Annotated in this window: 108 protein-coding genes and 2 tRNA genes (2 of these 110 only partly in view); 77 read left to right on the top strand and 33 right to left on the bottom strand. The window is 31.7% G+C overall.

Going from position 1 to position 115343, the window contains the following annotated elements; translation table 11 throughout:
* The 40 genes from IRZ83_RS10760 to IRZ83_RS10565 form a co-directional block, all read left to right on the top strand.
* Window positions 1–406: the 3' portion of a DegT/DnrJ/EryC1/StrS family aminotransferase gene (locus IRZ83_RS10760; protein ID WP_194568671.1), read on the top strand. Its footprint begins 668 nt before the window's first position; only the last 406 of its 1074 coding nucleotides appear in the window; the start codon falls outside the window, past its left edge; it ends in the stop codon at window positions 404–406.
* On the top strand, window positions 406–1104 hold the full coding sequence (locus tag IRZ83_RS10755) for a WbqC family protein (RefSeq protein WP_029272112.1): 699 nt from the start codon (window positions 406–408) through the stop codon (window positions 1102–1104). The genes IRZ83_RS10760 and IRZ83_RS10755 overlap by 1 nt, the downstream gene beginning before the upstream one ends.
* Window positions 1101–1733: a class I SAM-dependent methyltransferase gene (locus IRZ83_RS10750; RefSeq protein WP_194568669.1), complete on the top strand. Its 633-nt coding sequence runs from the start codon at window positions 1101–1103 to the stop codon at window positions 1731–1733. Before IRZ83_RS10755 ends, IRZ83_RS10750 begins: the two co-directional genes overlap by 4 nt.
* Before the next feature lie 3 nt (window positions 1734–1736).
* Window positions 1737–2390 (top strand): acetyltransferase, encoded by a 654-nt coding sequence (locus tag IRZ83_RS10745; protein WP_194568667.1) that lies wholly within the window; start codon window positions 1737–1739, stop codon window positions 2388–2390.
* A 7-nt stretch (window positions 2391–2397) separates the two neighbouring features.
* Complete coding sequence (locus tag IRZ83_RS10740; RefSeq protein WP_194568665.1) at window positions 2398–3351, top strand: hypothetical protein; 954 nt, start codon at window positions 2398–2400, stop codon at window positions 3349–3351.
* Window positions 3351–4178, top strand: a complete 828-nt coding sequence (locus tag IRZ83_RS10735) for a phytanoyl-CoA dioxygenase family protein (protein WP_194568663.1) — start codon at window positions 3351–3353, stop codon at window positions 4176–4178. Before IRZ83_RS10740 ends, IRZ83_RS10735 begins: the two co-directional genes overlap by 1 nt.
* Before the next feature lie 4 nt (window positions 4179–4182).
* A complete protein-coding gene (locus tag IRZ83_RS10730; protein ID WP_194568661.1) occupies window positions 4183–4908 on the top strand; it encodes an FkbM family methyltransferase in 726 nt (241 codons plus the stop codon).
* 35 nt (window positions 4909–4943) lie between these two features.
* Window positions 4944–5852: a glycosyltransferase family 2 protein gene (locus tag IRZ83_RS10725; protein ID WP_194568659.1), complete on the top strand. Its 909-nt coding sequence runs from the start codon at window positions 4944–4946 to the stop codon at window positions 5850–5852.
* 8 nt (window positions 5853–5860) lie between these two features.
* Window positions 5861–6952: a glycosyltransferase family 4 protein gene (locus IRZ83_RS10720; protein WP_194568656.1), complete on the top strand. Its 1092-nt coding sequence runs from the start codon at window positions 5861–5863 to the stop codon at window positions 6950–6952.
* Window positions 6953–6970: 18 nt separating this feature from the next.
* Entirely contained in the window at window positions 6971–8059 is a 1089-nt protein-coding gene (locus IRZ83_RS10715; protein WP_194568654.1) for a glycoside hydrolase family 99-like domain-containing protein, read from the top strand.
* A 35-nt stretch (window positions 8060–8094) separates the two neighbouring features.
* Window positions 8095–9090: a glycosyltransferase family 2 protein gene (locus IRZ83_RS10710; RefSeq protein ID WP_194568652.1), complete on the top strand. Its 996-nt coding sequence runs from the start codon at window positions 8095–8097 to the stop codon at window positions 9088–9090.
* Window positions 9087–9947: a glycosyltransferase gene (locus IRZ83_RS10705; protein WP_194568650.1), complete on the top strand. Its 861-nt coding sequence runs from the start codon at window positions 9087–9089 to the stop codon at window positions 9945–9947. Before IRZ83_RS10710 ends, IRZ83_RS10705 begins: the two co-directional genes overlap by 4 nt.
* A complete protein-coding gene (locus IRZ83_RS10700; RefSeq protein WP_194568648.1) occupies window positions 9944–10867 on the top strand; it encodes a glycosyltransferase family 2 protein in 924 nt (307 codons plus the stop codon). The genes IRZ83_RS10705 and IRZ83_RS10700 overlap by 4 nt, the downstream gene beginning before the upstream one ends.
* Window positions 10868–10876: 9 nt before the next feature.
* Window positions 10877–11716 carry a glycosyltransferase family 2 protein gene (locus tag IRZ83_RS10695; protein WP_194568646.1) on the top strand — a complete coding sequence of 280 codons (840 nt, stop codon included), beginning with the start codon at window positions 10877–10879 and terminating at the stop codon, window positions 11714–11716.
* 69 nt (window positions 11717–11785) lie between these two features.
* Entirely contained in the window at window positions 11786–12673 is an 888-nt protein-coding gene (locus tag IRZ83_RS10690; protein WP_194568644.1) for a beta-1,6-N-acetylglucosaminyltransferase, read from the top strand.
* A gap of 23 nt (window positions 12674–12696) precedes the next feature.
* Window positions 12697–13596, top strand: coding sequence for a glycosyltransferase family 2 protein (locus tag IRZ83_RS10685; protein ID WP_194568642.1), 900 nt, complete (start codon window positions 12697–12699; stop codon window positions 13594–13596).
* Window positions 13593–14699 carry a non-hydrolyzing UDP-N-acetylglucosamine 2-epimerase gene (gene wecB / locus IRZ83_RS10680; protein ID WP_194568640.1) on the top strand — a complete coding sequence of 369 codons (1107 nt, stop codon included), beginning with the start codon at window positions 13593–13595 and terminating at the stop codon, window positions 14697–14699. The genes IRZ83_RS10685 and wecB overlap by 4 nt, the downstream gene beginning before the upstream one ends.
* A gap of 1 nt (window position 14700) precedes the next feature.
* Window positions 14701–15948, top strand: coding sequence for a UDP-glycosyltransferase (locus IRZ83_RS10675; RefSeq protein ID WP_228520680.1), 1248 nt, complete (start codon window positions 14701–14703; stop codon window positions 15946–15948).
* Complete coding sequence (locus IRZ83_RS10670; RefSeq protein ID WP_029272127.1) at window positions 15949–16878, top strand: glycosyltransferase family 2 protein; 930 nt, start codon at window positions 15949–15951, stop codon at window positions 16876–16878. It abuts the gene before it with no gap.
* An 18-nt stretch (window positions 16879–16896) separates the two neighbouring features.
* A complete protein-coding gene (locus tag IRZ83_RS10665) occupies window positions 16897–17736 on the top strand; it encodes a hypothetical protein (protein WP_194568638.1) in 840 nt (279 codons plus the stop codon).
* Window positions 17733–18782, top strand: a complete 1050-nt coding sequence (locus IRZ83_RS10660; RefSeq protein ID WP_194568636.1) for an N-acetylneuraminate synthase family protein — start codon at window positions 17733–17735, stop codon at window positions 18780–18782. Before IRZ83_RS10665 ends, IRZ83_RS10660 begins: the two co-directional genes overlap by 4 nt.
* Before the next feature lie 68 nt (window positions 18783–18850).
* Window positions 18851–20008, top strand: a complete 1158-nt coding sequence (neuC, locus tag IRZ83_RS10655) for a UDP-N-acetylglucosamine 2-epimerase (protein WP_029272131.1) — start codon at window positions 18851–18853, stop codon at window positions 20006–20008.
* Window positions 20009–20022: 14 nt separating this feature from the next.
* Window positions 20023–20703 (top strand): FkbM family methyltransferase, encoded by a 681-nt coding sequence (locus IRZ83_RS10650; protein WP_051662741.1) that lies wholly within the window; start codon window positions 20023–20025, stop codon window positions 20701–20703.
* A gap of 7 nt (window positions 20704–20710) precedes the next feature.
* The gene (locus IRZ83_RS10645; protein WP_194568634.1) at window positions 20711–21697 is read left to right on the top strand and encodes a glycosyltransferase family A protein; all 987 of its coding nucleotides are present in this window, start codon (window positions 20711–20713) and stop codon (window positions 21695–21697) included.
* Window positions 21694–22392 (top strand): cytidylyltransferase domain-containing protein, encoded by a 699-nt coding sequence (locus IRZ83_RS10640; RefSeq protein ID WP_194568632.1) that lies wholly within the window; start codon window positions 21694–21696, stop codon window positions 22390–22392. Before IRZ83_RS10645 ends, IRZ83_RS10640 begins: the two co-directional genes overlap by 4 nt.
* Window positions 22392–24113, top strand: a complete 1722-nt coding sequence (gene asnB / locus IRZ83_RS10635; protein WP_194568630.1) for an asparagine synthase (glutamine-hydrolyzing) — start codon at window positions 22392–22394, stop codon at window positions 24111–24113. The genes IRZ83_RS10640 and asnB overlap by 1 nt, the downstream gene beginning before the upstream one ends.
* Entirely contained in the window at window positions 24100–25038 is a 939-nt protein-coding gene (locus IRZ83_RS10630; protein WP_194568628.1) for a polysaccharide deacetylase family protein, read from the top strand. The genes asnB and IRZ83_RS10630 overlap by 14 nt, the downstream gene beginning before the upstream one ends.
* Window position 25039: 1 nt before the next feature.
* Window positions 25040–25843 carry a hypothetical protein gene (locus IRZ83_RS10625; protein ID WP_194568626.1) on the top strand — a complete coding sequence of 268 codons (804 nt, stop codon included), beginning with the start codon at window positions 25040–25042 and terminating at the stop codon, window positions 25841–25843.
* Window positions 25840–27237 carry a hypothetical protein gene (locus IRZ83_RS10620; protein ID WP_194568624.1) on the top strand — a complete coding sequence of 466 codons (1398 nt, stop codon included), beginning with the start codon at window positions 25840–25842 and terminating at the stop codon, window positions 27235–27237. Before IRZ83_RS10625 ends, IRZ83_RS10620 begins: the two co-directional genes overlap by 4 nt.
* Complete coding sequence (locus tag IRZ83_RS10615; protein WP_194568622.1) at window positions 27230–28318, top strand: glycosyltransferase family 4 protein; 1089 nt, start codon at window positions 27230–27232, stop codon at window positions 28316–28318. Before IRZ83_RS10620 ends, IRZ83_RS10615 begins: the two co-directional genes overlap by 8 nt.
* Window positions 28319–28342: 24 nt before the next feature.
* A complete protein-coding gene (locus IRZ83_RS10610; RefSeq protein ID WP_194568620.1) occupies window positions 28343–29776 on the top strand; it encodes an MBOAT family O-acyltransferase in 1434 nt (477 codons plus the stop codon).
* Entirely contained in the window at window positions 29776–30657 is an 882-nt protein-coding gene (locus IRZ83_RS10605) for a hypothetical protein (RefSeq protein WP_194568618.1), read from the top strand. The genes IRZ83_RS10610 and IRZ83_RS10605 overlap by 1 nt, the downstream gene beginning before the upstream one ends.
* Before the next feature lie 3 nt (window positions 30658–30660).
* Complete coding sequence (locus IRZ83_RS10600; protein ID WP_194568616.1) at window positions 30661–31812, top strand: glycosyltransferase family 4 protein; 1152 nt, start codon at window positions 30661–30663, stop codon at window positions 31810–31812.
* Window positions 31809–33353, top strand: a complete 1545-nt coding sequence (locus tag IRZ83_RS10595; protein ID WP_029272143.1) for a glycosyltransferase family 2 protein — start codon at window positions 31809–31811, stop codon at window positions 33351–33353. Before IRZ83_RS10600 ends, IRZ83_RS10595 begins: the two co-directional genes overlap by 4 nt.
* On the top strand, window positions 33350–34351 hold the full coding sequence (locus tag IRZ83_RS10590) for a glycosyltransferase family 2 protein (RefSeq protein ID WP_194568614.1): 1002 nt from the start codon (window positions 33350–33352) through the stop codon (window positions 34349–34351). Before IRZ83_RS10595 ends, IRZ83_RS10590 begins: the two co-directional genes overlap by 4 nt.
* Window positions 34352–34376: 25 nt before the next feature.
* Window positions 34377–34931, top strand: a complete 555-nt coding sequence (locus IRZ83_RS10585) for a serine O-acetyltransferase (RefSeq protein ID WP_194568612.1) — start codon at window positions 34377–34379, stop codon at window positions 34929–34931.
* Window positions 34931–36049 carry a glycosyltransferase gene (locus IRZ83_RS10580; protein WP_194568610.1) on the top strand — a complete coding sequence of 373 codons (1119 nt, stop codon included), beginning with the start codon at window positions 34931–34933 and terminating at the stop codon, window positions 36047–36049. Before IRZ83_RS10585 ends, IRZ83_RS10580 begins: the two co-directional genes overlap by 1 nt.
* Window positions 36046–37152, top strand: coding sequence for a glycosyltransferase (locus IRZ83_RS10575; protein WP_194568608.1), 1107 nt, complete (start codon window positions 36046–36048; stop codon window positions 37150–37152). The genes IRZ83_RS10580 and IRZ83_RS10575 overlap by 4 nt, the downstream gene beginning before the upstream one ends.
* A gap of 4 nt (window positions 37153–37156) precedes the next feature.
* Entirely contained in the window at window positions 37157–38506 is a 1350-nt protein-coding gene (locus IRZ83_RS10570; RefSeq protein WP_194568606.1) for an O-antigen ligase family protein, read from the top strand.
* A 59-nt stretch (window positions 38507–38565) separates the two neighbouring features.
* Complete coding sequence (locus IRZ83_RS10565; RefSeq protein WP_194568872.1) at window positions 38566–39957, top strand: sugar transferase; 1392 nt, start codon at window positions 38566–38568, stop codon at window positions 39955–39957.
* Window positions 39958–39960: 3 nt separating this feature from the next.
* On the opposite strand, the gene IRZ83_RS10560 is transcribed toward IRZ83_RS10565, so the two are convergent.
* Window positions 39961–41097 (bottom strand): DUF4105 domain-containing protein, encoded by a 1137-nt coding sequence (locus IRZ83_RS10560; RefSeq protein ID WP_194568604.1) that lies wholly within the window; start codon window positions 41095–41097, stop codon window positions 39961–39963.
* Window positions 41098–41133: 36 nt separating this feature from the next.
* Entirely contained in the window at window positions 41134–42117 is a 984-nt protein-coding gene (locus tag IRZ83_RS10555; protein WP_194568870.1) for a PorV/PorQ family protein, read from the bottom strand.
* A gap of 275 nt (window positions 42118–42392) precedes the next feature.
* Here IRZ83_RS10555 and IRZ83_RS10550 point away from each other — a divergent pair, with 275 nt between their 5' ends.
* The gene (locus IRZ83_RS10550) at window positions 42393–43109 is read left to right on the top strand and encodes a CDP-alcohol phosphatidyltransferase family protein (protein ID WP_194568602.1); all 717 of its coding nucleotides are present in this window, start codon (window positions 42393–42395) and stop codon (window positions 43107–43109) included.
* Between the two features lie 10 nt (window positions 43110–43119).
* Complete coding sequence (locus tag IRZ83_RS10545; RefSeq protein WP_029272153.1) at window positions 43120–43977, top strand: glycoside hydrolase family 25 protein; 858 nt, start codon at window positions 43120–43122, stop codon at window positions 43975–43977.
* Between the two features lie 73 nt (window positions 43978–44050).
* Here the strand turns inward: IRZ83_RS10545 and lptB are convergent, their stop codons facing one another.
* From lptB to IRZ83_RS10525, 4 genes are all read right to left on the bottom strand, one after another.
* Complete coding sequence (gene lptB, locus IRZ83_RS10540) at window positions 44051–44791, bottom strand: LPS export ABC transporter ATP-binding protein (protein WP_029272155.1); 741 nt, start codon at window positions 44789–44791, stop codon at window positions 44051–44053.
* A gap of 187 nt (window positions 44792–44978) precedes the next feature.
* Window positions 44979–45332: a carboxymuconolactone decarboxylase family protein gene (locus IRZ83_RS10535; protein WP_029272156.1), complete on the bottom strand. Its 354-nt coding sequence runs from the start codon at window positions 45330–45332 to the stop codon at window positions 44979–44981.
* Window positions 45325–46140 (bottom strand): twin-arginine translocase subunit TatC, encoded by an 816-nt coding sequence (tatC, locus tag IRZ83_RS10530; protein WP_029272157.1) that lies wholly within the window; start codon window positions 46138–46140, stop codon window positions 45325–45327. Before tatC ends, IRZ83_RS10535 begins: the two co-directional genes overlap by 8 nt.
* Window positions 46140–47105, bottom strand: coding sequence for an SIS domain-containing protein (locus tag IRZ83_RS10525; RefSeq protein WP_194568600.1), 966 nt, complete (start codon window positions 47103–47105; stop codon window positions 46140–46142). The genes tatC and IRZ83_RS10525 overlap by 1 nt, the downstream gene beginning before the upstream one ends.
* Before the next feature lie 87 nt (window positions 47106–47192).
* Here IRZ83_RS10525 and recQ point away from each other — a divergent pair, with 87 nt between their 5' ends.
* Window positions 47193–49388, top strand: a complete 2196-nt coding sequence (recQ, locus tag IRZ83_RS10520) for a DNA helicase RecQ (RefSeq protein WP_194568598.1) — start codon at window positions 47193–47195, stop codon at window positions 49386–49388.
* Between the two features lie 68 nt (window positions 49389–49456).
* Here recQ and IRZ83_RS10515 read toward each other — a convergent pair whose 3' ends face one another.
* Window positions 49457–49696 carry a hypothetical protein gene (locus tag IRZ83_RS10515; protein WP_029272160.1) on the bottom strand — a complete coding sequence of 80 codons (240 nt, stop codon included), beginning with the start codon at window positions 49694–49696 and terminating at the stop codon, window positions 49457–49459.
* A 166-nt stretch (window positions 49697–49862) separates the two neighbouring features.
* On the opposite strand from IRZ83_RS10515, the gene IRZ83_RS10510 reads away from it, so the two are divergent.
* Window positions 49863–51422 (top strand): NAD(P)/FAD-dependent oxidoreductase, encoded by a 1560-nt coding sequence (locus IRZ83_RS10510; protein WP_194568596.1) that lies wholly within the window; start codon window positions 49863–49865, stop codon window positions 51420–51422.
* Between the two features lie 74 nt (window positions 51423–51496).
* Window positions 51497–52585 (top strand): hypothetical protein, encoded by a 1089-nt coding sequence (locus IRZ83_RS10505; RefSeq protein WP_194568594.1) that lies wholly within the window; start codon window positions 51497–51499, stop codon window positions 52583–52585.
* A 136-nt stretch (window positions 52586–52721) separates the two neighbouring features.
* Here IRZ83_RS10505 and IRZ83_RS10500 read toward each other — a convergent pair whose 3' ends face one another.
* The 4 genes from IRZ83_RS10500 to msrB all read right to left on the bottom strand — a co-directional run bounded on the left by IRZ83_RS10500 (window position 52722) and on the right by msrB (window position 56623).
* On the bottom strand, window positions 52722–53681 hold the full coding sequence (locus tag IRZ83_RS10500) for a quinone oxidoreductase family protein (RefSeq protein ID WP_194568592.1): 960 nt from the start codon (window positions 53679–53681) through the stop codon (window positions 52722–52724).
* A gap of 206 nt (window positions 53682–53887) precedes the next feature.
* A complete protein-coding gene (locus IRZ83_RS10495) occupies window positions 53888–55291 on the bottom strand; it encodes an aminopeptidase P N-terminal domain-containing protein (protein WP_194568590.1) in 1404 nt (467 codons plus the stop codon).
* A gap of 158 nt (window positions 55292–55449) precedes the next feature.
* Window positions 55450–56058 carry a peptide-methionine (S)-S-oxide reductase MsrA gene (gene msrA, locus IRZ83_RS10490; protein WP_194568588.1) on the bottom strand — a complete coding sequence of 203 codons (609 nt, stop codon included), beginning with the start codon at window positions 56056–56058 and terminating at the stop codon, window positions 55450–55452.
* A gap of 7 nt (window positions 56059–56065) precedes the next feature.
* Complete coding sequence (msrB, locus tag IRZ83_RS10485) at window positions 56066–56623, bottom strand: peptide-methionine (R)-S-oxide reductase MsrB (RefSeq protein WP_194568586.1); 558 nt, start codon at window positions 56621–56623, stop codon at window positions 56066–56068.
* A 295-nt stretch (window positions 56624–56918) separates the two neighbouring features.
* On the opposite strand from msrB, the gene idi reads away from it, so the two are divergent.
* The 7 genes from idi to IRZ83_RS10450 all read left to right on the top strand — a co-directional run bounded on the left by idi (window position 56919) and on the right by IRZ83_RS10450 (window position 60027).
* Window positions 56919–57446, top strand: coding sequence for an isopentenyl-diphosphate Delta-isomerase (gene idi / locus IRZ83_RS10480; protein WP_029272168.1), 528 nt, complete (start codon window positions 56919–56921; stop codon window positions 57444–57446).
* Window positions 57447–57468: 22 nt separating this feature from the next.
* Window positions 57469–57882 carry a 6-pyruvoyl trahydropterin synthase family protein gene (locus IRZ83_RS10475; RefSeq protein WP_029272169.1) on the top strand — a complete coding sequence of 138 codons (414 nt, stop codon included), beginning with the start codon at window positions 57469–57471 and terminating at the stop codon, window positions 57880–57882.
* Window positions 57883–58341, top strand: a complete 459-nt coding sequence (locus IRZ83_RS10470) for a peroxiredoxin (RefSeq protein WP_029272170.1) — start codon at window positions 57883–57885, stop codon at window positions 58339–58341.
* Window positions 58342–58402: 61 nt separating this feature from the next.
* Window positions 58403–59371 carry a type I phosphomannose isomerase catalytic subunit gene (locus IRZ83_RS10465; protein WP_194568584.1) on the top strand — a complete coding sequence of 323 codons (969 nt, stop codon included), beginning with the start codon at window positions 58403–58405 and terminating at the stop codon, window positions 59369–59371.
* A 56-nt stretch (window positions 59372–59427) separates the two neighbouring features.
* Window positions 59428–59694, top strand: a complete 267-nt coding sequence (locus IRZ83_RS10460) for a hypothetical protein (RefSeq protein ID WP_026982865.1) — start codon at window positions 59428–59430, stop codon at window positions 59692–59694.
* A gap of 78 nt (window positions 59695–59772) precedes the next feature.
* Window positions 59773–59846, top strand: a tRNA-Thr gene (locus IRZ83_RS10455).
* Between the two features lie 107 nt (window positions 59847–59953).
* Window positions 59954–60027, top strand: a tRNA-Thr gene (locus tag IRZ83_RS10450).
* Between the two features lie 109 nt (window positions 60028–60136).
* On the opposite strand, the gene IRZ83_RS10445 is transcribed toward IRZ83_RS10450, so the two are convergent.
* The 3 genes from IRZ83_RS10445 to htpG form a co-directional block, all read right to left on the bottom strand.
* The gene (locus IRZ83_RS10445; RefSeq protein ID WP_029272172.1) at window positions 60137–60853 is read right to left on the bottom strand and encodes a DUF4369 domain-containing protein; all 717 of its coding nucleotides are present in this window, start codon (window positions 60851–60853) and stop codon (window positions 60137–60139) included.
* A gap of 133 nt (window positions 60854–60986) precedes the next feature.
* Window positions 60987–61799: a hypothetical protein gene (locus tag IRZ83_RS10440; RefSeq protein WP_194568582.1), complete on the bottom strand. Its 813-nt coding sequence runs from the start codon at window positions 61797–61799 to the stop codon at window positions 60987–60989.
* 119 nt (window positions 61800–61918) lie between these two features.
* Window positions 61919–63802 (bottom strand): molecular chaperone HtpG, encoded by a 1884-nt coding sequence (htpG, locus tag IRZ83_RS10435; RefSeq protein WP_194568580.1) that lies wholly within the window; start codon window positions 63800–63802, stop codon window positions 61919–61921.
* A 201-nt stretch (window positions 63803–64003) separates the two neighbouring features.
* On the opposite strand from htpG, the gene IRZ83_RS10430 reads away from it, so the two are divergent.
* The 3 genes from IRZ83_RS10430 to IRZ83_RS10420 all read left to right on the top strand — a co-directional run bounded on the left by IRZ83_RS10430 (window position 64004) and on the right by IRZ83_RS10420 (window position 66287).
* Complete coding sequence (locus IRZ83_RS10430) at window positions 64004–64507, top strand: lipocalin family protein (RefSeq protein ID WP_029272175.1); 504 nt, start codon at window positions 64004–64006, stop codon at window positions 64505–64507.
* 30 nt (window positions 64508–64537) lie between these two features.
* On the top strand, window positions 64538–65233 hold the full coding sequence (locus tag IRZ83_RS10425) for an OmpA family protein (protein ID WP_029272176.1): 696 nt from the start codon (window positions 64538–64540) through the stop codon (window positions 65231–65233).
* Window positions 65234–65336: 103 nt separating this feature from the next.
* Window positions 65337–66287 carry an ABC transporter ATP-binding protein gene (locus IRZ83_RS10420; RefSeq protein WP_194568868.1) on the top strand — a complete coding sequence of 317 codons (951 nt, stop codon included), beginning with the start codon at window positions 65337–65339 and terminating at the stop codon, window positions 66285–66287.
* 117 nt (window positions 66288–66404) lie between these two features.
* Here IRZ83_RS10420 and IRZ83_RS10415 read toward each other — a convergent pair whose 3' ends face one another.
* Complete coding sequence (locus IRZ83_RS10415; protein WP_194568578.1) at window positions 66405–68816, bottom strand: prolyl oligopeptidase family serine peptidase; 2412 nt, start codon at window positions 68814–68816, stop codon at window positions 66405–66407.
* A 262-nt stretch (window positions 68817–69078) separates the two neighbouring features.
* On the opposite strand from IRZ83_RS10415, the gene IRZ83_RS10410 reads away from it, so the two are divergent.
* Both IRZ83_RS10410 and IRZ83_RS10405 read left to right on the top strand, forming a co-directional pair.
* Complete coding sequence (locus tag IRZ83_RS10410) at window positions 69079–70086, top strand: 3-oxoacyl-ACP synthase III family protein (RefSeq protein WP_194568576.1); 1008 nt, start codon at window positions 69079–69081, stop codon at window positions 70084–70086.
* 111 nt (window positions 70087–70197) lie between these two features.
* Window positions 70198–70869, top strand: coding sequence for a copper homeostasis protein CutC (locus tag IRZ83_RS10405; RefSeq protein WP_029272180.1), 672 nt, complete (start codon window positions 70198–70200; stop codon window positions 70867–70869).
* Between the two features lie 102 nt (window positions 70870–70971).
* Here IRZ83_RS10405 and IRZ83_RS10400 read toward each other — a convergent pair whose 3' ends face one another.
* A complete protein-coding gene (locus IRZ83_RS10400) occupies window positions 70972–73389 on the bottom strand; it encodes a TonB-dependent receptor domain-containing protein (RefSeq protein WP_194568574.1) in 2418 nt (805 codons plus the stop codon).
* A gap of 331 nt (window positions 73390–73720) precedes the next feature.
* Here IRZ83_RS10400 and argS point away from each other — a divergent pair, with 331 nt between their 5' ends.
* The 3 genes from argS to IRZ83_RS10385 all read left to right on the top strand — a co-directional run bounded on the left by argS (window position 73721) and on the right by IRZ83_RS10385 (window position 80202).
* Complete coding sequence (gene argS, locus IRZ83_RS10395) at window positions 73721–75499, top strand: arginine--tRNA ligase (RefSeq protein WP_194568572.1); 1779 nt, start codon at window positions 73721–73723, stop codon at window positions 75497–75499.
* A gap of 244 nt (window positions 75500–75743) precedes the next feature.
* Window positions 75744–78809, top strand: a complete 3066-nt coding sequence (locus IRZ83_RS10390; protein ID WP_194568570.1) for a SusC/RagA family TonB-linked outer membrane protein — start codon at window positions 75744–75746, stop codon at window positions 78807–78809.
* 16 nt (window positions 78810–78825) lie between these two features.
* On the top strand, window positions 78826–80202 hold the full coding sequence (locus tag IRZ83_RS10385; protein WP_194568568.1) for a SusD/RagB family nutrient-binding outer membrane lipoprotein: 1377 nt from the start codon (window positions 78826–78828) through the stop codon (window positions 80200–80202).
* 190 nt (window positions 80203–80392) lie between these two features.
* On the opposite strand, the gene IRZ83_RS10380 is transcribed toward IRZ83_RS10385, so the two are convergent.
* Window positions 80393–81295: a DUF6607 family protein gene (locus IRZ83_RS10380; RefSeq protein WP_194568566.1), complete on the bottom strand. Its 903-nt coding sequence runs from the start codon at window positions 81293–81295 to the stop codon at window positions 80393–80395.
* A 105-nt stretch (window positions 81296–81400) separates the two neighbouring features.
* Between IRZ83_RS10380 and IRZ83_RS10375 the strand changes: the two genes are divergently transcribed.
* The 11 genes from IRZ83_RS10375 (at window position 81401) to IRZ83_RS10325 (ending at window position 96082) form a co-directional block, all read left to right on the top strand.
* Window positions 81401–83512, top strand: coding sequence for a TonB-dependent receptor plug domain-containing protein (locus IRZ83_RS10375; protein ID WP_194568563.1), 2112 nt, complete (start codon window positions 81401–81403; stop codon window positions 83510–83512).
* A 17-nt stretch (window positions 83513–83529) separates the two neighbouring features.
* Entirely contained in the window at window positions 83530–84612 is a 1083-nt protein-coding gene (locus tag IRZ83_RS10370; protein WP_194568561.1) for an HmuY family protein, read from the top strand.
* A gap of 354 nt (window positions 84613–84966) precedes the next feature.
* Entirely contained in the window at window positions 84967–86451 is a 1485-nt protein-coding gene (locus tag IRZ83_RS10365; protein WP_194568559.1) for an SGNH/GDSL hydrolase family protein, read from the top strand.
* 82 nt (window positions 86452–86533) lie between these two features.
* Window positions 86534–87865 carry a GDSL-type esterase/lipase family protein gene (locus IRZ83_RS10360; RefSeq protein ID WP_228520679.1) on the top strand — a complete coding sequence of 444 codons (1332 nt, stop codon included), beginning with the start codon at window positions 86534–86536 and terminating at the stop codon, window positions 87863–87865.
* A gap of 1 nt (window position 87866) precedes the next feature.
* Window positions 87867–89552, top strand: coding sequence for an MBOAT family O-acyltransferase (locus IRZ83_RS10355; RefSeq protein ID WP_194568555.1), 1686 nt, complete (start codon window positions 87867–87869; stop codon window positions 89550–89552).
* A gap of 336 nt (window positions 89553–89888) precedes the next feature.
* Window positions 89889–91241, top strand: coding sequence for a signal recognition particle protein (gene ffh / locus IRZ83_RS10350; protein ID WP_194568553.1), 1353 nt, complete (start codon window positions 89889–89891; stop codon window positions 91239–91241).
* A 127-nt stretch (window positions 91242–91368) separates the two neighbouring features.
* Entirely contained in the window at window positions 91369–92256 is an 888-nt protein-coding gene (locus tag IRZ83_RS10345; protein WP_029272192.1) for a bifunctional 5,10-methylenetetrahydrofolate dehydrogenase/5,10-methenyltetrahydrofolate cyclohydrolase, read from the top strand.
* Between the two features lie 218 nt (window positions 92257–92474).
* Entirely contained in the window at window positions 92475–93401 is a 927-nt protein-coding gene (locus IRZ83_RS10340) for a magnesium transporter CorA family protein (RefSeq protein ID WP_194568551.1), read from the top strand.
* A 327-nt stretch (window positions 93402–93728) separates the two neighbouring features.
* Window positions 93729–94343, top strand: coding sequence for a hypothetical protein (locus tag IRZ83_RS10335; RefSeq protein ID WP_194568549.1), 615 nt, complete (start codon window positions 93729–93731; stop codon window positions 94341–94343).
* 4 nt (window positions 94344–94347) lie between these two features.
* Window positions 94348–94638, top strand: coding sequence for a winged helix-turn-helix domain-containing protein (locus IRZ83_RS10330; protein ID WP_194568547.1), 291 nt, complete (start codon window positions 94348–94350; stop codon window positions 94636–94638).
* 58 nt (window positions 94639–94696) lie between these two features.
* On the top strand, window positions 94697–96082 hold the full coding sequence (locus tag IRZ83_RS10325) for a DUF4173 domain-containing protein (protein WP_194568545.1): 1386 nt from the start codon (window positions 94697–94699) through the stop codon (window positions 96080–96082).
* Between the two features lie 45 nt (window positions 96083–96127).
* Here the strand turns inward: IRZ83_RS10325 and rluF are convergent, their stop codons facing one another.
* From rluF to IRZ83_RS10310, 3 genes are all read right to left on the bottom strand, one after another.
* Window positions 96128–96940, bottom strand: coding sequence for a 23S rRNA pseudouridine(2604) synthase RluF (gene rluF, locus IRZ83_RS10320; RefSeq protein WP_194568543.1), 813 nt, complete (start codon window positions 96938–96940; stop codon window positions 96128–96130).
* A gap of 245 nt (window positions 96941–97185) precedes the next feature.
* Entirely contained in the window at window positions 97186–97533 is a 348-nt protein-coding gene (locus IRZ83_RS10315; RefSeq protein ID WP_194568541.1) for an antibiotic biosynthesis monooxygenase family protein, read from the bottom strand.
* Between the two features lies 1 nt (window position 97534).
* Window positions 97535–98695: a cytochrome P450 gene (locus IRZ83_RS10310; protein WP_194568539.1), complete on the bottom strand. Its 1161-nt coding sequence runs from the start codon at window positions 98693–98695 to the stop codon at window positions 97535–97537.
* 76 nt (window positions 98696–98771) lie between these two features.
* Between IRZ83_RS10310 and IRZ83_RS10305 the strand changes: the two genes are divergently transcribed.
* Window positions 98772–99452: an ArsR/SmtB family transcription factor gene (locus IRZ83_RS10305; RefSeq protein ID WP_194568531.1), complete on the top strand. Its 681-nt coding sequence runs from the start codon at window positions 98772–98774 to the stop codon at window positions 99450–99452.
* Window positions 99453–99664: 212 nt separating this feature from the next.
* Here IRZ83_RS10305 and IRZ83_RS10300 read toward each other — a convergent pair whose 3' ends face one another.
* From IRZ83_RS10300 to IRZ83_RS10290, 3 genes are all read right to left on the bottom strand, one after another.
* Window positions 99665–100519: an alpha/beta fold hydrolase gene (locus tag IRZ83_RS10300; RefSeq protein WP_194568529.1), complete on the bottom strand. Its 855-nt coding sequence runs from the start codon at window positions 100517–100519 to the stop codon at window positions 99665–99667.
* 96 nt (window positions 100520–100615) lie between these two features.
* The gene (locus tag IRZ83_RS10295) at window positions 100616–101395 is read right to left on the bottom strand and encodes a zinc ribbon domain-containing protein (RefSeq protein ID WP_029272203.1); all 780 of its coding nucleotides are present in this window, start codon (window positions 101393–101395) and stop codon (window positions 100616–100618) included.
* Between the two features lie 3 nt (window positions 101396–101398).
* The gene (locus IRZ83_RS10290; protein WP_194568527.1) at window positions 101399–102493 is read right to left on the bottom strand and encodes a Nif3-like dinuclear metal center hexameric protein; all 1095 of its coding nucleotides are present in this window, start codon (window positions 102491–102493) and stop codon (window positions 101399–101401) included.
* A gap of 173 nt (window positions 102494–102666) precedes the next feature.
* Here IRZ83_RS10290 and IRZ83_RS10285 point away from each other — a divergent pair, with 173 nt between their 5' ends.
* Genes IRZ83_RS10285 through lpxK form a run of 3 tightly spaced genes read left to right on the top strand, consistent with a single transcriptional unit; the run spans window position 102667 to window position 104196 of the window.
* On the top strand, window positions 102667–102912 hold the full coding sequence (locus tag IRZ83_RS10285) for a DUF2683 family protein (protein ID WP_029272205.1): 246 nt from the start codon (window positions 102667–102669) through the stop codon (window positions 102910–102912).
* Window positions 102888–103169, top strand: coding sequence for a Txe/YoeB family addiction module toxin (locus IRZ83_RS10280; RefSeq protein WP_194568518.1), 282 nt, complete (start codon window positions 102888–102890; stop codon window positions 103167–103169). Before IRZ83_RS10285 ends, IRZ83_RS10280 begins: the two co-directional genes overlap by 25 nt.
* A gap of 4 nt (window positions 103170–103173) precedes the next feature.
* A complete protein-coding gene (gene lpxK / locus IRZ83_RS10275; RefSeq protein ID WP_194568516.1) occupies window positions 103174–104196 on the top strand; it encodes a tetraacyldisaccharide 4'-kinase in 1023 nt (340 codons plus the stop codon).
* An 8-nt stretch (window positions 104197–104204) separates the two neighbouring features.
* On the opposite strand, the gene IRZ83_RS10270 is transcribed toward lpxK, so the two are convergent.
* From IRZ83_RS10270 to lipA, 3 genes are all read right to left on the bottom strand, one after another.
* Window positions 104205–106376, bottom strand: a complete 2172-nt coding sequence (locus tag IRZ83_RS10270) for an ATP-binding protein (RefSeq protein WP_194568513.1) — start codon at window positions 106374–106376, stop codon at window positions 104205–104207.
* Between the two features lie 26 nt (window positions 106377–106402).
* A complete protein-coding gene (gene gap / locus IRZ83_RS10265; RefSeq protein WP_029272209.1) occupies window positions 106403–107401 on the bottom strand; it encodes a type I glyceraldehyde-3-phosphate dehydrogenase in 999 nt (332 codons plus the stop codon).
* 75 nt (window positions 107402–107476) lie between these two features.
* A complete protein-coding gene (lipA, locus tag IRZ83_RS10260; protein ID WP_029272210.1) occupies window positions 107477–108343 on the bottom strand; it encodes a lipoyl synthase in 867 nt (288 codons plus the stop codon).
* 295 nt (window positions 108344–108638) lie between these two features.
* On the opposite strand from lipA, the gene IRZ83_RS10255 reads away from it, so the two are divergent.
* Window positions 108639–109502, top strand: coding sequence for a M48 family metalloprotease (locus IRZ83_RS10255; protein ID WP_194568511.1), 864 nt, complete (start codon window positions 108639–108641; stop codon window positions 109500–109502).
* A gap of 189 nt (window positions 109503–109691) precedes the next feature.
* Window positions 109692–110555, top strand: a complete 864-nt coding sequence (locus IRZ83_RS10250) for a M48 family metalloprotease (RefSeq protein WP_194568510.1) — start codon at window positions 109692–109694, stop codon at window positions 110553–110555.
* 70 nt (window positions 110556–110625) lie between these two features.
* Here the strand turns inward: IRZ83_RS10250 and IRZ83_RS10245 are convergent, their stop codons facing one another.
* The 7 genes from IRZ83_RS10245 to IRZ83_RS10215 form a co-directional block, all read right to left on the bottom strand.
* Window positions 110626–111006 (bottom strand): PH domain-containing protein, encoded by a 381-nt coding sequence (locus IRZ83_RS10245; protein WP_029272213.1) that lies wholly within the window; start codon window positions 111004–111006, stop codon window positions 110626–110628.
* A gap of 65 nt (window positions 111007–111071) precedes the next feature.
* On the bottom strand, window positions 111072–111809 hold the full coding sequence (locus IRZ83_RS10240; protein ID WP_194568509.1) for a DUF4184 family protein: 738 nt from the start codon (window positions 111807–111809) through the stop codon (window positions 111072–111074).
* 88 nt (window positions 111810–111897) lie between these two features.
* Window positions 111898–112722, bottom strand: a complete 825-nt coding sequence (locus tag IRZ83_RS10235) for an energy transducer TonB (protein ID WP_194568508.1) — start codon at window positions 112720–112722, stop codon at window positions 111898–111900.
* Between the two features lie 155 nt (window positions 112723–112877).
* Window positions 112878–113429, bottom strand: a complete 552-nt coding sequence (locus tag IRZ83_RS10230; protein ID WP_029272215.1) for an RNA polymerase sigma factor — start codon at window positions 113427–113429, stop codon at window positions 112878–112880.
* A complete protein-coding gene (locus tag IRZ83_RS10225; RefSeq protein ID WP_194568507.1) occupies window positions 113420–114526 on the bottom strand; it encodes a glycosyltransferase in 1107 nt (368 codons plus the stop codon). Before IRZ83_RS10225 ends, IRZ83_RS10230 begins: the two co-directional genes overlap by 10 nt.
* Window positions 114527–114608: 82 nt before the next feature.
* Entirely contained in the window at window positions 114609–115223 is a 615-nt protein-coding gene (locus IRZ83_RS10220) for an FMN-binding negative transcriptional regulator (protein ID WP_029272217.1), read from the bottom strand.
* A gap of 2 nt (window positions 115224–115225) precedes the next feature.
* On the bottom strand, window positions 115226–115343 hold the 3' end of the coding sequence (locus tag IRZ83_RS10215; RefSeq protein ID WP_194568506.1) for a GNAT family N-acetyltransferase. 350 nt of this gene lie beyond the right edge of the window; 118 of the gene's 468 nt are visible here — the last part of the coding sequence; its start codon lies beyond the right edge, outside the window — the gene reads right to left on this strand; it ends in the stop codon at window positions 115226–115228.

Here is a 115343-nt window from a genome sequence, read left to right as displayed (position 1 = left end):
TAAAATTTCTGAATTACAGGCAGCAATGGGACTAAGTGTCCTCCCATATATGAGCGAGATAATTTCAGAAAGAAAAAAGGTAGTAGAATTTTATAATTCAAATTTAGATTTCTCAAAGCTTATTACTTTAAAAATACGAGAAAATACTTTTTGGAATTTTAGTTATTATCCAATAATTTTTAATAGTGAAGAACAACTTTTAAGAGTTGAAAAAATATTAAATCAAAATGAAATTTTCCCAAGACGTTATTTTTATCCGTCTTTGAATACTATTGAATATGCAGAAGGAGGAGAAATGCCAATTTCTGAAAGTATTGCTGCAAAAATAGTTTGCCTGCCTTTATATGTTGGATTATCTATTGATCAATTAGAAAAAGTTGTTTCATTAATAAATAAAAATTTGTGATGAAATTGGCTGTAATGCAACCTTATTTTTTCCCCTATATAGGATATTTTCAATTAATAAATGCAGTAGATGTTTTTGTAATTTATGATGATGTTAATTTTATAAAAAAAGGTTGGATAAATAGAAATAATATTTTGGTTAATGGAGAGCAATTTTTATTTAATATTGAGTTAAAAGGAGCCAGTCAAAATAAACTCATTAACCAGATCGAAACAAACTACAATTCACAATGTAAAGAAGATTTACTAAAGACAATTAGATTTGCATATGCAAAGGCGCCTTTTTTTAAAGATACTTTCTCACTAGTGAAACGCATAATTGAACATAAGGAAATAAACATTTCTAAATTAATAACATATTCTCTAAAGGAAATTTGCACTTTTCTTTCAATCGAAACTCAAATAATTATTTCTTCGGATATAATTAAAAATAATAATTTAAAAGGCCAGTTAAAGATTATTGAAATATGCAAAAATCTCGAGGCAAATACTTATATTAATCCTATTGGCGGACTAAATTTATACGATAGTGAAGCTTTTTTGCAAAATAATATTTCCTTAAAATTTATAAAATCAAGCCCTATTATTTATAATCAGTTTAGTAATACTTTCATTCCGCATTTGTCAATAATTGATGTTTTGATGTTTAATTCACCAGAAAGAATTAAAGATTTTCTAAACGAGTATGAATTTATATGAAAAAATATAATAAAATAATAGAACATTATGAAAATTGTCTTGACAAGCATGGCGATAATCATTTAGGTGTCGACTGGCCAAAATTTGAGGATGTTGATACTCGTTATAAAATAATGTTAGACATTTTAAACTTTAAGGAAAAAAATGACCAAAATGTATCTTTGTTAGATTTTGGGTGCGGAACGGCCCATCTTTTAGAATTCCTTCAAAGGCATAATTATAAAAACGTAATTTATTCAGGGTTAGATATTTCTAAAAAATTTATTGAAGTTGCTGAAAATAAATATCCAAATAATTTCTTTTATTGTATTGATATTTTAGAATCGAAGGACAAGATCTCCAATTTTGATTATGTGGTAATGAATGGTGTTTTTACTGAGAAAAGAGAATTGACTTATAATGAAATGTGGGAATATTTTACAAAAATGATTACAATTATTTATGAAAAATGTAATAAGGGTTTTGCTTTTAATGTTATGTCAAAAAATGTAGATTGGGAAAGAGAAGATTTATTTCATGTATCGCATGATGTTTTGAGCGATTTTTTGTGTAAAAACCTTACTCGAAACTATATTATTAGAAATGACTATGGATTATATGAATACACCGTTTATGTTTTTAAAAAATAAGATATGGCAAAAGTTATAATTTTTGGAATTCAAGATTTTGCAGAACTGGCCCACTATTATCTCGAAAATGATTCAGAACATGAAGTAATTGCCTTCAGTGTAAATGAAAAGTATTTACCTGAGAATAATTTTTTTCATGACTTGCCTATTATAGCATTCGAAAATATTGAAAAAGAATATTCTCCACAAGATTATAAATTTTTTGCACCAATGTCGCCACAAAAAATGAATAAACTTAGAGAAGAAGTCTATAATAATATTAAAGCAAAAGGATATGAATTGATAAGTTATATTAGCAGTAAAGCCACGTTGTTTAATAATATCATTGGAGAAAATTGCTTTATATTAGAAAACAATACCATACAGCCATTTACTACAATTGGAAATAATGTTATTTTATGGAGTGGTAATCATATTGGACATCATAGTGTTATAAAAGACCATATTATGTTTACATCGCACGTTGTTTTGTCAGGTCACTGCCTAGTAGAAAATTACTGCACTTTTGGAGTAAATTCAACTATTAGAGATGGATTGAAAATTGCAGAAGGAACTTTTGTGGGAATGTCAGCAAGTATTATTAAAAATACAGAAGAATGGTGTATCTATAAAGGGAATCCAGCAATTAAATCTGAAATTTCAAGTAAAAAAATATAATAAAATTATGTGGATTAAGAAAGGATTAATTTACAATGTTAATAGTAATTATGAGTGGAATAAAAGTCATGCTCAAGTTCCAGTTGTTGATATACTTTCTGACAGAATTAGAATTTATTATGCAACAAGAAATAATTCTGGAAAAAGTAATGTTTCATTTATTGAAGTTGATAAAAATAATCCTAAAATAATCCTATTCGAAAATGATAAACCATTATTTGATTTTGGAAATCTTGGAACATTCGATGATTCTGGAATAATGCCTTCATCTATTATTACTGTTGACGACAAAAAATTTTTGTATTATATTGGTTGGACAACAAGGCAAACAGTTCCTTTTCAAAATGCTATAGGACTGGCAATAAGCAAAGATGGAGGAAAAACATTTAAAAAAGTATCTGAGGGACCAATAATTTCTATCAATAATATTGAACCTTATTTTTCTGGAACTTCTTTTGTTATAATTGATAATGGAATATTTAAAATGTGGTATTTATCTTGTATAAGATGGGAAGTTTTTGATAATAAACCAGAACCAATATATAATATTAAATATGCTGAATCTTTAGATGGTATAAAATGGAATCAAACTGGAAAAGTTGCAATTGAATTAAATGAAGATGAAGGAGGATTGGTTAGTGCATCAGTTATAAAAGAGGATAATATTTATAAAATGTGGTTTGGAAAAAGGAAAAAAACTGACTACAGAACTAATACACAAAATTCTTATCGCATAGGATATGCAGAATCTATAGACGGCGTCAATTGGGAAAGAAAAGACAATTTATCTGGTATTGATGTTTCTGCTAATAGTGAATGGGATTCTGAAATGATATCTTATCCTTATGTTATTAAAAATAAAAATAAACTAATGATGTCCTACAATGGAAATGGGTTTGGCAAGTCAGGATTTGGATATGCAGTGTGGAAAGAAAATGAATTAGATACAAATAATTTTTAATGAAAGAACGTTTAAAAGAATTTAAAGAAAACGGGTATTTAATTTTAGATAATTTTTTTTCTAAACAAGATATCGAAGTCGTTTTAAAAGATGCAAAAAAAGTATTTTTGAGGCAATTTATCAAAATGCAATATGTTTCAGAATCACTTTTGGAAGATCTGAGCGAGGAACAATTTAATAACTTTCTTTATCGTTTATTTGATGAAGATTTAGAATGTCTTGCAAATTGTGGAAAGCAATCCCAACATCTAATTAGTCTTCACAGTTTATCTCTAAATGCTAAAATTGTTGAATTGCTTATTGAAATGGGATTGAAAGCTCCAACTATTAGCACTAGACCCGTTTTGTATTTTAATCATCCCAAACTATCTAAAAAGAAAGTGTTTCATAAAGTTGACGCTCACCAAGATTGGAGAAGCATGCAAGGCTCACTTAATTCAGTAGTAATTTGGATTCCATTAATTGACATAAACAAAGAATTAGGGGCATTGGAAATATTACCTAAAAGTCATGTTAACGGATTAAGAACAAATCATATAGAGAATGGTTTTGGTATGGTATTGTTAAATGAAGATGAACAAGAAAATTTAATTTCGGTTGAGCTTAATGCGGGTGATGCTTTAATATTTTCTTCTTTTTTAATTCATCAAAGTGGCGATAATATAACAAATAAACCTAGATGGAGTTGCCATTTTAGATATAATGATTTGGAAGATCCATCGTTCATTGAAAGAAAATTTGCGCATCCATATATATATAAGCCAATTGATGAACTTATCACAAAAGATTTTCCTACAATAAGTGATATACTCAAAATTTATAAATAGAACAATGAAAAAGGAAAAATTAAAATTCGATGAAGTAGAAGTTAGAGGAATTAGTTTTAAACTAATGACTTATACTCGTTCTCTTGAATTATGTGCTAGAATGAATTATGAAACCGAAAATCTTGATTTTATAGATTTGATAAAGCCAGGTGAAGTAATTTACGATTTAGGAGCTTGTGAAGGGCGATTTTCAATATACGCGGCTTTAAAAGGAATTAAAGTGGTTTCTTTCGAACCTGAGTCAAAAAATTTTTTAGCTTTTTCTCAAAATATAAAAATTAATAATATAGAGGAAAATAGCCTTAAGCCAATTAATGCGGGTGTCGGCGCTAAAAATGGAAAAGCAATCATTAAAATAGGACAACCATGGGAAGGTGGCCATCAAAAAGTTGTTGAACACGGTGAAATACGAAATGATTTAAATTTTAATTTTGTTGAAAATCAAGAAATTAGCATTGTTTCCATCGACTCTTTTGTGGAAGATAATTTATATACGTCACCAAATTACCTTAAGATTGATATTGATGGTTCAGAAATGCCATTTTTAATTGGCGCGACAAAAACATTGAAAAATAAAAACCTAAAGGGAATTATATTTGAACTTAATGATATCGATCCAAATTTTATAAATATAATTGAAATTTTAAATAAAAATGGTTTTGTTGAGAGCAAAAGATATAATGTTCCAAATGAAGCTAATCTTTATAATATTATATTTTACCGAAAATAATAATTAAAGAGATACAAAAAGAAATTAGATTAAAATTGGAAAAAAATAAAGATTTTTTTGTAACGGTTTGGATGGTAGCTTATAAACATGAAAATTTTATTGAGCAAGCTATTGAATCAGTAATGATGCAACGTACAAATTTTAAGTATCAATTATTTATCGGAGAAGATAATTCACCAGATGAGACTAGAAGAATTTGCGAAAAAATTCAAATTAAATATAAAGATAAAATTAAACTTTTTTTACATGAAAAAAATATTGGAGCTACTGCCAATGGTATTTTTATGTACAATAAATGTTTTGAAAGCAAAGCCAAATATATTGCTTTGTTAGAGGGTGATGACTACTGGACTGATCCTTTAAAGCTTCAAAAACAAGTTGATTTTTTAGAGGCTAATCCAGATTATGTTATATGTGCACATGTTGCAGAGGAAAAAAATGAAATGACAAAATTAAATAATGTTTTTCCTCATATAAAACTGAATACTACTAAAAATATCGAAGATTATATTATTAATAATTTAACAGCTACTTGTTCATTAATGTTTAAAGCTGAATATTTAAATCCGCTGCCTATCTGGTATAAAGATATTCACTTTGGAGATTGGGGATTAGCATTATTGCTTTTTTATCGATCAAATAAAAAATTAATGATATTAAAGGATTGCATGGGAGTTTACAGAGTTAATTCAGGAAGTGTTCATGGTTCGCTTAAAAGTGATAACCTTTCGTTAATTAAAGCTTATAAAATGCATTTGGATTTTATTAATTTTATAAATGAGAAATTATTTTTAAAAGGAAAATTTAAACCATCTGTTATAAAAAAGAAAATTAATACACATGCGATTTTAGCAGATTTGTATAAAAAAGAAAGTATTATTGGCTATTGTAAACATTCCATGATAAAATATTTATTAATTAGATTTGGTAATAGACTTAGTTAAAATTAATTATGAAAATCCTTTTAATATCTCACGATGCTAGTCGAACCGGGGCGCCAATCTTACTCGTGAATTTGGCTGAATTATTATTAAAAAACAATGAAGATATTGTTTTTCTTTTAAAAGAAGGAGGCGTTTTAGAATCAGATTTTGCCTTAATGGCACCGACTTATAATTTAAAGGAAGATAAAAAATCTTTGTGGAATATTTTAAACACCAAAAAAAGTATTATTGATGATAAGAACTTTTTAAAACAATTTGATGTAATAATTTCAAATACAATTACAAATGGAGAAGTTTTAGAAATTATTAGAAAAAATTATAATGGAAATATAATTAGCTATATACATGAGCTCGAAATTGGGGCTAAAGCATTCTCTAATGAAAATAGTATAAATAAACTAATAAAGAGTTCAACAACTTTTTGGGTTCCTTCATCAATTGTAAATGATTTTTTAATTGATAAATATAAAATTTCTCCAGATAAAATCTTCATAATGCCATATTACATTCCATCTAATGCTTCTGATTTTAAAATAGAATCAAATAGTGAAAACCAATTCGTAGTTGGTGGTTGTGGAACTATTGATTGGAGGAAAGGTGTAGATTTATTTATTGTAATTGCAATACAACTTTTTATTAAATATCCTAAAGCATCGATTGTTTTTAAATGGGCCGGGGCATTACCTGGAATTGAATTAGAAAGACTAAATTATCAAGTAAGAAAATGTAATTTGGAGGGGAAAGTTTTTTTTGAAATTGCAAGTTCAAATTTGAATAATTTTTATAATAGTATTGATTTGTTCTTACTGCCATCTCGAGAAGATCCCTATCCTCTTGTAATACTTGAAGCCGCCAACTTTAGCGTTCCATCAATATGTTTTGATTCAGTTTGTGGCAGTAAAGATTTTATAATAAATTCCAAAGGAGGATTAGTTGTCCCATTTCTAGATATTAATGAAACTGTTGAAGCAATTATTAATTTTTATAATGACATTAATTTTACAAAGAAGTTAGGAGAAAATGCAAAAGATTATTTAAAGCATACACATTTAAGCGATGCATTTGTTTACAATAAATTTAAAGAGCTTTTGGAAAATTAATTTAATTACTAAAGAATTATGTCAAACAAAATAAAGCCAATCGCAATACATTTACCTCAATTTCATCCAATACCTGAAAACGATATATGGTGGGGTAAAGGTTTTACTGAATGGACGAATGTTACAAAAGCTCAACCAAGATTTGAGGGGCATTATCAGCCTCATCTTCCGGCAGATTTAGGGTTTTATGACTTACGGCTGGAAGAGGCAAGATTAGCACAAGAACAATTGGCAAAAGCTTATGGAATACATGGTTTTTGTTATTATCATTATTGGTTTAATGGAAAACGTATTTTAAATGAACCAGTTGATAGGAAAATGCAAAATCCAAAAGAAAATTTTCCTTTCATGTTATGCTGGGCAAATGAAAACTGGACCAGAACTTGGGATGGACTTGATAAAGAAGTGCTTCTTAAGCAAGAGTACAGTTTTGATGATGATTTAGTGCATATCCAACATTTAATTTCTTTTTTTAAAGATGAAAGATATATAAAAGTAGAAGGTAAACCTGTATTCATTGTATATAGGCCTAATCTTTTTCCAGATATTCAAAAAACAATTTCTATATGGAGAGAAGCTGCTAGGAATGCCGGTTTTATAGATTTATACCTAGGATATGCACTTAATGCAGAAAATCGTTTTAATCCTCAAAGTTTGGGTTTTGATTTTGCATTTGAATTTCAGCCTAATTCGATTAATTTTCCCCAAACAATTCCTTACCCTAACACTACTAAAGATAAAATTTTTCGTAAAATTAAAAAAAGTCTGGGGATGAGAGAATTAGAAATTAAATGCTATGTAGATTATGGGTCGTATGTGTCAAATCAAATTCAGAAAGATTTTCAGGATAACATATACCCAGGAATTACACCAATGTGGGATAATTCTGCAAGGCGGAAAGAAAATAATTTCATATTACATAATTCTACTCCTTTACTGTTTAAAAAATGGTTAATTCATATTAAAGAAAATTACCCATGGAATAATGTGCCTGAAAATTTCTTGTTTATTAATGCATGGAATGAATGGGCAGAAGGGAATCATTTAGAACCTTGTCAAAAATGGGGTACTAAATATTTGGAATCTGTAAAGGATATGCTTAAATAATTTTAATAAATATCATATAATTTAGATTTTTAAAAATGAATTTAAGTCCCTTAGTGTCCATAATTGTACCTAATTACAATCATTCAGCTTTTTTGGTTCAAAGATTAGAATCTGTTTTTAATCAAACATTTCAGGATTTTGAAGTAATTCTGCTAGACGATAAAAGTACAGATGATAGTTTAGTTATTTTGAGAAAATATGCAGATCACCCAAAGGTATCTTGTTGCATTTTTAACGAAATAAATACAGGAAACACGTTCAAACAATGGGAAAAAGGAATAAGTTTGGCTAAAGGAGAATTGATCTGGATAGCAGAGTCGGATGATTTTTGCGAACTTAATTTTTTGGAAGAGTTGGTTAAACCGTTTTTAGATGACAAAGAAGTTGTCTTGTCTTATTGTCAATCTAATAAAGTAGATGGAAATAATAATGTAACGGGTAATTGGATAACTCATACTCAAAGTTTAGATTCTCAAAATTTTTTTTTAAAGAATTTCACAATGCAGGGAAATTCTTTTATAGCAAAATATTTAATAAATAGAAATGTAATTCCAAATGCTGGTGCCGTAGTTTTTAAAAAAACAGCTATAAAAGATGATTCCTATTTAACTATAAATCCAGAATTTCGATATTGTGGAGATTGGATGTTTTATTTTAAATTGATTACTAATTTTAAAATCGCATTTACAGCAAAGTCTTTAAACAATTTTAGATATCACAGCAGTAGTGTTATCGCGAATGCTATAAAAACTGAGAATCGTATTCGTATTATAGATATTGATTTTAATATGCGAAAGGTTTTGATGCAATTTATAAAACAAAACGATATTTCTATTGTTGCCTATAATGAAATTAAAAAGCATAATAACAATGTTATTAGATATTTAAAGTATGAAAAAGGTTTGCTTTTAATAAAATCATCAAATAAATTAAAGGGTTATCTGCTGATAATTACTGTATTTGGTGTTTGTTGGGAAAAATATAATATTCGAAAGAAAATTAGAATGAAAATCCGTAATCTTTTAAAATGATTTCAATAATTATATGTTCGCGAAAAAACACAATTCCTGATGTGTTATCCATAAATATAAGTGAAACTATTGGTTACGAGCACGAGATAATAATTATTGATAATTCTGAAAATAGACACTCTATTTTCGAAGCGTATAATATAGGTATTAAAAAAAGCAAGGGCGATTATTTATGCTTTATTCACGATGACATACTATTTCATACACAAAGATGGGGTAGTTTAATAACAAATATTTTTACTAGTAACCCTGAATATGGTTTGATAGGAGTTGCTGGCTCCAGCCAAAAAACAAAGACACCATCTGGTTGGTGGGATTGCGAATCTAAATATAAGTCAGTTAATATAATACAGCATTATCCAACTGGAAAAATAGTAAAAGAACAACTTGGTTTTGAAAATAGCAATCTAAATGAAGCAGTTATTGTAGATGGCGTTTTTTTAGCAGTACGAAAAGAAATGAATGTGGTTTTTGATCTTAAACTAAAAGGATTTCACAATTATGATTTTAATATTGCCATTGAAACAAGAAAAAAAAAATATAAAATAGGTGTTACCAACCAAATTTTAATTGAACACTTTTCTATCGGAAATTTGAATAATGAATGGCTAGAATCAATAATAAAAACGCATAAATATTATCGAAATTTTTTGCCTTTGACGACAGATGTTATTATAGATAGCAATGCTGAAGCGTTTAGTCTAAAAAGATTGATTAACCATTGTTTGTTAACAAAAGGAAATAAAAAAAGAGTTTTTAAATATTGTGGGATATTATTTTTTAAAGAACCATTCTCCAAATCAAATGTTGAGTTATTTAAAAAGGCATTAATTTATTTGAAAAGCTTCAAAACATGAAAACATCTGTAATTATTGTCACTTATAATGGGATGAAATGGATTAAGAATTGTTTAGAAAGTATTTTGAAATCTACAATTCCAATTAGTATTATTGTTGTTGATAATTGCAGCACTGATGGTACAGTTGAATTTATAAAAGTAAATTTTCCACGAGTAAATCTTCTTGAGCAAAGAGAAAATTTAGGTTTTGGCAAAGCAAATAATATTGGTATTTCGCTGGCATTAAAAGCATCTTCAGATTATGTCTTTTTGCTAAACCAAGATGCTTTTATTGAAGAAAATACGATTGAAAAATTGATAGAAGTATCTCAGCAAAACTTAAAGTATGGTATTTTGAGCCCAATACATGCTGATGGGGATGGTACAAAATTAGATGAGAGTTTTTGCTACTATATAGGAAAGTCTTGTGGACAAAGTTTTATTTCAGATCTTATTTTGAATAAAACTAAAAAAGATATTTACAGCTTGCCAATGATTAATGCTTCAGCCTGGTTAATCCCTAAAATAACATTAGAAAATGTTGGAGGCTTTGACACATCATTTTTTTTATACGGTGAAGATGATAATTATTGTCAACGAGTATTATATCATAACTTTCAAATCGGAATCGTTCCTACAGCTTTTATAAGACATGATAGTGATAACAATTATACTAAGGAAATAATCAAGGGGAGTGAAAAATATTATGCTAAATTTTTAAACCATATTAAAGTTTCTTATGGCAATGTGAATACTGACAATTACAAAAATGTTAGTAAGCTGAAATATTCTTTTTTAAAAAAAAGCATAATAAGTTTAATAAAATTTGATTTAGCTGATTTTAAAATTAACTGGACAAAAGCTAAGTTATTGGCAGGAGAAAATCTAAAAGAAAAAGTTCTGTTTAATAGGCAAAAAGGCAAAAATTATTTAGAGTAAATAAAATTTATGGAAAGTTTAATATCAATAATAATTCCTTGCTATAATGACTGGCAATATGTTGAACAAGCCGTAAATTCAGCTTTATATCAAACGTATGGCAACAAGGAAATCATAGTTGTTGATGATGGGTCAAATGCTAAAACCAAAGAAGTTTTAAAACAACTTGAGTCAAAAATAACAAAACTTATTACCCAAGAAAATCAAGGACAAAGTACAGCTCGAAATATTGGTATTCAAGCAGCAAATGGAGATTATATTCTTGTATTAGATAGTGATGATTTTTTTGAGCCAACATTTTGTGAAAAAGCAATGTTAGTATTTCAAGATTCATCTATTAAATTAGTAACTTCTTTCACAAAAAGATTTAATAATTTTTTTAGTGATGAATATTATCCTGGTGGAGGTGATTTAAAAAAATTCTTAATATGCAATGAGGCTACAGGCAGTGCTATATATAGGAAAAAAGATTGCATTGCCATTGGAGGATATGACGAAAAAATGCGATCTGGTTTTGAAGATTGGGAGTTCTATATTAGATTATTGCAAAATGGAGGCAAAGCATTTGTTATACCAGAGTTTCTCTTTAATTATAGATTAAAGGAAAATTCTACAACTTCTAAAGCTAATAAGTTAAAATATAATTTGCGAAATTTCATATATAACAAACATAAAAATTTATATATTTTATATTTTGAGGATTTTATTTCTTACCTATTAAGTAATATTGAAAAAGAGGAAAAAGAGAAAATCAAAAACATCAACCGCTTGGAGTTCAGAATAGGAAAGTCTATTTTGAAACCTTTTCGTTATATCAAATTTATATTTAAAAAAATTCTATTTAAATAGAATTACTTAAAATCATAGGTAACGATCTTTAGAATTAGAATAGTTTTCAATAGTTAAATAAAAGCTTAAATGAGTGTAAAGCACGCTATTTTAATTACCGCATATAAAAATTATCATCATCTTACAGAGATAATTAATTTCTTTGACCACAATTTCGAATTATTTATTCATATTGATAAGAAGAGCAATATTTCAGATGTTGAGGAGGCGAATTTAAGAAAGCATGAAATCGTAAAATTGGTCGAACAAAAATATAAAGTTAATTGGGGTGGATTCAATCATTTAAAAAGTATTTTGTATCTCTCAAAATATGCTCTTAAAAATAGTGAAGCTTCATATTTTCATCTTATTAGCGGACATGATTTTCCAATAAAAAAGGTCTCATATTTTTTAGACTTTTTTGAAAATAAAGATACCGAGTATTTAACCTATGGAAATGTTCCCTATATTGGAGCTGCTGATAATGGCTATTTAGACCGTATTGAATATTATAATTTTTACGATTTATTAAATGCAAAAGACAGTAAGCAAAACGCAAGGATTAGAAGTATTATTAGATTTCAAAAACGACTTGGTTTTAAAAGAAAAGTTTCGGAAAAAATGCCTAAACTATATTTTGGTTCAACTTGGTGGAGTTTGAGTAGAGATTGTCTTAATTATGTAATTGATTTTACAAAAAAAAATGAGTATGTTTTAAATAGATTCAAATATACACTATGCTCTGAAGAATTTTATTTTCAAACGATAATTATGAATTCAGCTTTTGCAAAAAAGGTAACTAATAATAATTTACGATATATTGACTGGATTTCTAGAAATGGTAATAATCCCGCTATATTAGATGAAACCGATTATGATAAATTAATGCAAACAGATGCTTTGTTTGCAAGGAAATTTGAATACCCAAAATCAACTTCTCTAATGAAAAAAATTAAACCCTTTATTACAATAATTTGAATTTCTCTAAAGTAACTATAATAATGGCAACTTACAATAGGAGTCATTTTATATTGGAGGCGTTATCTTCAATTCAAAATCAGATTTATTCAAACTGGGAATGCTTAATTATTGATGATGGAGGAACTGACAACACAATAGAAGTTATTACGCCAATTTTAGAGCAAGATTCGAGATTTAAATTTTTGAAACGCCCGGATAATTACAAAAAAGGATTACCAGGTTGCCGAAATTTTGGTTTAGATCTAGCAAAAGGAGATTTTATAATTTTCTTTGATGATGACGATATAGTACATCCTGATAATTTAAAAATCTGTATAGAAATACTTATTAATGAAAATTTAGATTTTTGCCATTATCAAAAATTGTCATTTGAAAAAGAAAATCCCTTAATTGAGAAATCCCAAATTTCCAGAAAAGAAAGTCTTTCAAAAGCAGATATAGAGAAGATAGTTACTCAAAAAATAGGTTTAGCTTCTTGTACAGTAATGTGGAAAAAAAAGTGTTTCAGTAAAATTAGATTTAAGGAGAATTTATTGTACGCTGAAGAATGGGAATGTTATACTCGTATTATTTCAAACAATTTTAAGGGTGTAATGATAGATGCGATTTTGTACTATTATAGAAAACATGCAGTTTCTAATACCGGAGATTTTTATACCAATAATCCTATTAGTCGATTATCAAAAAACGAAGCCGTCTTATTAATATTAAAAAACCTTAAAGAAAAACAACTGCTGACAGATTCTATCATACTTTATTTTGTTACGGTTTCTTTGAGTTTTAAAGAATTTAATTTATTTAATAAAATTATAAAAATTTTAGATTTAAACATCTTTCAAAAATTTCAATTGAAACTTTTTTACATATCATATCCATTACGAATGCCTATTTATAAAATGAAAAAAAGATTTAAAAAATGAAAATCCTGCTTTGTTTTGGTACTCGGCCTGAAGCTATAAAAATGGCTCCTTTATATCATAATCTCAAAAATAATAACTTCGAAGTTGTGGTTTGTGTTACTGCACAACATCGTGAAATGTTGGATCAGGTTTTAGATTTTTTTGAAATTAAACCTCATTATGATTTAGATTTAATGCAGTCAAATCAGTCTTTAAATAATTTGAGCGCACTTATTTTGTCAAAAATAGATAGTGTTCTTCGAGAAACAAATCCGGATTTAGTTTTAGTTCATGGAGACACAACAACTTCATCAATGGTAGCTTTAGCAGCTTTTCATTTAGGAATAAAAATTGGACACGTTGAAGCTGGTCTGCGAACATATAACAAAAAAGCACCATTTCCTGAAGAAATCAACAGACAAATAACAAGCAGATTAGTTGATGTACATTTTACGCCAACAAATGAAGCAACTCAAAATTTGTTAAACGAAAATATTCTGCAAAAAGACATTCTGCAAACAGGAAATACGGTTATTGATGCCCTGCTTTGGACAGTAGATAAAATTGAAAAATCAGATTATATTCATCCTGAAATTGAAAATTTAAAAGCAACAATTCCGCATAATAAAAAAATAATTCTAGTAACCGGTCATCGAAGAGAGAATTTTGAATCTGGCTTAAAAAATCTTTGCGAGGCACTTTTAGAAGTTTCAGAAAGAGAAGATGTAATTGTTATATATCCAGTGCATTTAAATCCAAATGTCAAAAAAACCGTTTATAAATTGCTTTCAGATAAAAAAAATATTGTTTTGATTCCTCCAGTTTCATATCCAGTTTTTGTTTGGTTAATGCAGCAATCTTTTTTAATTGTAACAGATTCTGGAGGTATTCAAGAGGAAGCTCCCTCATTAGGCAAGCCAGTTCTGGTGACCCGTGAAGTTTCTGAAAGACCAGAAGGAGTTATTGGGGGGTTTTCAATTTTGGTAGGAACAGATAAAATTAAAATCATAAAGACAATTCAGGGAATTCTTGATAATTTTAAAGGTTTTGAAAAGGCAACAAATCCATATGGTACTGGAGATGCTTCTTCGAAAATTTCTGATTATTTATTAAATAAAAACTAAAATGAAAATACTCGTAGTAGTAGATTCTATAAACATAGAGGACAGTAGCGGATCTAAGGCAAATGTTGCTTTGATTCATAATTTAAGAGAAGCCGGTTTTGAAATTTTGGTACATCATTTCACTCGTAAAGATATTCGATTAAAAAACATCCAGACATTTAATGTACCAGAAATAAAATTTAATCCTTATTATTTTTTAAGCAGGGCTCAGCGTGTTATAAGTCGAAATCTAAAAATAAATTTAGCTCCATTTTTTGAAAAAAAATTTGGATTTTCATTTACATTTTTCAATGATACTAACAGTATTGCTAAAGCTCTTAAAAAAGAATCCTTTACGCCTGATTTAGTACTAACTTTAAGTAAAGGAGCGAGTTTTAGGCCACATTATGCCGTTCTTAAACTGCCTCACTTGCATGATAAGTGGATGGCTTATGTTCATGACCCATATCCTTTTCACTATTATCCGCGACCTTACAATGGAGTACAAGATGGATATGATAAAAAAGAACATTTTTTTCGAGAGGTTTCAAAAAAAGCAAAATATAGTGCCTTTCCGAGTCAATTATTAAAAGAATGGATGGGCAGTTATTTTCCTGATTTTTCTAAGACAGGTATAATAATTCCACATCAAAATGCCAAGTATGAAATTCAAAGTAATAACTTTCCATCTTATTTTGATGTTTCAAAGTTTAATTTGCTTCATGCTGGAAATTTAATGAAAGAACGTTCACCAGAAGGATTATTAGAAGGCTTTAAAATATTTTTAGATAAAAACCCCGAAGCAAAAAATGTGGCCAGACTTATTTTATTAGGAAATGCTTCTGATCATACTGAAATGCTTAATCGTTATCAAAAAGAAATACCTGAAATATATGCTAATAATGGTAACAAACCATTTGACGAAGTATTTCTCATTCAAAAAAATGTTTCGGTTAATATTATTTTAGAATCCAAATCAGAGATTAGTCCATTTCTTCCAGCTAAATTTCCTCACTGTGTTGAGGCTAATAAAGCTATTCTTTCATTGGCTCCATATTATAGCGAAACCAAAAGATTATTGGGTGAGAATTATGAATTTTGGTCAGAAGCAGATAAAGCAGAAAAAATATCTAATCTTATTGAAAAATTATTTCAATTATGGAAGCAAAACCCACAAAATACATTTTTAAATAGAAAAGATTTAGACGAATATGTTTCTGTAGAGTATTTAAAAGAAGTAATAAATAAATTGAATTTGAAAGTAAAATAAATGCAGCATTCGAGTTTCTCTATTTTAATAACAACAAAAAATCGAAAAAAAGATTTGATTTTTACATTGAATAAAATTCAGTATTTATTGGATAGGGAAGATGTAATTTGTATCGTTTGCGATGATGGTTCAACGGATGAAACTTATGAATTAATTCACGATAACTTCCCAAAAATTCAATTAATTAGAAACTCTAGAAGTAAAGGGTTAATTTACAGCAGAAATAGAATGATGTCTTTGGTAAATACTGAATTTGCAATTTCTATTGATGATGATCTTCATTTTATTACTCAAAATCCGTTGGAGATAATTCAAAAAGCTTTCAATGAAAATCCAAAAATTGGAATATTTAGTTTTAGAATTTTCTGGAATTTAGAAGAACCAGAAACAATAAAATCTGATGAGGTTTCACATCAAATGAAAAGTTTTGCAGGTGGTGCCAACGTTTGGAGAATGACAGCTTGGCGAGATGTTCCAGAATATCCCGCATGGTTTGTTTTTTATGGGGAAGAAGATTTTGCGTCTTATCAATTATTTAAGAAGAAATGGGATATCTTTTATTTGCCAGAGATTTTAGTGAATCACAGAGTAAATTTAAATGAAAGAAAAAAAGATTCTGACTACAGTCTGCGTTTGAAAAGATCCTTGCGCTCTGCCTGGTACCTGTATTTTTTATTTTATCCAATTCGTGTAATTCCAAAAAAACTGATGTACTCTATTTGGATGCAAATTAAATTAAAAGTTTTCAAAGGAGATTTAAAGGCTTTAAAAGCAATTATATTAGCCATATTTGATTTGATATTTTCAATTCCGAAAATCATTAAAAATGCAAATCGATTATCTTTGAAGGAATATCAGGCTTATCAAAAATTAGAAGAAACAAAATTATATTGGCAACCTGAAAATAAAAAATATTATTCAGGAAAATAAAATAAAAAAAATAATAAAATGGATATTTCTAAAATTGCAATATTATCAACAGTAAATAATTTTAAATTATACGAGAAAAGTTCGTCATTATATCCATCGAATATTAAATCATATGTATTTGATGGCAGAAATGGAATGTTCGGAATTTTCAGCATTATCTATATGATGAAAGTTTTCAAGAAAAAAGACATTGATTGGTTAATTTTAATGGATGAAGATGCTCTATTTGTAGAATCAGATTTAATATATCCATTAATAGACCACATGAAGGCTAATGATTACATAATATCTGGAATTAGGGACGGTGGAGCATTACCAGAACGCGCTGGAAATCCTTATGTAATGAATCCATTTTTTTCAATAATAAATTTTAAGGATTTGAAAAAAATATGGAATAAAAAAGAAATGCTTGAAAATCATTATATACTTGAAAATGAATTTAATGATGACTTATCTGATTTGAAATATCCTTATAATAAAACTAGCATGAGTGAACCGTATTATGGTTTTTATTTATGGTTAAAAAGGAAAAATAAAAAAATGCTATTCTTAGAGGTCGATCTCCCTTTTGCTGATGATCAAATCACAAATGTTGTTTATGATTTAAATAATAAACCAATTGTATATCATACGTGGTTTTCTAGAGAATATGGGGATTTGAGAGGAAGACATACTGCAAGGATAGATAGAGTGTTTGAAGAATTTGAAAATAAAAATACCAATTTAAAACCTGTTAAAATTTATAAAGATCATTTGTTTCCATTAAAAGAAAGAGTGAGAAAATTTAAAAAACACACAAGAAAAAGATTAATAAGAATTGGTTTGATTTCAGAAAAAGTTAAAATAAATAAATCATGAAAAATTTATTTATAGAAGTTGCTGGACGAAAAATCGGACCAGGATTTCCAACTTACATTATTGCCGAAATTGGTCAAGCACACGAAGGCAGTTTAGGAATTTTACATTCTTACATTGATGCTATTGCTCAAACAGGAGTTGATGCGATAAAGTTTCAGATGCATATTGCTGAAGCAGAAAGCAGCGAACATGAACCCTTTCGTGTCAAGTTTTCATTAGAGGATAAAACAAGATTTGATTATTGGAAACGCATGGGTTTCTCGCTAGAACAATGGAAAGAAATTAAAAAACATTGCGACGAAGTTAAACTAGATTTTATTTGTTCACCCTTTAGTAATTTAGCTGTTGACTGGCTTGAAGAAATAGGAGTAAAGCAATACAAAATAGGTTCGGGTGAAGTAAATAATTTTTTAATTTTAGAAAAAATTGCCAAAACTCAAAAACCCGTTATTTTATCGTCAGGGATGAGCTCTTATGAAGAACTTGATAGAACCATTGTATTTTTGAAAGAAAGAAATGTAAATTTTTCTATTTTACAATGCACGACTGCTTATCCTACAAAGCCTGAACAATATGGTTTAAATGTAATTAAGGAATTGAAAGATCGTTATAACGTAGCAGTTGGTTTTTCAGATCACTCTGCAAAAGTCGAAACATGTATAGCTGCAACCGCTTTAGGGGCAAATATTCTTGAATTTCATGTTGTTTTCGATAGACAGATTTTTGGTCCGGATTCAAAGTCTTCTTTGACAATTTTAGAAGCTAAAGCTTTGGTAACCAGTGTTCGAAATATTGCTAATGCATTAGAAAATAAGATTGATAAAAACAATAATGAAAGGTTTTCTTCGCTAAAACAAATTTTTGAAAAATCATTGGCTGTGAATAAAGACCTGCCTAAAAATCATATTTTAACTTTTAATGATTTAGAATCTAAAAAACCAAAAGGTTTCGGAATAGATGCTTCTCGTTTTCAAGAAATAATTGGAAAATCTCTTAATAAAGATTTGAAACAATGGGATTTTTTAAATGATATAGATTTGCTATAAATCTATTCTCATTAACCTTTCGTTTTCTCATTTTTAATTACATTTAACCCAAGAATAATAAATTCAAAATGCCAAAAAGAAAAATAGCTGTGGTTATAACAGCGCGTCCTTCTTACAGTCGTGTAAAAACAGTATTAGCTGCTATCCAAAAACATCCTGATCTAGAATTGTTATTGGTTGTTGCTGCTTCAGCTTTATTGGATAGATATGGTTCTGCCGTGAATTTTATTGAAAAGGATGGTTTTACGATTGCGGCCAAAGTGTTTAATGTATTAGAAGGTGAGAATTTAACTGCAGCAGCAAAAACTACTGGGATAGGAATTTTAGAATTATCTACAGTTTTTGACAATCTAAAACCAGACATTGTGGTAACTGTGGCTGATCGATTTGAAACCATGGCAACGGCTATTGCTGCTTCCTATATGAATATACCATTAGCACATATTCAAGGAGGAGAAGTCACTGGAAATATTGACGAAAAAGTACGTCACGCTATTACAAAATTGTCTGATTACCATTTTGTAGCTTCAGAAAGCGCAAAAGAAAGAGTAATTAAATTAGGAGAAGATCCCGCTATGGTTTTTAATACAGGCTGTCCTTCTATTGATTTAGCAGAAGAAGTAATAAGCAGCAAAACACTTCCATTCGACCCCTATGAAAAATATGGAGGTGTAGGAGCAAAGCCAGATTTATCTCAAGGTTATTTAGTTGTAATGCAGCATCCTGTCACTACAGAATATAAGGATTCTCGCAAGCATATAGAAGCTACTTTAGAAGCTATTTATAAACTAGACAAACCAACACTCTGGTTTTGGCCAAATGTCGATGCAGGAGCAGACGGAACCTCAACAGGAATACGTGCTTTTAGAGAACAGCATCAATTGCCGAATGTTCACTTTTTCAAAAACATGGAAGGAAAAGATTTTTTGCAATTGTTGCAACATAGTGACTGCCTGATAGGAAATTCTAGTGTAGGAATAAGAGAATGTGCTTTCTTGGGCGTTCCTGTTATTAATATTGGTTCACGCCAAAATAGAAGAGACAGAGGAGGAAATAGTATAGATGTTGATTATTCCCAAGAACAAATAGAAATTGCAATTACCGCATCAGTAAAAAAAGGAAAAGCTGTTTCATCAGCTATTTATGGTGATGGGAAAGCAGGTGTTCAAATAGCTGACTTGCTGGCTGATTTGCCTTTGCAGTTTCATAAGACTATTATGTATTAATAAAACAGACTACGTTGAAAAATAAGATCAGAGAATTTATTTACAGAAGATATAATATAAGCTTTTCACAAGGTGGTGGGGATGATATTCAACTAAAAAAAATAATTAAGGAAACTGTTCCAGGTGTTTATGTTGATATTGGTTGTTGGCATCCTGTAAAAGCTTCAAATACTTACTTTTTTTATTTACGAGGCTGGAAAGGAATTTGTATTGATCCTAACCCTGAATTGAAATTACTTTTTAATAAGTTTAGACCAAAGGATACTTTTATAAATTGTGCTATTGGTCCAGATAGTAAAGGTTTAAATTACTATCAATTAAATGATAGGTATAGTACAATGAACACTTTAAATTTTGATTTCATTAAAAAGCATAATTTGGAATCAGAAATTAAAAATGTTTTAAAAATTCCAGTTTATAATTTAAAAGATATTTTAGATAAACAAATTTCAGTAAATGATAGAATTGATTTTTTTGATATAGATGTAGAAGGATTTGATTTAGAAGTACTAAAATCTAATGATTGGAAAAAATATAGACCTAAAGTTATTCTTATTGAAACAGATTTGTCAATAGAAAAAGATATTGATTCTGAAATTGTTAACTATCTTAAATCTGTCAATTATAAATTAATTGGTAAATCTATTTTAAACAATGATCTTGGGAATTTATTTTTAATTGATTGCCAAAAATAATTAAGCTATGAGAGTAGGCTCAAATCCTCAAAAAAGTGAACGAAAAATTACATTGACAACTCATCACAGGATTGTTGTTGTAGTTTATATACCAAACGAAGAAGGATTTTACGAACATTCATTTGATGTTTTTAAAACGTGTTTAAATTCTCTGGTTTCTACTATAAATTCACAGGCTGCTATTACTGTTGTTAATAATGGATCGCATGAAAAAGTATCTGATTTTTTGAATCTTTATTTGAAAGAAAAAAAAATAGATACTTTAATATCACATAACACAAATATTGGAAAAATAGATGCATTAATTGGTGCAGCAAGGGGTTCAAGAGAAAAATACATCACACTTACAGATGCAGATATTCTCTTTACAACAGGCTGGCAAGAAAAGGTAGAAGAAGTTTTCTTTAGTTTTTCTAATGTCGGTTCAGTTTCGCCTATTCCAGTGAAAGGTTTGCTTTTTGGCACTTCAACTGTTTTGAAAAATATTTTATTGAGAAAAATAAAATTTAAATCAATAGCTATTCCTGAAAATTTTGAGGCTTATAATAAATATCTGGAAAGTATAAATTGGGATCTAGAAACGAATATAGATCATAAATGGAATGTAATTGAAAGTAATGATTGTAAAGCAAATATTGGAAGCGGACATCAAGTACTGACAGTTGACAGAGATATTCTATTTAAAACTGTTCCTACAAATCCGTCACTGACTCTGGTTGGTGGGACTTCGGAAAATGATTATGTTGATTTTTCAATTGATAAAGCCAATAAACTTCGATTATCTACTTATAACAATTATGCCTATCATATGGGAAATAAATTGGAAAACTGGATGATTGATCTGCAGAACAATAACAATAAGGCTGATACAAATATTAAAAATAAATTGAATACTAAATCCATTGATTTGCATCATAATTGGTTTTTTAATAAACAATTTGGATTGCAGAAAAAGATAGTAAAAAAACTTTTTAATATTTTTTATAAAAAATGAAAATCCTAGCCATAATTCCAGCTCGAGGAGGTTCTAAAGGAATTCCGGGTAAAAACATTAAATTGTTAAACGGAAAACCATTATTATCGTATACTTCTGAAATTGCTTTAAAATCGAAATACTTGACAGAAGTTATTCTTTCGACAGAAGATGCGCAAATTATAGAAACCGCAAAAAGCTTAGGATTAAATACACCCTTTTCTAGACCAGTAGAATTGGCGCAAGATAATACACCAACAATAGATGTTGTTATTCATACTTTGCAATGGTATAAAAATCAAAATATATTTTTTGATGCCGTTTGTCTTTTGCAAGTCACTAGCCCGTTTAGAACAGTTGATTTTTTAGATAAAGCCATAGAAAAATTTATAGAAAAAGATTCGGATTCTTTAGTTTCTGTTCAAAAAATTCCTCACGAATATAATCCACATTGGTCATTTGAAGTCAATTCAGATGGGAATCTAAAGATTGCCACAGGAGAAACTGAAATCATTACCCGAAGACAAGAACTTCCTATCGCTTATCATAGAGATGGCAGTATTTATATTACTAAAACAAAAGTACTTTTAGAGCAGCTTTCATTGTACGGAAAAAGTACTGCTTTTATAGAATCAGATCCAGAGTTTTATGTTAATATTGACACGATGAAAGATTGGGAAAAAGCAGAAAAAATGATTCAAAATAGATTGAAATAATGTGTGGTATTGCAGGAATTATAGGTTTGTACAATGAAATTCAACTAGATAAAATGCTAGAGTCTCAGGACCACAGAGGTCCTGACGCAAGAGCAAAATATTTTGATTCAGAATTTTGTGCTTTAGGACATAATCGTTTAGCAATTATTGATTTATCATCAGAAGCTAATCAACCATTTTTGGATAATTCAGGACGTTATATTATTGTTTTTAATGGAGAAATCTATAATTACATAGAGATTAAAGCGACACTTTGTGATCAGTATAATTTCAAAACAGAATCGGATACAGAAGTTTTATTAGCAGCATTTGTTATTTATGGTGAATCTTGTCTAGAAAAATTCAATGGTATGTTTGCCTTTGCAATTTGGGATAATCAAGAGAAAAAACTATTTGCAGCTCGAGATCGATTTGGGGTAAAACCTTTTTATTACACGCTATTAAATAATACCTTTTATTTTTCATCAGAAATAAAAGCAATTCATGCGGCGGGAATAGCAAAAGAACCTAATGAAAAAGTTTGGGCTTCGTATTTTGCATTTGGGTCTTACGGAATGCCCGATGAAACTTTTTGGTCGAATATTGCACAACTATCTGGAGGACATTTTTTAGAATTTGAAAACCAAAATCTAACCATAAAAAAATGGTATTATTTCGAAGATGAGGTGGCAAAACAACCAAAAAATCTAACTTTCGAACAGGTAAAAAAGCAATATGTTGTTCTTTTAAAAGACAGTATTAATTTGCGTTTTAGAGCTGATGTGTCAGTTGGGTTTAATGTCAGTGGCGGACTAGACAGTTCTATTTTGTTGGCTTTGGTAAATCTTCAGGAAGACAATTCAAAAATTAATGCTTACACTTTTTTTACCAATAATTCAGATTACGACGAATTGCCTTGGGTAGAAAAAATGAATGAACAAACCCAAAATCCACTAATAAAAGTGCTTTTGAAAGCAGATGAAGTTCCAGCTTTGACTCAAAAAATGCAATGGCAGGAAGATGAGCCTTTTGGAGGTATTCCTACTTTGGCATATGCTAAAATTTTTGAGCAGGCTCGAAAAAACAATGTTCTAGTTCTTCTTGACGGACAAGGCATGGACGAGCAATGGGCAGGGTATGATTATTACACTCAAAATAATGAAGCTACAATACAAGGTGTTCAGGACTCTCCGTATAAAATAAATATGCTTGCAAATTCTTTTTTAGCAAAAGCAGAAAAACCATTGTATCCAAAACTGTTTAATGATGAGGTTTTAAATAAACAATACCGAGATTTATTTTACACTAAAATACCCAGAGCATTACGATTTAATGATCGGGCTTCTATGGCTTTTTCAACAGAATTAAGAGAACCGTTTTTGGATTATCGCTTAGTTGAATTTGCTTTTTCACTGCCACTTGATTTTAAAATAAAAAATGGAATTTCTAAATTTATCTTAAGAGAAATTGCTTCAGAATATTTTATAAATGATTTGGCTTTTGCACCTAAAAGAGCATTACAGACACCACAGCGTGAGTGGTTGCAACATAATCTAAAAGAATGGGTAACTAATTGTTTTACAGAATTAGAGAATTCAATTTATGGCGATTGGTTTAATAAAGAAATTTTGCAAGAAGAATTAAAAAAATATTTTGAAGGTAATATCCAGTCTAGTTTTCATATTTGGCAATGTATTAGTTTATATCAAATGCTAAAAATAAAGGATAATGTGGTATTTTAAATCTATTAAGAATTTATATTATAATCTTTTAAAAGCAAAAAGCAGAATATTGTATGGAAGACCAATTCTGGTTCTTATGTATCATAGAGTGAATGATATAAAAGATGATAAATTGGGTCAACTTACTGTAAGTGTCAAAAACTTTGAGAATCAATTACGTTATTTTAAAGATAAATATCAGATTTTAAAATTAAATGAAGATTGGACCTCTTTAAAAAAATCAGGTTTAGTAATTACCTTTGATGATGGTTATGCGGATAATATTATAAACGCTTTGCCTTTACTCGAGAAATATCAAATACCAGCCACTATTTTTATAACAACACTAAATATTAACACAGATAAGGAATTTTGGTGGGATAGATTAGGTTTTGACTATTCTTATTGTGATGAATTATTTTATCTTCCAAATTTTAAAGAAAGGGCTTCAAAATCAAATGATACTTACAAGAGTATTACAGCTTATTTGAATCCATTATCTAATGAAGACAAAGAAAGATGGTTTTTAAAATTTGAAAAAATAAATCAAATACCGTTTTCTCCTCGAGATGAATATCGATCGCTAAATAATTTAGAACTGAAGTTGCTATCTGAACATCCTCTAATTACGTTAGGAATTCATACGCATAATCATTATCCCTTGGAAAATTTAACGTATGAAGAACAAAAAAGAGAATTAATATTGTCAATAGAAAAGCTAGATGAATTAACTCCTAATAACATAAAATACTTGGCTTTGCCCCATGGTTCATACAACTCAGAAACTTATAAGCTTATAAGTGAATTGAATTTTTCAGGGAGTTTATTGGCTAACAATTATTATTCTAGTGAGAAAAATAAATTTAGTAAAAAAATAAACCGAATCTTAATCCCTGATATTAAAGATAAAGAGTTGTTGAATTATATAAAAAGATTTGATTTTTAATATGCCAGAAGGAAATTCTAATATTGCAATAGTTTCTACAGTTATAAACTTTGATTTATATGCTAAGAGTTCGGCATTTTTTCCGCAAGATATCCAAAAATATGTGATTGACGGAAGAAACGGAATGTATGGAATAGAAAGTATTTTTTATATAATGAAAAAACTGAAAAATAAGAATCTAGAATGGCTTATTATGGCGGATGAAGATGTTATTTTTCAAGATGCTACTGTTGTTTTTGATATTATTAATCATATGAAAATTGAGAATTATACTGTTTGTGGAGTTCGTGATGGAGGAGTAATTAAACATAGAGTTTTTAACCCTTTTGTGATTAATACTTTTTTTTCAATCATCAATTTTAAAGAGCTTGAAATTATGTGGGACAAAAAAGAAATAATAAAAAATAACTATCTCATAAATAATGAGTTTAATGACAACTTGACTAATATCATGGGTCAATATGATTTAAAAAGTTTATTTGAGCCTTATTATTGCTTTTATCTTTGGTTAAGAAGGAAGAATAAAAAAATTCTTTTTTTAAATGCAGAAATGAATGAAGATGAAATTACAAATTCAGTATTATATAAAGGAAAAGTTTTTTTGTATCATACTTGGTTTGCCAGGGCTTACGAAAATAATGAACAGCATACCAGCCGAATAAATAATATATTTAATTTGTTGAATTTTGAAGAATCTAAAACTTCTGATCCAATAATATTTAAAGACAAGAAATTTTTCTTGATTAAAAAAATTGAGAAAAACTATAAAAGAATAATCAGGAGAATTTATAAATCAAATAAATGAAAAAATTAGGAATAGTAATAACCGATGGAGTTGGTTTTAGAAATTTTATCATGAGTGATTTTCTTGCGGAAGCGACAGATCAATTTGATGAAATTATAATTTATTCTGGTTTGCCTGAAAGCTGTTATCCAAAATTAAATAACCCAAAACTTGAAATAAAAGAACTTACCGTTTTTAAAGAAGGAAAAACAACTTGGGCTTTTAGAAAATGGAAAGAAATTGCGCATTTGCAAAAATACAAATCATTTTATGGAATGAAAGACAATCTACTTGTGGGTTATCCGAAAACTAATTCGCTTCGTTCTTTATTTGTTAAAAGCATTTATTTCTTTACGAAATTTATCAATTCTAATTCAAGTATTTTATTGGCTGAGAAACTTCAATTTTTATCTTTTTCAAAAAATAAAATAACAAAAGAATATGTTGAAATTCTTAAAAAAGATCAACCATCACATTTGTTTTTTACGCATCAGAGGCCTCCATATTTAGCTCCTTTTTTATATGCAGCAATTCAGTCAAAAATTCCAACGAGTACTTTTATTTTTAGCTGGGATAATTTGGCTTCAAAAGGAAGAATGCTAGGGCGTTTTGACCATTTTTTAGTTTGGAGTAGATTGATGAAAGAGGAACTTCTTTATTTTTATCCAAATGTAAAAAGCGAAAATGTAAAAGTTGTTGGAACACCACAATTTGAGCCTTATGTCCTTGATAAATACAAAACGACAAAAGAAAATTTCATTGCAAAATTTGGATTAAACCGCGATAAAAAAATAATTTGCTACAGTTGTGCCGATGTTTCAATTGGGCCAAATGATCCAATTGTCATTAAAGCTATTGCTGAAGCTATTAGAAATAATGAAATAGAATTTCCTTCGCAACTTTTAGTAAGAACTTCTCCAGCCGAAGATGATCGGAGATTTAAAGCTATTCGTGATGAATTTCCGGAAATTATATGGAATGTCCCAAAATGGATTTTGACTAGAGAAAATCACCAGGAAAGCTGGTCACAAAGAATTCCGAGTCATGAAGATATTGTTGATTTGCGTTCGTTACTCGAAAACTCAGATTTAAGTGTTAATATGTGCTCTACAATGAGCCTTGATTTTATGCTTTTTGATAAACCGGTAATTAATACAGTCTTTGGAAATCCGCAAAACGGACTTTACGACGATCAAAGATTTTTGAATTACAATCACTATAAAAAAGTAATTGATGGGAATGCGGTATTAATTGCAAAAGATAAAAAGCAATTGATTGAGCAGATTAATCAGACTTTAAATAATCCGAGCGAAAGGAAAAAAGACAGAGAAGCCATGATCGATTTACAAATAGGTCAAAATTTGGAAGGAACAAGCGCACGAATTGCATCAACTTTAGCCGCATTTCATGACTAATAAAAAAATAGCCGTAATCTGCAACTATAGATTACTTCCAGAAAGAGTTGGAGGTATGGATTATTTTTTCTGTGATTTTGACAAAAAATGTAAAGAAAATGGAATCGAAATAGATTGGTTTTTTCCAAATAGTTCCGATCACGGAAATTATTCTAATTTGACAATTTACACAAGCAAATCTGAAAATGTAGAAAGTCATTTTCTTGATTTTTGCAAGCAAAATAAAACAGGTTACTCGCACGTTATTACGCATTTTGTAGAATTATGCACGCCATTATTTTATAAAATAAAGAAATTGACCAATGCTGTAATAATTGCAGTTGATCATAATCCTAGGCCTTTAAACGGATATTCATTTAAAAAGAAATTAAATAAAAAGCTGAAAGGAATTTTATTTTCAAGATACATCGATGTTTTTATTGGAGTGTCAAATTATACAGTAAATGAAATTTTAAAAGATTTTGGATCTCATCTTAAATCTAAAACACAAACCATTTACAACGGAGTTATTTTAGATTCTATTTTAGTTCGAAATCATCGAAATGAAAAAAAAACAACATTTTTAGTAGCATCGCATTTAAGAGAGTCAAAAGGAATCCAAGATTTGATCAAAGCGGTAAATCTCCTTCCTTTAGAAATAAAAACTGAGATTAAGATCGATATTTATGGTGATGGACCTTATAAAGAACAATTGGCAAATGAAATTGAAAAGTATTCTCTTCAAAATTCTTTTGCTTTTATGGGCAGCAAATCAAACTTAAATGAGGTTTTTTGCCAATACGATTATATGCTGCAGCCTACACATATGGAGTGTTTCAGTTTGTCAATTTTAGAAAGTCTAGCTGCAAATGTTCCTGTAATAACAACAAATGTTGGAGGAAATACGGAAGCTATTGCGAATAACAAAAATGGCTATATATTTGAAGCAAAAAATATTCAGGCTCTAACCGAAATTTTAGAAAATGTGTATTTAGGAAACAAAAAGATATCAGGTAATACAAGAGAATTAATTGCCAATTCCTTTTCTTTGCCGAAAATGGTAGAAAATCATTTCAAACTATTTACAGAGAAAACATATTAATCTTAAAATTTATAAATACCAAGGATGTTTTTTAACTCATTAGCTTTTGCTATTTTCTTGCCAATCGTTTTTTTCTTGTATTGGTTTGTCTTTAATAAAACTAAAAGCACTCAAAATGCTTTATTAATCGTTGCTAGTTATTATTTCTATTCTTGTTGGGATTGGAGATTCTTGTTTTTATTAGTATTCTCTACTTTCTTAGATTATTACACCGGAATTCAAATTGAAAAAGGAAAGTCTGAAAGAAGCCGTAAATTTTGGTTTTGGCTTAGTATTTTAGTCAATTTAGGTTTCTTAGGAATTTTTAAATACTATAACTTTTTTGCTTCATCTTTTGCTGAACTATTAAGTTCGGCTGGATTTAAGGCAAGTCCAATTTTATTAAATGTTATTTTGCCAGTCGGAATTTCATTTTATACTTTTCACGGATTATCTTATGTAATTGATATCTATTATAAAAGAATAAAAGCCGAATATAACTTTGTAGATTACTCATTATTTGTGAGTTATTTTCCGCTTCTAGTTGCGGGTCCAATTGAAAGAGCTACCCATTTATTACCAGAAATAAAAATAAAACGAGAATTTGATCTAGAAAAAGCCAAAGAAGGTATTTGTCAAATTGTATGGGGATTGGTAAAAAAAGTGGTCATTGCAGATACTTGCGCAAGTTATGCTAATGCCATTTTTGACAATTATACTGCTATGAATTCTTTTTCATTAATTCTGGGAGCAATCTACTTTGCATTTCAAATTTATGGAGACTTTTCAGGTTATTCTGATATTGCATTGGGAGTTTCTAAATTGTTTGGATTGGATTTATTGCGAAATTTCAATTATCCTTATTTTTCAAGAGATATTGCCGAGTTTTGGCGCCGTTGGCATATTTCTCTTTCGTCTTGGTTTCGCGACTATTTATACATTCCACTAGGCGGCAGCAAAGGCGGAATCTGGATGAAAATCAGAAATACGTTTATCATTTTTATTGTCAGCGGGTTTTGGCACGGAGCCAATTGGACATATGTGGTTTGGGGATTCATTAACGCCGTTTACTTTTTGCCATTGCTTTTGTCAAATAGCAACAGAAATAATATGGATGCCATCAAGCTAAAATTTAATTTTGATTCTGCTAAAATAGTAATGAGCATTTTATATACTTTTTTATTAACGTGTGTGGCTTGGATCTTTTTTAGATCTAGAACAATTACAGATGCTGTTCTTTATATAAAAAGAATTTTTACAAGTAAAGACTTTAGTTTTCAATATTTAGAAAACGAACGTTACAGCTATGAATTATTAGGAATTATTGGTTTGTTTGTTCTAGTCGAATGGAATAATCGAAATAAGATTGAACCTCTTTCCGGAAAAAGAAGCCTGTTGAAGGTAGCTTTAGCAATAGTAGCAATAATGGCCTTAGGAACTTTTTCGGATTATAAAGAATTTATATATTTTCAATTCTAATGAAGCGTTTTTTAATTTACACAACCAAAATTTTCATTGTAATAATTGTAATTGCAGTTGCACTTGACGGATTATATACAGCTGTTTTTATGCAATCTAAAAACAGAGGGAAAATCGAAACTGTTTTTAATTCTAAAGCACAAAAACTCGATGTTGTTATTTTAGGCTCATCTCGAGCTAACAATCATTTTGTAGCTCAGATGTTTGAAGACAAAGGATTAAAAGCTTTTAACTACGGTATGAGTGGCGGGCATTTATTTGAAGCCTCATTAATGCTGAAATTAATGATCGAAAGAAAATATACAATTAAAAATGTAATTCTTGAAGCTGATTTGAATCTTTCTGGTGATCATCAAGCTGAGGGTATTTCAGCCTTATTTTTACCTTATATTCATAATTCAGAGGTTATAAAAAATCATTTTGAAACTCAAGAAAATTTTAATGAGTTATATTATATTCCATTTTACAGATATATAAAATTTGATACTAAAATAGGCTTTAGAGAAGCGTTTTTTACAGCGGTACATAAAAAAACAAATGCTTTAGATAATTTAGGGTTTTATCCGTTAGGTTATAAAAAAAATGCAAATATGAAAGGCAATCTTGAAAACCTAAATCCTTTGCCTCACAATAAATATTACGAAGAAATAAGAAACATTTGTAAACAAAACCGTATTAACTTTATTGCCGTGATGACTCCTGTTTGCGAAAATGAGGCAGGAATGAATTATTTTAATAAAGTAAAAAAGGCTTATCCAGAAATTCATAATTATGAAAATGTTGTAATCGAAAATAAATATTTTTCTTCTTGCGGTCATATGAATAATATTGGTGCGGAAATATTTACAGCTAGAATTTTAAAAGATTTTTTTAATAAATAAAAAATGAAAATAGCCTTTTTAACACCAGAATATCCACATTCTAAAACAGGCAATTTTGGAGGCATAGGTACAAGTATTAAAAACTTGGCAATTGGACTTTTGGCACAAGGCGTTACGGTTCGGGTTTTGGTATACGGTCAAAAAGAAGATGTTGTCTTCGAGGATAATGGGATTTTGATTCAGCAGATTAAAAATGTCAAATTAAAAGGATTATCATGGTTTCTGACAAGAAAAAAGATTGAACGAATAATAAATCGATTACATTTTGATAAAGAAATTGATTTAGTTGAAGCACCGGACTGGACAGGCATTTCATCTTTTATAAAACCAAAATCATGTCCGTTGATTATAAGATTAAACGGTTCAGATACCTATTTTTGTTCTTTAGATAATCGCCATGTAAAATGGGTAAATAAATTTCATGAAAAAAGAGCTTTGCAAAATGCTGACGGATTAATATCAGTAAGTCAGTTTACTGCAGATAAAACTAATGTTGTTTTTGGTTTAAACAAGAAATTTAAAATTATTCCAAATCCAATTGATTCCAGTTTATTTAAGACGGAAAGTTTAAAGCAAAATTCGGATAAAAACATTTTATATTTTGGAAGTCTTATTCGAAAAAAAGGATTATTAGAATTGCCATTGATTTTTAATAAAGTTGTAGAAATTAATCCTGAGGCTAAATTAATTTTGGTAGGGAAAGATGTTCGTGATATTATTTCGGGAAATCCTTCGACCTGGAAAATGATGCAAGATCTTTTTTCTGATCAGGCAATTAAAAATGTTGAATATCTTGGTGCAGTCCCATACGATCAGATCAAACAAAAAATTCAGGAATCACAAATATGTGTTTTTCCTTCTTTTGCTGAAGCATTTCCTGTTTCTTGGCTTGAAGCTATGGCATTAGAAAAACCAATTGTGGCTTCAAATATTGGCTGGGCAAATGAAATGATTGATGAAGGAGAGAACGGATTTTTAGTTGATCCGAAAGATCATGATTTGTATGCCAAACGGATAATCGAGTTTTTAGAAAATGAAAATTTGTCTGTTCAGGCAGGAAAATCAGCAAGAGAAAAGGTCGAAAACTTTTTTGATATAAATGTTCTGGCAAATCAAAATATTGAGTTTTATAAATCAATAATAACTAAATTTTGATCGTATTATATCATAATCTGCAGAAAGTTATAAGGGTTATTTCAAAAAATAATGAAGCCTTACCTTTTGATAAAAATGCGAATATTGCTGCAGTATTTGTAGATTTAGGAATACAACATCCCGAATCTAAAATAGTTTGGTGCCATGAAAATTATCGCGATTTTATAAACTTAGATGTAATAGAGAATATCTTTCATCATAATAAAATGATGTTATCTTATAACCCCAATAGCATAAGCTTTTTAGGGAAAAAAATAGGCTATGTTGATCAATCTCCATTTATTAAAATTAATAAAGAAGTGAGGTATCCAACATGGCAAATGAGCAGTTTTGTTGGAGTTGTTCATTCAGCGGTTTTGTTAGCAGTCCATAAAAAAATAAAACTAGATTCAGATTTTGATTATTTCTTAAATTCAGTTGCCAAGGTAGGGATGCCGTTAGGATTGCTTTGTTATTCTGAAAATAAATTATTAAGAGAAGATGTTGAATTTAATATTGTTCCTAAATCTTCTAATTTCACACTGTTTAAATTTGTCAAACAACATTACAAAACACAGTGGATATTTTTGTTGTTTTTTAACTTAGCAATTAATGAATTTAAATTTCCATTTTTTGCTTTGTTGTATAGTTTTTTCTTTAAAAACAGAAATAATGCAGATATAAAAATAAATGATATAAATAATTTTACGTCAGTACAAAAAACTGATTCCGAAACAATAGATGTAATTATTCCTACTATCGGAAGAAAAAAGTTTTTATATGATTTTTTAAAAGATTTGTCAAAACAAACCATTGTACCCAATAATGTAATAGTTATAGAGCAAAATCCTTTATTTGGAAGTGTTTCAGAACTTGATTATTTAATTTCAGAACCTTGGCCTTTTAAAATAAAACATACCTTCACCAATCAGGCTGGAGCTTGTAATGCCAGAAATCTTGCATTAAAAGATATTGAGAGCGAGTGGTTGTTTTTTGCCGATGATGATATTAGAATTACTGAGTCTTTTATCGAATCTGCATTTAATCAAATAACGATAAATAATAGTAAGGTGCTTACTTTTAGTTGCTTACAGAAAGGGCAAATAAATACTCATAAAGAAATATTTCAATGGATAGCATTTGGTTCAGGCTGTAGTATTGTTAAAAGTGAAGTTGTTACAGATCTATTTTTTGATTTAAGGTATGAATTTGGTTTTGGGGAAGATGGAGATTTTGGTATGCAAATTCGAAATAAAGGATATGATATTTTATTTTTTCCTAACCCTCAAATTTTGCATCTCAAAGCGCCTATTGGTGGTTTCAGAACAAAGCCAGAAGTTGCTTGGACTAATGACAAAATTAAGCCAAAACCTTCTCCAACAATATTGCTTTATAAGATTTTGCATGAAACCAAAGAACAATTAAAAGGATATAAAACAATGCTGTTTATCAAATATTATAGCAAGCAATCTATTAAAAATCCGATAAAATATTTTCTGAATTTTCAGAAAGAATGGAAGCAAAGTTTATATTGGGCAAATAAATTAATCAATAAAGAATGAAATTTTCCTTAATTGTTTGCACTTATATGCGTCCGGAACCGCTCATGAAATTATTACATTCGGTTCAGAGTCAAACGTTATATCCTGATGAGATTTTAATAGTTGATGGATCTTTAAATGATGAAACTGAAATTGTTTTAAATGAAAATAATTTCGATAATTTAAAGTATTTTTTGGTTAATGATCAAAATCGCGGACTTACAAAACAAAGAAATTTTGGAATTAAAAAAGTTGACGGAAACATTGAATTTGTTTGCTTTTTAGATGATGACATTGTTTTAGAACCAAATTATTTTGAAAATTTATTAAATACTTATAAAATTTTTCCCAACGCTTTAGGAGTTGGAGGTTATATATGTAACGAAACCAAATGGGAGAAAGTAGCAAATAATTATATTCCAAAAATTAGAGAATTTTATTTTGATGGATGGAAGCGTACAGATGGGAGTCGTTTTGTTTTACGCAAGAAACTTAATTTGGATAGCGATTGTCCGCCAGGTTTTTCTCCTTCTTTTTCGCATGGTAGAAGTGTTGGCTTTTTGCCTCCAAGTAATAAAATTTATCGCGTTGAACAATTAATGGGAGGTGTTTCGTCTTTTAGAAAATCAGTTTTTGACCAATTTTCGTTTTCTACTTATTTTGAGGGTTATGGATTGTATGAAGATGCAGATTTTACTATTCGTGTTTCGAAAACAGGTAAGCTGTATTTAAATACAATGGCAAAGTTAAATCATTTTCATGCTGAATCTGGAAGGCCAAATCGATATAAATACGGAAAAATGGTAGTGAGAAATGGTTGGTATGTTTGGAGAATAAAAAATCCGAATCCTACTTTTAAAACGATTTTAAAATGGCATGCCATTACTATTCTTTTGACAATAATAAGATTTAGTAATACATTTACTTCATCCAATAAAAAAGAAGCCTTTACAGAAAGTTTAGGAAGAAACATTGGCTGGTGGAGTTTATTATTTAATAAACCAAAATTAAGACATTGAAATAATTTTGATTTAAAAGAAAAATATGAAATTATTACAGCTTATAAAATCAGATTATAAAAAGTATAAAAAATACGGAGGCCATTTTTTTGTAATTCTATTTTTCACTCAAGGATTTTGGGCCACTTTTCAATATAGAATAGCTCACTTTATATATCATACAGTAAAATGGAGACTTTTTAGAATTCCATTATTATTTCTGGTATTAATTTGGCAAAAGATAATTGAATTAACAACAGGAATTTCGATTTCAGCCTCGGTAAAAATTGGACATTCATTTTACATAGGTCATTTTGGTGGTATTATTATTAATGCTAATGCCGTTATTGGCGACAATTGTAATATTTCACAAGGTGTAACAATAGGTGTTTCAGGGTTAAATGAAAATAGAGGAGTTCCTGTTTTGGGAAATGATGTATATATAGGGGCAAATTCAGTTGTTGCAGGAAAAATTAATATTGGAAATAATGTACTAATTGGCGCTTGTTCATTAGTTAAAAATTCTTTCGAAGATAATGTAGTTGTATTAGGAGTACCTGCAATAATAATCTCTAATAAAGGTTCAAAAGATTATATCTAATGAAATTATTAATTGTTTCAACAGCTCCGTTTGTCTATCGAGATAATCACCCTTACGCTTATAGCCCTTACGTAAATGAATTAATTATTTTAGAAAAATTTGTGGATGAAATTATCTTTTGCTGTCCAGTTTGGGAAAAAGATAATGGGCTTCTAATAACAAAAATTCCTTTTTCTGTTTCGCTACATTTTAAATTAAAAGATTTTAATGTAAAATCTTTCTTTAATCTATTTAAATCTTTCTTCTATTGTTTTTACAATATTTACGGTTTGTTTAAGGCAATGAAAGCTGCAGATCATATTCATTTACGTTGTCCCGGAAATATTGGTTTGTTGGGATGTTTAGTACAAATAGTATTTCCGAATAAGGCTAAGACGGCAAAATATGCAGGTAATTGGGATCCTGATGCAAATCAGCCTTTAAGTTATCGAATGCAAAAATGGATTTTAAACAATACGTTTTTGACGAGAAATATGCAGGTATTGGTTTATGGAAACTGGGAAAACAGTACGAAAAATATAAAAGCTTTTTTTACTGCAACTTACTCAGATAATGAAAAATTAACTTTGAATTTATTGAATTTAAAGCAAAAAATACATTTCGTTTTTGTAGGAACTTTGACTGCTGGGAAAAACCCATTATATGCAATTCGATTAATTGAGGGTTTAATCAAGAAAGGATATGATGTAAAACTTGATTTATATGGAGAAGGTATTGAACGTGATAATCTTGAAAATTATATTTTAGAAAAGAAATTAAGTGATTGTGTTTTTTTAAACGGAAATCAAAGTAAAGAGGTAATAAAAAATGCTTATCAAAAAAGTCATTTTGTAATATTGCCTTCTAAAAGCGAAGGTTGGCCAAAAGTTATCGCAGAAGGAATGTTTTGGGGAAGTATTCCTATAGCTACTAAAGTTTCATGTGTGCCCTTTATGCTTGATTTTGGAAAAAGAGGTATTTTATTAGAAATGAATTTAGATAGAGATTTAGCTCAAATACATGAAATTATAAAAGATGAAAATATTTTTAATACGAAAAGGGAATTAGCTTACGAATGGTCACAACAATACACAACAGAAGTTTTTGAAGCTGAAATTAAAAAGTTATTATTAAAATGAGAATTGTACAAATTATAGATTCTTTAGAAGCAGGCGGGGCAGAGCGAATGGCAGTAAATTATGCTAATGCCTTATCTAATAAAATAGCATTTTCAGGTTTAATTGCAACGAGAAAAGAGGGCGTCCTAAAAAATCAGATACGTAGCGAAGTTTCCTATTTGTTTTTACAAAAAAAAAAGAGTGTTGATTTGAGTGCTGTTTTTCGTTTAAGGAAATATATTAAAAAAAATAAGATTGATATATTGCATGCTCACAGTTCTTCGTTTTTTATAGGGGTGTTGTTAAAATTGACTTTCGTAAAAATAGATATTATCTGGCACGATCACTATGGTATTTCCCAAGATTTAAAATCTAGAAAAAATTTAGGATTAAAATTTGGATCACTTTTTTTTAAGGGAATTATTTCGGTAAATACAGCATTAAAAGATTGGGCAAAATCTTATTTATGGTGTTCAAATATTATTTATTTTCCAAATTTTATTGAAGATATTTCAAAAGCAAATCAGAATGTAATTATAAAAGGATTAGAGGGAAAAAGAATTGTATGTGTCGCTAATTTGCGTCCACAAAAAAATCATTTACTGATAATTGAATCCGCAAATGTAATTACAAAGCAATATCCTGAATGGACCTTTCATTTGTTTGGAAAAGACTTTGAAGACGATTACTCTCAAAAACTTAAAATTAAAATTAGAGATTTAAAATTAGAAAAAAATATTTTTTTTTACGGAACAATAGAAAATATTGGATCTGTATTAAAGCAATGTGACATAGCGATTCTTCCTTCATTGTCAGAGGGACTTCCATTAGCTGTTTTAGAGTATGGATTATATAAATTACCTGTTGTTGCTACAAATGTAGGAGAAATGTCTAAAGTAATTATTTCAGAAAAAGAAGGATTAATAGTTGAATCCAACAATATAAACCAATTTGTAGAAGCAATTACAAGATTAATGGAAGATAAAAATCTTAGAATAGAAATGGGACAGCACTTAAATAAAATTATAGAGTTAAATTACAGCCAAAAATCTATTATTGAGAATTATGCTTTATGGCTGGATACTTTGATTAATTTTGCTTTATCAAAAGTTGCTCCAAGATAAATAAATGAAAAACACTCAATTTTCGTATTTCCGTTTAGTCATAATTCATGCATTCATTGCTTTAGCAGTTTTTGCCTTGCCATTTCTATCCAAAATTTTGGCGCTTTTAATTCCAATTATTGGTTTTTATATTGTTTATAATGCTAAGAATAGGAATAATGAAGTTATTTTAGTTGCAGCTTATTTAGTTGGTATTGAGGTTTTTCTTAGAATGACTGGCGGGAATTTTAATAATGAATATATTAAAGTTAATGTCATTTTATTTATGCTTGCTGGTATGATATACAGCAATTTTTCTACGAATGCATTTGTGTATTGGTTTTTCTTGATGTTATTGATTCCTGGAATAATATTAACTGCAACACAAACGCAATATGATACCGATATTAAGAAATCATTGGTTTTTAATTTATCTGGTCCAGTTTGTTTAGGAATCAGCGCGATATATATGTACAAAAGGAAAATTTTATTTTCTGATTTGCAAAATATTGTTCTTACAATGGGACTTCCTATTATAACAACTACAACTTATCTTTTTTTGTTTAATCCGAGCGTTAGAGATGTAGTAACAGGAACACAATCTAATTTTGAAACTTCAGGTGGTTTTGGTCCTAATCAAGTTTCAACTGTTTTAGGATTAGGGATTTTTATCTTTTTTACTCAGTTTATATTATTTTCAAAATCAAAGAAAGCGATGATCTTAAATGGATTTTTAGTGCTTTTTATGAGTTATAGAGGAATTGTAACTTTTTCAAGAGGCGGAGTTATAACTGCCGTGGTAATGATTTGTACTTTCTTGTTCTTATTATATTTTTTTTCAAATGCAAAAGGAAAAAGCAAGTTTGTTTTGGTTTTTATTTTAACGGGTTTAATGGGTATCGGAATATGGACGTATAGTTCTATACAGACAAGAGGTTTGATCGAGAAGCGTTATGCTAATCAGGATGCAGCAGGAAGAGTGAAAAAAGATCGTTTAGGAGGACGAGAAGAAATTATAGATTCTGAAATAAAACTCTTTTTTGAGAATCCTATTATGGGTGTAGGAGCAGGAATGGGAAAAGAATTTAGAAGAAAATCTTTCGGAATGGAAGTTGCTTCACACAATGAGATTTCTCGAATGCTTGCTGAGCACGGCTTATTTGGTATATTTGGTCTTCTATTACTTTTTATAACACCTTTTATTCTCTATATTAATAATCGACAGCATTTATATTTTTTATCATTCTTTATGTTTTGGCTGTTGACCATAAATCACGCAGCTATGAGAACTGCGGCGCCGGCATTTGTGTATGCTTTAACACTTCTTTCCGTACATATTAAAATTCCTCAAAAAGCAGAAAATTCGGTAGATTAATTTATGTTTTTTATGATACATTTGTCTTAGATTAAAGACCTTAAATCTAAAAACATATGATGCGTTCAAAAAATAAAATGCATTTTGAGATATCAGAACGAAAAGTACTCCTTTTTGCTTTTGATGCTGTCTTCCTATTCTCTGCCTTGTATTTTCTAAATTTATTTTTAGATTATCATTATTTTACATTTGGAATTAAAACAATATATCGTCCAATAATACTGGTTGGGTATTTATATATTTTTGGGACAATTTTTGAAATGTATAATCTACAAGTGGCAAGCAACCAGCTGCAGATACTTAGAAGTGTAGTTCTTTCTGTCTCCACGACAATTTTAGTTTACCTGCTTACACCTGTTTTATCACCAGAACTGCCAAAACACCGATTGGTAATCTTGATTTTTTATTTTACAGTATTAATTGTAATACTTCTTTGGCGTTTCTTCTATGCTTTATTTTTGGCATCTCAGCGTTTTTCTCAAAATGTAGTTTTAATATGCGATCAGGATCAGGTGGAAGAATTAGTTCTTGGACTTGAAAGTGTAGATCCGCATTATAAAATTATTGGCTTTGTAAACTCAGATTCAATTTCTGAAGAAAAGGCCTGTTTTCATTATGTGAAAGAGATTAGTAAGGATGATTTAGAAACTTTTGTATCCCATAATAATGTTTCTGAAATCGTAATTGCCTCACAAAATACGGATGGAATTACAGCTGATTTATATCAGCAGCTGCTTCATCTATTAGAATCTGGAAATGTTATTCGAGAGTATACACAGGTTTACGAAAGTAAAACACAGCGTATCCCAGTGCATTATATAGCGCGTGACTTTTATCGATTTTTTCCTTTTAGCCGTAGTAATAATAATAAATTATATCTGTTTTTGATACGATTTATAGAGTGTGTTTTTTCTATTATCGGACTTCTCTTTTGTGTTGTTTTTATTCCATTAATTTTTGTCGGAAACCTTATTGCTAATAAAGGGAGTTTGTTTTATACACAGGAACGCGTGGGTAAAAATGGAATTATTTTTAAGATATATAAGTTTAGAACAATGGTCAAAAACTCAGATGTTAATGGTGCATTTGCAACTTCAAATGATCAGAGAGTAACTCCATTTGGAAGATTTATGCGTAAATCAAGAATAGACGAATTGCCTCAGTTTTTTAATGTTTTAATAGGCGATATGGCGGTTATTGGACCAAGACCTGAACGTCCATTTTTTGTTAAAGAAATTGCACAAATAATGCCTTTCTACGAAACAAGACATGTTATTAAGCCAGGACTTACGGGCTGGGCGCAGGTTAACTATTCGTATGGAGAATCTATAGATGAGAGTTTGATGAAACTTCAGTACGACTTATATTACATCAAACATCGAAGTGTTTTTCTAGATTTAAGTATTACTTTCAAAACGATTACTACTGTTTTATTTTATCGCGGACAGTAATTTTTATATAATAATCGGAATACGTTTTTTGTTTCTAATGGCTACTCTTACTAAAACAAATCCGCTTGTAATGATCATTGGCAACATAATCAAGAAATGTGCTTTGTTAAGGATGAAAAGTGCATAAACTACCAGAAAAATTAAATGTAAAACGGCAAATCTATAGGTCCATCTTTTATTTTTAGCGATTGATAGAAAAATCAATATCAACAAAAGCGGACTAAATAAAAGCACGTTATAATTCATCGCCAGTTCATGGTGAAATGAATAAAACCCAACTACAACAAAAAATATTCCCATTAAAGACAAAATTAAAAGATAGATTTTGTCGACTACTTTGTTGTGCGCTAAAACAACAAATCCCAGTATAAAAATATAAGTGTAAACGTTATTCCACCACGAAGCAGGTGTTTCTTTTGCAAAACTTAATATTGTTTTGCTTTCAGCAACTAAAGGATGATTTTGAACAGTAGTTTTTTCTAAGCTGTTTTTCAATTCAAAAGGCAGGAATATCTTGGTGCCTAATTGATCTACTTTAGTTCCAAAAATAATGCTTGTTCCCAATTTATCATAAAAATGCCCATCAAAATAAGGAAATAAAATCGATCGATACGTGATATCCGTGTCACCTTTTTTAGTAATTACATGTCCGCCCAACGTTTTATTGATAATATCAACGACCATCGACGTGCAATTTTTATCAATAAATTTATAAGTATAGAAACGATCTTCAGAAAGGAGAGTAGTATTTAAATTGTCAAAAAGTTTTTGTTTTAACTCTTGCGGAATAAGTAATTCTTGTTCAAAAACACTTCTTTTTTCATAATTATATTCATTCATAAAATCACCAAATGGATGTACGACTACAAAATACTGCAAATCGCCTTTGGCAAATTTTGCTACAAAATTTGGCGTTGAAAAGTCAAAAGCGCCATAATTGTAAACAAGATCAATATTATTTGCTGGATCAGCAACTCGAATCGCTGTGTGGCCAAAATAAGAGTAGGTTTCATTACCAAGTCCGCAAGTAATAACACTTATTTTTGAATCTTTTGACAAAGGTACGCTTTGGCTAAAACCAATAAAACTTAGTAATAATAGTAAACTAAAAAGTGTTTTTTTGAAAATGACATTTTTCATGATTTAAAATTTTAAGAAGTTGAATGGTTGTAAATTTTATCTAAAGATACCTAAATCTACTTTTAAAGAAAAAATATTAGAGTATAAAGCTGTACTTTGATTTCCTAAGTCAGTCAAAGCATAATCTACCTGAATGCCTTTGTACTTAAAACCTAATCCAATATTGGGTTGAAAATTGATCTTTTCAGTATTGTCAAGCTGAGTTACATTCTGAAAATTTCCCGCGCCGGCTCTCAAGAAAACAAGATCCGTATATCCAAATTCAAAACCCACTGCAGGATCGATACTCACCACTTTTGATGAAACAATATCATTGGTCTGTTCAAAACGCATATTTAAATTTGTAGCGACTAAAAGACTGTAATCATTATGAAAATCAAATTTTTTAGAAACTCCTAATTGTGCTTTTGGCAAAGTGATTTCGGTACTTTCAGGCAATTCGTTATTTTCTCCTGGAATGGCATTGGCAATTTTCGCATATTCTGCTTCATCAATATTCCACACGTTATAAGTCGTTGTAATGTCGCGAAGCATTAAGCCAAATTTCCAGTCGTTTCGCTCAAATTGCAATCCAACATCAAAACCAAAACCCCAAGAATTCGCAAATTTACCTATAATTCGGCGGATAATTTTTGCATTTACTCCATATTGAAATCCTTCAACAGGCAGTTTTCTAGCATAAGAAAATGTAAAACCATAATCTGCAGTTGAAAAAAGGCTGATTCGGTTATAATCAATATTGCCCTGGCTGTCGATTAATTGCGTGGTATCCATAATATCATCGACTCCAAATCGAATCATCGAAATTCCCCAAGCACTTCGATCGTCAATCGGACTTGCATATCCAATATAATCGTACTGCGCAACATTAGCAAAATAATTGGCGTGCATTAAGGAAATTTGGTGGTCTTCAAGATGAGTTAAACCCGCTGGATTCCAGTAAACTGCGTTGACATCATTAGTCGAAGCGACAACTGCACTCGACATTCCTAATGCGGCAGCGTCAACCCCAATATTCATAAACTCATTCGAATATTTTCGAACAGTTTGTGCATATTGTAGTGTGCAGCTCCAAAATAATAAAAACGCAAGGATTTTCTTCAACGGATATTTTTTTGCAGAACAAAGTCTGTTTTAATTTTTATCAAAAATATAATATTTTACGCATCTAATTTATTCCTTTTGAGAAATATTGCGAAACTCAAAATTTCAAATAAAAAACTCTTATAAAAACGCCTTTTGCTTAAGGTTATTATGCTAAATTTGTTCCTTACCATTATCAAAATTTATAAAAGATGAATATTAAAAAGCACATTCCTAATTTAATCACATTAATTAATCTTTTTTGTGGATGTATTGCCATTGTTTTTATTTCTGAAGCCAAATATGAAATGGCCTTTTATATGGTTTGTTTAGGAATCTTTTTTGATTTTTTTGATGGATTTTTTGCTCGATTATTCAAAGTTTCAAGTCCGCTTGGGCTGCAATTGGATTCTTTAGCAGATATGGTAACCAGCGGTGTTGCGCCAGGTTATGTCATGTACAGTATGTTTGCAAATAGCGGTCATCAGTTAGGCACAAGTTCGTTAATTCCTTTTTTAGGTTTTATAATTACTTTAGGATCTTGTTACAGACTGGCTAATTTTAATATTGATACACGTCAAACCGATTCATTTATTGGATTGCCAACTCCTGCAAATGCCCTTTTTATTATTAGCTTGCAGTTAGTACTGGATATGTATTCAGAGTCGTCGCTTTTTATTCTTGAACTATTTACCAATCAATGGGTTTTACTGGTTATCACGCTGTTCAGTGCTTATATTTTGAATGCTGAAATTCCTTTATTTTCTTTAAAATTCAAAAAATTTAATTTTAAAGATAATATGATACAAATCGTATTTTTGATTCTGTCCCTTGGTTTGATTGTGTTGTTTCAATTTGGTGCAGTTCCTTTAATTATCATTTTTTACGTTTTGTTGTCTGTTGTAAATAATATGTTTTTGAAAAAGTAGTTTTATTCGAATGGCAAGAAAAACGACACGACGAACTTCTTATTCTCGAAAATCGCAACCCGCTAAATCGGCTTTCAGTAAAGTGGTTCGCTTTATTGTATATTCTTTTTTAGTACTGCTTTTATTTGGAACAATTTATCATTATCGTGCAGGTTTAGCATATTATCTCGGATTTAAATCTGACAAAGTTTTAGAAGAAGATGAGGTTGATAAACACCTTTCTGATGTTCGAAATATTCAAGTTTTAGAAAACCATAAAGGAAAAGTAATTGGAATTGACGTGTCTGAATTTCAAGGAAACGTTGATTGGGAAGATATTGAAATTTTAGAGGAAAAATATCCCGTGCAATTTGTCTTTATACGCGCAACAGCAGGAAACGATCGTGTTGACAGACAATTTAAGCAAAATTGGAAAGGCGCTAAAGAAAATAAAATCATGCGCGGGGCTTACCATTATTACCGCCCGAACGAGAATTCTATCGAACAGGCCAATCTTTTTATTAAAACCGTAAAATTACAAAAAGGCGATTTGCCTCCAGTTTTAGATATTGAAAGATTGCCGAAAAATCAGCCTTTAGATAGTTTAAAGAAAGGTTTGAAACGCTGGCTGAACAAAGTCGAAGAACATTATAAAGTTCGTCCGATAATTTATACAGGCGAACGCTATTATGGCGATTTTCTAAAAGAAGAATTTTCAGAATATTTATTTTGGATTGCCAACTACAATTTCTACAGAGAAAAAATTGAAGACGATTGGCTTTTTTGGCAATTTACAGAAAAAGCTTCTTTGCCCGGAATTAAACACAGAGTTGATGTGAATATCTACAACGGCGATTTAGAACAGCTGCAGTTTATTACGGTTGAGTGAGTTTTTAGTATTCAGTCGCAGTTTTCAGTCTCAGTAAAAAACTGTAAACTGAAAACCGAGACTGTATACTTTTCTAAAACTCCAATTTCTTCTTACGAAGTTCGAAGTTTTGCCCAAGATAAACACGGCGAACCATTTCATCTTCTACCAATTCTTCTGGAACTCCAGCTTTCAGGATTCCTCCTTCAAACATTAAATAGGTTTTATCGGTAATGGCTAAAGTTTCCTGAACGTTGTGATCCGTAATTAGAATTCCGATATTTTTATTTTTTAACTGAGCAACAATTCTCTGAATATCTTCAACCGCAACCGGATCAACTCCCGCGAAAGGCTCATCTAATAAAATAAATTTAGGATCTGTTGCCAATGCGCGTGCGATTTCAGTACGACGGCGTTCTCCTCCGGAAAGCAAATCGCCTCGATTCGTGCGAATATGTTCTAAGCTAAACTCTTCAATTAAGCTTTCCATTTTTGCAATCTGTTCTTCTTTAGAAAGTTTAGTCAATTGCAAAACGCTTAAAATATTATCTTCAATGCTTAATTTTCTAAAAACCGAAGCTTCCTGTGCCAAATAACCAATTCCTTGTTGAGCACGTTTGTACATCGGATAATCAGTAATATTCAAATCATCAAGATAAATGTTTCCTTGATTTGGTTTTACTAAACCAACAATCATATAAAAAGAAGTTGTTTTTCCTGCGCCATTTGGTCCCAAAAGCCCAACAATTTCTCCTTGATTTACTTCAACAGAAATTCCTTTTACAACACTGCGTCCTTTGTATGTTTTGATTAAATTATCGGCTCGTAGCTTCATTTTTTAATTAGATAATATGTTTAATTAAGATAATGTGTCAATTTGATAATTAGAAAATGTTCTGTATAGTGAATCATAGAACTTATCTTATATCTTTAGAAGGGCAAAATAAGTTAAAATAAGTCAATCAATTAAAGGAATTAACATATCCTATTGAAATTATCTAATTGACTAATTATCTCATTCTCTAATTAGAAGCTTCCTCTTCAAGAGCTTCCCAGAATTCGTAAGCTCTTCTTAAATGTGGTACTACAATTGTTCCGCCTACAAGAGTTGCGATTCCCATTGCTTCCATCATTTCTTCTTTTGTAACGCCTTCTTTGTGGCTGGTTTCCAAGTGGTATTTTACGCAGTCATCACAACGTAAAACTGCAGAAGCTACCAATCCTAAAAGTTCTTTTGTTTTAACATCAAGAGCTCCAGCTGCGTATGCGTTTGTGTCAAGATTAAAAATTCGCTTTACAATTTTATTATTGTCAGCTAATAATTTTTCGTTCATTTTAGAACGGTAGTCGTTAAATTCTTTTACAATATCAGACATTTTCTTTCAATTTATTTTTATAAACAACCCTTGAGATAAGGATACTCACTTCGTAGATAATCAGCATTGGTATTGCTACAATTGTCTGGCTTACTACATCTGGAGGAGTTACGATTGCGGCAATAATTAGAATAATTATTACGGCATATTTCCAATATTTTCTTAAGAAAACAGGTGTTACTAATCCTAGTTTAGTTAAGAAATAAATGATGATTGGCAATTCAAAAAACAGTCCGCTGGCCAAAATACTTGTTTTAACCATTCCCATATAAGAATCTAATGTGAATTGATTTTTTACAACATCACTGACAGAGAAAGTTGCGACGAAATTTACAGACATCGGAATTACAACATAATAGCCAAATAAAACACCTAAGAAGAATAAAAGAGAAGAAGTGAAAATAAAAACTTTTGCATTTTTTCTTTCTTTCTCATATAAAGCAGGGCTGATAAACTTCCAAAGTTCCCATAAAATATAAGGAAAACTCAAGATGAAACCAGCTAAAAGGCACATCCAAACGAAGATATTTACCTGACCTTCCATTTCTGTATTCTGAATAATAAAATTCAATTCAGTAATACAAATACTTTCAGCGAAACCCAATTGATGTGATAGGTCGCAAAACCAAACATAAGTAAAAAAAGTAGGCCGTGTTGGGCCTAAAATCACTTCATCAAATAAATAATCACTAATAAAATAAGTAACAAATGCCATAATGCATATTGCAATTGTACTTCTAACTAACAACCATCTTAATTCTTCAAGATGGTCTAAAAATGACATCTCGCCAAGGTTTTTTTTTGCCATTATACGATTCCTTCTTTTAAAATGTCATGTAAATGTAATACTCCTTTGTACTCGCCGTTGTCAGCCACAATAAGCTGTGTTATTGAAAAATCTTCTAAAATATTTAAGGCATCAACCGCCATAGTTTCAGAAGATACTAATTTAGGATTTTTTGACATAATATCTTTTGCAGTTAAGTTCGCAATAGTATCTACGTCGTTTAGCATTCTTCGGATGTCTCCGTCTGTAATAATTCCGATAATTTTATTGTCTTCGATTACGGCTGTTACGCCCAATCTTTTTTCTGATATCTCAAAAATAGCTTTTTTGATTGAAGTATCCGGCGTAACCATTGGTTTTAACGAATGTTCAATCATATCTTTTACGCGAAGTAATAGTTTTTTTCCTAAAGCACCGCCCGGATGATAAACTGCAAAATCTTCGGGTTTAAAATCACGCATTTCCATCAAACAAACTGCAAGAGCATCACCCATAACAAGTTGCGCTGTTGTACTGTTTGTTGGAGCTAAATTTATAGGGCAGGCTTCCATGTCAACAGTAGTGTTCAAAACGTAATCTGAACCTTTAGCTAAAGAGGAAGTTATATTTCCTGTAATGGCAATTAAAATGTTTCCAAAACGTTTTAATAACGGAACTAAAACTTTGATTTCAGGACTGTTGCCGCTTTTTGAAATACAGATAATGATGTCTTCTTTTTGAATCATTCCTAAGTCGCCATGAATGGCTTCTGAGGCGTGCAAAAACATGGATGGTGTGCCTGTTGAGTTAAAAGTGGCTACCATTTTTTGAGCAATGATCGCGCTTTTTCCGATGCCGGTAACGATCAAACGACCTTTGGTTTCGTAAATGCGCTGGGTTGCTTCGTAGAAATTTTCGTCCAGAAAATCAATTAGTTTTGTAATTGCTTCACTTTCAGATAGTATGGTTTTTTTGGCGATCGCCAATATATTTTCTTTTGTGATCAAAACAGAATATTTAAAATTTGTATGTATAAAAGAAAGTTGTATCTTTATGTGTTGCAAATTTATACAAAATATCCATTAATATAAAGAATGAATTCAAACGAAATTGAAATACACAAGGAATTAAAGAAGTATTTCGGCTTTAGCCAATTTAAGGGCTTGCAAGAACAAGTCATTACGAGTATCTTAGGTAAGGGGAATACTTTTGTAATTATGCCAACTGGCGGTGGAAAGTCTCTTTGTTATCAATTGCCCGCTTTAATTCAGGACGGAACAGCTATTGTTGTTTCTCCGCTGATTGCTTTGATGAAAAATCAGGTCGATGCAATTCGAAGCCTTTCTTCAGAAAACGGAATTGCACATGTTTTAAATTCCTCTCTTACAAAAACAGAAATTGCCCAAGTAAAAAAAGATATTACTTCTGGTTTGACTAAACTTTTATATGTGGCGCCAGAATCTTTAACAAAAGAAGAATACGTTGCTTTTTTGCAAAGCGTGCCAATCTCTTTTGTGGCTATTGATGAAGCGCATTGTATTTCAGAATGGGGGCATGATTTTAGGCCGGAGTATAGAAATCTGAAAAATATTATAAAACAATTAGGTAAAGTACCAATTATTGGACTTACCGCAACTGCAACCCCAAAAGTTCAGGAAGATATTCTGAAAAATCTAGATATGTCTGATGCAAATACTTTTAAAGCATCATTCAACAGACCGAACTTGTACTATGAAGTTCGCACAAAAACGAAAAATATTGAGTCGGATATCATTCGATTTATCAAACAACATAAAGGCAAATCTGGAATTATTTATTGCTTAAGCCGTAAAAAAGTAGAGTCAATTGCCGAAGTTTTACAAGTTAACGGAATTAGCGCTGTTCCTTATCACGCAGGTTTAGATGCCAAAACGCGCGCCAAACATCAGGATATGTTTTTGATGGAAGATGTAGATGTTGTGGTCGCAACAATCGCCTTTGGAATGGGAATTGACAAGCCAGATGTTCGTTTTGTAATTCACCATGATATTCCAAAATCACTAGAAAGCTATTATCAAGAAACGGGTCGTGCCGGACGTGATGGAGGAGAAGGACATTGCCTTGCTTATTACTCTTATAAAGATGTAGAAAAGCTGGAAAAATTTATGTCTGGAAAACCAGTGGCTGAACAGGAAATTGGTTTTGCTCTTTTGCAGGAAGTTGTGGCTTACGCCGAAACCTCAATGTCGCGCAGAAAGTTCTTATTGCATTATTTTGGTGAAGAATTTGACAGCGAAACGGGCGAAGGTGCTGATATGGATGATAATGTTCGTAATCCTAAAAATAAGGTTGAAGCGCAGGATCAAGTTGTGAAATTGCTCGAAATTGTTCGCGATACCAAACATATTTACAAATCAAAAGAAATTGTGTTTACTTTAATAGGTCGTGTAAATGCAGTTATTAAAGCGCACAAAACAGACACACAATCGTTTTTTGGATCAGGTTCAGATCATGACGAAAAGTATTGGATGGCTTTGCTTCGACAAGTTCTTGTGGCAGGTTATCTATCTAAAGATATTGAAACGTATGGAGTTGTAAAAATCACGAAAGAAGGTTTGGACTTTATTAAAAATCCAGTTTCATTTACAATGTCTGAAGATCATGAATACAATGAATCTGAAGATGAGGCAATTGTAACAGCATCAAAATCATCAGGAACTGCTGATGAAGTTTTAATGGGAATGTTACGTGAACTTCGTAAAAAAGTAGCTAAAAAACTCGGAGTTCCTCCGTTTGTAGTTTTTCAAGATCCTTCTCTTGAAGACATGGCTTTAAAATATCCGATTACCTTAACGGAATTATTTAATATTCATGGTGTTGGTGAAGGAAAAGCTAAAAAATACGGTGGAGAATTTGCAGAATTAATCAATCGTTACGTAGAAGATAATGATATTATCCGCCCAGATGATTTAGTAGTAAAATCTACTGGAGTAAACTCTGCCAATAAACTTTATATTATTCAGAATATTGATAGAAAACTTCCTCTAAGTGATATCGCTTCGGCAAAAGGTCTTACGATGGATGCTTTGATTAAAGAAATGGAACAGATTGTTTACGCTGGAACCAAATTGAATATCAAATATTGGGTTGATGATATGCTCGATGATGATCAGCAAGAAGAAATTCACGATTATTTCATGGAATCAGAATCAGATAAAATCGAAGATGCTCTTAAAGAATTCGATGGCGATTATGATATTGATGAATTGCGATTGATGAGAATTAAATTTATTAGTGAAGTAGCTAACTAGTTATAAGTTAAATGTGAGATGTAAAATGTATTTTTCGATACATACATCTCACATTTTCATTTCACATCTTACTCAGAATAAACTTCCCCTCGATGCGGTTTCAAAGCATCTCTTACCTGAATCATATTTTCATCGGTAACCACCATAAAAGCAATTGCCTGCATGTCGTTTATGATTTTAAAACCCGTAATATTCAACGGAAGTTTTTCTATGACGATATATTCTTTCAAATGAATTTCATGATGCTCCGCAGTTTTTGCCGAAGCCGGACCACGAAAATCCCAAATCAGTTTTATTTTTCTAGACATTTTTCTTAAAGATGCAAAGGTTCAGAGGAGCAAAGGTACAAAGTCTTTTTCATGAAGATTAAAAATCTTTGCGCACTTTGCGGTTAATTATATAAAGTCATTTCAAAATAGTATTTTTGCATGTTCTTTTCATAGAAAGAAAAGCTAATTGAATAAATAAAATAAAATGCCAAGAGAACTTTTACTTCAGGTAACGCCAGAAATAGCGGCAAACGAATTGTTGCTTAAAGATTATTTGTCTAAACAAATTAAAGTTTCTCTACAGGAAATACAACATATTTCTATTTTAAAACGATCTATTGATGCGCGTCAAAAAGCGATAAAAATCAATTTGAAAGTTATTATATATTTAAAAGGAGAACAATTTCAGGAAACTAAAATAGAACTTCCTAATTATAAAGATGTTTCTTCGTCTCAGGAAGTGATTGTGGTTGGTGCAGGACCAGCCGGACTTTTCGCAGCTTTACAATTAATCGAATTAGGCTTAAAGCCAATTGTAATCGAACGCGGAAAAGACGTTCGCGGGCGCCGCCGAGATTTAAAAGCAATTAACGTTGATCACTTAGTCAATGAAGATTCTAATTACTGTTTTGGAGAAGGCGGAGCTGGAACTTATTCTGACGGAAAATTATATACACGTTCTAAAAAACGTGGCGATGTTACCAGAATTTTAGAACTTCTTGTAGCTTTTGGAGCTTCAGAAGATATTTTGATTGAAGCGCATCCGCACATCGGAACTAATAAACTGCCAAAAATCATTGAAGATATTCGAAATAAAATCATCGAATTTGGCGGTCAGGTTTTGTTTGATACACGCGTGACTGATATTTTGGTTAAGAATAACGAAGTCGAAGGAATCGTTACTCAAAACGGAGACAAGATTCTTTCTAATAAATTGATATTAGCAACGGGACATTCTGCTCGTGATATTTTTGAATTATTAGATAAAAAGAAAATTTTTATTGAAGCCAAACCTTTTGCTTTAGGCGTTCGTGCAGAGCATTCACAAGAACTGATCGACAGTATTCAATACAGTTGTGATTATCGTGGCGAACATTTGCCGCCAGCGCCATATTCTATTGTAAAACAAGTTAATGGCCGCGGAATGTATTCGTTTTGTATGTGTCCGGGTGGTGTAATCGCGCCTTGTGCAACAAGTCCGGGCGAAGTAGTTACAAACGGCTGGTCACCATCAAAAAGAGATCAGGCAACCGCAAATTCTGGAATTGTGATCGAATTGAAATTGGAAGATTTTAAACCTTTTGCAAAATTTGGTGCCTTGGCCGGAATGGAATTTCAAAAAAGTATTGAACAAAAAGCGTGGCATTTAGCGGGACAAACTCAAAAAGTTCCGGCACAACGAATGATCGATTTTACCCAGAATAAAGTATCAGCAGATATTCCAAAAACTTCTTATGTTCCGGGAACAACTTCGGTTGAAATGGGGCAGGTTTTTCCTGGATTTTTATCTCAGATTTTACGAGAAGGTTTTAAAGAATTCGGAAAATCAATGCGCGGTTATTTAACTAACGAAGCGATTTTACACGCTCCGGAAAGCAGAACTTCATCTCCAGTTAGAATTCCGAGAGATCCGATAACTTATGAGCATTTGCAAATAAAAGGTTTATATCCGTGTGGAGAAGGTGCCGGGTATGCCGGTGGCATTATTTCTGCAGCAATCGATGGTGAAAAATGCGCTTTGATGATTGCTGAGACTTTGAAATAATCTAAAATCGCAACTTTTTATTAATTGGAATATGTTATATTTAATTTAAAAAATTAATCCGGTAATATAATCCAATGGCAAACTTCTTTTCTAATTTATTTGGCAGAAACAATGATCCAAAATCCATTATTTCTTTTGATATTATAGATTCAATTTATTCCCATTTGTATAATGTGCAGGGAAGTCTTGAATTTAAGGTGAAAGGCATTTACGACAATGTTGTGGTCAATCTTTTTTACTTTCCAGGCTCTTTTGATCATGAAGAAGGCAAAGCCGAAATTGAAAAAGCAGGTTTTAAAAATTCCTACGAAGTTTTAAACGAACTTTATAAAAAGATTGATATTGGTATTCTTTCTGAAGAAATAATGCAGGAAGGTCTGGAGTATGATTTTATTCATATTCAGTTTTATTCAGAGCCAAGTGCTGAAATGAAAAAGTATTTTAACCGTGTTTTAAATAATTTCATTATAATATTTTGCTGTACCAATAGTTTAGAAACAAACGATTTTAAAATTTTATATTCAAGCAGTCATTTTATAGATTATACTAAAGGATTGTTAGATACCCAATTGCTTGATATAAATAAACCTAAAAATGAAACACAGGAAATTGGAATCAAGGATTTTAAAATTGTATTACAGGGAATCTGCCAATATATAAACATAGAAATTCCAGAAACTATTGAACTTCCTTCATCAGAAAATTTAATAGAAAATGAAGAAGTTACGATAGAAACTTTTGAGGAGTTTATGAAATTGGTTTCGAGAGGAAATATCGAAGAAAAAGAACTTAAAAAACAATCGAAAAAGCTTTTTAAAGATTTTAAAAAAGAGACAAAAGACTACTATGAAAAAGTCGAAGGTCATTTTGATTTCTTCGAAAGCATCGATGCTTGGAACAGCGACTGGAAATTTGATCCCGAAGATGCTGAATATTTTATTTCTGAAATGGTAGGCGCGGATTTAAACTTTGACTATCCGGAAGAAACGTATAGTCATGATTTGTTCCCTTACATTCAATCGGCTTTAGAAAAACAAAATCTCGAATTAATGACTTATGATACGCACGGAGATAATTATTTATTCTTTATTGCTAATAAAGATGATGTGGAAAGAATTTTAGAATTATCTGAATTGACTAAGATTGAGATAAATCAATTGTAGTTGATGTTTTGTCATCCTGACGAAGGAAGGATCACACAAGTAATTCGACAAAGATTAAGATATTCATTGCGGAGTTTCTAGTGTGATCCTTCCTTCGTCATGATGACAAGATTGTGCTGAAAACTGAAACCTACAATTACGGAATCAAAATAATCTTCCCTGTACTTTTTCTGCTTTCCAGATAATCATGCGCCAATTTTCCTTCTGATAATTTGAAAGAAGTGGGTTCTGAAAGTTTTATTTTTCCCTCAATAATCCAATTAAATAATTGATTTGATCTTTTGATTCTTTCTTCTTTTGAATTTAAATAACTCCATAAATCGCCTCCGGTTAAAGTTTTAGAACCGTCCATCAGCATTCTCGGATCTACAGGTGAAGGATCACCGCCCGCCATTCCGAAGAAAACAACTTGACCGCATTCTTTTGTAACTTCAAAACTTTCCATCAAAGTACTTCCTATGCTGTCGTAAACGACATCAACGCCATTTTTATTAATTTTAAAAACTTCTGATTTCCAATCATCATTATACAAAAATACATGATCAGCACCTTGTTCGTAAGCGACTTTTGCTTTGTCTGACGATGAGGTTAAACCAATAATGTTGGCTCCTAAAAGTTTGCTAATTTGTGTTAGAATCTGACCAACGCCGCCGGCAACGGCATGAATTAATATTGTTTCGCCTTCTTTAGTTTTGTGACTGTCAGTGGCTAAATAATGAGCTGTTAAGCCTTGTAATAAAATAGAGGCTCCAGTCTCGAAAGAAATGGCATCTGGTAAAGGCAAGACGTGATTTGTATTGACTGCAACTAATTCTGCATTGGCGAAAGGAACATCGGCAAAAGCCACTCGGTCACCCACTTTGTATTCAGAATGATTATTGGCATCGACTACAATTCCAGCGCCCTCGTAACCGGCAATAAAAGGCGGATTTCCTTTTAAATGATAATTTCCTTTTCGTCTGTAAACATCTGCAAAATTTAATCCGATGGCTTTCATCTCGACTAAAATTTCATCTTTTTTTAATTGCGGATTAGGGATTTCTATATATTCTAAAACATTTGAATCTCCAAAAGAAGAGAAGGTAAGTGCTTTCATTTTTTAGTATTTTTAAGAAAGCAAAGTTCGTGAAAAATTATTTGCAGTTTGAAAAGCTTTTGCTAAAACTGCCTAAAAAAACCTCGATTCTAATAGAAGCGAGGTTTGTATTTTTTTTGCCACAGATTAAAAGATTAAAAAGATTTTTTTAGAAATTTAGTAATAGAATCTGCAGAAAACCTTTTAATCTTTGGTAAAAAGGACAATTATATTTTAGGGAATTTCATGTCGTTGAAAGTACTTTTTTGTTTGGCTAAAGCTTCAATATCTTGCCATTTTCTTGGAGATTCTGCAGAAAGATTTTCGTATGAATCTTTTTTAATGGCAATATCATCCTCAATACGAACGCCAATATTCCACCATTTTTTATCACATTTACTGTTTGCCGGAATGTAGATTCCTGGCTCCACTGTCAAGATCATATTTTCTTTTAATGTACCCGTGTAATTTCCTTTGTCATGAACATCTAAACCAAGAAAATGCGAACAGCCGTGCGGATAATAAATTCTCGCATCTTTAGGATCTGTAATGATTCCGAGTTTGATTAAGCCCGCAGCAATAACTTCTCTTGATCTTTTATTCAAATCTTGAATGGGAGTTCCTTCTTTACAGATTTTAAAAACTTCTTCCTGAGCTTCATAAACCAATTGATAAATTGCCTTTTGCTCTTCAGTAAATTTTCCGTTTGCTGGAATTGTTCTGGTAACATCCGCAGAGTAACCGTGATATTCAGATCCAACATCCATTAATAATAACTGATTGTCCATTTTTGTAGCGCTGTTTTCTCCGTAATGTAAAATACAGCCATTCGCTCCAGCTCCAACAATCGGAGGATAACCTTCGTCTTCAGCACCGTATTTTCTGTGAATGTAAGCGTGAATTCCGTCAGCTTCGTTTTCACTCATATCAGGACCAACCGCTTTCATAACTTCATTATGTGCAACACACGAAAGTTTAACAGTTTTACGCATTAACTCCATTTCTTCAGGCGTTTTTATTTCGCGAAGAGAATTGGTAATATTTGTAAATAAATCTATAGATGCTTCATTTTCTGTAGTAATTCCGGCTTTGCTTTTGAAACTTTGAAGCAATCCAAAAAGATCAAAACCACTTTTATTTCCTTCAAGATCTGTTGGAATTTTGTCGTAAATGATTTTGTCAAATTTTTTAAGATCGATGGCAAAAGCATTAAAATCATTACCATTGTAAACGGTAGAAAAACCAAGTTTAGATTTAGCACCTTCGACTCCTAAACGCCTTCCTGTCCACATTTCTTTTCCTGCATTTCGTTCTCTCACAAAAAGCACTTCATTATATTTTTCAGTACCCTGTGCTTCTTTAAAAAGCAATAAAACAGCATCTGCTTCTTTGTATCCAGTTAAGTAAAACATATCGGGATTTTGATGATAATTGTAATTGATGTCTTTTGAGAAAACTCGCTCCGGATATGAAAAAATTACAGCTACAGAATTAGCAGGCATTAAATTTCTAAAAGCTTCTCTTCTGCCTTTGTGAAATTCTTTTGAAAGATAATCTGTAGGCAAATTTTCTTGAGAATGAACTTGAGAAACAGTAATTAAGAAGGCAAATAATAAAAGAAATTGCTTCATTTTTTGTGGTTTTTTATTGATTATTTTAGTTTTTTGATCATCGCAAATTACAAAAAATATGAATTGCTAATTTTAGAAAAAAAAGTTCGCGGGAATTGTATAAAAAAAACCGTCCATAAAAATGGACGGCAAGAGTAATTGACAATTAATATTAACCACTATTTCTTTTTGAGTTTGTCTTTAAAGACTTTCTCGAATTTTTCTAATTTAGGCTGAATTACCATTTTGCAATAGGGTTGGCTTTTATTGTTTGCATAATAATTCTGATGATAATCTTCGGCTTTATAGAATACTTTAAAAGGTTCAACTTTTGTAACTATTGGACTATTGTAGACTTTTGCTTTGTTAAGTTCGGCAATAATGCTTTCGGCTGCTTTTTTCTGTTCTTCATTTTTATAAAAAATTACAGAACGATATTGTGTGCCAACATCCGCCCCTTGTCTGTTTAAGGTTGTTGGGTCGTGAACAGTAAAAAATACTTGAAATATTTCATTAATATCGGTTACGTTTTTATCGTACGTTATTTGAACAACTTCGGCGTGTCCGGTTGTTCCTGTGCAAACTTCTTCGTAAGTTGGGTTTGCAACTTTTCCTCCAGAGAAACCTGAAACAACAGATTTTACGCCGTTTAAATTTTCATACACAGCTTCAACGCACCAATAACAGCCTCCTCCAACTGTTATTGTTTCTAAATTTGGCGCTTTTTTATTTTGAGAAAATCCGTTTAAGGATAAAGTTAAAAAACAGATTAAAAGTATATTTTTCATTTGTAAATTATTTTTGAGAATCAGGAATAAAATCTAGAGCAATCGAGTTCATGCAGTAACGTTTTCCGGTTGGTTCCGGACCGTCGTCGAACAAATGTCCTAAATGTCCGCCACAACGTCCGCAAAGCGCTTCAATTCTTTCCATACCGAGTGAATTATCATTTTTATAAACTACGCTTTTTTTATTGTCTTGTTCAAAAAAACTTGGCCATCCGCAGCTGCTTGAAAATTTAGCTCCAGATCTAAAAAGTTTGTTTCCGCAAGAAGCGCAATAGTAGGTTCCTTTTTCGTCAGTGTTCCAATATTTTCCTGTAAAAGGTCTTTCGGTATCAGCTTCGCGCATCACCGCGTAAACATCCTCCGGCAATACTTTTTTCCATTCTGCATCGCTTACATTTAGTTTCGTTGTATCAGTATTAGAATAATAAGGATTTCCGGGTTTATCGATTTTGTTTTCCATCACAATTGTTTTGGTTTGTTCTTTTTTAGGGTTTTGTCCGCATGCCTGCAAAATAAAAAGCGGGATTAAAAAGCAAAGGCTGAAAATTTTGTTTTTTGTTTTCATGATTTTATTAGGCTTTAATTCTGAATCTCAAAGATACAACGAGAGTTGGTCTATTGGTAGAGTATAATTTACAATTCAGATTTTTTTAAGTATGATTTAACGTTTTCTTATTTACGTAAAAGAGATAGGTTTAGTTTTTAAGGCTTGTTTTTAAAGGTTTTTATAAATAAAACTAGGATTAACTTTTTGAATATAAGTTGTTTATGATCTTTGAATCTCGTTAAACTTTTCACAATCTTTTCTAGGATTTTCAAGCCATTTCTTTTTTCGTATTTTTGTTTGTTCAATAAGCCTTATGATAGAAGAAAACGTAATATTAGTTAATCAAAAAGATGAGCAAATTGGCTTGATGCCAAAATTAGAAGCACATGAAAAAGCACTTTTGCATCGCGCTTTTTCAGTCTTCATATTAAATAGTAAAAACGAAATCATGCTCCAGCAGCGTGCACATCAAAAATATCATTCGCCTTTGCTTTGGACGAATACTTGTTGCAGCCACCAGCGAGAAGGAGAAACAAATATTGAAGCAGGAAGCCGAAGATTGTTTGAAGAAATGGGTTTTAAAACTGAATTGAAAGAACTTTTTCATTTTATTTATAAAGCACCTTTTGATAACGGTTTGACAGAGCACGAACTTGATCATGTTATGATTGGATATTACAATGAGAATCCGAACATAAATTTAGATGAAGTAGAAGCTTGGAAATGGATGAAGATTGAAGATGTAAAAAAAGATATTGATAAACAGCCCGAAATTTATACTGTGTGGTTCAAAATAATATTTGATGAATTCTATCATTATTTAGAAGACCATAAGATTTAAAACCTACTAACCAAAAACCTAAATGAAAGTAACCATATCAAGAAAAGCACATTTTAATGCTGCACATCGACTGCACAGGAAGGATTGGACATTTGAAAAAAACGATGCTGTTTTTGGAAAATGCAACAATCCTAATTTTCACGGTCATAACTATGGTTTAACAGTAAGTGTTACAGGAAAAATTGACCCGGAAACTGGTTTTGTTTTAGATGTGAAAGTATTAGCGGATATTATACGTGAAGAAGTAGAAGTACCGTTTGATCACAAAAATCTGAATCTGGATGTTCCGGAATTTCAAGATTTAAATCCGACAGCTGAAAATATTGCCGTTGTGATATGGAATAAAATTAAAAAAAGAATTCATCCCGATTTTAACTTAGAAATCGTACTGAATGAAACGGACCGCAATTTTGTAACTTATAAAGGAGAAGAATAAATGTCATTAAAAATAGGAGATATAGTTCCGAATTTTACTGCTAAAGATAGTCACGGAGAAATTTTTGAAAGCAAAAGTGTTTTAGGTCGAAAGCCTCTAGTGATTTATTTTTACCCAAAAGACAATACCCCTGGCTGTACTACTGAAGCCTGCAGTTTTCGTGATCAATACGAAGACTTTAAAGATTTAGGAGCAGAAGTCATCGGGATTAGCAGTGACAGTGTCAAATCGCACAATAAATTTGCCAATAAACATAAACTGCCTTTCATTTTATTATCAGATCAAGATAAAAGATTAAGACACCTTTTTGGAGTCCGCGATACTTTATTTGGACTTTTGCCAGGAAGAGTAACGTATGTTATTGATAAAAATGGCGTCGTGATTTATATTTTTGACAGTATGAATGCTGCAAAACATATTTCGAAAGCACTTGAAACAATTAAAGAATTGGTACTGTAAATTAAAGAAATAGTAGTACCTTTTTGTTTATTAAATTAAAATATTAGCCTAAACTTAAAATATGAAACCAAATTTATACCCGTTACAATTTGATCCCATCCTTAAAGAAAGAATCTGGGGAGGAGAAAAACTTAAAACAATTTTAAACAAACCTATTACGTCTAAAATTACAGGCGAAAGCTGGGAATTATCTACTGTCGAAGGAGATGTAAGTACCGTTGCAAACGGAGTTTTGAAAGGAAAATCATTGATGGAACTTATTGATGAAACACCAAATGAAATTCTAGGAACTGAAGTTTACAAACGTTTCGGAAAGCAATTTCCATTGCTTTTTAAATATTTAGATGCCCGCGAAGATCTTTCTATACAAGTTCACCCGAATGATAAACTAGCAAAAGAGCGTCATAATTCTTTTGGTAAGACTGAGATGTGGTATGTGATGCAAGCTGATGCTGATTCTAGAATTATTGTTGGTTTTAAAGAAAATTCAAGTAAAGAAGAATATTTAAAACATTTACATGATAATACACTTGTTTCGATTTTAGATGATGTGAAAGCAAAATCAGGTGACGTTTTCTTTTTAGAAACAGGAACTGTTCATGCTATTGGTGCAGGTTTAGTTGTTGCTGAAATTCAGCAGACATCTGATATTACATATCGTTTATACGATTTTGACAGAGTAGATGCTCAAGGAAATAAAAGAGAACTGCATGTTGATTTGGCACTTGATGCAATTAATTATAATAAAGTACATACTCAAAAAAAATACGAAACAAAAACGAATACTTCAAATGCAGTAGTTGATTGTCCTTATTTTACAACGAATTTTATTCCGTTAGAAGGAAAGGACGAAGTTTCTAAATCTGGAGAAACGTTTACAGTTTATATGTGTATTGAAGGAAGTTTTGAAATTGAATTTGACGGATTCAAACAAACCTATAGTAAAGGTGATACTGTTTTGGTTCCAGCTGCGATAAATGCATTTATTTTAAGCGGAAAAGCTTCAATTTTAGAAATTTACATTTCATAGCGCGTAATCTAAAGATTATGTGTACTTTTGCAGACGCAAATTAAAATTAAAATAAAATGGCAAACGTTAAAAATTTAAAAAAAGACATCAACTTCGTATTAGGAGATATTATTGAGGCAATTTACTTATTCGAAATGTCTACAACAGGAAATCCTACTCCAGAAACGAATGCTTTGATCGATCAAGCTATTGCTGCATTTGATACTTTGATCACAAAAGTGAATGCTAAAAACGTTGAAAACAAAAAAGCACACTTCAAACAAATCAATGTTGAATTGGAAGAAACTGCTAATCAATTGATTGCTAAAATCAACGAATTGTAAGCGAAAAAAAGTATAAAAAAGTGCAAATTTATTTTGGTAAAACGAAAAACCGCTTTATATTTGCACCCGTAATGAGTCGCCAGCGTAGCTCAGTTGGCTAGAGCAGCTGATTTGTAATCAGCAGGTCGTGGGTTCGAGTCCCTCCGCCGGCTCAACATAAAACCATCACTTTTAGTGGTGGTTTTTTTATTTGAAATAAGAGGTAAATTTATTTTGGAAAATACAAAAAACCATTTTATATTTGCACCCGTAATGAGTCGCCAGCGTAGCTCAGTTGGCTAGAGCAGCTGATTTGTAATCAGCAGGTCGTGGGTTCGAGTCCCTCCGCCGGCTCAACGTAAAACCATCACTTTTTAGTGGTGGTTTTTTTTTTGGAATAATTAAAAAAAACATAAAAAAAATCCCTGAAGTATTCAGGGATTTTTTTTATGTGATAGGAAAACTATTTCTGTTCTTGCTTTTTAATGTCAGCAACATACTTTGTTAGTTTCTTTCCGTAAAGGGATTGCGCTACTTTTGGAGTCATCGATTTTTGAATAGTATCTAAAAATTTGATATTAATATCGTAAATCTCTGCTAAAGCAATATAAGGTGCAATTTCGTGGTCTTTATTGTTTAATGCAAAGTTTGTAGCGAACAAATATTTTCTTTTGATATTAGCCTCCTCTTTTGCGACGATGCTGTCAACTGCTTTTTGATCTTGTCTTTTGATCGCCTTAAATTTTGGTTCTACCAAAGAAAGGTTTTCATCATTAAAACGAGTATTTATTTTTTTAAATTGCTCATATAATTCTTGATTTTTAGATCCTGTAATTTTGGCACCATAGATAAAGTTATCTAGATTGGTTTCAATAGTAATATTTCCAGGTTCAGCGAAGAATAAAATATTATTGTCTAAAGAATTGCTCACACCGCGGTCTAGAAATAAATAAAGCATTTCTGGAGATTCTAATTTAATATCGCGCTCAAACGTAGAGTTTCCGTCGATTTTAATACTGTCAATAGCAACAAGTGCTGTATCAACAATTCTTTGAATATATAAAGTTCCGTTTTTTAATCCTTTTATATTTCCGGTAATGTGCAAATTGTCAGCAGATTCTTTTTTGCTGCAAGAAGCTAATAGTGCAAGTGCAACAAAGGCAATAATTGATTTTTTCATTGGTTTTTAGATTTTGGTGCAAAATAAAGAAAATAGTTTGAATGTAGTAAGCGGTGGATTTAAATTTTAATAAAAAATAAATCCCAATCTATTTCTACATTGGGATTTGTTTATTTTTATAAAAATGAGCTTTTTACATTGATAAATTATAGCTAACACCGCTTTCGTGTGTGTAGGTAAAATTACTGTCGCAATCGCCGTTTCCGTAGTCAATAACTCCTTTAAGAAATCCGCCTTCAATTTTTAGTTTTCCTTTAGAAACATATAAGCAAGAATATTTTTTAACTAGTGTTTCTTGCACAGTAAGTGTTAACGTTGCACCTTTTTCTGTAGTCACTGTGTGAGTTCCTTCTGTCATTTCGTAAACATTATCTTCTAATACATATGGAGTGTCTACGCCTGCAGTTTGTTTTACAGTGTGAGATCCAGAATTTGTATAAACTCTTCCCTGCAAATCAGTAAATTTTCCGTTAGTTACTTTTCTGCTCCATTGTGGTACAGTTGCTACAGTTGTAGTATTTGTGTATTCAATAGTTCCTTCTAATTTTATTCCGTTTATAGAATAATCAATTCTTTCAATAGTCAATTTGCTTCCTGTGTTGATAATTGGTCCTGAAAGTGTAATTTTTAATTTTCCTTTTCTCGTCAGTTGATTGTCTACACATCCAGCTGTTCCGTAATCAACCAAAAATACTTTTGGGTAAGATTGTCCTGTTGGAGTCGTAACAGTAATAGTTGCACAAGTCCCGGCAGCAGGTTTTGCAGTTGCACCAGTGTTTGTTACCAGCAGTCCTGTGTTAATGTCCATTTCGTTAGCTGCGTCTATGGCTACTGATGCTCCAACGGCTGTAGTATCCGTTTGGTTTGCAACTTCATCTTTAGAGCATGAAACATAAGTTAGTGCAGATGCACAGATAGTTAAAAACAAAAAAATGGTTTTTTTCATAGTGTTATTTGTTAAGGTTAGATTAAATAGGCGTTTCAAATGTAATAAAAAAAATGAATTGCAATAAAAAAATCCTGTAAGTTCAATTACAGGATTTTTAAAATAATTTAATAAAATTCTTATTTAATCATTTCAAAACTTCTTTTTACAAAAGCAGTCAAAGCTTCACCTTTTAATAGGTTTTGCGATAATTTTGCTAAGTCTAAAGCTTGTTTTACTAGGTGCTCTTGGTGTGTTTTGTCTTCTGTATTTAAAATACTTGAAGCTAAATCAGAATTTGTGTTTACAACCAAATTATACATTTCTGGCATATTTCCCATTCCGAACATTCCACCGCCTCCAGACTGACTCATTTCTTTCATTCTGCGCATAAATTCTGGTTGCGTGATGATAAACGGAGCAGCTTGACTGTCCATCGCTTCTAATTGAACACTGTATGCTTTTGGAATGTAAGCTTCTAATGAAGTTTTTAAAGTTTCTTTTTCTTCGTCAGATAATTTCGAAATCGTGTTTTCGTCTTTTTTGATTAAATTATCAATATGGTCAGAATCTACACGAACGAAAGTTAAACCGCTGTTATCACCTTCAATTTTTTGAATTAAATGTGAAATAATCGGAGAATCTAAAAGTAATACTTCGTATCCTTTTGCTTTTGCTGTTTCAATATAAGAGTGTTGTGCTTCTTTATTTCCAGCATACAGAACGACAAGTTTTCCATCTTTATCTGTTTGATTGTCTTTTAGTTTCTCTTTTAATTCTTCAAGAGTAAAATAAGTGTCATCTACAGTTGGGTATAATACAAATGCACCAGCCTTTTCGTAGAATTTATCTTCAGACAGCATTCCGTATTCTAAAACAATCTTAATGTCGTTCCATTTTGATTCAAAATCAGCACGGTTTTCGTTAAATAAAGCTTTTAATTTATCAGCTACTTTACGAGTAATGTAGTTAGAGATTTTCTTAACAGCTCCGTCAGCTTGCAAGCCAGAACGAGAAACATTTAACGGGATGTCCGGAGAGTCAATAACTCCTTTTAGCATTGTCAAAAATTCAGGTACAATTCCTTCTACGTTATCTGTAACGTAAACTTGGTTTTGGTACAATTGAATTTTATCTTTCTGAATTTGTAAGTCAGAACCCAATTTAGGGAAATACAAAATTCCAGTTAAGTTAAACGGATAATCTACATTTAAATGAATGTTGAATAAAGGTTCTTCGAACTGCATTGGATACAGTTCTCTGTAAAAGTTTTTATAATCTTCATCAGATAATTCAGTTGGCTGTTTTGTCCAAGCTGGATTTGGATTATTAATAATGTTGTCGATTTCAACTGTTTCGTTGATGTAATCTTCAGGGGCATCTTCCGGTTTTGGAAGTGTTTCTGTTTTTGTTCCGAATTTAATTGGAATAGGCATAAACTTATTATACTTATTCAATAATCCAGCGATTTTAGAATCTTCTAAAAATTCAAGAGAATCTTCAGCGACGTGCAAGATAATTTCTGTACCGCGTGAAGTTTTGTCAGCTGGCTCTAAAGTAAATTCAGGGCTTCCGTCACATGTCCAGTGTGCTGCTGGCTCATCTTTATATGATTTTGTAATGATTTCTACTTTTTCTGCAACCATAAAGGCAGAGTAAAAACCAAGACCAAAGTGACCAATAATTCCAGAATCTTTAGCAGAATCTTTGTATTTGTCTAAGAATTCTTCAGCTCCAGAAAAAGCAACTTGGTTAATGTATTTTTCTACTTCATCAGCAGTCATACCTAAACCTTGGTCGATAATGTGGATTTTTTTACCTTCTTTGTCAACTTTAATTTCAATAACCGGATTTCCGTATTCAACTTTAGCTTCGCCAATACTAATTAGGTGTTTTAATTTTAAAGTAGCATCGGTTCCGTTTGAAACAAGCTCACGCAAGAAAATTTCGTGATCGCTATACAAGAACTTTTTGATTAAAGGAAAGATGTTTTCTACTGAAACATTAATTTTACCTGTTGTCATATTTTTATATTTTTTAATTTAATGTTATGATTCTCATTCCTTCAAATAGAATACCAATTGTTTTTGGGGTGACAAAATGTCTTAAGTGTTAATTCTGAAAGAAAAAAATCAGATTTTGGAACTGTTAATCTTTATACGAATCGTATATTTGTGGTATAATAATTGTTAAACGTGTAAGTATTAACTTAAAAAAATTACAAAATGAAGAAAATTATTTTCATTTGCTTGATGGCCACGGTTTTATTTGCGTGTAAATCAGCTTCGTCCACTACAGCTTCTACAGAAGCACCAGCACTTTCGACTAAACTTGACAAATCTACTCAAGTAGCTATTAAAGGAAATTGGGTTTTAACCAATGTTTCTTATCCAGGTTCAGACTATATTAAAGTAAATTCATTTGATCTTGCCGATTCAAAATGTTTTATTGGCAGCACTTGGAACTTTATTTCAAATAATAATAAAGGTACAATGACGCTTACAGCACCAAGCTGTACTGCATTTACATCTCCAATCGTTTGGAGTATTAATAATCAAGGGCTTTTTGTTCTTAAAATTGTAGATCCTGGTACAAAATCTAAAAATGTAAAATCAGGTTATTTACTAAAAGTTGCAGGTCTGAGTGATAACTCATTTCAGTTAATTGACAACATCAATGTTGGTGGTCAAACTAAGGATGTAACGTACCAATTTCAAAGAGCTAATTAAAAAGAGCCAATTAATATAAAATTTATACACATGAAAAAGATAACAGTTTTAGGGTTAAGCAGTTTACTTGTATTAACTAGTTTTTTTGCAAGCTGTGATTCAGTAAAGAATGCAAATAATACACAAAAAGGAGCCGGAATTGGAGTAGTTGCCGGTGGTCTTATTGGTGGAATTTTAGGTAATAACTTAGGACACGGTGGAAATGCCGCGCTAGGTGCTGCCATTGGTGCTGCCGTAGGTGGAGGAACTGGAGCCTTGATTGGAAATAAAATGGACAAGCAAGCTCGTGAAATTGATCAAGCGCTTCCGGGTGCTGACGTAGAAAGAGTTGGTGAAGGAATTCACTTAACTTTAAACGAAAATGCTGTTCGTTTTGATACTAACAAATCAACTTTGACTTCAACAGCTAAAGCAAATTTAGATAAATTGGTTCCTGTATTCAACGATTACGGAGATACTGATATTCAAATTTTTGGTTATACTGATAATACAGGAAAACCAGAATATAACTTAACACTTTCAGGACAAAGAGCAGCTTCTGTGCAGGCATATTTAGTTTCAAAAGGATTAAAATCGAGCCGTTTCAAAACTTCAGGGTTAGGAATTGTAGATCCGATTGCAACAAATGATACGCCAGAAGGAAGAGCGCAAAACCGTCGTGTAGAGTTTTCTATCACAGCAAATGATAAAATGGTAAATGATGCTAAAGCTGAGGCTGGAAAATAATTTACTGCAATAAAAAATCTTAAAAGCTGTTTCTTAATTGAAGCAGCTTTTTTTTTGACTTTAGAAATTAAACATTGTAAATTTGGACTTTCAAATACAACCCATGCTCGATATTCAGAATATTTCTTTTTCGTATACAGATAAACCCGTTATCAAAAACGTTTCTTTCACTATAAACAAAGGTGAAAATATTGCTATTATTGGCGAAAGCGGCTGCGGAAAAAGTACGCTTCTTAAACTGATGTATGGTTTATATGATTTAGATGAAGGGAAGATTTTTTATGGAGATACACCTATTTTGGGACCAAAATATAATTTGATTCCAGGAATGCCTTACATGAAATATCTGGCGCAGGACTTTGATTTGTCTCCCTTTGAAACAGTTGCTGAAAATGTTGGAAAATTTCTGTCAAACGGTTTTGCCAATATGAAAAAACTCCGCGTTCAGGAATTGCTGGAAATGGTTGAAATGGAACAGTTTTCGAATGTAAAAGCTAAATTTTTAAGTGGAGGTCAACAGCAAAGAGTAGCTTTGGTTAGAGTTTTAGCTTTAGAACCAGAAGTAATTTTGCTAGACGAACCTTTCAGTCAAATTGATGCTTTTAGGAAAAATGCTTTACGCCGAAATTTGTTTCGTTACCTAAAACAAAAAGGAATTACCTGTATTATAGCAACACACGACAGTACAGATGCGTTGTCGTTTGCAGATGAAGCAATCGTTATGCGAAATGGAGAAATTATCGTAAAAGATAATCCGACAAAAATATACGAAGATCCAGAAACTAAATATGTAGCGTCATTGTTTGGTGAAGTTAACGAAGTTCCGACTCATCTATTGCTTTCTTACGAAGATGAAACGCATAAAACTTTGGTTTATCCGCACCAGTTTAAAATGGTGCCCGAATCAAAATTGCCGGTAAAAATCAGAAGAACTTATTTTAGAGGAAATCATTATTTGATCGAAACCGTTTATAAAAGACAATTGATCTTTTTTGAAAGTGAAATTGACTTGCCTCTTGAGCAGGAAATTTTCTTAGGATTGAATTATCTGTAATTAGAAAATTTGTCAATGTAAAAATTAAATAATTTTTTCTGACTAAAAATAGCAACCCCGACAGTCCTGAAGCGCAGAGATTGCCGGGGTTGTTTTTATTTTATGATTTGGATTAATCTAGTTTTTTAAATATTTTTCTAAAAACTGATCTTGTTCCCAAAGCAAGTGCAAAATATTTTCTTTGGCTACATAACTGTGCGCTTCTTTTGGTAAAATCACCATTCTTGCATTTGCTCCTAAACCTTTTAAAGCTTGAAAATAACGTTCTGTCTGCAAAGTAAAAGTTCCAGGATTATTATCGGCTTCACCGTGAACTAGTAAAATTGGTGTTTTCATTTTGTCAGCATTCATAAAAGGCGACATTGTATTGTAAACTTCTGGAACTTCCCAATAGTTGCGTTGTTCAGTTTGAAATCCGAAAGGAGTTAAAGTTCTGTTGTAAGCACCGCTTCGAGCTATTCCACATGCAAAAAGATTAGAATGTGTTAATAAGTTTGCTGTCATAAATGCACCATAAGAATGTCCGCCAACAGCAACTTTTTTGCGATTAATGTAACCTAAAGCATCAACAGCATCAATTGCAGCTGCAGCATTATCTACCAATTGAGAAATAAAGTTGTCATTAGGTTCTGTAGTTCCTTCTCCAATAATTGGGAAAGCAGCATCATCTAAAACCACATATCCTTTCGTTACCCAATACACAAAAGATCCGTAATATGGAAAAGTAAATTCATTTGAGTTTTGAGTAGATTGACTAGCACTGTTTCTGTCTTTATATTCTGCTGGATAAGCCCAGATTAACAGCGGTAATTTCTCTTTTTTTGTTTTATCATAACCAGCAGGCAAATATAAAGTTCCAGACAATTCAAGTCCGTCTTTACGTTTGTATTTGATTACTTCTTTACTGACGTCTTTAATACTTTCAAAAGGATTTTTAAAAGCAGTAATTGGAGTTAAGCTGTTTTGTTTTTTAATATTTCTGAAATAATAATTTGGCGGTTCATTTTTAGACTGAATCTGAACCAAAACTTTACCGGATTTAAAATCTTCAATTTCCATCAAATCTTCTTTTTTATCTTTATAAGAAGAAGTATAAATACGTTTTGATTTTAATGTTTTTAAATTGAATTCGTCTATAAAAGGAAATTGGCCCGTTTTAGTATATCCTTCGCCAATACGAAAAGCATTGTCATTTTCGATCGCTAATACATATTTGTTGTATTCGTTTTTCTTAGTTTCAAATTTTCCTGGATCTGAATAAACATCTTGCGAATTTCTGTCTGAAATCAGTTTTGGCTGTTCGCTTGGTTTTGATGGATTTATTAAATAGGTTTTAGTATTTCTTGTGTCATACCATTCATCATAGATAACAGCAATATTATCATTACCCCAAATTACATCGCTAAAACGTTGAGGTGTTTTTACTAATGAAGTTGCTTCGTTTGTAAAGGGAGCTTCCCAAAGAAAAACTTCATCTCTAAAATCTACTTTGTTCGCAGGATCTCCTTCGTCTAAAGCAACTGTGTAAGATAATGTAGCAGGTTTATCTGTTCTCCAGCTCATATCTCTTTTTCCTTTTCTAGTAGCCATAAAACCTTTTGGCATTACTTCATTTAAGGGCACTTCGTTTACTATTTTGATTTCTTTTCCTCTTGAATCGTAAACAACTGTTTTAGAAGGAAATCTGCTTAGCGGAACGACATATGAAAATGGCTTTTGAATCGTAGTAAGCATAATGAAATTTCCATCAGGAGAGATTCTTTCTCCAGCGTACATTGCTGCCTCTTTAAACAAAACTGCATTTCCGCTTAGATTTACTTTGTATAATTCAGATGTAATGATGTTCTCGAAATTAATTTCATCATTTGTGTTTTTCAACATATCTGGATACGTTCTGTTTGAAGATTTTTGTCCAGAAGTATTTGAAATAATTGGTCCGGTTGGCAAATCTTTTTTAGAATCTAATAAAGGCTGTCTGTTTTTTGGAAGCATTTTTACCAAAATAGTTTCGTTGTCTAAAAGCCAGTTAAACGGATTTCCAAGATTTGCATTAACAGTAGCATCTGTGAGTTTGACAGCTGCAGCAGTCGCAACATCTAAAACCCAAAGCTCAACGCCTATAGCGGTAGTGTGCGAAAACAATATTTTTTTATCGTTTGGCGACCATTGAATGTTGCTTATTTTAGGATTAGCCGGCAAGCCTGTAACTTGTACTTCTGCAGTGCCGTTTATTTTACGAACTTTTAAATTGTTTAAATACGTAACAGTACTTGAAATGTTCGTAATAGGATTAATTCTTAATCCGCCCAAACGAAGTTCTTCTTGGTTTAAATCATCTAATGTTTTGTATGTACTTCTATACATTAATAACATGTATTCTTTTTTAGTATCCATAGATACTGTCGGAGCTCTTTCGTAATCTGCTAAATCTAATATAGATTTTGATGGTTTTTGGTAGGTTAAGCTTTCTTGGGCAAAAGCTATAAAACCAATGTTTAGAAATAAGAGTAGTGTGACCTTTAATTTCATAATTTGAATTTTTGGAGTTTAAAAATGGTATTCGTAATGTTTGACTAAAGTACTTCTATCTTGTTACATTTTAAACGTTAATTTTCAGACTTTTCATTGTTTTTGAGCAAAAACTGTTTTTTCAAAAGAGAATTAGTTTTAATTGGCTTTATAATTAAAGTATATTAAATTGCTAATAACGAAAAAAACACTAATTTGTACGCTTATGTTTTAAAGTATACGTAAATTTGCAATCCAATTTTTTAACAAATAATAAAAGAATATGTATCATTCAAAAATAGCGGGCTTAGGATATTATGTTCCTTCTAATGTTGTGACCAACGATGATTTGTCTAAGATTATGGAGACTAATGACGAATGGATTCAAGAAAGAACAGGAATTCAGGAGCGTAGACATATTATTCGTGGAGAAGATACCACAACTTCAATGGGAGTAAAAGCAGCTAAAATTGCAATAGAACGTTCTGGCGTAGCCAAAGAAGATATTGATTTTGTAGTTTTTGCTACATTAAGTCCAGATTACTATTTTCCAGGACCTGGAGTTTTAGTACAACGTGATTTAGGATTGCGTACAGTTGGAGCACTAGATGTAAGAAACCAATGTTCTGGTTTCGTTTATGCAATTTCTGTTGCAGATCAGTACATTAAAACCGGAATGTATAAAAATATTTTGGTAATTGGCTCAGAAGTGCATTCAACTGGATTGGATATGACAACACGCGGGCGTGGCGTTTCGGTAATTTTTGGAGATGGAGCAGGAGCGGCAGTTTTAAGCCGTGAAGAAGATTTGTCTAAAGGAATTTTATCAACGCATTTACATTCTGAAGGACAGCATGCTGAAGAATTAGCTTTACAGGCTCCTGGAATGGGCGCACGCTGGGTAACTGATATTTTAGCAGATAATGACCCAAATGACGAAAGTTATTATCCGTATATGAACGGCCAGTTCGTATTTAAAAATGCAGTTGTTCGTTTTGCCGAAGTAATTAACGAAGGCTTAGAAGCAAATGGCCTGCAAGTTTCAGATATTGATATGCTGATTCCTCATCAAGCGAATTTGAGAATTTCCCAATACATTCAAAATAAATTCAAATTGACAGACGATCAAGTGCATAATAATATTCAAAAATACGGAAATACAACTGCAGCATCTATTCCAATTGCTTTGACAGAAGCTTGGGAACAAGGAAAAATCAAATCTGGTGATACAGTAGTTTTAGCCGCTTTCGGAAGTGGATTCACTTGGGCGAGCGCTATTATTAAATGGTAACTTAATTCATCTTGTATTATATTTAAAACCTGCTCTTTTTGGAGCAGGTTTTTTTATAAATTTGTTTGTGTCAGCGCGGAATGACAAACTAGAAGAAATAGCTTTAAAATAATGAAAAAAAATCAACTAGAAATAGCCTGCTTCAATTACGATTCAGCAATAATAGCGCAAGAAAGCGGCGCTGACAGAATTGAATTATGTGACAATATGAATCTTGGCGGTACAACTCCAAATTCTATATTAGCGGTAAGAGTGCGAGAGAAATTATCCATAAAAATGCATGTGATAATAAGACCGCGTGGGGGAGATTTTGTTTATACTGATGAAGAGTTTGTTGAAATGAAACAAGATATTAAACAGTTTAAAAAACTTGGAGTTGATGGTTTTGTATTCGGGATTTTAAATTCTGATGGAACTGTAAATAAGAAACAGAATCGAGAGTTGGTAAACCTGTCTAGTCCGTTATCTTGCACTTTTCATCGCGCTTTTGATTATGTTCCTGATTTTGAAAAATCGCTGGAAGATGTAATTGATTGTGGATTTAAGACCATTCTGACTTCCGGACACGGAAAAAATGTAGAAGAAGGGATTTTCGATCTAGAATTGATTCAAAAATTAGCCAAAGACAGAATTGAGATTATGCCAGGCGGAGGACTAAGATCTTCAAATATTAAATTATTACAAGATAAACTCGAGCCAACATTTTTTCATTCTTCAGCCATTACAGATAATACGGAAACAGCAAATCCTGAAGAAATAAAAGAATTAAAAAACTTTTTATAAATAAATAAGAAAGTAAAAAAGGCCTGGAGTTGGCATACTCCAGGCCTTTTTTTCTACAAGAAATTATTCAAAAATATTAAAACTTACTATTATAAGATGGGATTAAAACATTCCACCGCCACCTTTATTAGTGTTGTCTTCTCTTTGTTTACGCTGTAAATTCTTGATTTTTGCGCCTCCAAAGTTATATGTCAGACCTAGATAAACCGTTTGGCTTTCCCAAGTAAACTGTCCAGTTTGCGGATAAGGATAGATTCCATCAAATGCATATCTCATTGTATTGAAAACATCATTAAAACGTACACTTATATTCATTTTGTTGTCTAACAATGTATAGCGTGAACCGATGTCCATTTTGTACATTTCTTTTCTTTGTTGTTGTATTTCATTAACCGGTCCTCTGTAAAAACCAAACAATAAAAAGCTTAAACGTTTTGTAGGCTTAAAGTTTGAGTTCATACGAGCATTAAAAGCTGAAGTTGTGACACTGCGTTGAAGCGGTGAACTTGTGCTTGTTGCAGGATCAAATACGAATACAACTCCTTCTTGTTTTATGCTTGAGAAATCAATAGATGGTTGGATATCCCACCATTTTGTGATTTTATAGTTAAGAGAAACATCAAAACCATAAGCGCTATTATTATCATAATTTGTAAAGCTTAAGATCTGCTTGTATCCTGAAGCATCATTAGGATCAGGGCTTAAAGTTCTGCTAATTTGATCGTTAATGCTTCTTACGAAAATACCGGCAGTGATACTTCCTTTTTCAAGAGTTTTAGTATAATTTACTTCTACAGAGTTTGTAAACTGAGGTCTTAATTCAGGATTTCCGTATGAAGTTACTAAAGGAGTAGAAAATTCACGAATAGGTTTTGTCTGCTCTAAACTCGGACGGTCGACACGACGGCTGTAGCTTAATTGCAAAACGTTTTTCTCATTTAAATTGTAAGTCAAGTAAGCTGATGGATATAATGTAATATAATCATCATCAAATTTAGTTGCACCATGGTTTAAATTAGCGGCAACTTTATAACTTTCAAAACGAGTACCTAATTGGTAGCTGAATTTTTTAAATTTTTGTCCAAAAGTTACATACGCTGAATAAATATCAGTATCATAAGTATAATTAGAAATTTGATTTGCTGCAGGAACCGAAGGATTTCCAGTATTGTAATCATTATTAGTTCTTGTTACTCTTGCCTCAGCACCAGCTTCTAATGTTGTTTTATCGTTTAGCGGATTTACATAATCAACATTTATAGTGCTTAATTTTCTTTGATCACCAATCACATCGCTATAAATAACATTGTTTGCTGTATTGTCAGGTCTTGTTGTTTGAGTATCAAAACTTGCGTTTTGAGTTACTTTAGTATCGCTGTAGTTTCCTTCAAAATCTAAAGTGTGTCCTTCTTTCTTAAAGATATGTTTGTATGCCAAGTTATAAGTTCCAGTTTTATTTGGACCTTGATATCTCGATTTTTGGTAAATATTCATAATGTCTGGATCACCATTGTTGTAGTCAATATCCGTAATTACATTTCCTTCTCCGGTTGATTTATTTTGATTGGTATAAAATGATAAAGTATTGTGATCATTTATTAAATAATCCATACCAACTTTATACAAATAATTATCATTTTCATTCGAAATATTTAATTTTTGATTAACGTCTTGATCTAATCTTGTAATTCTACCGTCATTAAAATACGTTCCAAAATTTTGACCTGCATTTCCGAAAAAGTTTACTTTTCCAGTTTTGTAATTCAAATCTAAAGATTGATTGTATTTAGCAGTTTCTCCAAAAGTAATTCCTCCACTATAACTTCCGTTAAAACCAGTATTTGCATTTTTGTGTAAAATAATATTGATGATTCCAGACATTCCTTCTGGATTGTATTTTGCACTTGGGTTTGTAATCAACTCAATTTTTTTGATAGAAGTTGATGGAATTTGTTTTAGCAATTGAGCCGGATCAATATTAGATGGTCGTCCGTCAATTAATACACGTACATTGTCGTTTCCACGAAGTGAAAGTTTTCCATCTTGATCTACATTTACAGAAGGAATATTACTCATAATGTCAGATGCTGAAGCTCCGGCAGTAGTTAAATCTTTCCCTACTGTAATTACTTTTCGGTCAATTTTTTGTTCCATTGTTGAGCGTTCGGCAACAATATTTACGCCTTTAAGCTGTGTTGCTTCTTCTTCAAGACCAACATTAACAGTAGCTGTTTTTTTGTTTTCACTTAAAATTGCAGATCCAATATATTTTCTAAATCCGATATATTGAATTTCGATTGTGTAGCTTTTTAAAGCTAAATTTTTAATAGTAAAATCACCATTATCATCTGTATTAACTCCTGAAACTACTTTACCGTTGTCCTTGATTGATACCGTAGCATAAGAAATAGGTGCGTTATTCGATTTTTCAGTGATTTTTCCAGAAATTGTCCCTGAATTCTGGGCTTGTGCTGTTGCCATTACTCCCAGTAATGCTAACAGAAAGAATTTTAATTTCATAATTGTAATAAATTGATTATTTTGATTTGATTGATGATGATGATTTTTTTATTTTTTGTTTTGTTAGATTTTTTCGCCTTAAACGAATTCAAAGCTCCTATTAAGACTCTTTTATCATCGATATGTTACAGATAAAAGTCAAAAAAAATATTTTTTTTATGTGTTAACCCTGTTTTATAAGAGATTAGTGTTTTAATTTTTTGATAATTTTAACATTCGAAACAAACTTCTTTTTAAGAAATTCTAATTGTTTTGTGTGATTTTATATCTTTTTCATTTTCTGTAATTGATGAATAAGCAGTATCTTTGCTCACTTTAAAAATAAGTTTACATGTCATTATCACAAATTCTTACACCTTCTATACAAAAAGCAATTCAGGCATTATTTGATGTTACTGTTGATAAAATCGAATTTCAGACTACTAGAAAAGAGTTTGAAGGCGATATAACAATGGTAATTTTTCCATTACTAAAAGTGATTAAAAGCAATCCAGCCGAATTAGGGAATAAAATTGGAAATTATTTAGTTGAAAATGTTTCTGAAGTAGCTCGTTTTAATGTGGTTTCTGGTTTTTTGAATATTGTAATTTCAGATAGTTATTATTTGAATTTCTTTAATGAAATCAAGGATAATAATAAGTTTGGATATGTAACACCAAACCCAGAGGATAAAGCTATTATGGTCGAATATTCTTCACCAAATACAAATAAGCCACTGCATTTAGGTCACGTTCGTAACAATTTGTTAGGATATTCGGTTGCTGAAATTATTAAAGCTTCTGGTAAAAAAGTTTACAAAACACAGATTATCAACGATCGTGGAATCCATATTTGTAAGTCGATGCTGGCTTGGGAGAAATTTGGAAATGGAGAAACTCCAGAAAGCTCAAATTTAAAAGGAGATAAGTTAGTTGGGAAATATTATGTTGAATTTGATAAAGCTTATAAAGCAGAAATCAATCAATTAATAGAAACTGGTAAAACCGAAGAAGAAGCAAAGAAACAAGCGCCAATTATTATTGAAGCACAAGAAATGCTTAAAAAATGGGAAGCGGGTGACGATCAAGTTATTTCACTTTGGAAAAAAATGAATGAATGGGTTTATGAAGGTTTCGCAACTACTTATAAAAATCTTGGCGTTAATTTTGATAAATATTACTACGAAAGCAATACCTATTTGTTAGGAAAAGATGTGGTTCAGGTTGGTCTTGATAAAGGTGTTTTCGAAAAAGATCCCGATGGTTCAGTTTGGATTGATTTGACAGATGAAGGTTTAGATCGTAAAATTGTTTTGCGTTCTGATGGAACTGCGGTTTACATGACACAAGATATCGGAACAGCAATTCAGCGTGTAAAAGATATGCCAGATGTTGGCGGGATGGTTTACACAGTTGGTAATGAGCAAGACTATCACTTTAAAGTTTTGTTTTTAATTCTAAAAAAATTAGGTTTTGATTGGGCTTCAAGTCTTTATCACTTATCATACGGGATGGTAGATTTGCCATCTGGAAAAATGAAAAGCCGTGAAGGAACTGTTGTAGATGCTGATGATTTGATGCAAGACATGACAGATACGGCAAAACAAATCTCAGAAGATTTAGGAAAACTAGACAGTTATTCTGCCGAAGAGAAAGCCAAATTGTACAATACAATCGGTCTTGGTGCTTTGAAATATTATATTTTAAAAGTAGATCCTAAAAAACGTATTTTATTTAATCCAGAAGAATCGGTTGATTTCGCAGGAAATACGGGTCCCTTTATTCAATATACATATGCCAGAATTCAATCTATAATTCGTAAAGCCGATTTTGATTTTGCGTCAAAAACAAATACTAAAGAGCTTCACGAAAAAGAAAAAGAACTGGTAAAACAAATCGAACTTTTTCCAGAAGTAATTCAAAATGCTGCACAAAATCACAGTCCAGCGTTGATAGCAAATTATACTTATGATTTGGTGAAAGAATACAATTCGTTCTATCAGTCAGTACATATTTTAGGAGAAGTAGATTTAACAAAAAAGATTTTCAGAGTCCAGCTTTCTCAAAAAGTAGCTGAGGTTATTAAGTCAGCATTTACTTTGTTAGGAATTGAAGTTCCGGAGAGAATGTAAGACTTCTTACAGCATATTTAAAAAAGGCCGATAGTTTTAAAACTATCGGCCTTTTTTGTTTTTAAATGCCTTCCATCATCGTTAATCCTAATTGTCTGAAATTCTTTATGTTATTTTGATTAACACTCAATTGTTTTATTTTGTAATAAAATATTTATAATTTTTAATGTTAAAAGAAGCTTAAATCTTGTTAAAATTATATCTTTTTAATAGGTTTGCGCCACTTAACTCAAAAAAATAAATAATGAAACAAAAAATCAAAGTTTTTATAATGATGTTTTTCATGCTTAGCTCTCAATTGTTTTTTGCGCAGGAAAGAACAGTTTCAGGAACTGTTTTAGACAACGCAGGAATGCCATTGCCAGGTGCTAGTGTTTTAGTAAAAGGAACAAAATCTGGGACACAAACAGATATGGATGGTAAATATTCTATCAAAGCATCATCTGGTCAAATTTTGGTATTCACTTATATCGGAATGAAAACCCAAGAACAGGCAGCAAGTTCTGCAGTAATTAATATCAAATTAAAAGATGATTCTGTCGAGCTTGAAGGTTTAGTGGTCACAGCTTTAGGAATTAAAAGGTCTGAAAAAACTTTGGGATATGCAGTATCAAAAGTGAGTTCTGAAGAAATAACAAAATCTGGAGAACAAAATGTTTTACAGGCATTAGCAGGAAAAGCTGCGGGTGTTCAAGTTATTGGTACGGGTGGAACTCCAGGTGCTTCAAGTAAGATTATTATCAGAGGTGTAAATACAATTACGGGAAGTTCTGATCCTCTAATTGTGGTTGATGGTGTCCCTATAGATAATACTACCAGTCAAACCAGCGCAGGAGATAATCCTTTTAATGCAAATTTATCAGGTATTAACAATTCAAACCGAGCTTTAGATATTAATCCGGATGACATAGAGAGTGTATCAGTACTAAAAGGCCCTGCAGCAGCAGCTTTATATGGAGAAAGAGCGGGTAATGGGGTTATTATTTATACGACTAAAAAAGGAAAGACAGGAAAAAGTTTAGGAATAGATTATTCTACTTCATTAGCAATTGATAAAGTAAGTCAACTGCCAGCAAGACAAAATAAATATGTTCAGGGAACGAATCCAGCTGCGAATAGTATAAACAAGAATACACCTCAAAGCTGGGGACCAAGTGCTGAATCTTTAGGTGTGCCAATGTATGACAATGTTGGTAATTTCTTTAAAGAAGGATTGACATTTACCAATAATATATCATTTTATGGCGGAAATGAGAAAGCTACTTATAGAGCTTCTTACGGAAATGTTACACAAACAGGTATGATTCCAGAAACTGGATTAAAAAGAAATACCTTAAGAGTTGTTGGAGATTTAAAATTAAGTGATAAATGGAAGACAGGCGGGAGCTTACAATATACTCATACCACAAATACATTATCTCAAAATGGAAGTAATGCTTCTGCTGTAATGTTTAGTTTACTACGGTCGGTTGGTAATTATGATTTAAGAAATTATAAAGATGCTGAAGGAAATAATCAAAATTACTATGCGACTTATGATAATCCGTATTTTACTGTAAATGAAAACCCTGCGACAAGTGATGTGAATCGTGTTTTTGGGAATATGTATTTAACTTATTCTCCAAGTTCATGGTTATCATTAACTGCAAAAGGTGGTATTGATGCCTATTCTGATTATCGAAAACAGGTTTATGCTATTTCGTCTAATGGGGATAATCTTGCAGGAATGGGAGAAGTCGCTTTTAATAATATTAACAATAAGCAATTTTATGGAGATTTTATCGCAAGCGGTTTATTTCCAGTGAAATCTGAGTGGCTGAAAATTAATTACACAGCAGGTTTAAATTTGCGTTCTTCTCAAAACACCGATGTCTTTTCGAGAGGCAAAGAACTTGCTGTAAGAGGAGTTTATAATTTGTCAAATGCCACACAATTGTATGCATCAAATGACGAGACTAATATTATGTCAAGAGCATTATTTGGACAATTGGAATTTGATGTAAAAAATCAGCTTTTTATAACAGGATCCGTTAGAAAAGAATGGTCTTCTACTTATGGGACTGATGCCAACAGCGCTATATTTCCTGCTGCTTCAGCTTCTTGGATCTTATCAAGTACATTTGATTTTCCGGAATGGACAAATTTTGTAAAATTGACTTATGGTTATGGAGAAGTAGGAATTGCGCCCAAAGCCTATAAAACAATAAGTACATATGCACAACCATTTATGACTGACGGTTTTACCGATGGTTTAAGTTTTCCATATAATGGTATAAACGGTATGGCTGTTTCTGGCAGTTTAGGAAACCAACAATTAAAACCTGAAAGAGTTTTAGGTCATGAACTTGGTTTAAATACAAAATTTTTAGAAAACCGTTTAACATTTGATTTAAATCTATATTATAAAACCTCTAAAGATTTATTAATTGAATTACCGTTACCACAATCAAGCGGATTTGGTACTGTATATCAAAATGCAGCTGAATTAGTGAATAAGGGAGTTGAAGTTGAATTGGGCTATGATATTTTCAAAAAAGGCAAACCATTTCAATGGAACGTAAACTTAAATTGGGCTAAAAATGAAAACAAGGTTACTGATATTTCAGGAAATCTAAATGAGATATCGATAGAATCTGCTTTTGGCTCAATAGGATATTATGCAGTTAAAGGACAGCCTTTGGGAAGTTTTTATGGTACCAAATGGCAGCGTGATGCAAATGGTCAAAAAACTATTGGATCTGATGGATTGCCTCTAATTCAAAATGAAACAGGAAATTTAGGAAATTCTGCGCCAAAATGGACAGGTGGAATAAGAAATACATTTACTTATAAAAGAGTTACTTTATCTGGCTTATTAGACTTTAGACATGGCGGAGCTGTTTACAATGGAACATTAGCAAGATTGCATAATTTTGGAATTTCTGAAGCTTCTTCAGATAGAGAACATACTTATATTATAGAAGGCATTAAAGCTGATGGTACTCCAAATAATATTGCAATTAGTGCTAAAAATTATTTCCAAAAATATTTAGGTGATGGAGGAGGAGCTGCCGAAGAAGCAATTACGAATGTAAACTGGATCAGGCTTAGAGATGTTACATTAAGCTATGACTTCAATATGAAAAAATTTACTGCTATTCATTCGGCTCAACTGTCATTTACCGGTAGAAATTTATGGTTGAATACCAATTACAAAGGTGTTGATCCAGAAACTAGCTTGACCGGTGCAGGTTCGAAAATTAATGGATTAGATTACTTTAATAATCCTGGCAGTAAATCATTTATAATGACTCTTAAAGTCGGTTTCTAAATTTAAATTCTACAAAATGAAAAAATATATAAAAAGTATAATTCTTACAGTTACTAGTGTTAGTTTGCTGCTAAGTTGTCAATCGGAATTAGATCACTTTAATGAAAATCCAAATTCTCCTATTTCAACAACTCCGACTTTGTTGTTGTCTGCGATGGAAGTTTCTACTTTTTCAACTCATACAACGGGATTGATTAGAACATCAAATATTTTTGATCAGCATTTAGCAGGAACAAGTGTTGGGCAATTAGGTGATATTCAACGTTATATTGTTACTGAACAAGATGTTAATAATGAATGGAATACATTGTATGGGACAACTTTAATGAATGGTTACATTTTAAATCGTGATTTTGCGATGCGATATCCATATTACAATGGTATTGGGCAGGTATTAACAGCTATTAATCTTGGGTACGCAACTGATCTTTGGGGAGATGTCCCTTATGATGAGGCATTTAGAGCCGACGAAGGAAATAAAATGCCTAAATATAACACACAGCAAGAAATTTATCAAAGATTGCAGACTATTCTTAATGACGCAATCATAAACTTTAAAAAACCGGCTTCCAGTAATATTTCAGTTCCCGGAAGTGACGATTACATTTTTAATGGTGATACTCAAAAATGGATTCAAATTGCATATGTCTTAAAGGCGAGGTACGCTTTGAGATTATCTCAAGTTGATACAGATGCTTCACAAAAAGCTCTAGAGTATATTTTAGCTTCTGGAATAAGTTCAAATGCAGATGATGCCAATACTTTTTTTACAGGCACTTCAAACGGATTAAATCAGTGGTATGCTTTTAATAAAAGCCGTGAAAATTATTTGAAGGCAGGAGCATATTTTGTTAATTCTTTAAAAAACAATAGTGATCCAAGATTATCATTTGCAGTAGCTAAAGATAAAAATGGAAATTATACAGGGAATGCTGCAAATGATTTAGACACTGCTACATCTTCTTATATAGGTTCATCTTTTGCTAGTGCTGCTTCTTCAATTGGGCTCGTAACATATGCTGAAGCTAAATTTATCGAAGCCGAAGCTAAATTTAGATTGGGACAAGATGCCAAACCTGCATTGGAAGATGCTGTTGCTGCTTCTGTTTTAAAAATCACTGGAACTGTTGTTACTTCAGATTTTTTAAATTCTATAACTGCACATATTGATTTAGAAGGTATTATTCAACAAAAATATATTGCTCTATTTTTGACTATGGAACCTTACAACGATTACAGGCGAACTGGTTTTCCTGTTTTAGTTCCAAACCAATCATCAAATACAAAACTGATTCCAGTGAGATTGCCAACTCCCTCAGATGAAAGACAATATAATTTAAACGCTACTGTAGTGAGTAATGTAACTACAAATGTTTGGTGGGATAAAAATTAACTCAATTGAATTTTAAAATTAATTTATTCTTAATATCAACCCTTTATTCATTTTTAACTATTTTGAATTAGTAAACCTTTTAGTAAAAATAATATTGGGAAAACCGTCCAATTTTGGGCGGTTTTTTATTTTATAAAAAAAGCCGGTAATACTAAAATTACCGGCTTTTTTACAACTAACACAAACATTTTTATTTTAAGAACTTGTTGATTATAGCATCAGTCTCTGCTTTTGTAGCGTCTGGTTTTAAATCAAACAAAAGAGAATAAAGTGCTTTTCTGTCAACTTTAGCTTCTAAGTTTAAGTCTTGGCGTCTGTCAAAAACAGTTTGCCATTTGTCACGAACATTTTTCCAAAGTGCATTATTTACAACCCACCATTTTTGAGCAGCTGCACATTTGCTGTCTGGAACTTTAGTGTAAACATCCATTCCTTTTTCTTGTGCTAACAATACATCTCTTCCGCTGTCATCTCTAACCAATTTGTCATTGTCTTGCTCATGATTCCAGCCTGTAGCGGTAATTTCGTGAATATTTCTTCTTTTTAAAACATTATAATCGTTACGTTTTGTTTGTTCTCTTCTTGGAAGTGGAGCATCAGCAACGTTTGCCCAATAGTCTTTTCCGTCAACATGTACCCAAGTTGATGATCCTTCATATCGAGGACTATCATCTACTTGATATACTTTTTGAGTCCATTGTCCTTTTACAGCTTTCTTGTCTAATTTTTTGTATTTCCAAGATGTGCCTTTGTCAAATGAATATAAGTCTGTGTTTTCGTAAAGCCAGTCTTGTCTCCAGTGTTTGATAATCATATCATCACTTACAATTAATAAATGCTGCATTGAAATTTTATTTTGAGTGTCTTCTACTAATTCTACCCATTCTAATCCCGATTCGTGTTTAGTTTCAGATGGTTTATAAGTAAGAGAGTCTTTGGGATATTGAAAAGTTTCAGTAAAATTAAATTTCACTTCATAACAACCACACATTGATTTGATTGATTTGATGTCTTGTTGTTTTTTGTCCTGACTGAAACCAAGGCTACAAGTCAAAGCCATTAAGGCTGAAAAATAGAGGCTTTTTGTAATCATAACTTATTTTTTGTTTTAAAATTTTTTTGCAAATATATAAATTTTATTTAGAACAAATAAAAATAGTTGTTATATTTGCGTCATTATTAAGACTGAATAAAAATAATGAAAATTAAAATTACTCTTTTTGTAGCGTTCCTTTTTTGTCAAATTTCCTTTGGTCAAGAAAAGGATTCTACAGCTGTAAATAAACTTTCTGAGGTTGTTATAACCGGTCAGTTTGAGCCTCAATCGATTAAAAAATCTGTATTTAATGTTCGTGTTATTTCAAATAATGATATTCAAAATTTAGCGGCTAATAATTTGGCAGATGTTTTAAATCAATATTTAAACATAACTGTTAGTCCAAGCGGAACAAGTGGCCGTTCAACAGTTTCTTTATTTGGTTTAGATGCACAATATTTTAAAATTTTGGTTGATAATGTACCCTTAATTAATGAAGCCGGTTTGGGCAATAATATAGATTTATCTCAAATTAATCTAAATGATGTTGATCACATTGAGATTGTTGAAGGTTCGATGGGTGTAAGTTATGGAGCAAACGCGGTAAGTGGAGTTTTAAATATTATTACAAAGAAATCTTCAAAATACAAATGGGGAATTACAGCCTCAGTTCAAGAGGAAACGGTTAATAACGAATATTCTCTTTTTGAGGAAGGCCGTCATATTCAGTCTTTAAAGGTTTCTCATACATTCAATAAAAACTGGTTTGTTTCAGTAGGTGCTAATCGTAACGATTTTCAAGGATTTCTAAGCGACAAAAATGGAGTTAATTACAGCGAAAATGACGGAACCCGCGGTTATAGATGGCTGCCAAAAGACCAATTGAACGGTACAGCATTAATAGCGTATCAAAAAAATAATTTCAGAATTTTCTATAAGTTTGAATTCTTAGATGAAAATGTTGATTATTACAATAGTACAGTGCAATCTGGTTTTAATAGCACACTAGGATCTTACCGTTATGCAAGCGATAAAAGATATTTGACAAACAGATATTTTCATAATTTAAATGCGACCGGAAAAATGTTTTCGCAATTGAATTATAATGTTTCGCTTTCACATCAAAAACAAGAACGTAATGTAGAGGATTTTAGATATTATTTGGCGACAAAAACGGAAGCAAATAATGTTACTGTAAAAGATCAGTCTATGGAGGTTCTTTATTCTACAGGTACTGTGAATAACTTTTTCTCAGACAAAACAATTGATCTTCAGTTAGGATATGAGTTTGTTAATAACAAAGGATATTCATTGGTTCAGGAAGCAAACAATATTCTGACTCCTGTTCGCAAGACACTTGAAAATTATGATTTCTTTGCTTCGTCTGAAATTATGGCAACAGAAAGATTTTCTGTTCGACCAGGATTAAGATTTTCTGCTCAATCTCAATTTACAAATCAATACGCATCATCTTTAGGATTAAGATATTTATTTGATAAAGGAATTGAACTTCGCGGTTCTTACGGCAATTCTTTTAGAACTCCAACTTTTGATGAATTATATTCGAAACAAATTTTTGATGGACACTTTTTTACAGGAAATGAAAATCTAATTCCTGAAACCAGTACTTCTTATGAAGCGAGCCTTAAAAAATCAACTTTGTCTGGCTCCGGTTTACAGCTTTCAAATACACTGGCAGGGAGTTATTTAAATGTCGATGACAGAATTGGTATGGCATTAATTCGATTTAATCCGGACACTGGAAATCCGGAATATCAATATGTCAATATCAGCAAATATAGAATGTGGAATTTTTCTACGATGAATCAATTGAAAAAAGATAATCTGACATTCAATTTTGGGGCTGCACTTATTGGAATTTCTCAAGAAATAAAAAATCAAGTTTTTACTTCAGATGATAGGTTTCTGTATTCATTTAATTTAAATGCAAGCTTTTCATATACAATTCCAAAATGGAAAACGATTGTTTCAGGATATTATAAATATAACGGAAAAACACAGCAATTTATAGAAGGAGCATCTTCTTATATACTGTCTGAAGTTTCGCCAAGTAATTGGCTTGATGCCTCTATCAGGCAAAATTTCTTCAAAGATCATTTCGAAGTAACACTTGGTGCCAGAAATATTCTTGATGTAACAAATGTATTGCAAACCGGAACTGGCAGCGCTGCCGGGCATGCAGGAACAGGCGAGGTAATGCTTGCTTACGGTCGTTCTTACTTCTTAAAATTAGCATATAACCTTAATCTTTAATATAAAAACAGAATACAATGAAAAAGTTATTATTTTTATCAATCGCGTTATTGTCTCTAGTATCATGTTCAAGTGACGACGATACTCCAGTTGAAATCCCAACTGTTGGAGCAACTATACAGCCTACAGTAGGTGGTCCAAATCAGCCTAATCAGGTTTACCTTGATTTAAGTTCTACAGAATCTAAAGCTGTAAACAGAGAATCTTGGGATTTCGGATTTTCTACAGGTTCAGATTTTAGAGTAGTTATTAATGGTTCTCTTAAAATGGCCGTTAAAAAATTAGCTACTTCAGATATTACTTTACCTCAAGAAAGTGATACAAATGTAGCAGTTGGTGCTGGTACCACTGCAGCTTCAAACGGTTTTGTTGATAATCCAACAGGTATCTTGGCTGGTGCAGGAGCGGGAATTGGAACTGCAATAGCAGAAGTTTCAGCTACAGATGCAGACAACAAAGTATATTTAGTAAATCTTGGATTTAAAGTTTCAACAACTACACCTGCTGTAGGTTCAGTAAGTGTTGATGGAGATGCAAGAGGTTGGAAAAAAGTTAGAATTTTAAGAAGCGGAAATGGATATAAAATTCAATATGCTGATTTAACTTCTGCAACTTTTTCAGAAAAAACAATTTCTAAAGACGCTGCTTTTAATTTTTCTTTCTTTAGCTTAACATCAGGAAATACTGTTGCGGTTGAGCCAGAAAAAGCAAAATGGGATCTAAACTTTACAGTTTTTACTAACTATTTAGCTTCAGGTGGTCAAGATGTTACTTATGGCTATTCTGATTTCATTACTACAAACTTAAAAGGAGGAACACAAGCTTACCAAGTTTTAGTTGCTGATGGAGTAACTTATGCGGATTTTACAAAAGCTAAAGTTATTGAAGCTAACTTTACAGCTTCTGCTACAGACCAAAGAATCATTGGAGCTAACTGGAGAAGCGGTGGTGGACCAACTACTTTGCCAAGTGTTAGAACAGATCGTTTTTATATTGTAAAAGATGTTGCTGGAAATTACTATAAAGTTAAATTCCTTGCTATGACAAATGACACAGGACTAAGAGGTTACCCAACTTTAGAATATGCTATCTTGAACTAAATTTTTAAGATATAAAAATTATAAAAAATTAAAAATTGTTTTATACTGATTTTAATATAATGCAGGCTTTATTTTTGATTATTTTGTAACAATTGATTTAGTTTTTAAACTTAGTAATCACTGTTATATAATCGTATCGCATTAAATTTTAGTGAATCATTAGCTTTGTTTTTTTTATTTTTTTTTGATAAAGAGGTTAGATTCGTCTAATCTCTTTTTTTGTTTTAGTTTATTGTTAAAAAGAATCATTAATTAATGTTTAATTCTATCTTTGCACATATTTTTTTTATAAGGAATTAGTAGGAATTTGCATTTTAATTTTTGTAAATCCTTTCTTCAAATTTAAAATTACAAGTGAATACAAAATCTTATTTTTTTCAGTCTTTTGCAATTGTAGCATTGGCATTCATTGCTTTCATTGGCTTTAAACAAATCTTGCCGGATAAAATTTTTTCGGAAAGTAAAATGAATTCAAAAAATGTGCTCATAGACAGCTTGCTTTTGGAGGCCGTAGCAAAGGATTCCTTAAATGAAACAACGGATAGCATTGATGCTATTGACGATGCTCAAGGAAAGGAGAAAATCACTTTTGATGCCACTGAAGGCATCGAATTTCCAGCTGAAACTTTTGATAATTATAAAGGATATCAATACCTGATTTCTTTCTATGAAAAATTATATCAATTAGAGAAAAATCCAGAATCTCATGTTAGAATTGCTTATTACGGTGATTCTATGACCGATGGCGATTTGATTGTGCAGGACGTCCGTTCTAACTATCAAGAACGTTTTGGCGGAAATGGAGTTGGTTTTGTCTCGATAACATCAGAATCTGCGGCGTCTAGAGGTTCTATAAAATCAGTTTATTCTAAAAACTGGAAAACACAGTCGTATTTAAATGTAAAAAAACCAATAAGCCCTTTTGGTGTAAACGGACATGTATTTTTTGCCAATGATATAAAAAATACCACTTGGGTGCAATATGAAGCGGGAACTGCTAAAAATGTTGCCACTTTAGATAATCCGACTTTATTTTATGGAAGAGCATCTAAAAAAGGAAAAGTAAATTTTATTATTGGAAAAGATACTATTCATAAAAATCTTGTTCCGAATAATTTGATCAATACCTTAAAAGTAAGTTCAGGAAGTTTAAAAGCGTTTAAAGCTAATTTCGTAAATGCGGACTCAATTCCGATTTACGGATTTAATTTTGATAACGGAAAAGGGGTTCATGTCGATAACTTCTCTCAAAGAGGAAATTCAGGATTGCCAATTTCGATGTTTAATGCGAATGTAATGCAGAGTTTTAATAACAGTCTGAAGTATGATTTGATTATCTTGCACTATGGAACAAATGTATTAAATTACGGAACCAAAAATTATTCTTGGTACGAAAGAGGAATGACAAAAGCGGTAGACAAGATAAAAGAATCTTTTCCGGGAGTTTCTATTTTGATTATTTCTACGGCAGACAAATCGACCAAATATGATTTAGAAATGAAAAGTGATTCGGCTGTTGTACCCTTAATGAAAGCGCAAAAAAAATACGCTCTGGACACAGAATCTGGATTTGTAAATTTATACACTTTAATGGGTGGCGACGGTTCGATGGTAAAATGGGTTGATGAAACGCCGGCAAGAGCAAATAAGGATTATACGCATTTTAATCAGCGTGGTGCAAAGGCAATCGGCAAATTAGTATACGATCAATTAAATAAAGGATACGAAGAGTATAAGAAATTACGCGAAAAACGAGAAGTTGCTTCAACTAAACAGCGGGCAGCGCGAAAAATAAACACAGACTCTGTTTCTGTAAAAAATGATACTGTAAATGAATAAACTTATTATTTTCTTTTGCTGTCTTTTTTTCTCAGCAAACCACAAAACGCCAAATTCAGTCTCACTTCCAACAACTAAAAATATGAGCAGTAAAATCGAAAGTGCAGCGATTGAGCCTTATGCTGGAAATCACATTTACAATGCAAAAGTATTAGAAAATGTTTTTAAGAAATTGCAGGAAAATGAAAGTCAAAGCAATCAGAAAATAAAAATTGTGCATATTGGAGATTCTCATATTCAAGGGGATTTAATGACTAATGAAATTAGAAAGAATCTACAGAAGAAATTTGGAAATGCAGGTCGAGGTTTAGTTTTTCCGTATCAGCTTGCTAAAACAAATGGTTCTTATAATGAACGATTCTCTTCTAACAGAACTTGGCAAAGCTATCGTAATATTTATCCAACAAAAAATAATCCAGTTGGTTTAAGCGGTATTGGACTTTGGAGAGATGATGCTGGTTTTGCAGTGCAAATGAACATTAAAGATGCTGCGTATAAGTTTAATTCAATTCATATTATTACACCTCAAAACCAAAACATGTTTGATCTGGCAATATCATCTCAAACAAATATTATTCAAGGAACGGAGCGAAAAGTAGTTACACATAAAATAAAAAAGGGAGAGGTAATTTCGACAATTGCGGATAAATACAATATCTCTGTGGCTGAAATTAAAAGAGCAAATCAATTAAAATCAGATAATATTCGTGCAGGAAGAACATTAAAGATTCCAACAAACGAAACAAAACCTAGAAATTTTAAAAGTTCAGAATTTGTTCCCTTAAATCTAGAATCTGATTCATTTTCACATTATTATAAATCTGAAAAACCATTAGATAAAATTTATTTGATTCCGAATAAAAATGCCTCAAAATACGAACTTAACGGAATTGTTTTAGAAAGAGATGCTTCAGGAGTAACCTATAGCGGCATTGGCGTAAACGGCGCTAAGTTTTCAGATTATAATAAATATCCATTGTTTTTTGAGCAGTTAAAAGCTTTACATCCGGACTTGTTTGTTTTTTCGTTAGGGACAAATGAAAGTTATGATCATATGGAAGCTTCAGGATATATCAAGCAACTGCGTCAGTTTATAAAAAATATCAAAGAACAAAATGGCAATATTTCTATAATTGTTATGACTCCGCCGCCTTCTTTGCTTAAAGCTAGAAAACCTAATGTATATGTTCAGGATTATGCAAAAAGTATTATTGAAATCGCCGAAACAGATGGTTTTGCAGTTTGGGATTTGTACGATGAATTTGGAGGCATGAATGGTATTCAAAATCTAAAGACCGAAAAACTAATTGGTCCAGATTGGGTTCATTATTCTAAAAAAGGATACGAGAAACAAGGAAATTTGTTTACAGAGGCGTTTTTAAAAGCATACGATAATTTTAAATTAAGAAAGTAAGTTGATTACAATTGATAGCATTAATAATTGGTTTGTTCAAAATTTCGGTACAGTTACCTTAGAACAAGCTAAAAGTTGGTTTATATACAATCCAGAAGAAAAATTATTATTTAATACAGGTTTATTTCTAGGATTATTTTTGGTTTTTTATTTTGTGTACGCCTTTTTACGCAAGACATTTTATTTGAGATTAACGTATGTTATTCTGTTTTCGCTTTTCTTTTACTATAAGTCTAGCGGTATTTACTTTTTGTTATTGCTGCTTTCGTCAGTTGTAGATTATGGGCTGAGCCAAATTATTTACAAAGAAGCAAAAGACAGCCGAAAGAAAATATATCTCGTAATAAGTGTAATTCTGAATTTAGGATTGCTGGGATATTTTAAATACATGAACTTCATGATTGTGACGTTCAATGATATGTTTCAAGGCAATTATAAGCTTCATGATATTTTTCTTCCTGTGGGAATTTCCTTTTATACGTTTCAGTCGATGAGTTATATTATTGAAATTTATAGAGAAGAAATTAAGCCGACAAAAAACTATATTGAATATTTGTTTTTCGTTTCATTTTTCCCACAGCTGGTTGCAGGGCCAATCGTTCGCGCAAAAGATTTCCTTCCTCAGATTTATCAAAAATTAAACTTAACGAGGCAAGATGTAAACAACGCTTTGTTTTTGATTATTGGCGGATTAATTAAAAAAACAGTAATCTCGAATTATATCTCCATAAACTTCGTCGATCGTGTTTTTGATACGCCGATGAATTACACTTCATTTGAAAATTTAATGGCTTCTTATGGATACGCTATTCAAATTTATTGTGACTTTTCAGGATATTCAGATATGGCAATCGGAATCGCTTTATTGCTTGGATTTAAATTGCCGGCCAACTTTAGAACGCCTTATAAATCTACTTCGATTACCGATTTCTGGAGAAGATGGCATATTTCATTATCAACTTGGCTAAAAGATTTCTTATATATTTCTATCGGAGGAAATAGAGAAGGCTCATTTGCTGGATTTTTATTCCCAAGTTTATTCTTCTTCGGATTATTATTGTGGGGAATCACGAGTTATAATACAAGTGTAATTCCGTTGATAATAGCAGTTGGCGGAATTGGAATTTTCTGTTTATCATTTTTACTTTCGAATAAAAGAAAACAGACTTTGGTAACCAATTTCAATTTATTCACAACAATGCTTTTAGGCGGTTTGTGGCACGGTGCAGGAGCGCAATTTATTGTTTGGGGAGCATTACACGGATTAGCATTGGCAGTTCATAAAATATTTACAGAATTCTTTCCTTCCAAAAAAGAAGGCAAAGGACCGAATTTCTTATGGAGATTCTTTTCAATCGTAATCACATTCCATTTTGTAGTTTTCTGTTGGATCTTTTTCCGTGCCAGAGATTTCGATACTGCCTTGCAAGTCATCAACAATATTGGCCAGTTAACTTTCGAACCAGAACAATGGCAAGTAATTGTATTAGGGTATAAAAATGTATTTTTATTAATGTTGTTTGGATACGTTTGGCATTTCTTGCCAGAAGTGGTCACAAACAAAATGAAATGGGTTTTTGATCATACACCATTATTATTAAAAGCAGTAATATTAGGTTTTGTGTATTGGATTGTTTACGCAACAGCCGTAGCTGGTTCACAGCCTTTTATTTACTTTCAGTTTTAATTTTAAAAGTACAAAGGTTCATAGCCGCAAAGGCACAAAGGCGCAAAGGTTTTATTCTTTGCGCCTTTTTTTTGTTTCACGAAGATTCGGCAGATTTTTTTAAAATAGAAATCATTACAATCTTCTAAATCTGCGAGAGAAAAATAATTCGGGAAATTAGTGCAATTCGTGGCAAAAATAACTTTTCGCCTTAGCGTCTCTGCGAGATTTTCATCTTAATTAAATCTTTAAAAGAAAAACTTTGCGCCTTTGTGTCTTTGTGGCTATGAACCTTAAAAATAAATTGCCTGAAATATCTAATTAGATTATCTTTGCACTTCAAATAAAGAAAATAGTATGTTTGATAATTTAAGTGATAAGTTAGATAAAGCGTTCCATATATTAAAAGGACACGGTAAAATTACAGAAGTAAACGTTGCCGACACCTTAAAAGAAGTTCGTCGTGCCTTGCTAGATGCCGATGTTAACTTTAAAATTGCAAAAGATTTTACCACTAAAGTAAAAGAAAAAGCAATTGGTCAAGACGTTTTAACAACACTTCAGCCAGGACAATTATTAGTGAAGTTGGTAAAAGACGAGCTGACAGAATTAATGGGTGGTGATGTTGCAGGAATTAATCTTTCTGGAAATCCTTCAGTTATTTTAATGTCAGGATTGCAAGGTTCTGGTAAAACTACTTTCTCAGGAAAGTTAGCCAACTTTTTAAAGACAAAGAAAAATAAAAAACCACTTCTTGTAGCGTGTGATATATACCGTCCTGCGGCGATTAACCAGTTGCATGTTGTGGGAGATCAAATTGGTGTTGAGGTTTACTCAGAGCCGGAAAATAAAAATCCTGTTGAAATTGCCCAAAATGCAATTAAACATGCAAAAGCAAACGGCTTTAATGTTGTAATTGTCGATACAGCTGGTCGTTTGGCAGTAGATCAAGAAATGATGGATGAAATTGCACGTGTTCACAAAGCAATTCAGCCACAGGAAACATTGTTCGTTGTGGATGCAATGACAGGACAAGATGCTGTAAACACAGCAAAAGCATTCAACGATATCTTGAATTTTGATGGAGTTATCTTAACTAAATTAGACGGTGATACTCGTGGTGGAGCTGCAATCTCAATTAAATCTGTTGTAAACAAACCAATCAAATTTGTGGGTACGGGAGAGAAAATGGAAGCAATTGATGTTTTCTATCCAGATCGTATGGCTGAGCGTATCTTAGGTATGGGTGACGTTGTGTCGCTTGTAGAAAGAGCTCAAGAACAATTTGATGAAGAAGAAGCAAGAAAACTTCAAAAGAAAATCGCTAAAAACGAATTTGGTTTTGATGATTTCTTAACGCAAATCCAGCAAGTAAAGAAAATGGGTAATATGAAAGACTTGGTAGGAATGATACCAGGAGCTTCAAAAGCCATGAAAGATGTAGAGATCGAAGATGATGCTTTTAAACATATCGAAGCGATTATCCACTCGATGACGCCAATCGAAAGAAGCAAACCTGCCATTATCGATGTAAAGAGGAAAGCCAGAATCGCAAAAGGTTCCGGAACCAAAATCGAGCAAGTAAATCAGTTGATGAAACAGTTTGACCAAATGAGCAAGATGATGAAAATGATGCAGGGGCCAGGCGGAAAAAATCTGATGAAAATGATGGGAGGCATGAAAGGAATGCCAGGCGGAATGCCGAGATAATAAATTAAAAGTTTCAAGTTTCAGGTTTCAGGTTTTGAAACTGAAATTTGAAACTTTTTTCATTATAATAAATAGTAAGTTTCTTTTAACCTGAAACTTTAAACCTGAAACAAAATAACAAAACACAATGCAACTACTAGACGGTAAAAAAACATCTGAAGACATTAAAAACGAAATTGCAGCCGAAGTTCAATCTATAAAAGACGCTGGAGGAAAAGTGCCTCATTTAGCAGCCGTTATTGTGGGAACAAATGGAGCAAGTTTAACTTACGTAGGAAGTAAAGTAAAATCTTGTCAGCAAATTGGCTTCGATTCAACTTTAGTAAGTTTACCAGAGGAAATTACCGAAGAAGAGCTTCTTGCAAAAATTAAAGAACTAAACGAAGATGATAACCTTGATGGATATATCGTGCAGTTGCCTTTGCCAAAACACATCGACGAGCAAAAAATCTTATTGGCAATCGATCCAGATAAAGATGTTGACGGATTCCACCCAACAAACTTTGGAAGAATGGCGCTTGAAATGGAAAGCTTTATTCCGGCAACACCGTTCGGAATTATGGAATTGTTAGAGCGTTACAAAGTAGAAACTGCAGGAAAACATACCGTTGTAATTGGAAGAAGCCACATCGTAGGACGCCCAATGAGTATATTGATGAGTCGTAAAGGAAATCCGGGAGATTCTACAGTAACTTTGACTCATAGCCGTACTAAAAACTTAGCAGAATTCACTAAAAATGCAGATATCATTATTACCGCTTTAGGAGTTCCTGAATTCTTAAAAGCTGATATGGTAAAAGACGGTGTAACGGTTATTGATGTTGGAATTACACGTGTAGATGACGCATCAAACCCAAAAGGATACGTTATAAAAGGTGACGTTGATTTTGACGGAGTAAGCAAAAAAGCATCGTTCATTACGCCAGTTCCTGGTGGAGTAGGACCAATGACAATTGCAATGTTGCTTAAAAACACACTTTTAGCACGCAAAATGAGAAGCGCAAAAAACAAATAATTTGTTTTCAATTATACAAACAAAGCCTATTCGCAAGAGTAGGCTTTCTTGTTTTAATATTTAATTAATAGTTTAAAGTTTTAGTTCTAAAAAATAAAAGATATTTTTGCACCACTTAAAAAACACTTCTCCAAATGGACGATTATTATTCGTTAGTATTAAATTAAAAACAGCTTTTGAAATTTTCAAAATGCTGCGATAACACCCTGTATTTTGAAATGAAAGTCTTTTACACAAACAACAACGGATTACTAGAAATACCACAATGGATTCCAAACTGCTGGATTAACATTGAAGATCCATCAGAAACAGAAAAAAAATATTTACTCGAAGAACTTCAGATTCCCGAAGCTTTTTACAATGATATTGAAGATATCGACGAAAGACCCCGTATAGAAATCGAAGACGGCTGGACTTTGATCATTATGCGCGTTCCCGTAAAAAGCAACGACATAAAACTTCCTTTCCAGACTATTCCTCTAGGTGTGATTTTTAAAGGTGATATTTGCGTAACAATCACTTTTTACAAAACAGAAATCATACATGATTTTATGTTGTATTCACGACGCAAAAACATTCAGGTTAAAGATAATTTAGATTGGGTATTAAGATTGCTTTTGTCATCAAGCGTTTGGTATTTAAAATATCTAAAGCAAGTCAATCAGAAAATAAAATTAGCCGAAGATAATCTAGAAAAATCAATTAAAAACGAAGAGTTGCAGGCATTGCTTCAAATCGAAAAATGTTTGGTATTCTTTATTACTTCTTTAAAAGCAAACGATGTTTTGTTTCAACGCATAAAAAATCTAAAAGCGCATAAAGCAGATTATGATTTAGATTTGCTCGAAGATGTCGAAATCGAATTAAGTCAGGCTCAGGATACAGCCAACATTTACAGCAATATCCTAACCGGAATGATGGATGCCTACGCCTCTGTAATATCAAACAACATGAATAATATCATGAAGCAAATGACTTCAATTTCTATAATTCTGATGATTCCAACTTTAATCGCCAGTTTATACGGAATGAACGTGCCAAACGGTCTTGAAGAAAGTAAATATGGAATCTGGATTCTCCTTTTTGTATCGGTAATATTATCTGCTTTCGGCGTATTTTTATTTAAGCGCAGAAGATGGTTTTAACTAATTAGTAGACAAATAAACAACAAGCTCGTTCAATAGAATGAGCTTTGTTGTTTTATATATTGGGCGTGACCTTATCCCGACAAGAGGGCAAATATACTTTGCGGTTATTCGCCCTCTTGTCGGGATAAGGTCGGGCTATCCGCGCTACTTCGGTAGCCAGCTCCTATCCCTCACGCAAGCATCAGTTCTAAACCGCTATGTTCCTGCAATTCCAAAACTTTGGAACAAAATTTTGCAGCTCTATTTTCAGCATCAAAAATAAATGCATTTTTTATTTGCCAATTCAAAATAAAACATAACTTTGCATTACAAAGTACTTTATTTATGAATCAGAAGCACCAAGAAGATTTAGCACATATTCGTTCCATGATGGAGCGCTCTTCAAGATTTATATCCTTAAGCGGACTCTCAGGAGTTTTTGCCGGACTTTCTGCTTTAATTGGCGGACTTTATGTCTATCAATTATTTAAAGTAAACGGAATCGAATATTTAGGTGAAGACCAAATTGTAGTTCCTGCTAGCTTAGTATCAGAATTGTTTATAACTGGAGTTGTCATTTTAGCTTTTGCTTTTATTTTTGGAGTTGCTTTTACCATCAGAAAAAGCAGAAAATACAATTTGCCTATTTGGACATCGGCTACAAAAAAAATGCTTTTTAATTTAGCCATTCCTCTTTTTGTTGGAGGTGTATTCTGTTTGTCGCTTTTGTACCATCAATATTATGGTTTAGTTGCACCAGCTACTTTAATCTTTTATGGTTTAGCAGTTATAAATGCTGAGAAATATACTTTTTCTGACATCAAATATTTGGGTTACTGTCAATTGTTTTTAGGACTTATTTCTCTTTTTTATATTGGATATGGTTTGATTTTTTGGATAATTGGATTTGGTATTTTGCATATCTTGTACGGACTAGTGATGTTCAAAAAATATAAATAAACCAATGGGTATTATTGATAAATTAAATAAAGATTTTGAAAGCCGTGTCAGATTGGGGATTATGTCCATTCTGATGGTGAATGAGTGGGTTGATTTTACCGAAATGAAAACTCTTCTAGATATTACTGATGGTAATTTAGCAAGTCATTCCTCTGCACTTGAAAAATCTGAATATATAGAAGTGAAAAAGGAATTTGTGGGTAAAAAACCGAGAACATCCTATAAAGTAACTGATCGAGGCCGTTTAGCCTTCAAAGAACACTTATCGTACCTTGAAAAATTAATGAAATCCTAATAACCAAAATTTTTTGTCTAATTACTTTGAAAAACAAAGTACTTTTAATTTAATAATCATGAAAAAACATCACATTATTTTAGCATGCAGTTTGATCTTTATACTGCTTTTTTACAAAGAAGAGCCAGGGGTTAATTTGTCTATTTTTGCACTAGTGTTAACAGGTTTTATTTGTTATTTTTTTCAAGATCGGTTTTCTGAAAGATCACATTTAATCTTAGTCATAACATCGGTTTTGTCTTGTCTGGCTTTTGCTTGGTACGGAGATTTTCCTTCTTTTTTAGCATTGGCAATGTCTGTTCTTTTTTTACAGTTTAAAACACAAGATGTTAAGCTTAAAATAGTACAAATTTTTCCGCTCGTATTTTTAAACGGACTTACTTCTCTAGGCCGAGTTTTTATGTTTCAGCAATGGATTCCTGAGAAGAAAATTCAAAATAATTCTGCTAAAAAATTTATAGCGTTTTTTGTTATTCCAGCTATTTTTCTTGGGTTGTTTTTTATAGTATATTCTTTCGGAAGTACACATTTTTCTTCGTTGTTTACAGATTATACTTTAGATATTGACATTGTAAATTTGATTCTCATTGCCATTTTGGGTTTCTATATTTCTTTCAGTTTCTGGAACTATTGGGTGCCAGAAGTTTGCTATGAAAAAAATGAACTTCTAGACAATGATTTCAATAATAGTACTGAAATCAAGAATCAAAATACATTTTCGTTTCTAGATATTGATTTTGAAAGAAAAAGTGGTGAAATCACTTTAGTATTGTTGAATTTAATGCTTTTAGTTTTTCTCGTAACTTATAATTACGAACAGTTTTTTGAAGTAATCGAAAAAGCAAACCTAAGCGCAGATACTCATGAAAGAGTAAACTCAGTAATCTTTTCAATTATTATGGCGGTTGGGGTAATCATGTTTTATTTTAAAGGTGGTTTCAATTTTGATAATAAAGCAGTTTGGCTTAAAAAGTTAGCAAAAATCTGGATCGTCTTAAATGGACTTTTAATCGTAAGTGCAATGCTTAAAAATTCAGAATACATTTCAGTTTTCGGATTAACTTATAAACGATTAGGTGTTTATGCATTTTTGATTCTAGCAATTATAGGCTTAGTTTTTGTTTTTATAAAAATTACAAAACAAAAAACAAACGCTTACTTAGTAAATCAAATGGTGTGGTATTTTTACGGAACAGTATTATTATGCAGTTTTGTAAACTGGGGAAATCTGATTACAAATTATAATATCGCGACAAATAAATGTGTAGAACCTGTATTCTTGACTAATTTGAATTTTAATGATGATGCACGCCGGGAATATTTCACGAAGAATAATTTATACGGGGGACCTGATGAAATTCAGAGAGAAGAAATGATTGATCATTATCAAAATGCGACCTTTTTGTCAAAAGCTTTGTATTATGATTTTTTGAATAGTAAATAATAATCATAAAAAAATCCCATCAGTTAGCTGATGGGATTTTGATATTTAATAATCTCCTTTTTTCTTAAATCGGGGATCATGTTTCGAAATAAATTCTGTTCTTCGTTTTGGAGCTTCCGCTTTTGGCAAACTTGCTTCTTCTGTTTTGCTCGAAGGTTCAATTAAATGGTTTAATTCTTTAATTTCATCATCGGTCAAATCACGGTAACGTCCTACCGGAATATCCAAAGAAATATTAATAATTCGGATACGTTTCAAAGCTGTTACATCATAACCTAAATATTCGCACATTCTACGAATCTGACGATTTAAACCTTGCGTCAAAATGATTTTGAAAGTGTATTTGCTGATTTGTTCTACTTTACATTTTCGGGTAACCGTATCCAAAATCGGAACACCATTTCCCATTCGCTCTATAAAACGATCGGTGATAGGTCTGTTTACCGTAACAGTATATTCTTTCTCGTGATTGTTTCTGGCGCGTAAAATCTTATTTACGATATCACCGTCGTTAGTCATAAAAATCAATCCTTCACTGGCTTTATCCAATCTTCCAATCGGAAAAATACGTTTTGGGTAATTAATATAATCAACAATATTATTTCGAACTTCTAAGTTTGTTGTGCATTCAATTCCAACCGGTTTATTAAAAGCCAGATAAACCAATTTTTCGTGCTTTTCCACAATCAATTTCCCGTCTATGCGTACTTCATCATCCGGAGAAACTTTTGTTCCCATTTCAGGTACAACACCATTTATCGTTACGCGTCCTTCCTCAATTAATTTATCAGCCTCACGACGAGAACAATAGCCGGTTTCTCCAATAAATTTATTCAGACGTTTTAAATTCTCTTCCATACTGCAAAAGTAGGTAAAATTTAGACTTCTTAGATATTAGATTTTTAGACTTCTTAGATTTTTAGACTTCTTAGATTTTTAGATTATTATATTATTAGATTATTGGATTGTTAGATTATTGGATTGTTAGATTTTTAGACTTCTTAGATTATTAGATTTTAGATTTTAGATTTTAATTTTTGGCAGAAACTCAGAACCTGAGAGAAAAATCCTTTGTCCCTCTGAACCTCTGCAACTTTGAACCTCTACTCATCATGAAAACTAAAACTATCCTTTGGAGTTTCTTTCCGATCAAACATTCCGTAATCGCGAACAACATGAGCAATTCTCAAGTGATATTCTTTAAAAATTTCATTTCGGCCTTTTTCCTGCGCATGTCGGTGCATTTCTAAGTTTCGCCATTGCTGAATACTGGCTTCATCTTTCCAAAAAGACAAAGACAAAACTTTTTCAGGATCACTAAAACTCTGAAAACGTTCGATCGAAATAAATCCTTCGATATGATCTAATTCCGGACGCAAACTTGCCGCGATATCCAGATATTCTTCTTTTTTTCCTTGATTCGGAATAACTTCAAAAATTACAGCTATCATATTATTGTTTTTTATATAATGAAATCCAGATTGTTTTCGGTAATCTGGCGTTAATCATTGGTTCGTATTGAATTTTGTTTGCTAGAAGTTTTATCGTTTTATATTGATCAAATAAAAACCACAAAGCTTCTGTCGCTAAATGAATCGAGAAATGTTTTGCCACACACATATGACCGCCAGTTCCAAAAGTTAAATTTTCAATATTATTGTTTCTTTCAATATCAAAATCAAATGCATTTTCAAACTTTTTAGAATCACGATTTGCAGAGGCAAGTACAATTAAAATGGAATCATTTTTTTTAATCAGGCTTTCGCCGATGAGGAAATCTTCACTAGCAATTCTTCTGGTATTATGAATCGGCGGATCAAATCGCAATGTTTCTATAATTGATTTTTGTACTTCAATTTTATTCGAAAAAGTTTTATGACTAAGAAGCTGCAATAAAGAATTGCTTAAAATCCCCCGGCCGGCATCAAAACTCTGAACAAAAAAACCGATTAAATTACTAACGCAAATTGTTTTGATTTCGTCAGGCGAAAGAGAATTTGATTCGGATATTTTTTTCAATAAAGATTCATAAAAGCTTAAAGAAGAAAGTTGCTTTTCAACGATTAAAAATATTTTTTCTGAGATTTCATTAATCGCTTTTACTTGTTCTCCTGTCTTTTTCGGAAGCATAATTTTAGAGAAAGATTCTATGTTTTCCGAAATAAAATCACAATCCTTCTCTTCAAAACCAAAACTGTTTAAAACAGTAAGAACCGGCAATTTTTTGCAAACCGAATTTACCCAATCAATTTTATTTTCAACTAAATCAATTTCTATTAATTGAAAAATGATTGAATTGATATTTATAGATTTCATGTTTGAGAACAACTGCATTGCAACTTCTCTTGCAACTTCATGCTGAACTCCATTTGATAATCGAGTCAAATGAGTCAAAATATCTAAAGCATATTTATTTAATCTTTGTTCATTATCTGAATTCACAATCGGAATCTCCGCTTTCGTATTTTTTAAAATCGAAACACAATCTTCATAAGAATAAATAGCCCAAATTTTAGCTGCTTCATCCCAATAAACAGGATGCTTTTCCAGCATCGTTTTATATATCGAATAAGGGTTAGTAAAGTCAGACTGAAGAAATAAAGTAGAAGGCATATCGAGTTGTTTTTTAACAAAGTTATTTAACTTTACAAAGCAATACTTCATTCTGCACTTAACTATGAATATCGTGATGGAAGATCAATTTATAAAAACAGCGTCGTTAATTGGCGACCCAACGCGCGCTTCAATTTTATGGACTCTGCTCGACGGAAGAGCTTTTACTGCAACAGAATTAGCCGTTTCTGCAAATACATCTCCGCAAAATATAAGCATGCATCTGGGAAAACTTCTGGATGCCGATTTGCTGTGTGTAGAAAAACAAGGGCGTCATAAATATTATAGATTTTCAAATAAAGAAGTCGCCTACGCACTCGAAGCCATGGCAAGTTTAGTTCCGAAGCCAAAAGTTTCAGTAGAAAACAAATCTGAAAATTATCCTCCAATAAAATTCTGCAGAACCTGTTACGATCATTTAGCAGGAAAAATTGGAGTTGCCTTAACCGACAGTTTATTGGAACAAAAAATAATTGTAGAAAAAAATAATGCTTTTGAAATTAGTACTGAAGGAGAAAAATGGTTCTCCAATTTCGGAATTAATTTAGAAGAAGCTCAAAAACAAAAAAGAATATTCCTTAAACCCTGCCTGGATTGGAGCGAAAGAAGAAATCATCTTGCTGGTTCAGTAGGGGCGTTGCTTTTGAATAAAATGATAAGTGAAGACTGGCTCAGAAAAACCAAAAATTCTAGAGCAATTATTGTCACGGCAAAAGGCGAAAAGGAATTATTGAGACACTTTAAAATTGTTGTTTAAATAATTTAGACAACTTAGATTGTTAGACTTCAGATAGTTAGACTTTTAGAATTTTAGATTTTTCCGCAATCTTGTCATCCTGAGGAACGAAGGATCACACTAGAAGCTCCGTACAGTATTTCGCCAGTATTTGTCGAGGACGAGTGTGATCCTTCGTTCCTCAGGATAACAAAACTAACACAAGACAAAAACGTAATGGCTAGTATAAAAACCTAACCTTCAGCAAACAAAAACGCAATCACTTTCTCATACAATTCATCATCGTGCATTCCGTGGCCTAAGCCTTTGGTTTCTATAAATTGACTGTTTTTCCAGTTGCTGGCTATTTTTTTTCCTTCTTCAAAAGCTACAATAGTATCAGTTGTATCATGAACTATTAACCCCGGAATATTGAATTCTGATGCAAATTTTTGTCCGGAAAAATCTTCTATTTTAAAATTAAATCGATCACTGAATTTACTTTCTAAAAGAGAAAATATTTTGGTATTCAAACTCAGCATTGAAATATAATTATCAATCAGCGTTTTCAAATCGGATGGCGCTCCAAGAATTACCATTTTATTGATACTGGTATTCGGAAATAAATATTGATGGTAAACACAGGCCGCACCTCCAATAGAATGACCAATAATAATTTCTGGTTTATATTTCTCTACAGCTTTATTAATAAATTCTGCATAAAGCGGCACATTAAATTCTTTTCCGCTGCTTTGCCCATGCGCTGGAGCATCAATAGCAATAATAGTGCTTCCGGATTTTTGAAGATGTGGCAACGTTTTTTTCCAGCGAGAAGCGTTGCTTTCCCAGCCGTGAACAAGCAGAATTTTGGTTTCATTTCCTTTCCAGATATAAGTCTGAAAATGATGTTCGTTATGATGAAATATTTCGGTTTCGGTATTCTTTAAAATTTTCGGCAGTTTTTCTTTTTGCAGTCTTCCAATTCTGGGCTGACTAAAAAGCGCGTAAGAAAGTGCTACAGCTTTTTGCGGACGAACGTAACTTAAGAAGTTGATATATTGTCCGACCGATTTTAATGTAATAAAACGAATTCCTTTTTTAATTCCCAAAACTTAAATTTTTTCTAAAGGTAAAAAATATGATTTTAAACTTACTGAAAAAATAAGGGCAAAAAAAAGTCCCGATTAGATCGGGACAATGTTTATTTAGAATTTAGAGAACAATTGCTCCATTTTTTCTTTTTCTTCTTCAGCTAATGCGCTGTCAACTAAAATTCTTCCAGAGTGCTCATCAGTAATGATTTTCTTTCTAGAAGCAATCTCTACTTGAGTTTGTGGTGGAATTGTAAAGAATGATCCTGCAGAAGCTCCTCTTTCGATAGAAACTACAGCTAAACCATTACGAACACTGTTTCTGATTCTGTTGTAAGCAGCTAATAATCTTTCTTCAATTTGACCTGAAAACTCAGCAGATTTCTCAGACAAGAAGATTTCTTCTTTTTGAGTTTCAGCCATAATAGCATCAAGTTCAGATTTTTTATGTTTTAAATGCGAACTTTTAGCGTCAAGTTTTTCTTTTAAGTTAGAAATAACTTCTTTTTTATGCTCGATAGAAGCTTTCATTTCTTTGATTTGCTTTTCAGCCAATTGAATTTCTAATTCCTGAAATTCAACCTCTTTTGTCAAAGAATTAAATTCTCTGTTATTACGAACTGATTCTTGTTGTTTTGTGTATTTTTTGATAACCTCTTTGTGCTCATCAATCGCATTTTTTTTCGATTTGATAAGATCTTCAATAACCTCAAGTTCACTTTTCAGTTTCTCTGAACGCGTGCTTAAACCTGCAACTTCATCTTCTAAATCTTCCACTTCTAAAGGAAGTTCACCTCTCACGTTTCTGATTTCGTCAATTCTAGAGTCAATAAGCTGTAAATCGTATATTGCTCTTAACTTGTCCTCAACACTTAATTCTTTCGTATTCGCCATATTCTATAAGTACTTAACTGGATTTGTATTTTCTTCTGATAAAATGATGGCAAAATTAAGGATTTTTTTTCGAAGATAATCAACAATATAGTTTTTTGTATATCGTTCGCTCTCAAAATGACCAATATCGGCCAAAAGAAGTCGATTTTCAGCTTCATAGAACTGATGGTATTTCAAATCGGCGGTCAAAAAAGCATCGGCTCCAGCCTGAATTGCATTTTTAATGGCAAAACTTCCTGAACCTCCCAAAACGGCAACTTTCTTTATTTTTTTTCCGAGAAAGGCAGAATGACGAATTCCGTTGGCGACCATTTTATCTTTCACGAAAGTGAGAAAATCTTTTTCATCCATTTCCGTTTCAAATTCGCCAATCATTCCCAAACCAATATTTTGATGTGAGTTTTGTAAATCGTAAACTTCATAAGCCACTTCTTCATAAATATGATGGGCAAAAAGTGCTTTTAGAATTTTAGATTGTAAATGTTTTTCAAAAATAACCTCAATTTTTATTTCAGTTCCGGTGTGCAATTTTCCTCTTTCGCCAATTACAGGATTGCTTTCTTCATTTCCTTTAAAAGTAAAAAAGCCTTCGGTATTAAAACTGCAATCGTCATAATTGCCAATAGTTCCTGCACCTGCCTGAAACATAGCATTTCGAACTTTGTCAGCATTATCCGGAGTAGTGTAAGTGACTAGTTTTTGAATGAAATTCTGTTTCGGAATCAAAACTTTTGTATTTGTTAGACCCAAAGCATCACAGAAAATTTTATTCACTCCCGCCGAATGATTGTCCAAAGCGGTATGAACTGCATAAATGGCAATGTCATTTTTAATTGCTTTTAGAATGGCGCGTTCTACATAATTTTTGCCTGTTATTTTTTTAATTCCAGAGAATAAAATAGGATGGAAGCAAACCACCAGATTGCAATTTTTAGCGATAGCTTCGTCGATAACATTTTCTAAGGCATCGTGGCAAACTAAAACTCCGGTGCTTTCCGTTTCAGAATTTCCAACTAAAAGGCCAACATTGTCAAAATCTTCGGCGTAAGCCAAAGGAGCCATTTCTTCAAGAATTGCTAATATATCTTTGATTTTCATTTTTACTTTTTCATTTCAGTTTTCAAGTTGTTATGTCTTGAAATTTTAAAACAAATTAACGAAAATATTGTTATATGATAGTCAATTATTACTTGAGAACACTGTTATCAATTGTTAATTGTTCCTTGGTAATGTGGTTGTTTTTGTATATTTGTATTTAAAAATTAGTTAGTATGACTACAGTAACAATAAAAATTAACGAACGAACCAAGGCAGGAAAAGCCTTTATGGCGCTTTTGTCTGAGGCATTCACTAAAGGTACTGATGGTGTAGAGATTGTAGAAACAGATTCAAAAAAACTAAAAAAAGAAGATTCCTATAATCCTGAGTTTGTGAAAATGGTATTAGAATCAGCGAAAAGAGGCGATTATACAGAAGTTGATCCAAAAGATGTATGGGGAAGTTTAGGCTTAAAATAGAAAGATTAGCAGAGTCACATTTAAAAAAACACTTTAAAGCAGGTAATCAGGCAAGTATTAAAAAGATCACGCAAATACTAGATGAACTTAGTGAAACACCCTATGAAGGTGTTGGAAAACCAGAAGCATTAAAACACGGACTTAGTGGGTTTTGGTCGAGAGAAATAAATTCTAAAGACAGAATAATATATAAAGTAGAGGAGGATATTGTTACTGTTTTTGTAATTTCTGCAATGGGACATTATTCTGATAAATAATTCTATGAAAATACTTCGAAAAATACTTTTCCCGTTCTCTATTTTATATGGTTTAATTACTTCAATCAGGAATTTTCTTTTTGATAAAGGAATTTTAAAATCAACCTCGTTTGATCTTCCGGTAATTGCTGTTGGTAACTTGAGCGTTGGCGGAACTGGTAAAACTCCTCAAATTGAATATCTGATTCGTTTATTGTCCGATAAATATAAAGTGGCAACTTTAAGCCGTGGTTACAAAAGAAAATCTGAGGGCTTTGTTTTGGGAAGTGCAACTTCAGATGCTGAAATTTTGGGCGATGAACCTTTTCAGTTTTATCAAAAATTTCCAAATATTTACGTTGCTGTCGATGCAGACAGAAGAAACGGAATTACACAATTACTTTCGCAAACAGAAAAACCTCAATTAATTTTATTAGATGACGCTTATCAACACCGAAAAGTAAAAGCGGGGTTTTATATTTTATTGAGTTTGTACGGAGATTTATACGCAGATGATTTTATGCTGCCAACGGGAAATCTTCGCGAAAGCAGAAGCGGAGCGAACAGAGCCAACATTATTGTTATAACAAAATGTCCAAAACAGTTATCTGATAAAGAACAGGCAGAAATTCGTTTGAAATTGAAACTGACTTGCTCGCAACAAATCTATTTTACTTTTATCGATTACGATGATTTTATTTATGGAGGAAATGAAAAAATTGCTGTAAACCAAATTAAATCTGAACCAAAATTACTTTTGGCCGGAATTGCAAAACCAAGTCCGTTTTTTGATTATTTAAAAAATGATAATGATATATGTCTGACTTTTCCGGATCATCATAATTTCTCTGATTCAGATTTAGCAGAAATAGAAAGTAAAGCCGGAAATAAAAGAATTATTACAACAGAGAAAGATTATGTACGTTTAAAAGATTCTAAATTGGCGCTGCAATTGTACTATCTTCCAATAAAAAGTACATTCATCAACCATCAGCAAAATTTTGATGCGACAATTTTAGAATACATAAAAACAAACTTAGAAACTTAGTTTCTTAGTTAATCAAAAAACTTTGCAATTATGCTGTAAAACTCGTCCGGAACAAAGGGTTTTGTAATCACATCATTCATTCCGAAAGACAAAAGCATATCTCTGTTTTCGTCAAGCGAAATTGCCGTTAAAGCAATAATTGGTGTTGATTTGTCAAACTCTCTTATTAATTTGGTAGCAGTAGTTCCGTTGATTCCTGGTAAATGAACATCCATTAGAATCATATCGAAACGTTTTACTTTTAAGATTTCAACTGCTTCTTCGCCATTATCAATAATATCGCATAAAATGGCTTTGTTTTCAAGCATTTTTCGCGTAATCATTTGATTGATTTTGTTGTCTTCAATCAGTAAAATCGATTTGTGTTTTAACTGTTTGTCGCTATAAGGTTTTGCTTCTTCAATAATTTCTAAAGGCTCTCTGTTAATTTTGAAATTCAATTTAAAAGTAAAAGTAGATCCCTTGCCGACTTCACTTTTCAGTTTTATTTCACCGCCTAAAAGTTCGATTAACTTTTTTACAATGGTAAGCCCTAAGCCGGTGCCGCCATATTTTCGATTTACTTCGATAGAGCCTTGTGAGAAACTTTCGAAAACGGTTTGCAGTTTATCTTCTGGAATTCCAATTCCGGTATCTACAATTTCAAAATAAATAGTTGCATTCTCTTCTTCTGAGGCATATAATTTTGCAATTACATTTACATGTCCGTTTTGCGTGAATTTTAAAGCATTGTTTATTAAATTCAGTATGATCTGAGATAATTTGGTTGGGTCGCCAATTAAATTATCTGGTATTGATTCGTCTATTTCTAAATTAAAGTAGTTTTTATTCGCTGCAGCTAATTCTTTTAGAGAACTTTGAATATTAAATAAAAGCTCTTTTAGATTAAAACTGATGTGATCTACTTCAACTTTAGTAGAATCTATTTTATTGATTTCGAGAATTTCATTGATAAAAGTAGTCAAGTAATTTCCTGAAAATTTTAGAGATTCTAAATACTTTAATTGATTTTTTTTAGGATTGTCTTCTAATAATAAATGCGTAATTCCGTTAATCGCATTTAGCGGCGTCCGGAGTTCATGACTCACTGTAGATAAAAATTCAGATCTTGCTTTTGATGCTTTTTCGGCTTTATTTTTAGCTAGAATTAATTCCTTATTTTTTTCTCTTAAAAGTAAATTATTCTGATTCCGGATAATATTGTTTTTGTATAATGCTAGACTCAAAAGAGACAAAATCGAAATTAAGGCAATAGCCAAAATACTGACCAGCTTAGAATAACGATATGTTTTTAGTTGAATTTTTTCGTCGCTTTCGCGTTTAAGCGTATTATTTAAGGATTGGTTTTTTTTGAATTTTTCAAACTCATTTAGATCAAGTTTGGCATTTTTAAGTTTTACAATATAATTTTCAATTTGATAATGTTCATCAAGATAAGAGTAGGCGAGATCAAAGTTTCTGTTTTTTTTGTAATACTGACTTATCCCGAGAATGATCTTTGATTTCTGAATTAAATTATTGCTTTTTTTGCTGTAATCTAATGCGTTGTCAAAGTAAACTAACGCAGAATCGTTTCGTTTAAGCTTTGTCTCAATTAAGCCAAGCTGATAATATGAATCTGTTTTGGTTTTTAGAATTTTAGGATTATCGGGTTTTTGTATTATTTTTTTGAAAGTCTCTGCTGCCATTGGCAAATTCTTGCTGGCTTTTAATGCCATTGCTTTTTGATAATCTAAAACTTCAGCATGGTCAACAAGTTTTAGCTCTTTTAAAAGATTGTCTGCTTTTTTGTAATAGATGTTGGCAATTTCGTAGTTTCCTTTTGCAGTATTTGTGGCGCCAATATAATGTAAAGCCAAAATTTTGGTACAGGTTGGTTTTAGTTTATCAAATAAAGAAACACTTTTGTGGAAGTTTTTTAAAGCTTCTTCGTATCGTTGCTGATTGTAGTAGATTTTTCCGAGCTTAAAAGTTTGATTGGCTAAGCTTTCTGGTTTATTAGCTGTCTCGCAAAAATCGATTGATTTTTTAATAAAAAAAACCGCTTGATTATATTTTTTCTCAGTTAGATTCGAGTTGGCTAATTTGTTATAATAGGAAACGCTATCTGTACTCTGTTTAGATTGAGAATACAAAAATGAATTAAAAAAACAAACAAGAATAAGAAGGTGGTATTTCATGTATGGCTATGCTTTTACAATGAATTCTATTTTTTTCTTATCAGTAAAATCAAATCTATTAATCTTGATGAATAACCAATTTCGTTATCGTACCAGCCCACAACTTTTACCATTTTATCAATAACAGATGTTAGTTGTGCGTCAAATAAGCACGAATGCGTATTGCCAATTACATCAACAGAAACGATAGGATCTTCTGTGTAATCTAATATTCCTTTTAAATTTGTTTTTGAGGCTTTTTCAAATGCTTTATTAATTTCTTCAATGCTAACAGCACGCTTTACATTAAACGTGATATCTGTCAATGAACCATCGGGAACTGGAACACGAATGCCACAACCTCCTATTTTTTCATGCAATTTAGGAAAAATTTTTGTTAATGCCTTCGCTGCACCTGTAGTTGTTGGAACAATTGACTGGCTTGCGCCTCTCGCCCTGCGTAAATCCTTATGTGGCTGGTCATGAAGGCTTTGATCAGTTGTGTAAGAATGTATTGTTGTAATGTAAGCTTGCTCAATACCGCATAATTCTTCGATGATTTTTATCATCGGAGCCGCGTTATTTGTCGTACAGCTTGCATTCGAAATTATATCTTCACTTCCGTCTAAAATTTCTTCATTTACTCCTAAAACTACTGTTTTTATGGTGTCAACTTCTGATGGAGCTGAAAGAATTACTTTTTTTGCTCCAGCATCAAGATGTGCATTTAACTCTTCGTGGGTTTTATATTTTCCGGTTGATTCAACTACAAAATCGATATTATGGCTTTTCCAGTCTAAATTAGAAATTCTTTTCTCATGAAAAAATAAAAAATGCTTACCGTCAACAATAATTCCTTCTTCATTATGACTAACCGCAAAAGGCAAAACACCATGAATACTATCGTATTTTATTAAGTGTGCCATAGTTTTGTTGTCAGCAATATCGTTGATAGCAACAACTTCAATTTCAGGATGGTTTAAAAGCAAGCGGAATAAATTTCTTCCAATTCTCCCAAAACCATTAATAGCAATTCGAGTTTTCAATACCGTGTTGATTCGTTAACTGTTCAATTGTTTAATCGGTTTGACAATTAAACGATTAAAATAATTAAACCTTTATTATAAAATGTGTTTTTGTGCTTTGTATGAAGAACGAACAAGAGGTCCGCTTTCGACATGACGGAAACCTAACTCAAGACCAAATTTTTCATATTTAGCAAATTGATCTGGGGTTATAAATTCCTTTACAGGTAAATGTTTTTTACTTGGCTGTAGGTATTGGCCAATTGTGACAACATCAACATTTGCATTGCGCAAATCAGTCATCGTTTGAAAAACTTCTTCTTCAGTTTCACCAAGTCCAAGCATAATACCAGATTTGGTTCTGTTAATTCCTTTTTCTTTTAAATAACGCAAAACTTCTAAACTGCGATCGTATTTTGCCTGTATACGTACTTCACGAGTTAGGCGGCGTACAGTCTCAACATTATGCGAAACTACTTCCGGGTTTGCTTCAACAATGCGGTCAAGATTTCTTTCAATTCCTTGAAAATCTGGAATCAAAGTTTCAAGAGTCGTATTTGGGTTCATTCTTCGGATTGCTTTTACAGTTTCAATCCAGATAATAGAACCGCCATCTTTCAAATCATCTCTGTCAACACTTGTAATTACAGCGTGTTTAATATTCATTATTTTTATCGAACGTGCTACTTTCTCTGGTTCGTCCCAATCTACTGTTTCTGGTCTTCCGGTTTTTACACCGCAAAAGCCGCAAGAACGAGTACAAACATTGCCTAAAATCATAAAAGTAGCTGTCCCTTCGCCCCAGCATTCTCCCATATTCGGGCAACTTCCTGAGGTGCAAATAGTGTTTAAGCTGTATTTATCAACCAAACCGCGCAGTTCAGTATATTTTTGTCCAATTGGAAGTTTAACCTTTAACCATTTAGGTTTTCCAGTTGGTATATTTTCAATGACTGTTTCCATATATCAAAATTCAAAGCACAAAGATAAGCAATGTAGTTTATTTGGAGATGTTAATTTGCTTTTCGTTTGCTTTTCATTTTTAGTGATGTTATTGAGGATTATTTAGTTCAAAAGTTAATAGTTTGTTTTTAAATGCATTTTCATTTTAGTTTTTTAATTCATGCTTAAGAATCTGATATTTAGCTTGACTTTTCTAAAATTTTAAATTCCACCTTAATCTATTACAAATTTGGCTCGCTCGGACAGCGCAGGATTTGTGCTGTACTAATTTTGCTGTTAATTTAATTTGAAAAATATGAAGAAGAGATTTATTGTATTAGGGATTTTATTCGCAGTTTTTGGTTTTACTAAAATGAATGCACAAATACTGTCAGATAGAACCATGGGCGCTTTAGGAAAAGGTGTCGCGGGTTTTACTTTTAGTGATGCAGATGCAGCTGCACTAGCTAAGGAATCGATCGCTGAGCTGGATGCAAATAATCCTACTGCCGGACCAACAGACGGTTACTCAATTCGATTAAACCGCGTATTTGGGAAACATACTTCTAGCGAGGGAGTTACTTTAAATTATAAAGTTTATTTAGTAAAAGATATTAATGCTTTTGCTTCGGCAGACGGGAGTGTTCGTGTATTCGCTGGATTAATGGATATTATGGATGACAATGAATTGCTTGCTGTTATCGGACATGAAATTGGTCACGTTATTAATCATGATACAAGAGATGCAATTAAGGCAGCTTATAAAAAAGAAGCTTTATTAGATGCAGCATCATCACAGTCAGGAAAAATTGAGACTATTACAAAATCTCAATTAGGAAAATTAGGAAGTGCAATGATTGACAGTAAGCACAGTAGAAAACAGGAATCTGAAGCAGATACGTTCTCCTATGATTTTATGAAAAAATATGGCTATGATGTTAACGCGGTAGAATCAGCTTTTAGAATTCTGCAAAATTTAAGTGAAGGAGCAGAGTCCTCTTTTCTAACCAAAATGATGAGTTCACATCCTGATTCTGGCAAAAGAGCCGATGATGCTAAAAAAAGAGCAGTAAAAGATGGCTTGTATAAAGCATATGTACAGCAGAAAATTGTAAATACTGTACCTGCAAAAGCATCAGCTAAAACAACAGCTAAAAAGACAACAACGAAAAAGAAGTAATCTTGTAAAACAAAAAAAAGCTGGTAAATTCTTTAGAAGTTACCGGCTTTTTTATTGCTTATTATTTCAGTAACAGTTATATAACTCATTTAAAATTCATATATTTATTTGTTCAAAAAACAAGCTTTTGGGTGAAATGAAATAGCATTTTGTTATTTACATTTGTTGTTAAATTGTAATAATATAAACATGAAAAAGAAATTAATAGTTTTAGGAGTTTTATTTGCCACATTTGGCATTACTAAAATGAATGCGCAAATTAATTTAGGTGATAAAGCGATGGGAGCAATTCAAAAAGGAGTAACTAGTTTTACACTTAGTAATGCCGATGCTGCTACATTATCTAAAGAAGCTGTTGCTAAATTAGATGCTGAACATGAAGTAGCTGGACCAACTGATCCTTATACTTTAAGATTAAACAGAGTTTTTGGAAAACACACTGCAGGAGAAGGATATACTTTAAATTATAAAGTTTATAAACTAAAAGAAGTAAATGCATTTGCAACTGCAGACGGAAGCGTTCGTGTATATTCTGGATTAATGGATATTATGGATGATAACGAATTGCTTGCGGTAATTGGCCATGAAATAGGTCACGTTGCAAATAATGATTCTAGAGATGCTATGCGTGCAGCTTATCAAAAAGAAGCTGTAATTGATGGTGTTTCATCTCAATCTACAAAAGTTGCAGCTGTTACAGACAGTCAGTTAGGAAAAATAGGAAGTGCTTTGATAGATAGTAAACACAGCCGTAAACAAGAATCTGAAGCTGATTTATTTGCTTACAATTTCATGAAAAAAAACGGTTACAATGTAAATGCCGAAGAATCTGCTTTTAGAATCTTAGCTAAAATGAGCGAAGGATCTCAATCTTCATTCATCGATCAGATGATGAGTTCACATCCAGATTCAACTCAAAGAGCTGACGATGCTAAAAAAAGAGCTGAAAAAGACGGCTTGTACAAAGCATATGTACAACAAAAAATTGTAAACACAGCGCCTGCACCAGTAAAGAAAACAACAACTAAAAAAACAACTGCAAAAAAGAAATAATAATTTCTGCTTGTAAAAAATAAAAACCGACAAACTTCTATGAGCTTGTCGGTTTTTTTATTTCTTTAAATTAACCTAAAACGTGGTGTGCTAATACTTTTTGAACTTCATACACATTTACAGATTTTGTAAATTGTTTTACAATGCTTGGCTGTAATTCGCTAGCAACCCAAATTTTTAATTCGGCATCTAAATCAAAAGTTCCGGCAGTTTCTACGCTAAATCTTGTGATACTTTTGTAAGCAATAGATTTATATTCAGTTTTGCTTCCTGTAATTCCTTGAACATCTACTAAAATCAATCTTTTATTGGTAAAGATAAACGTGTCACGAATTAGTTTAAAACCCATTTCGATTGACTCGTTATCAGTTAAAAGCTGTCCGTAATTTTTAATTAAATCCTCTTGGCTTACAGAACCTGCATTGCCAAGTAAAGCTGAAAATATTCCCATTTGTTCGTTTTTAATTTTAATAAAATTGTTTTGCTTTTTAAGAAATGTAAAAGTAATTGATTTTGCTAAATTTTTGGATTGACCTTTGATTTTATTATAAATGGAATTAAAATTAGTGAAATCATAAAAGCTGAGAGTACAGAAACAATTATGTTTCCATAAGCTTTTACGTTAAATGAAATATAAAATCGTATTGCTGAAATTACTATTGTTAAAATAATAATTGCGATCCAATATTTAATATTAATGCATGATTGAGAAAGATTCTTTTTAGGAAGTTTAAAGAATGCAACAGTAATAATAATGCCTCCAATAAAAGTACTTGAATGCTGTATTGTTTTCCAAATCGGAATTTGATTTCCAAAGAAATTAAATGTATATCTAAGTTCTGAAAGGTGATTTACAAAATAACCATGATTATGAGTAAACGCATCCCAGAAAATGTGAGAAGTAATTCCGATTAAAATTGAAATTAATACTATAAGCCAATTTTCTTTGAAATACTTATTCCAATTAAATTTTGTAAAAATTAATATTCGTGATTCAATTCCAATTGGAAAGTTGTTAAATAAATCATCTCGAATTAAATTATGAAAAATAAATGCAAGTGCAATTGCTAGAGGCAAATCAAACCAAAATATTCCGCTTAAAGTATGGCTATAAACACTCTGAACTTTCATTCGCAGAAAATATTCAAAATCTGGTGTTAAACTTCCAATAATAAGCCCTGTCAATGAAAACCATTTCCGAGGAAGATATTGAAGAGGTAAAATTATAGCGGGATGCGAAAATGTAAAAGGCATTAATGTAAAGTAAGATTTTTGAATTAAAAGTAGTGTTTAAAAGTTAATCCAAAAAAAAAGCAGAACCTAAATTCTGCTTTTTGTTTTATTATTCCATTTCCGTTTTTATCGTAATCGGAAGATTATATGCTGTACGTACTGGCTTTCCAGCGATCATTCCCGGAATCCATTTTGTTTTTAAAGATTTTAAAACTCTAACGGCTTCTTTGCCCATTCCGTAACCTGGATCATTTTTAACCATAATATCGGTTATAGAACCATCTTTTTCAATTACAAATGAAACATAAACTCGCAACGTTTTTTCAGCATCTAATTCCGGTTTGTTGAAATTGTTTCCCACGTAAGAATAGAATTTACTCATTCCGCCTGGAAAATCTGGCATTTTGTCTAAAGTAGCTGGATTAACAGGATCTGTAATTGTTGGACCAGAAGGAAGCGTTCCTTCACCACCGTTAGTTGCTGGTAAAACATTTGTACTTGTTCCTGCGCCAGAATTATTGTCTATAACTGCTGTTGAATTGCTTGTATTAGGAGCAATTTCTGGAGTTGCTTGAGCTACCGGCACAATAACAGGATGTGTCAATTGTGCTCCGATTGCTGGAGCAGCTGGAGCTTGCTGTGGAGGAGCAATTGGTTTAGGAGCTACAGGCTCAACAGGAATTGGTGCTAAATCTACAGGTGTTATCGGGTCATAAATATCAGGCTCTGTTGCTTCAACAGGATCGACGACCCTAAATTTATTAATCAACATCGATACACTTCCAATACCGGCTAATAATAGCAGTCCCATAAATAGGGCTGTAATTGTAGTTTTTGAATTTTCTTGTCGTAATTGATACGCGCCATACTCTTTGTTTTTGTTTTCGAAAACAAGATTGGTCCAATTGGTTTCGTAGATGTTTGATTTAGACATGATTTTTGGATTTTAAGGTTAAGTAACTTTAAATCATAAGCGGGAAGAGTTTGGTTTTAGCTAACAACGTATAAGTTGTTGTTTTAGTATGTGAATATTTTATTTTTTTAAGAAAAAACATGACTATATCTTATTCTTTACCTAAAGATAATAAATTATCTATTACGTTCGATGATTTCAGCTAATAATTTTTTAGCGCGAAGTAATTTTACTTTTACATTGCTTAGAGGCTCATTTATTTTGAGTGCAATTTCCTGATACGTCATTTCTTGAAAGTAACGCAATTGAATAACTTCTTGATAATGGGGTTTTAATTCTTTAATGCATAGTAGCAAACGAGATAAGTTTTGCTCTTTAATTAATGCATCTTCAGCAGAGGGAGTAGGATCAGCAATGTTGTATGCCTGTTGGTCTTCATTATCTGTAATTTCGATAAAAAGATTCGTTTTCTTTTTTCGAAGCAAATCAATGTAAACGTTTTTTGCTATGCTGATAAGCCAGGTATTGAATTGAAATTCTGAGTTATAAGTAGCAATTTTGTCGAAAGCTTTTGAGAAAGTTTCTATGGTAATATCTTCGGCGGTAGTTTCATTTTCAGTGCGTTTGAGCATAAAACCGTACACTTCATTCCAATAAAAATCTAATAAAAAAGTAAAGGCAATCTGGTCGCCTTTTTTTGCTTTTTCTATTTTAGAATTTATTTCCAATGTACAGGTTTTGAAAAGAGATTAGTTATAAAGATATTAATTTGTGTGAATATAAGCACTATCTCTACAACAGGAAACCATATTTTAATATCATTTTCTTTTAATTTTCCAGCCGAAAAACCTATTACAGTCCATACAATAGTGTAGCGAGTTCCTAAAATTGCCAAAACAGCGATCCACTGAAATTGAAAAGCCAATAATATAATAACTAATAAAAAGAAAAATAATTGCGAACTGAAAAATAAGCCCAATTGCATTTTGTCAAAAAACTTATAATGTTCTGCAGTTGAAATATGTCTTCTTTTTTGAGTAAACCAATCTTTATAAGATCTTTTAGGTTTTGAATAAGTAAAACTTTCTGGATTATAACAAATAGCCGTATTGCTTTTATTTGCCGCTTGGTTTATGAATAAATCATCATCGCCAGAACGAACCTGAATATGATCAATAAAACCATTTACATTAAAAAACTCTTCTTTTTTGTAAGCTAAATTACGACCAACACCCATATAAGGAAGTCCTGCTTTTGCCCATGAAAAATATTGTACCGCTGTTAAAACAGTTTCAAAACGAATAACTTTATTCAATAAAGAATTTTCTACTTTTTCGTAGCCTCCATATCCAAGAACGATGGTTTTGTTCATTGTAAACTGCGAAGTCATAGCTGTAATCCAATCTTTTGAAGTTGGGTAACAATCTGCATCTGTAAATAATAGATATTCTTTTTTTGAAGCTTTGATTCCTAATGTCAAAGCATATTTTTTATTTCCCCAAAATGCTTCGTTGTTTTCAACTTTAACTAACCGGATATTCGAGTATTGTTGTTCAAATTCTTCAAAAGCTTCTACAGTTTCATCACTTGAAGCATCATCAATTAAAACAATTTCAAAATCAGGATAATTTTGTTCTGCCAATAGCGGAATGTATTTCTTTACGTTCTCTTCTTCATTTTTAGCACATACGATTACAGAAACGGGAATGTTTTTTTGTGTAAAATCCTGTGGTTTACCAAAAGCAAATTTTCCAAAAATTCCTAAGTAGTAGAAAATTTGAATAAAAACAACAGCAATAAAGAAGTAAAATAAAGTTATAAGCATATGGTTTAATGTCTTTTAATTTCTGAATCTTGCGAGTGCAAATGTACTTATGAATTCCTAATTTTCAATGGTTAAAACCAATTTACTTTCGGCATTTCGACATTTCTTTTGCAACAGCAATAGCATGAGGGTCTTCAGTTTTTTCTAATTCCGAAATTATGTTTCTATAATTGTGATCATCTCTGTTTTGAGACAACTTTTTTGTGGCTTGAATCTCATCTATTTCAATCTCGAAACCAAAAATTCCTCTTGCTTCGCGCATTGTTTTTTCGGACAGGTCTTCAACTCGAACAGGATCCGCTGAATTGGCTTCATATTTATCAACTAATTTTTTAAGCTGTTCTACTGTAGCATTATAATCTACAATCTTAATTCGGCCATAAACATGTACGGCTATATAATTCCATGTTGGTACATTTTCATGATCGTACCAAGAAGAAGAAATGTAGCTGTGCGGACCAGAAAAGACAGCCAAAACCTGATCATTTTCTGCAAAACCCTCTGCCTGCGGATTTAATTTTGAAATATGCCCTTGCAGTATTTCTTTTCCATCGGCATTTACTTCAAGTTCTATCGGAATGTGCGTAGCGCATAATTTTCCTTTAGTTTGATTAATCAAAATACCAAAACTATTTTCTTTCAAAAAAACTCTGATCGATTCCGGATCTTCATTTTTATATAAATCTGGTGTGTACATTTTTATAAATTTTGATTCAAAGATTTTCCAAAACAAATAGCTTCCGGTCGATCTGTGTATTTTCCGTAATTCGGAATTACTTTATAATCTTGATTTTGATAAAATTTAGTGGCCTCTTGA

The organism is Flavobacterium sp. JLP, from assembly GCF_015350755.1.
GTDB lineage: Bacteria > Bacteroidota > Bacteroidia > Flavobacteriales > Flavobacteriaceae > Flavobacterium.
Note: the sequence above shows the minus strand (reverse complement) of the source record. Positions and strands in the feature narration are given on the sequence as shown.

Bases quoted from the DNA above. Each gene is read 5' to 3' on its own strand.
- IRZ83_RS10755 (WP_029272112.1), top strand. From the start codon at position 406: ATGAAATTGGCTGTAATGCAACCTTATTTTTTCCCCTATATAGGATAT.
- IRZ83_RS10750 (WP_194568669.1), top strand. From the start codon at position 1,101: ATGAAAAAATATAATAAAATAATAGAACATTATGAAAATTGTCTTGAC.
- IRZ83_RS10745 (WP_194568667.1), top strand. From the start codon at position 1,737: ATGGCAAAAGTTATAATTTTTGGAATTCAAGATTTTGCAGAACTGGCC.
- IRZ83_RS10740 (WP_194568665.1), top strand. From the start codon at position 2,398: ATGTGGATTAAGAAAGGATTAATTTACAATGTTAATAGTAATTATGAG.
- IRZ83_RS10735 (WP_194568663.1), top strand. From the start codon at position 3,351: ATGAAAGAACGTTTAAAAGAATTTAAAGAAAACGGGTATTTAATTTTA.
- IRZ83_RS10730 (WP_194568661.1), top strand. From the start codon at position 4,183: ATGAAAAAGGAAAAATTAAAATTCGATGAAGTAGAAGTTAGAGGAATT.
- IRZ83_RS10720 (WP_194568656.1), top strand. From the start codon at position 5,861: ATGAAAATCCTTTTAATATCTCACGATGCTAGTCGAACCGGGGCGCCA.
- IRZ83_RS10715 (WP_194568654.1), top strand. From the start codon at position 6,971: ATGTCAAACAAAATAAAGCCAATCGCAATACATTTACCTCAATTTCAT.
- IRZ83_RS10710 (WP_194568652.1), top strand. From the start codon at position 8,095: ATGAATTTAAGTCCCTTAGTGTCCATAATTGTACCTAATTACAATCAT.
- IRZ83_RS10705 (WP_194568650.1), top strand. From the start codon at position 9,087: ATGATTTCAATAATTATATGTTCGCGAAAAAACACAATTCCTGATGTG.
- IRZ83_RS10700 (WP_194568648.1), top strand. From the start codon at position 9,944: ATGAAAACATCTGTAATTATTGTCACTTATAATGGGATGAAATGGATT.
- IRZ83_RS10695 (WP_194568646.1), top strand. From the start codon at position 10,877: ATGGAAAGTTTAATATCAATAATAATTCCTTGCTATAATGACTGGCAA.
- IRZ83_RS10690 (WP_194568644.1), top strand. From the start codon at position 11,786: ATGAGTGTAAAGCACGCTATTTTAATTACCGCATATAAAAATTATCAT.
- IRZ83_RS10685 (WP_194568642.1), top strand. From the start codon at position 12,697: ATGGCAACTTACAATAGGAGTCATTTTATATTGGAGGCGTTATCTTCA.
- wecB (WP_194568640.1), top strand. From the start codon at position 13,593: ATGAAAATCCTGCTTTGTTTTGGTACTCGGCCTGAAGCTATAAAAATG.
- IRZ83_RS10675 (WP_228520680.1), top strand. From the start codon at position 14,701: ATGAAAATACTCGTAGTAGTAGATTCTATAAACATAGAGGACAGTAGC.
- IRZ83_RS10670 (WP_029272127.1), top strand. From the start codon at position 15,949: ATGCAGCATTCGAGTTTCTCTATTTTAATAACAACAAAAAATCGAAAA.
- IRZ83_RS10665 (WP_194568638.1), top strand. From the start codon at position 16,897: ATGGATATTTCTAAAATTGCAATATTATCAACAGTAAATAATTTTAAA.
- IRZ83_RS10660 (WP_194568636.1), top strand. From the start codon at position 17,733: ATGAAAAATTTATTTATAGAAGTTGCTGGACGAAAAATCGGACCAGGA.
- neuC (WP_029272131.1), top strand. From the start codon at position 18,851: ATGCCAAAAAGAAAAATAGCTGTGGTTATAACAGCGCGTCCTTCTTAC.
- IRZ83_RS10645 (WP_194568634.1), top strand. From the start codon at position 20,711: ATGAGAGTAGGCTCAAATCCTCAAAAAAGTGAACGAAAAATTACATTG.
- IRZ83_RS10640 (WP_194568632.1), top strand. From the start codon at position 21,694: ATGAAAATCCTAGCCATAATTCCAGCTCGAGGAGGTTCTAAAGGAATT.
- asnB (WP_194568630.1), top strand. From the start codon at position 22,392: ATGTGTGGTATTGCAGGAATTATAGGTTTGTACAATGAAATTCAACTA.
- IRZ83_RS10630 (WP_194568628.1), top strand. From the start codon at position 24,100: ATGTGGTATTTTAAATCTATTAAGAATTTATATTATAATCTTTTAAAA.
- IRZ83_RS10625 (WP_194568626.1), top strand. From the start codon at position 25,040: ATGCCAGAAGGAAATTCTAATATTGCAATAGTTTCTACAGTTATAAAC.
- IRZ83_RS10620 (WP_194568624.1), top strand. From the start codon at position 25,840: ATGAAAAAATTAGGAATAGTAATAACCGATGGAGTTGGTTTTAGAAAT.
- IRZ83_RS10615 (WP_194568622.1), top strand. From the start codon at position 27,230: ATGACTAATAAAAAAATAGCCGTAATCTGCAACTATAGATTACTTCCA.
- IRZ83_RS10610 (WP_194568620.1), top strand. From the start codon at position 28,343: ATGTTTTTTAACTCATTAGCTTTTGCTATTTTCTTGCCAATCGTTTTT.
- IRZ83_RS10605 (WP_194568618.1), top strand. From the start codon at position 29,776: ATGAAGCGTTTTTTAATTTACACAACCAAAATTTTCATTGTAATAATT.
- IRZ83_RS10600 (WP_194568616.1), top strand. From the start codon at position 30,661: ATGAAAATAGCCTTTTTAACACCAGAATATCCACATTCTAAAACAGGC.
- IRZ83_RS10590 (WP_194568614.1), top strand. From the start codon at position 33,350: ATGAAATTTTCCTTAATTGTTTGCACTTATATGCGTCCGGAACCGCTC.
- IRZ83_RS10585 (WP_194568612.1), top strand. From the start codon at position 34,377: ATGAAATTATTACAGCTTATAAAATCAGATTATAAAAAGTATAAAAAA.
- IRZ83_RS10580 (WP_194568610.1), top strand. From the start codon at position 34,931: ATGAAATTATTAATTGTTTCAACAGCTCCGTTTGTCTATCGAGATAAT.
- IRZ83_RS10575 (WP_194568608.1), top strand. From the start codon at position 36,046: ATGAGAATTGTACAAATTATAGATTCTTTAGAAGCAGGCGGGGCAGAG.
- IRZ83_RS10570 (WP_194568606.1), top strand. From the start codon at position 37,157: ATGAAAAACACTCAATTTTCGTATTTCCGTTTAGTCATAATTCATGCA.
- IRZ83_RS10565 (WP_194568872.1), top strand. From the start codon at position 38,566: ATGCGTTCAAAAAATAAAATGCATTTTGAGATATCAGAACGAAAAGTA.
- IRZ83_RS10560 (WP_194568604.1), bottom strand. From the start codon at position 41,097: ATGAAAAATGTCATTTTCAAAAAAACACTTTTTAGTTTACTATTATTA.
- IRZ83_RS10555 (WP_194568870.1), bottom strand. From the start codon at position 42,117: ATGAATATTGGGGTTGACGCTGCCGCATTAGGAATGTCGAGTGCAGTT.
- IRZ83_RS10550 (WP_194568602.1), top strand. From the start codon at position 42,393: ATGAATATTAAAAAGCACATTCCTAATTTAATCACATTAATTAATCTT.
- IRZ83_RS10545 (WP_029272153.1), top strand. From the start codon at position 43,120: ATGGCAAGAAAAACGACACGACGAACTTCTTATTCTCGAAAATCGCAA.
- lptB (WP_029272155.1), bottom strand. From the start codon at position 44,791: ATGAAGCTACGAGCCGATAATTTAATCAAAACATACAAAGGACGCAGT.
- IRZ83_RS10535 (WP_029272156.1), bottom strand. From the start codon at position 45,332: ATGTCTGATATTGTAAAAGAATTTAACGACTACCGTTCTAAAATGAAC.
- tatC (WP_029272157.1), bottom strand. From the start codon at position 46,140: ATGGCAAAAAAAAACCTTGGCGAGATGTCATTTTTAGACCATCTTGAA.
- recQ (WP_194568598.1), top strand. From the start codon at position 47,193: ATGAATTCAAACGAAATTGAAATACACAAGGAATTAAAGAAGTATTTC.
- IRZ83_RS10515 (WP_029272160.1), bottom strand. From the start codon at position 49,696: ATGTCTAGAAAAATAAAACTGATTTGGGATTTTCGTGGTCCGGCTTCG.
- IRZ83_RS10510 (WP_194568596.1), top strand. From the start codon at position 49,863: ATGCCAAGAGAACTTTTACTTCAGGTAACGCCAGAAATAGCGGCAAAC.
- IRZ83_RS10505 (WP_194568594.1), top strand. From the start codon at position 51,497: ATGGCAAACTTCTTTTCTAATTTATTTGGCAGAAACAATGATCCAAAA.
- IRZ83_RS10500 (WP_194568592.1), bottom strand. From the start codon at position 53,681: ATGAAAGCACTTACCTTCTCTTCTTTTGGAGATTCAAATGTTTTAGAA.
- IRZ83_RS10495 (WP_194568590.1), bottom strand. From the start codon at position 55,291: ATGAAGCAATTTCTTTTATTATTTGCCTTCTTAATTACTGTTTCTCAA.
- msrA (WP_194568588.1), bottom strand. From the start codon at position 56,058: ATGAAAAATATACTTTTAATCTGTTTTTTAACTTTATCCTTAAACGGA.
- msrB (WP_194568586.1), bottom strand. From the start codon at position 56,623: ATGAAAACAAAAAACAAAATTTTCAGCCTTTGCTTTTTAATCCCGCTT.
- idi (WP_029272168.1), top strand. From the start codon at position 56,919: ATGATAGAAGAAAACGTAATATTAGTTAATCAAAAAGATGAGCAAATT.
- IRZ83_RS10475 (WP_029272169.1), top strand. From the start codon at position 57,469: ATGAAAGTAACCATATCAAGAAAAGCACATTTTAATGCTGCACATCGA.
- IRZ83_RS10470 (WP_029272170.1), top strand. From the start codon at position 57,883: ATGTCATTAAAAATAGGAGATATAGTTCCGAATTTTACTGCTAAAGAT.
- IRZ83_RS10465 (WP_194568584.1), top strand. From the start codon at position 58,403: ATGAAACCAAATTTATACCCGTTACAATTTGATCCCATCCTTAAAGAA.
- IRZ83_RS10460 (WP_026982865.1), top strand. From the start codon at position 59,428: ATGGCAAACGTTAAAAATTTAAAAAAAGACATCAACTTCGTATTAGGA.
- IRZ83_RS10445 (WP_029272172.1), bottom strand. From the start codon at position 60,853: ATGAAAAAATCAATTATTGCCTTTGTTGCACTTGCACTATTAGCTTCT.
- IRZ83_RS10440 (WP_194568582.1), bottom strand. From the start codon at position 61,799: ATGAAAAAAACCATTTTTTTGTTTTTAACTATCTGTGCATCTGCACTA.
- htpG (WP_194568580.1), bottom strand. From the start codon at position 63,802: ATGACAACAGGTAAAATTAATGTTTCAGTAGAAAACATCTTTCCTTTA.
- IRZ83_RS10430 (WP_029272175.1), top strand. From the start codon at position 64,004: ATGAAGAAAATTATTTTCATTTGCTTGATGGCCACGGTTTTATTTGCG.
- IRZ83_RS10425 (WP_029272176.1), top strand. From the start codon at position 64,538: ATGAAAAAGATAACAGTTTTAGGGTTAAGCAGTTTACTTGTATTAACT.
- IRZ83_RS10420 (WP_194568868.1), top strand. From the start codon at position 65,337: ATGCTCGATATTCAGAATATTTCTTTTTCGTATACAGATAAACCCGTT.
- IRZ83_RS10415 (WP_194568578.1), bottom strand. From the start codon at position 68,816: ATGAAATTAAAGGTCACACTACTCTTATTTCTAAACATTGGTTTTATA.
- IRZ83_RS10410 (WP_194568576.1), top strand. From the start codon at position 69,079: ATGTATCATTCAAAAATAGCGGGCTTAGGATATTATGTTCCTTCTAAT.
- IRZ83_RS10405 (WP_029272180.1), top strand. From the start codon at position 70,198: ATGAAAAAAAATCAACTAGAAATAGCCTGCTTCAATTACGATTCAGCA.
- IRZ83_RS10400 (WP_194568574.1), bottom strand. From the start codon at position 73,389: ATGAAATTAAAATTCTTTCTGTTAGCATTACTGGGAGTAATGGCAACA.
- argS (WP_194568572.1), top strand. From the start codon at position 73,721: ATGTCATTATCACAAATTCTTACACCTTCTATACAAAAAGCAATTCAG.
- IRZ83_RS10390 (WP_194568570.1), top strand. From the start codon at position 75,744: ATGAAACAAAAAATCAAAGTTTTTATAATGATGTTTTTCATGCTTAGC.
- IRZ83_RS10385 (WP_194568568.1), top strand. From the start codon at position 78,826: ATGAAAAAATATATAAAAAGTATAATTCTTACAGTTACTAGTGTTAGT.
- IRZ83_RS10380 (WP_194568566.1), bottom strand. From the start codon at position 81,295: ATGATTACAAAAAGCCTCTATTTTTCAGCCTTAATGGCTTTGACTTGT.
- IRZ83_RS10375 (WP_194568563.1), top strand. From the start codon at position 81,401: ATGAAAATTAAAATTACTCTTTTTGTAGCGTTCCTTTTTTGTCAAATT.
- IRZ83_RS10370 (WP_194568561.1), top strand. From the start codon at position 83,530: ATGAAAAAGTTATTATTTTTATCAATCGCGTTATTGTCTCTAGTATCA.
- IRZ83_RS10360 (WP_228520679.1), top strand. From the start codon at position 86,534: ATGAGCAGTAAAATCGAAAGTGCAGCGATTGAGCCTTATGCTGGAAAT.
- ffh (WP_194568553.1), top strand. From the start codon at position 89,889: ATGTTTGATAATTTAAGTGATAAGTTAGATAAAGCGTTCCATATATTA.
- IRZ83_RS10345 (WP_029272192.1), top strand. From the start codon at position 91,369: ATGCAACTACTAGACGGTAAAAAAACATCTGAAGACATTAAAAACGAA.
- IRZ83_RS10340 (WP_194568551.1), top strand. From the start codon at position 92,475: ATGAAAGTCTTTTACACAAACAACAACGGATTACTAGAAATACCACAA.
- IRZ83_RS10335 (WP_194568549.1), top strand. From the start codon at position 93,729: ATGAATCAGAAGCACCAAGAAGATTTAGCACATATTCGTTCCATGATG.
- IRZ83_RS10330 (WP_194568547.1), top strand. From the start codon at position 94,348: ATGGGTATTATTGATAAATTAAATAAAGATTTTGAAAGCCGTGTCAGA.
- IRZ83_RS10325 (WP_194568545.1), top strand. From the start codon at position 94,697: ATGAAAAAACATCACATTATTTTAGCATGCAGTTTGATCTTTATACTG.
- rluF (WP_194568543.1), bottom strand. From the start codon at position 96,940: ATGGAAGAGAATTTAAAACGTCTGAATAAATTTATTGGAGAAACCGGC.
- IRZ83_RS10315 (WP_194568541.1), bottom strand. From the start codon at position 97,533: ATGATAGCTGTAATTTTTGAAGTTATTCCGAATCAAGGAAAAAAAGAA.
- IRZ83_RS10310 (WP_194568539.1), bottom strand. From the start codon at position 98,695: ATGCCTTCTACTTTATTTCTTCAGTCTGACTTTACTAACCCTTATTCG.
- IRZ83_RS10305 (WP_194568531.1), top strand. From the start codon at position 98,772: ATGGAAGATCAATTTATAAAAACAGCGTCGTTAATTGGCGACCCAACG.
- IRZ83_RS10295 (WP_029272203.1), bottom strand. From the start codon at position 101,395: ATGGCGAATACGAAAGAATTAAGTGTTGAGGACAAGTTAAGAGCAATA.
- IRZ83_RS10290 (WP_194568527.1), bottom strand. From the start codon at position 102,493: ATGAAAATCAAAGATATATTAGCAATTCTTGAAGAAATGGCTCCTTTG.
- IRZ83_RS10285 (WP_029272205.1), top strand. From the start codon at position 102,667: ATGACTACAGTAACAATAAAAATTAACGAACGAACCAAGGCAGGAAAA.
- IRZ83_RS10280 (WP_194568518.1), top strand. From the start codon at position 102,888: ATGGGGAAGTTTAGGCTTAAAATAGAAAGATTAGCAGAGTCACATTTA.
- lpxK (WP_194568516.1), top strand. From the start codon at position 103,174: ATGAAAATACTTCGAAAAATACTTTTCCCGTTCTCTATTTTATATGGT.
- IRZ83_RS10270 (WP_194568513.1), bottom strand. From the start codon at position 106,376: ATGAAATACCACCTTCTTATTCTTGTTTGTTTTTTTAATTCATTTTTG.
- lipA (WP_029272210.1), bottom strand. From the start codon at position 108,343: ATGGAAACAGTCATTGAAAATATACCAACTGGAAAACCTAAATGGTTA.
- IRZ83_RS10255 (WP_194568511.1), top strand. From the start codon at position 108,639: ATGAAGAAGAGATTTATTGTATTAGGGATTTTATTCGCAGTTTTTGGT.
- IRZ83_RS10250 (WP_194568510.1), top strand. From the start codon at position 109,692: ATGAAAAAGAAATTAATAGTTTTAGGAGTTTTATTTGCCACATTTGGC.
- IRZ83_RS10245 (WP_029272213.1), bottom strand. From the start codon at position 111,006: ATGGGAATATTTTCAGCTTTACTTGGCAATGCAGGTTCTGTAAGCCAA.
- IRZ83_RS10240 (WP_194568509.1), bottom strand. From the start codon at position 111,809: ATGCCTTTTACATTTTCGCATCCCGCTATAATTTTACCTCTTCAATAT.
- IRZ83_RS10235 (WP_194568508.1), bottom strand. From the start codon at position 112,722: ATGTCTAAATCAAACATCTACGAAACCAATTGGACCAATCTTGTTTTC.
- IRZ83_RS10225 (WP_194568507.1), bottom strand. From the start codon at position 114,526: ATGCTTATAACTTTATTTTACTTCTTTATTGCTGTTGTTTTTATTCAA.
- IRZ83_RS10220 (WP_029272217.1), bottom strand. From the start codon at position 115,223: ATGTACACACCAGATTTATATAAAAATGAAGATCCGGAATCGATCAGA.